The following is a 115,343-nucleotide window of genomic DNA, read 5'->3' as shown; positions in this document are numbered from 1 at the left end:
GTCTAAGCTCTTCCATAGGTTACCCGCGCCGCCGTTATAGCTAGAGATCACCGCATACTCGCGTTTCTTAGGGTGGGTGATCCCTTTAAGGTAGCGGCTTGAAAGAATTTTTAGATAGCCAGTGCCCACCTCAATATTCTTGGCAGGATCATACAGGTAAGCCGATGACGGCGTATGTTTATAGCCTTGGATTAAGCTGAAATAATCACGCCCTGCAGTGTTGGCCTTAATCTGCATCAAGCCTAGAGCGTTGGAACGTGAGCGCGCCAGCGGGTTGAACGAGCTTTCAGTCTCGATAATCGCCATGATTAAATCAGTGCTAATACCGTGCTTACGGCTAGCACTACGAGCGTAGTTAATATACTTATTACCGGCAATCGTGGTGTGCTCTTTCACCATCTGAATTGCCACTTGAAAGCGCGAGTTCACTCGTTTGCTCTTGTTGACTAAGTCATCGGCGTAGCGGGATGCGCGCCATTCAAACTCAATGGCTTTACCGTCTTTATCGAGCACTTGCCCCCAAAAGAATGGCTTCTTCTTTTTGCTGATTAAACCAAAGTCCTCTGCGGTTTGCGCGTCAATAACCGTAGGGTCTATTTGAGTCAATAATACTTGTATAACAGCCTCTTTTAGCTGCGCTTTAGTGCGGGTTTCGACCAATATTAAGCCACGTTTAAAGTCGACGTAGGTAGAGGCTTGCTCGGTTTCTTTATAAACCAGAACCGATGGCACGATAGGTCGCGAGTAAGAGTCTTGCCCCTGATATTCCTGTAGCAATGCCGCGACATCGGCATCGTAATCGCTTAAGTCTAATTCGCTACTGTTAGCGCTAGCGATATTCGCTATGTTGATAGCGGTTACGCTGCAGATCGCAATGAGTAGTTTGGATAAGTATTTAGACATTTATCAGTGGGTTAGTTTCTTTGTGTGGCGATTATACATTGATTGACTATGTGCCACATAGTTGAGTTTTTTGATTAGACTTCGTCTAACAACTTGTTGTTATCAGGCTACGCCTGACTTAATGCAATCAAACTTCGTTTGATAATAATTTATGGGCTTCGCCCACCTGTTGCAATCAAGCTGCGCTTGATAAAGGTCGTGAGCTTCCAGCTCACACTCGGGCAAAAGGGGGACAACAGCTTCCCTCTCTTGGCCATTTCTTTCATAAAGAGTCCGAGCCGCCCCGACGAAGTTGTTGTTCCTCATGCTTATGGATAAATCACTAACGCTTCCGATGGGGCATCCTGCCCCGCGAAAGCTACGCCGACATCCCTGTCGGCATCAAGTGATTGATTCCAACGCACTTCGGCAACTCCGATGGGGAATAGGTGTTTCATGTGCGTACGGTATGAATGTCAGTTTGGTAGTTTTATTAAGAACTCAATGGATAGTGATTGTGCAGTTCTATCCCAGTGTAGATGCGGCTTAGGCCTTTGATGGCATGGATGCCATCGTAGAGCTTACATGGACCCTTTCTCTTATAAAGAGCTGCAGCGTGCCTAAGAAGCGTCTGCACATACGCCTGCTGCAGGCAATTAGCTGCATCGGATGCTAACAGCAACTGATAAACCATATTGGAAGCACCGCAGTCTGCAGGCCGAAAAAGGCAGAAGCCACCATAGCCTAATGGTGGCACCCTAAAACGATGAACATGCCTCATCGCTCAGGCATTCTCATCTACTGATGTACTAAGTGACCATTCTTAACAACATCCACACACGAGGCTACACCATAGGTGTACGCTAACTCTGCTGGGGTACTGATATTCCACATACAAAAATCGGCGGTCATGCCGACCTCTAACACGCCGACATGATCCTCAATACCTAAGGCTTTAGCTGCATTGCGGGTCATGCCTGCTAGCGCTTCTTCTGGGGTTAAACGCAGCAAAGTGCAGGCCATATTAAGCATCAATAGACTTGAACATATCGGTGATGAGCCGGGGTTGTAGTCGCTGGCGACCACCATTGGCACCTTGTATTTACGCAGCAAATCGATTGGCGGGTGTTGAGTTTCACGCAAAAAGTAAAACGCGCCCGGAAGTATAGTGGCGCAGGTGCCACTCTCACTCAGGGCTTTTACGCCGTCTTCATCTAGATATTCAATGTGATCCACTGACTTGGCGCCGAGTTTGGCTGCGAGGGCTGAACCGCCCATGTTAGATAGCTGCTCGGCGTGCAGTTTGATTTGTAGCCCAGCAGCTTTTGCAGCGGTTAGCACACGCTCGGTTTGCTCTAGATTAAAGGCGATGTTTTCACAAAACACATCTACCGCATCGGCAAGGTTCTCTTCAATAACCTTTGGCAGCATCTCGTTGATCACTAAGTCGACGTAAGCGTCACTATCATGTTGGTATTCTGGCGGAATGGCGTGTGCGCCTAAGAAGGTGGTTTTCACATCCACATGGTGGTGCTTTCCTAGCTCGCGGGCAACGCGGAGGATCTTTAATTCGGTTTCGATATCTAAACCATAACCTGACTTGATCTCTACAGTCGTGACACCTTCTTTAGCCAGTGCGTTTAGGCGCTGACGACCTAGCTCAAACAACTCGGCTTCATCGGCTTCGCGGCAGGCGTTAACGGTTGAAATGATGCCGCCGCCACTGCGAGCGATCTCTTCATAACTGGCGCCATTAAGGCGTAGTTCGAACTCATTGGCGCGATTACCGGCAAACACTAAGTGAGTGTGGGCATCGATAAGACCTGGGGTAATCCAGCCGCCTTTACCTTTGTAGATTGGCGTGGCGAATACATCAAATTCTGGCAGGTCGCTGCGCTTACCGACCCAGGCAATTTTACCGTCTTGAACGGCGAGTGCAGCATCGGTAATTGCACCATAAGGCTCTGAAATATTAGGCGACATTGTAGCGATGTTGATATCTATCCAGACTTGATCCCACGACATGATGCAGTTCTCTTTTTGGTTGCTTTTTGCAGTACAGGAATACTAACACTAAAAATAATTTGTGAGCTAGCTTGTATTTACTTGTATATACAAGCTAGGATTGTAGCCGAGTTTTTAAGCATGTTAAACAATAAAGCAGCAAAAGATAGCAACAAAAGGATGGCCAATGGCAACGCCAAAATTTGAACAGATTAAGCAATACATTCTAACGCAAATAGAGTTTGGCGAGTGGGCGGAAGACAGCCGCGTGCCGTCTGAAAACCAGCTATCAGAGCTATTTGGCTGTAGCCGTATGACGGCACGTCGCGCAGTAACAGAATTGACTGAATTAGGCGTGTTAGAACGTTCCCAAGGCCTAGGAACCTTCGTTGCAGGCCTTAAAACTCAATCTTCGATGATGGCTATTCGTAATATTGCCGACGAAATTAAAGATCGCGGTCATGGCTATAGCGTGCAACAAGTGTTGCTCACACAAACTGTAGCAACGGGCGCGATTGCGATTGCGCTAGGGCTAGAGGAGGGCAGTGAAGTGTATCAGTCGGTATTAGTGCATTGCGAGCAAGGTACGCCGCTGCAGTTAGAGGAGCGTTTTGTTAACCCTAAACTGGTGCCTGAGTATTTAGCTCAAGACTTTACCAAGCAAACTCCCCATGAATATTTGTCGATGGTGGCGCCACTCACAGAGGCGAAGCACACCATCGAAGCCAAAATGGCCGATGTAGCCCAGCTTGCGCTACTCGATATTGCCGCTGCTGAACCATGTTTACAGATCACTCGCCGCACCTGGTCACGCCAAGGTGTAGTGAGTTTTGCACGCTTAGTGCATCCCGGAAGTCGATTTAGGTTAGGTGGCCACCTGACTTTTAACTAGCTAGAGGTTAAAGCTAATTAGCAGCAAGCAAATGGCTGACAGTATTGGTAGTAAAACGATTGAAAAAGTACGTAATAAAGTAAAAAGACAGTAAATATAAAGCTTAAAAAGCGAATAAGAAAAACATCAAAACAAATTGAACGAGGTAGTACCGATGGATAAGAGACACGATCCGAGCCGTCGCATCATAGCGCCGACAGGAACTGAGCTAAGTTGTAAAAGCTGGCTAACCGAAGCACCACTGCGTATGTTGATGAACAACCTACACCCAGATGTGGCTGAGCGTCCTGAAGACTTGGTGGTTTACGGTGGTATTGGCCGTGCAGCCCGTGACTGGGAGTGTTACGACAAAATCGTTGAGGTACTGCAGCGTCTTGAAGAAGACGAAACCTTATTAGTGCAATCAGGTAAGCCTGTTGGCGTATTCAAAACCCACAGCAATGCTCCGCGCGTGATCATCGCCAACTCAAACCTAGTGCCACATTGGGCAAACTGGGAACATTTTAATGAGTTAGATAAAAAAGGTTTGGCCATGTATGGCCAGATGACCGCAGGTTCTTGGATCTACATCGGCTCGCAAGGCATTGTACAAGGCACTTACGAGACCTTTGTGGCTATGGCTAAGCAGCACTTTAATGGTTCATCTGCTGGTAAGTGGATCTTAACTGGCGGCCTAGGTGGCATGGGTGGTGCACAGCCACTAGCAGGCACTATGGCGGGTTACTCGGTATTGACCTGTGAAGTGGATGAAACTCGCATCGATTTCCGTCTACGTACAAAGTATGTCGACAAAAAAGCCACCACCCTTGATGAAGCTTTGGCAATGATCGATGAAGCCAATAACAGCGGCAAGCCTGTTTCTGTTGGCTTATTAGCTAACGCTGCTGACGTATTTGCCGAGCTGGTTGAGCGCGGCATTACCCCTGATGTAGTGACAGACCAAACATCTGCTCACGATCCGCTAAACGGTTACCTGCCGCAAGGTTGGACGCTAGAGCAGGCCATCGAAATGCGTAAAACGGACGAAGCGGCAGTGGTAAAAGCGGCGAAGCAGTCAATGGCAGTTCAAGTTAAGGCGATGCTAGCACTGCAAGCTGCTGGCGCTGCAACCACCGATTACGGTAACAACATTCGCCAAATGGCATTTGAAGAAGGGGTTGAAAACGCATTCGACTTCCCAGGTTTTGTGCCTGCCTATGTGCGCCCACTGTTCTGTGAAGGTATTGGTCCATTCCGTTGGGTGGCACTTTCTGGCGACCCTGAAGATATCTACAAGACTGACGCCAAAGTAAAAGAACTTATTCCTGATAATCCACACCTACATAACTGGCTCGATATGGCGCGTGAGCGCATTGCCTTCCAAGGTTTACCATCGCGCATCTGTTGGGTGGGTCTAAAAGACCGTGCACGTTTAGCACTCGCCTTTAATGAAATGGTTAAAAATGGCGAGCTGTCTGCGCCAGTGGTGATTGGTCGTGACCACTTAGATTCTGGCTCTGTTGCCAGCCCTAACCGTGAAACCGAATCTATGCTTGATGGCTCTGATGCAGTTTCAGATTGGCCATTAATGAACGCGCTACTTAATACGGCAAGCGGCGCAACTTGGGTGTCATTGCACCACGGTGGCGGCGTAGGCATGGGCTTTAGTCAACACTCAGGTGTGGTGATTGTGGCTGATGGTAGTGATGACGCTGCTGCGCGCTTAGGTCGCGTACTGTGGAATGACCCAGCAACGGGCGTGATGCGTCATGCTGATGCGGGTTACGATATCGCTAAAAATTGTGCAAAAGAGCAGGGTTTAGACCTGCCAATGCTATAAGCCGCTCACATCGAGCAGTATAAGAATAAGAGGCATTTAAATGAGTCATTTAGTATTAACTCCGGGTACCTTAACCCTTGCGCAAATCCGCGAAATTAGCCGCGGTAAAGTCACATTAGAACTAGCCGAAAGCGCTATCGCCGATATCAACACTAGCGCAGGCTTAGTGCAGCAAGTATTGGACGAAGGCCGCACGGTTTACGGTATTAACACCGGCTTTGGTCTACTTGCCAACACTAAGATTGCCGCCGATGATTTACAGCTGCTGCAACGCTCAATCGTATTGTCGCACGCAGCGGGTACCGGCCAATACATGCAAGACGCCACAGTGCGCTTGATGATGGTATTGAAGATTAACTCGCTAAGCCGTGGTTTCTCTGGCATTCGTTTAGAGGTGATCAACTTCCTTATCGCTTTGGTTAACGCGGGCGTTTACCCATGCGTGCCTGAAAAAGGTTCAGTAGGTGCATCGGGCGACCTAGCGCCGCTATCGCACATGTGTTTGCCACTACTTGGCGAAGGCGAGATGAGCTATCAAGGTGAGCTAATCACTGCGGCTGAAGGTCTTGAAATAGCTGGCCTTAAGCCAATCGAACTGGCTGCAAAAGAAGGATTAGCACTGCTTAACGGTACGCAAGCATCAACGGCTTTAGCCCTTGAAGGTTTGTTTAACGCAGAAGATCTGTTCGCGGCAAGCTCGGTAATTGGTGCCATGAGCGTTGAAGCGGCAATGGGCAGTCGTAGCCCGTTTGATCCGCGTATTCATGCGGCTCGTGGCCAGAAAGGTCAAATCGATTCTGCTGCGGTATTCCGCCACTTATTGGGTGATGAATCTGAGATCAGCCTAGATCACGTTAATTGTGAAAAGGTGCAAGATCCGTATTCACTGCGCTGTCAGCCACAAGTTTTGGGTGCATGTTTGACTCAAATTCGTCATGCGGCAGAAGTGTTAGGCACTGAAGCGAACGGCGTTACCGATAATCCATTAGTGTTCCAAGATACTGGCGACATTATCTCGGGCGGTAACTTCCACGCTGAGCCTGTCGCTATGGCTGCAGATAACTTGGCGATTGCGATTGCAGAGCTTGGCTCTATTGCTGAGCGCCGTATTGCGCTGCTTATCGACTCGAACCTGTCTAAGTTACCCCCATTTTTGGTTGAAAACGGCGGGGTAAACTCAGGCTTTATGATTGCCCAAGTAACAGCGGCGGCGTTGGCTTCAGAGAACAAGACTTACGCGCATCCAGCATCAGTCGATAGCTTACCAACTTCGGCTAACCAAGAAGATCACGTCTCTATGGCAACCTTCGCGGCGCGCCGCCTGCGCGACATGTCTGAAAACACTCGCGGTGTATTAGCTGTTGAGGTATTGGCCGCGGCGCAGGGCTTAGATTTCCGCGCGCCACTGCAACCTGCAGTAGCAGTGGCTAAAGCAAAAGCTGAATTGCGTGAGTTAGTAACCTACTACGATAAGGACCGTTTCTTCGGCCCAGATATCGAAGCGGCAACAGATCTACTATTAACAGCCAGCTACAACGCTTATCTGCCAGCGGATATTTTGCCTAGTCTCTAAGTGAGATTGAGCTGACAGTGACGAAAAGGGCCTAAGGGCCCTTTTTTTAGCCCTAAACTACCGACTTCTGTAGGCGGTTATCATCAATGAGGCTTTGCCAGAAATAAAACAAGTGGAAGTCATGGCGTAGGCCATGTTTACTGACTTTTGGTGGGATGAGTTATTGGATTTGCGAGGCGATGCTCGGCAGCAAAAAACGCTTTTCGATACAATCGATTCATGGCCTAAATTTGGTATAAAAATCATGCCCGAAGATTCGAAAATTAAAATTCGGCAAATTGAAGCGTTTCGCTGTTTTATGTTGTCGGGTACGGTAACAGGCGCAGCAGAACTGCTGTATATCTCTCAACCGGCGGTGAGTCGACTGTTATCCGAACTCGAATATCGAGTGGGGTTTCCGTTATTTGTGCGCACTCAAAATAAATTAGAGGCGACGCCAGAAGCGAAATTATTCTATAAGGACGTTAACCGCGTCTTTATTGGTATGAATAGTTTGGCCTCTTCGGCCGATGCTATCGCGCGTAATAATCAGGGGCGATTACGCATCGGAGTCATGCCTATTTGTTCTAACAGCTTTATGCCTGATGTGATAGCGAGGTTCCTAAGCCTGCACCCTAATGTGTCTATTGAACTGGAGTCTGCATCGAGAATTCAACTATTGGATATGGTACGAAGCCATAGGGTTGATATAGCAATAACGATGAACGTTGAAGCCGATGAAGAGGAGTTCGATTGTCGCTTCTTGCGTAGGCACAGGGCGGTGGTGTTACTCCATGAAGATCATCCATTGGCGCATAAAAGCTCACTTTCGCCTATCGACCTGAAACATGAACGCTTTATGACATTAGCCTATGGTAGTCCGTTTCGAACTCGGGTCGAGGATGCGTTTCTGAAGCAGAGCGTTAAGCGTAATATTATTCTCGAGGCGAGGGAGCAAAGTACCCTGTTTCAGTTAGTGAAGAAGGGCGTGGGTATCGCAATCTTAGACCCTTTCGTGCTCCAGTCTGGCGCGGATGGCATTGTGAGCCGACCTTTTGAACCCGTAACAGAGTGGGAATATCACGTGGTTAAAGCAAAAGGTATTCAGACCCCTAGGATGGTGAGTGCTTTCCAAGACATCTTGTTTGAGTATTTTGAAAGTCCTGCGTTGAACAACGAGTCTGACAGTTAATTTTGACATGAAAAATAGCTAAAAAAAATACCGCAGCATGCTGCGGTATTTTTTTGGGATTAGCTTGTTATCGAATACTGATTAGCTTCTTACTGCAATCGCTTCGATTTCGATTAGTGCATCTTTAGGAAGACGAGCAACTTCAACACAAGAGCGTGCAGGGTAGGCTGCGCCAAGATTGTCGAAGAAGTTTTGGTAAACTTCGTTAACGATTGGGAAGCTGTTTAGGTCTTTCACGAATACTGTCATCTTAAACACGTTAGCCATAGTTAGGCTGGCAGACTCTACGATAGCCTGAACGTTTTTTAGTGACTGTAGCGCTTGCTCTGCAACATCAGCAGACATCTCACCTGTAGCAGGATCGATAGGTAACTGGCCAGAAGTAAAGATCATGCTGCCAAGGTCAACACCCTGAACATATGGGCCGATAGCTGCTGGTGCTGATTCAGTATTAAGTGCTTTAGTCATTTCTATTTCCTATTGTTAACTTATGGCGGACGATGCCGCCACAGTTATTGTTATTCGTTGAGTGTTATTAGTTATAAATTAGGCTGGTTGTACTTGAGCTTGTGCCTGATTGGCGTAGCGTTTCCAACCCGTGATGATAGAGAACATCATCACGCCTAGTAGGGCCCATGGATAAGGTGCCATAAAGCTGATCGACGCACTCGGCACTGCTAAGCCTGAAGAGATAGCAGAGGTTTCAACCGCCGAGTACCAAACCATTACCGCAAGACACCAAGGCATCATGTAGAAGATTGAACAAACTGAGGCACTCATTAGGTTAGCGCGACGCTCTGGGGTGATGTTGTTCTTCTCACCTAGTGGTTTAACTAGTGTAGGGCCAACGAGTAGCTGAGATGGTGCGTTCGAGCTAACTAATAGTGATGACACTGAAGTTGAGAAGAACATCAATAGTTCAGTGCTACGAGTGCTGCTTGAAACGCGCTCGGTGATGAATGCAAGAATGTCATCCATAATGCCACTATTCATGAAAATCTTGATAACACCTAGGATTAGGATCACGAACACAACAGCGCCTGTCACACCGGCAATCGCATCTTCGATGATGCCATTCGATACGCCGCGCTCAGAAGGAACCGTGAACAGATCTGTTACCGCAAAAGCACCAATGCCAAGTCCAACAACCGTAGCAACAAGAATACCGTAGCTTAGAGCTTCTAACAGGTGACGCCCCTTAAGTGCGAAGAAAACTACAGCAGCAACAGATAGCAGCATAAGTAAGCTTTCTGGACGTGCACTTTCACCGCTTTGAGTTGCCGCTTCGACTAGACCATCGCCCTGACCAAAGAATACCAAGGCAACGAGTGCAATAGCACCAGCTGTTAAGGATAGTGGCATACGTTGGCGGACTGTAGCGCCGAAATCGGCACCCTGTGTGGTACAGCCTACGATGGTAGTATCTGAAATTGGAGCCACGTTATCGCCAAATACTGCGCCTGACAGTAGTGCTAGAGCAACGAAGGCTGGATCTGCGCCTAAGTAAACGCCCGCTGGGAATAGAATTGGCGCCAGTGCTAAGTTAGCACCGTTTGACGAGCCTGTCCCCATAGCGAAGATAGCGGTAGACATAAACACGATGATCAAGAACATGCTGCCTTGAATACCAGTCGACATACCAAACCATAAGATACCGTCTACTAGACCGCCGGCCTTCATCAAAGAGCCAAGAACGGCTGCGAAGATCCAGGCTGTGATTACCACAACACCGGTTTTATCGGCGATACCATCTAATATCGACTGAAAATAATCACGCTTACTCTTAACTAGGAACATACCTAAAATAATGGCGATAAAGCCAGGTGCCCATGCGGCTTTAGGGCCACCAACACCATTGAAGGTAAGCAATAACATTAGACCGACCATGGTCAATAGTGGAACCATTCCACCAATTTTTCCAATATGAAACTCAAGCTTAGTTGACTGAGACATAATTGATTCTACCTATTCCTCGTCTTGGCTGTAGGGTCAGTGGTGACGAGAAATTAAAATTTGGCCAAGATGCCTGAGAGGGTCCTCAGGCATGTTTTTTTAGTTTTTACTTATTGGCAATCAGTTCTGGGTATCCGAATAGGGCTGGTGTACCACCTGTGTGTAAAAATACGACGTTCTGCTCTTTAGTGAATTGACCGTCGCGGATCATGCCGATCATGCCGGCCATGCTCTTAGCTGTGTAGGTAGGGTCTAATAATATCCCTTCTTCATGACCTAAAATCTCGATTGCTTCATGAACTTCAGTGGTCAATTGGCCATATCCAGGGCCAAGCACCCAATCTTCACACTTAACTAATTCGTGAGTAACTTTATTTTCATCAACACCAAGTAGTTGTAGTACTTTGCGAGTCTTAACTAATACGCGCTCAAATTGAGCCACTTTGTCGCGACGAACACAGAAACCGTATACAGGGATATCGCTGTTTAGTGCGATTAAGCCAGCTAAAACACCTGCGTGAGTGTTAGCTGAACCCGTTGGAAGTACGATGGCATCGATCTTCATGCCAGTGGCTTGTGCTTGAAGCAATAACTCTTCCACACAGTCAACATAACCTAGTGCACCCCACGGTGTTTTGCCTACTGCACCTAATGGAATAACGAATGGCTTATAGCCTTCTTCCGTTAGCTCGTCGGCTCTGTCATACATCACCTGATCGGCACCGTTCTCATCTTCACCTACTGGGTAAGTGTGAATTTTTGCGCCCATTAGTTTATCTAAGAATGGGTTGCCGCTATCTTCGTACTCAGGTAGTCGACCATCAACACGGTGCTCTAGTTGTACTTCAACATGCCAGCCCATCTTACGTGCTGCTGCAACTGTCATACGTACGTGGTTTGATTGAACCGCACCAGTGGTTAATAGAGCATTACAACCATCGGCCTGAGCCTTACCAACGTAAAACTCTAATTGACGAGCCTTATTACCACCCATGGCTAAGCCAGTTGCATCGTCACGCTTAATCCATAATTTAGGGCCATCGAATTTCTTGGTCATATTAGCCATAAATTCGAAAGGTGTTGGGGTGTGAGCTAATTTAGCTTTAGGGAATTTATCAGTAAGCATTTTTTGATTCCTTTATATTAATTTGTTCTTTTATCAATATTTATGAGAATAGCTTTTATGTTTGTTTGGTTTTTAATTAACTGTTTGTTGCTTTAAATGTTTATAAGGATGTTGACGGCACTGCCTAATAAAACAAAGAGTGTGATTTTTTTAAATAATTCTTGGTTAATATATTTAGAAATATAATCACCAAAGAAGGCTCCAGCAAAAGTTGCAGGAATTAACATCATGGATGTTTTAAAAGTAGTGGCTTCAATACCAACGAAAGAGGCTTGCAAACCTAATGCGACAATATAAGAGAAGGTAGAGCAGGTGATTACCGTTGCACGGATTTGATCTTTAGCCAGTGCACTTCGGGTTAGGTAGGCAATAACTACAGGGCCAGGCATAGCCATGGCACTGGCCATCACGCCAGACATGGTACCCACTCCAAAGCAAGAGCCTTTGTCCATGCTAGCGGGTACTGCTTCACGGCCTCTGCGAACTTTGACCATTTCTAAGATGTTTTGTGCTGTGATAGCAAGGATGAGTATCGCAACAGCTATTTTGAGGCCAGTAAGGTCAAAATTACTAAAAATAATAATACCGATTGGATAACCTAGAGCACAACCGAGCATTATTTTTTTAACCAGTTCCATTGGTGCTATTTTACGAATCTTAACCCAATGAACTAATGACATGGCTAGTGTTAATATAATAACAATTTGAACGGCTGAATTAGATTGTAATAAAACAAGTAAGAAGCTTACGCCTATTAATCCAAATCCAAAACCTGTGGCAGCTTGTAATGTTGCTGCAAAAAATACTGTCATTAATAATAATGAGAGTTCCATAAGTTAACCAAGGTAATATATTTAATCTATGGGTGGATTATATGATTGCGCCCCCATGTTTGGTCAATTGATTAAATATTTCCCAGCTATAACTAAATGTTATACTGAAACTAACCTAGGTTGGATTTATTGGTAGAAGTTGAGTTAGATCATTATTTTTTACATTTTTAGCGAGTTTACAAATAAAAAAAAGCCGCATGGGATTACCCCATGCGGCTTTGTTAAGTCTGTTTTGCGAGATTACATTCTAGAGTCCATCTCACCCATTTTTAGGCTTACCAACTCTTTAGTCCAAAGCTTAGGGTCTAAGTCCTCAATCCAGAATACGCGACTGTCACGAGTCTGGCCTTTACGTAGGTAAGTGTCAGGCATTCTGAAAATAGCCTGCCATACATTGACGGTTTCTTTTTTAATCAGCGCACCAGAGTCGGCAAAAAGACTGATCTCTAGCTCAATCAATACATAGTGTTCAGGGCTGTTGCTGTTGAGCTCGAACGTAAGCCCTAAACGACCGTCGTCATCCCACTGACTGTTTAATAAGCTGACTTTGACGCCGCCTTTAGCTGTTGATTTTAGTAGTGCCGCTTGAGCTATTGCTGCCGAGGTCAGAGTTTCTGCTTTTGCTGGCAATGTTGTCGGCACAGCTGTTGTTGGTGCTTCAGTTACTGCTGGAGTGGCGCTCTCCACAACTGCAACAGCGCCGACTGTGGCTGGTAAAGTAACAGGTACAGCTGTTGTTGGTGCTTGGGTTACAGCAGAAGCCTGGCTCTCTAAAGCTGCAACAGTGGCAATGGTGGCAGGTAAAGTTACTGGCACGGCGGTATCTGGCTTGGTTTGACTCTCGAGAATCACATATTCCCAAGTGAAGTCATCATTTAGTTTGACCGTGGCACCATTTTCTAGAGTGACTCGCGCCACTTCTTCGGCGAATGCCGGAATCGAAAATAGTAATAATGCAATCGAGGTGTAGGTACGCAGAGCTTTATACATAGGAAAATAACCTGTTTAAGTTGATTGCCCTAGCATAGACAAAGTCGTGGGGGATTAATACAGGTGTTAGTCAGAATAAGGCGGGGTTATCGCGGAACCACAGAGGGAGAAACTTGGCTTATTAGCCGTAAAACACCAACCTGAAGATAAAGTCGGGTTGGTGTATAAAGTCAGTGGTTAAGCTTTTGGGGCAAAATCAGCTGCAGCTAGGCGATGAGCTGTGTAGATGGCTTCACCATCACTCTCTGCATCAAAAATTACGGTTACATCAGGAGAGAAAAGTAATACATCACCGACTTCAGCAACGTATTTCACGTTGTCGGTATCACGTACGACGATTTTCCCCTTGGTGATCACCTTATATTCAACAGAATCATAGAAGTACTCAAGTTCAGTACCTGTCGCCATAGTAAAGTGGCCAATGGTGAGGGCATTGCAGTTGTTAGTGACACTAACTTCAGCCATATCACTCTTTAGGTTTTCGATATTTAATAACTGACTTAAATCATTAAGTGCGAATGAGCCTGATTTGATCAGGGTAATTTTGTTGCTTTGGCTGGTTAAGCTTGTCATAGGGAGCCTAGAATAATGAATGAGGGGGAAGCTTCCCCCTCATTTGATGGATTTAAGACTGAATTACAAACGTGCTCTGAAGATAGTGATGATTTCTTCAAGACTCGCTTTTCGTGGGTTAGTTAGAGAACAGGCATCGTTTAGCGCGTTTTGCGCCATGAATGCGAGTTTCTCTTCAGTAACACCTAAGTCACTTAGTCGTTGCGCTGTGCCTACTTGACGAGATAGGGCTTCAATTGCCTCTATACCGGCTTCGATAGCTTGCTCTTGGGTCATGTTTGATACATCAACACCCATAGCTTTGGCTATATCAACAAAGCGTGTTGGTGTTGCTACAGCGTTGAAACGTGAAACTTCAGGTAGAAGAATTGCGTTACATAGACCATGTACTAAGTCGTAAACACCGCCTAACTGATGGGCCATAGAGTGAACATAACCGAGGGAAGCATTAGAGAATGCCATGCCAGCAAGGTACTCACCGTACTGCATTGCATCACGTGCTTGGCGATTTTCACCGTTCTCAACAGCAGTAGCTAAGTTTTGTGAAATTAGCTCTATTGCCTTGATAGCTGAGGCATCAGTAATAGGTGTTGATGCAGTAGAAACATAGGCTTCAACAGCGTGAGTAAGTGCGTCCATACCTGTTGCTGCAGTTAAGAACTTAGGCATAGCAACCATGAGTTCTGAGTCATTTACAGCAATAATTGGAGTGAAATGCTTGTCTACAACTGGGTATTTGGTTTCATCAGCTTCGTTAGTAATGATGGCAAATACTGTCATTTCTGAAGCAGTACCTGCAGTTGTGTTAATGGTCACTAGTGGAAGCTGTGGTTTCTTAGATGTATGCACACCTTTTGAGTAATCACGAATATGGCCACCGTTTGCAGCAACTAAAGCAATACCTTTTGCTGCATCGTGTGAAGAACCACCACCAAATGAAATAACAAAGTCACAGTTTTCTTGCGCTAGCAGAGCAAGACCATCTTCGATATTTTTTTCAGTTGGGTTTGGCTTAACACCGTCATAGATAGCAAAGTCGATGTTGTGGATTTTTAGTTCGTCAGTTAGGCGATTAACTAGGCCAATTTCAACGAGTACACCGTCGGTAACGATAAGTGCTTTCTTTAGCTCTTTGCTTGTGAGCTCTGAACCTAGAGATTGGATTGCGTTTTGACCCATAAGAGTCATTGGAGGCATGTAAAATACGCTGCTCATAATGTGTTCCTAAATTTAAGTTAAAAAATCAAGTTGTTAAATAAAAAAATTCAAGAGGTTGATAATATAAAAGTGATTTTTATCGTTTGAAGACATCAGTACTAATTGGCCGTGCTTAATCGATGAGGAGAGTTTACTCTTTACGTTTGAAATGATAATTAGCTAAAATTGAAAATGATTTTTACCATACAGTAATAATTAACTGGCAGAGGCAACTTGCCTTGTTGGTGGAGCATGGCGGGGGAATGCTGATTAGCAGTAATTGGTTGCGGGGGGGAGTAGCCTAGCTATGAATATCTAGTACTAGCCCTCGAATTATTATGGATCGTGAGAGGGCAGGGCTTGTATGCGATTGGCAGCAAACGCTTTTACATTGAATAGCCTATACTCAATACTGCCGATTCGGTGGCTGAGTTATAGCCAGCGCCAAGGGTAAGGTGCTTACCAAGAACGTAGCGTAGGCCGATTTCTGCACCCCATGTTGTGTCTTTATCGGTTTCCCAAACTGGCTCGGCGCCAACAACGTACGGCACAATATTAGTGGTTGAAGAGAATTCTGTGGTGTAGGCGGTTGCGCCGCCATAGATGCTTAGATCGCTTGTTAAGGTATAGCTAATACCAAAGCGCCAGAGGGTGTCTTGGGTGTAGCCTTCACCTGGAGGCTCTACATACACATCCTCCTTTTTGCTTTGAGCATAGCCAATGTAATAGCCCCAGTCGGCGTAATCTCTGTCATAGTGACTAGGCGCGAAGGTAATACCGTACATATCTTCTGCAGCTGGAATATAGTCTAGAGTTACAGCCATAACCGGAGTGGGTTTAGTGTCGGGCTCTAAGCTGAAGTCATTCGCCATGACGCCGTGGCAAGTAAACGCAAATAGACTAGCTATCAAGAATCGAATCATCATTCCCTCAAATTTAAATGGCAAGCTGATGGTGATAGATTGTTGTAAATCTTTGGTTTACAGTCAACCAAGAGTGCTAAAATGACTTGTATAATAGATATTTGTAGCGCAAGTGTTTATACCTGTAACGGTAAATGTTGGATTTATTTTAACCGGTTGGGTGCTCATTTTAGCGCGCAAGAATTGGAGAATGGCTTTGGATCAGGAATTACGCGCAGCGATTGCTCAGTGGTTAACTAATATTGGCATCAATACTCAACCGTCTGACGGTGTGTCGAGTACGATTATGGTAGTCGCATGTTGTGTGGTGGCTTTTATCGGTTACTTCTTCGTAAAACGCGGAGTGGTGACCACCATGAATATGGTTATTCTGCGCTCTAAGGCACATTGGGATGACATCTTTATGCGTCATCAAGTATTGGAGAAAATAGCCATACTTGTGCCCATTATCATCTTGAATATTTTGTTGCCGCTTGCCCTGAATGACCACAAGGTTCTTAGCAGCTTAAGTGATCGTCTGCTCGATGTGAGTATCGTTATTCTATTTGTTCGCGCAGTTTATAGCGCCTTAGACGCGGCGAATGAGATAGCCGATTATAATTTAGTTAGCCGTAGGTTGCCGATTAAGAGCTTTGTACAGCTGGCTAAACTCTTCATGTTCTTCGTCGCGATTATCATTTCTATCTCAGTTTTAGCAGACCAATCACCAGTTTATTTCTTAAGTGGTTTAGGTGTCGCAACGGGTTTAGTCATGTTGGTATTTAGGGACACTATCTTGGGTTTTGTGGCAGGGATCCAGCTTGCTGCTAACCGTATGGTGAGCCCAGGTGACTGGATTGAAATGGATAACTATGGCGCTAACGGTACTGTTGAAGAGGTGTCTTTGACCACAGTTAAAGTGCGTAATTTTGACCAAACTCTGACCATGCTACCTGCTTACGCTTTAACTTCAGGATCCTTTAGAAACTGGCGTGGCATGTCTGAATCCGGTGGGCGTAGAATTAAGCGTGCGCTACAGATAGATATTCAATCGGTGCGATTTTTAACTGAAGAGGATATGCGTAGTTTAAGCAAGATCAATCATCTTAAGGACTATTTCTCTACAAAATCGGCGGAGATCATCACATATAATGCCCAAGTTGAAGATGCAGATATGTATGTGAATAGTCGTCATCTAACCAATTTAGGCACCTTTAGAGCGTATGTTCAGGAGTACCTGCAGCAGCACGATAAGATCCGCAAAGATATGACACTGATGGTACGTCAGCTTGCGCCAACTGAGCTAGGTGTGCCTATCGAACTTTATATCTTTACTAACGATACTCGCTGGGAGTTTTACGAAGGGATTCAAGCCGATATTTTTGATCATATCTTCTCGATTATTCCTGAGTTCGGTTTGCGAGTATTCCAGGGGCCAACCGGAGCGGATGTGCGCAGTTTGAAGCACTAATTCGTTGTCGTTTATACAGTAAAAAGTCAGCGTTAAAGCTGGCTTTCTTGTACTTTGTTTAAAAGAAACTAATTCTCGCGGCTAACTAAAATCGAAGCTAATGCCACAAATACCCCACCACTGGTTCGGTCGAACCAATGTAGTTTATTGCTCGACTTTAATGTTGGAGCCAAGACATTGGCCATGCTGGCGTAGATCATCACGAAGCTAAAATCGACCACGGCCCAAGTAGCGGCCAAAATGGCAAGTTGCGGGCCTTGTGGCGCGCTAATATCAATAAACTGAGGGAACAGTGCGGCGAAAAATAACAGATCTTTAGGATTACTAATGCCAACGAGAAAGGCTTGTTTGAATAGCTGTTTTGGTGTGCCTTTACCTTGGGTGGCTTTGAGTTCTAACCCTTTACCATCGCCTTTAGTGAGTAGCAGCTTTACCCCTAGAAACAATAGATAAGCCGCGCCACACCACTTCAATACCGTGAAGCCATATTCGGTGGCGCTGAGCAGCGCCCCTAAGCCTGCAGCTGAGGCCATCATAAGGATCAGAGCCGAGGTTACACTGCCGAATGCCGTCGCAATGCTGCGGCTTTTACCGTAATGAATACCGTGCCCCATAGACAGTACAGCCATGGTGCCGGGAGACACTGCGATTAATAGAATGGCGAATAGGTAGAGTAACCAGGTATCGAAGCTCATAGATTTTATACAATTTAGAATGTCTGGCAGCACTATAGCCGCCAGACATTATTTAGGCAACTTGCTAAGGGATGTAGTCTGGAATGACCTTTGGATGACGGCCTTCAATTGAGCGGTAGAAGTCGACGATCTCATTCATCTCATGGCGAATATCGCCAGTTGGCATCTTGCCTTCGGCAATCACCACTGTCTTGCGACCAAAATCGAGACCTACAGTGATGATGGGGACTTGAGCCTTATTGGCGATATGGTAAAAGCCTGTTTTCCAACGAGACACCGGGCTGCGGGTGCCCTCTGGCGCTAAGGCTAGGCGGAAATTAGGGTTAGTTTTAAATAGCTCAGCGACTGCATCGACGAGATTATTGCTTTTACGCCTATCAACAGGTGTACCGCCGATGGCACGGAAAAACCAACCCCAAGGTGGGATAAATAACTGGTGCTTACCTAAGAAGTTGATTTGTGCGCCCAACGCACCACGGGCTATCACGCCAATGATGAAGTCCCAGTTACTGGTATGCGGAGCAACGATGGCAATAAATTGTTTATCATTTGGCAGCTCGCCGGAAATTTTCCAGCCAATAAGTTTTAGCAGCCCTTTCCAAAATAATTGAAACATATAACGAAAACCGTCCAGCCTTTACTATTAGTATTGTTGTTTTCTGCGGCTTTGGCCAATAGGTATTGGTTGCAATACCCCAGATAGATATTTGAGGTATAGTACACCCAATATAGCCAGATTGGAGAGAGGCAATGTTTAAAAAAGGAATCAGTGTCTTATTGTTGTGCTTGGCATTTAACGTTAATGCCGTGCCAACCGATGATATTGCAAATATTTTGGCCGAGCAGGAAGCTGCATGGAATCGCGGTGACTTAGATGCTTATATGCAGGGCTATTGGAATAGCGACAAAATGCGCTTTGTTTCCAATGGTAAATTCCGTTATGGCTGGGAAGAAACCCTTGCCGCCTATAAGAAACACTATCCTGATAAAGCGACCTTAGGTGCGCTGACTTTTACGATTAAAGAGATCAAGATGCTCAGCAATTACGCTGCGATTGTGGTTGGCCGTTGGTCACTTGAGCGCGCTAAAGATAATCCTAACGGTGTGTTCACCCTGTTGGTTGAAAAAATCGATGACCGTTGGGTGATCACTCATGATCATACTTCAGACTAGCGTTTGTTTTTGAGCAAAGCTTGGTTTTAGCTATTCGCCTTGAATGACTTTGCCAAAAATCGCCCAGAATAGGCCGATGACTCATATTGACTGGTATTAGTATCACTCCCTGATAGACTGATACAATATTAAGCATTACTTAAGGAGATGACATGGTTTTTCTTATCCCTGCCGCAGTATTGGTGATTGGCTTGCTTTACCTTATTCGGCATGCCAAGTTGAACAAGAGTGACGCTTAAAGCTGTGTCATATCCGTTATTGCGTGGGTCTTATCCCCAAACCGCTGAAACCTGCACTTTCAAGTGGGTTAGGTATGGTTAACCTGAGATCCAGGCTCGATATAAAACTCATCTCGACCTAAATTACGGCCTTTGCCGTCATATCTCACCTCGGTGAAATGTACCTTGCCCTGTTTGTCTTTCAATATAATGCTAGTTGAACGTGTACCGTATTCCTCATGGCGGATATAGATAGAAGACAGATGACGCTCCCACTCAATGCTTATCCCTGTTGTTGGCAGTTCGGTGTCAGGTGCTTGGGTGTTATCCATCATAATGGTCAGCAGTGCATCGATGTCTGGATCGTCGTGATTGGAAATATGCTGCTCTATCGCCTGAGAACCGCGTGCCATTTTGGGCCAAATATCATCGAGTGCGCCATTACTGATAGAGTGAAATCCGCTCGAGAGCCGCTGTAACTTTTGGCTGCGACTATCGAAACATTGCAGGCTATTTTCGTCGCCAAAAAGTAAGTTGAACGGGTTGTAGAAACGGCTATGACGGGTTAACCATTCTTGCTCAATACCATCAGGCTCTAAGGCTTTTAGTACTAGCTCGCCACGGCTTCTCATATCGATTTGGTTGAGTTCTGGTGCGCGGATATTGGTTAGCCCAGCAATTTTCCCCTGCTGGTTTACCCCGAGCCAAGTTCCACCGGCTTCTAGGTCTTTACCTGCCAATACCTTGTTTGTCTTATTCGAGGCAGGCCAAAAATGAGCAGGTTGAGTGGGCCTATGATGAAATTCATCGCGATTTGCACAGATGATAAGCGGGAATTCGGGGTGAGTCTGTAGGGCAACAAATAGGATGCACATAAACATAGCTCAAATCTAAGTCATGAATACAGGTTAATGCTCATGACTTAGAAAAGCTAGTGAGAGTCGATTAGATAAAGCGGTGCCAGTTAATGGTGATGCTTGTGATCATGCCCATGCTGGTGCTTAGGCTTATGACCGTGCTCATGGCTATGCTCGTGCTTAGCTGGCTCATGGCTATGGGAGTGCCCATGGTCATGATGGTGAGCTTTTGGCTTAAGCAGCATGAGTCGGCTTAGGAACTTACGTGGTCCAAGGCGCAACAGGCTAGTGGCAAACAATATGGCCACAATGATCAAACAGATATTGTTTAGTGTTGCAGGTAGATGTATTAGGGCCTGCCACTTAGGATGCAGTAACTCAATTGCGCCGAGTAATGCTATCAGTAGCGCAAATAAGCTGGTTCTTTGTGTCCAATTCATCAGTTTTAACTGGGCAAAGTTAAATATTGGCGCGGCGATTAACGGCAAGATCACCGCTGTTGTCGTCCAGCCACTGTAGGCTAACGATAAAGATAATACCGCGGCGCCCAAATTACAGAATCGCATCGGTAAGAATACCAATAACAACACCAATACCTGCACTAATGGGCTAGATAGCGGTACGGCAGGATGACCGATGATATTTGCCAGTACTAGGCTCAACAAGATCCATGGCGCGCTGCGATCGACCAAGTGCGCGAAACCAAAGCGCCAAGCCGAATCAGGCAGGGCATCATGGGGATCGGTAGGCTCAACATTGCAGCGAGTAAGCTGCCAACCAATAATTGCGACAGAGACCGCTTGGATCAGCGCATACATAGGGCCAAGTAATAAGCCGGTAATGATGATGGCTTCGGGCCCGAGTAATCTTTGCAGCCAGAGCTTGCTCAGCTGGCTGTTATGGGGCGTGAGTCCAAAGTGGAAACGTAGACTTGCCACGGCATAACTGAGGAGTAAAACTGGTGCGATAGTCTGCATCCAATCGAGCAGATGCTCAGTTGAGTGACTATGGCTGTGATGATGGTCATGGCCGCCTGAATCCATCATCAGCAGTAAAAATAGTAGGGCGATACCAAGTAAACTACCGATCCCGGCTTGGTATTCATACTTGCCTTGTTTGTCGGTGACTGGAGTGCCATGGGGCTGGTGCAGCACGACATGCAGGATAGAACCCGTAACAAACGCTTGTAAATAAACGGTATTTTCAAGGCTTAAATGAGACAGCATTTGCTCTCCGGCAAAGTAACCGAAGCCTGTGAGTAGCATCATCGCGGCGAGTACCGCCATAGCCCAACGGCTACCAACTTGTGGCTTGAGTAACCACCAGATGGCTACACCGACTGGCAATCGATGCAAGATGATCCCCAGTGCCAACAAGGGGGAGTTACCTTCTTGTTGAGCCAGAATCATTGCACCACCATCTGTGATGGTATGCAGTAATAGTCCGCCAATACCTAAGATTAAGGTGAGGTTATGGGTGACTTCAGAGTAGCGGTGGAAAAGCCGTTCGCTAAGCGTGGGGCCCCATATACCGATAATCACAAACACAATCGCGAGAAACCCGCCGTGTTCTAATAGCTCTGGAAGAATATGAACCAGCACTAAGCCGCCCAAAGAAACGAATATAAATCCGTCTAGGCCTTTTTGTAGTCCATTGCCTGTCGAAAAGAATCGATAGAACAGTGGGCCTAATAATAGTGCGATGCAGCTAGCTAATAGATACAGCATGGAGTTCCAATTTAAACCGCGAGAGCGAGAAAAGCGCCATAGTATACCAGCCTTGTGGACAATTAGCAGAGGCCTATATTGAATTTACATTGATATTCAATTGGCATTAATTTCATGTCTGTTGTGACATTTAATGGTGTTTTTTGACGCTAATTTGTTAGTTTATCGATAAAGATAATAGAATAGTATTTTTTACGGCGAATAGAAGCATTTATCTATGGATACTTTTTCAGCGGCAGTCATGTTATTCCTTATTATGGACCCTCTGGGGAATTTACCCATATTTGCGTCTATTTTACGCCATATTGAACCGAAAAAACGCCGTCGAGTATTGATCCGTGAACTGCTATTTGCCCTAGCGATTATGATGCTATTCCTGTTTGCGGGAGAGGCGATTCTTAACTTCCTCAACTTGCGGACTGAGTCTGTGAGTATTGCCGGTGGCATCATTTTATTCTTGATTGCGATTCGAATGATTTTCCCCCAACCCGGTGGCGTAGTCGGGCTGGCTGCAGGTGAAGAACCCTTTATTGTGCCTATGGCCATCCCATTAATGGCTGGTCCCTCGGTGTTAGCTGCTTTGATTTTATTGGCGCATACAGACAATGAACGCATGTTTGATTGGACCATTGCCTTAGTGTCAGCTTGGGGCGTGAGCGCGGTTATCTTACTCTTCTACAAGGTGTTCACTAAAGTGCTAGGCGAAAAGGGCCTGACCGCCGTAGAGCGATTAATGGGCATGGTATTAGTGATGATTTCAGTGCAGATGTTCCTCGATGGCGTCGCCAATTATATTAGCCATACAGGGCTATAAATATTGCTCTGTAACTTAGCGCTGTAACAGCCTGTTAAGAAGCCGCGCGTTGCACGGTAGGTTTAAGGTTTTTCGGTTGAAATTAGCGCTTGGTTGCTCTTTGAGTTTGTTAATCTAAAGTTAATCACGCTTGCAGATTAAATTTCAGCCTGTAATACTCGGGATATAATATTCAAAAATAACAATAACTCATGCTGAATTGCCTTCTACTCTGTATCGCTAGCCTCTCTGCGCTCGATTCTGCCGATTATCAAAATCTATTGCCTTATCAAGGCACGCCAACTTCGATGGAAGAGCGTGATAATAAGGGCAATCTTACCATTGGCTCTGTGTATACGGATCAGGGAGCCTGGCATGGCTTTCATTTGCCTGATAATGCCGCTTATTATGGTAGCTTTACAGGCCCGCTATTTATTGCCCAAGAATACAGCTTACACTTGAGTGACAGCCTGCAACGTTTGCAGCTAATCAACATAGATAAAGATGAATTTGTCTCGTTAGAGAGCGCTAGTCGAATCGAGATCTATAGCAAACCCGACGCCTTGGTGCAGTCATTTACCTGGTCTGATTTTCAACTTAATTTAACCCTCAGCTATAGCGACAATCGCACCGCTGTGGTGCGCACCGAATTAATTAACTTATCTAAAAAGCCTCAAACTTGGCAACTAGTCTGGCGCGGAACCCCCTTTAGTGCTCATCCCTCAGTAGCCGATTACAGCCTAATTAAACAGGCAGAAGTGAGCGCTAACCGCGTGAGTTGGCAACTTAATCCAATCATGGAAACTTGGCGAATTCAGTTGGCCGATGCCGAATATGAGTTGTGGTTCGATCGCGATATGAAGATTACGCTCAATGAACAATCGGGTTATCGCGCTATCGCAGAGCCCATGACTCTAGATGCAGGGCTGCAGCATACGTTTGTATCGGCGCAGCGATATTTCCATACTCAAGTCGAGCGCAGCGCGCATCAAGTACCTGACTGGGGCAAAATTGAAGATCAGCTGCTTGAAAATCAGAGCAAGTGGCAAGCTAGACTCGATAGAGCGATTAAAGGGGGAGACAAGAGTTCTCGTCAACTCGCAGTCAAAAGCATGTTAACCCTACTGCACAATTGGCGCAGTCCGGCGGGAGCGTTACAACATGATGCGATTACGCCCTCGATTACCTACAAGTGGTTTAATGGAGTGTGGGCGTGGGATAGCTGGAAGCAAGCCGTTGCTTTGGCTCGCTTTGATCCCGCCTTGGCAAAATCTAATGTGCTGGCGATGTTTGATTATCAATTTATGGCAGATGATCCGCTGAGGCCACAAGATGCGGGTAACCTTCCCGATGCTATTTTTTATAATAAAGACCGCGAACGTGGTGGCGATGGTGGCAACTGGAATGAACGCAATGGTAAGCCACCATTATCCGCTTGGGCCGTGTGGCAGATCTATCTGCAAGATAAAGATGAAGCCTTCCTTAGTACCATGTATCCCAAGCTTGTGGCCTATCACGAGTGGTGGTATCGCAATCGTGATAACAATGATAATGGCCTAGCCGAATATGGTGCCAACCTTCATCCTATGCACCTCAATGAAGATGGCTCGATTAACCCTGAAGCGGTGATTGAAGCCGCTGCTTGGGAGTCGGGGATGGATAATGCGCCGCGATTCGATATGGATGACACCTTAGGGATATGGCAAAACCATCAAGGTGGGAAGCTCGTCGGTTATTCGGTATCTCAGGAGTCGGTGGATCTTAATGCTTATCTCTATGCGGAGAAACGTTTCCTAGAGCAGATCGCGGCTGTGCTTGGCGATGAGATCGCGGCAGAGAAATGGGATCTTGCAGCCACTCGATTGGCGAAACAAATTCAGATGCAGATGTATGATGCCGAGTCGGGCTTTTTCTATGATATTCGTTATACCGCAACGGGTAACGAGTTGATGGTTAAGCAAGGTAAAGGCGTCGAGGGCTGGATCCCGCTTTGGGCTGGCGCAGCCAGTGAGGCCCAAGCCAAAATTATAGTCGAACGCCACCTTAATCAAGCGCAATTTGGCACTTTAATCCCATTCCCGACGGTAAGTGCTGATAGCCCTAATTTTGCGGCTGCAAAATATTGGCGAGGTCCTGTATGGTTGGATCAGGCATTATTTGGCCTACAAGGAGTTGAGCGATACGGTTATCACGATGAAGCGCAGCGCTTGGCGTTACAGCTGGTGACCGAGGGAGAGGGGATCCTTGGACAAAGCCCAATTCGTGAGAACTATAATCCGTTAACTGGAGAGGGGCTACATTGCACTAACTTTAGCTGGTCAGCTTCGGTATTGTTGCTCATTTATCAGTCATGGTTAACAGAGGCTAATGATAATTAATAATCAAGACTAAGCTGGTTAGCATCTGATAATTTACTACTAATTTTGTTTTATGCAGATGGGCTACCTAAATACACCAATTCAACTGTTAATGTGTTGCTGTTGTTGTTATTGTTTTGTGATTCAGCAGTATTGGGTAGCCTATGAAAGTCTCTCTTCTAGTCATTTTTTTCCTAAGTTTTGTATTTGTGTCGGCCTGCAACAGCCGCTCTCAAGAAATAGAGCAGCCAGCTGCGACTGATCCACACAGTGATGTTCCTCGTAAACACCTTTTATGTAGTTCGACACCGCCAATCAAAGATACGGCTAAGCTCAAGGCTAACCTTAAAGAACGAGGCTTGATTACCGAACAGATGACTGAGGCTGAAGCGGAAGTGGTGGTTATCGAATATATTCGTAAGCGTCAGCAGGCATTGCAAGATTGTAAAAAAGGAAGTCAGTAGCATGAATAAACTTCTTAACAGTAAATTGTTGGCAATAGCTTTTGCCTCATTATTTTCATTCTCTCCAATCGCTCTAGCTGCGCCGATCACAGGTGGCACAACCGCAGATGCCAACATTATCAATAAGGAGCAGGTTCTTTATTGGTTAATTAAGCGTGGAGAGTTAGCTGCTAATGCCACAGATGTAGAAAAAGAGCTGGCGATTGAGGAATTTACCAAGAGAGCAAATGGGCAGAAAAAGTTGCCGCTTATTCAGGCGCAGCAGCAAAGAAAGCGCTTAGATCAAGCTAAAAAACGCTCTAAATCGATGAGTTTATCCGATAGTCAGGTAGAAGGCTTTAAGAGTAAAACGGTCAAGGTGCTCACCGTGCTTATCGATTTTCCTGATTTGCCTCATGATGATAACGGCTTAACCAGTAGCGATACTCAAATGTTTTATAACGATTATTCGGTTGAGCATTATCGTTCATTGTTGTTTTCAAATTCAGGTTATCAAGGCCCTCAAGGGCAAACCCTGATGACAGGGTATCAATACTACCAGGCTGAATCTGGCGGCAGTTTTTTCTTTACTGGTGATGTAAAAGGCTGGTACCGCGCCGCGAGTAATGCAGCGGTTTATGGTAGCAATGATCCCGACGATAATGACAACGATATCGCAGCTTCTGATTTAGTTAAAGAAGCCGTAAGTGCAGCTGTAGCTAGAATGAGTGAGGCAGAGTTAGCCAGTTATGATATCGAAGATCCTTTTGACTCAAACAATAACGGCATAACCAATGAAGCCGATGGCATTATCGATCATGTGATGATTTTCCACTCTAGTATTGGTGAAGAGGCTGGGGGCGGCATGCTAGGCGGCGATGCAATCTGGTCTCATCGTTCCTTTGTCGATGGCGGCAGTTATCGCTTACCTGGGACTGACATGAAACTGTCTGGCTACACCATTCAGCCTATCGATGCCGCGCTGGGCGTGTGTGTACATGAGTTTGGGCATGATTTAGGACTGCCCGATGAATATGACACCACATCGCTAGGTAAAGGTTCCCCTGTAGGTTTCTGGTCTATTATGGCCGGTGGTAGTTGGGCGGGTGAGCTTGCAGGCTCGCTACCAACGGGCTTCAGTCCTTATGCTCGCTCTTACTTACAGAATATCTATGGAGGCAATTGGGTTACAGAGCAGACTGTGCCACTCGATTCTATTACAGATTCAGGCCTAGACATTAACTTAGTTGCTGCGGTTAATCACGATAAGGTGAATCAGATCTCAGTTGAGGTACCTGCTGTAGATATCGACTTTAAGCAGCCTTATAGCGGTGATTTTCAATTTTACTCCGATCAAGGCGATATGATTAACCATGCTATGTCATTTGATATCGATCTACCTGCAGTGTCGCCGCTTACGTTAACTATGCAGGCACACTGGAGCATTGAGGAAGATTATGATTATGCACAGGTGATGGTCGATGGTGTTGCAATAGCTGGGCTTTACACCAAAGCGAGTAACTTGCTTAATAACGAACGCAACATTATTACCGGTAAGTCTAGTGATTTGGCTGCAGCTGAAGGTACTGATGCTTGGGTTAACCTTTCCTATGATTTGAGTCCATATGCTGGGCGAGAAGTGCGCTTGTCTATTCGGTACGTGACCGATCCTGCGGTAGGTGACTATGGCATTGTGATAGATGACATCAATATCAATAGTAATAGCGAAACGGTTTTCTCGAATGATGCAGAGCTCGATGAGGGCATTGCCTATGCTGGGTTTACTCGATTGGGCAATATGCGTCCGGGTAAAGACCGTCGCTACCTAGTCCAGTTAAGAAGCCAGCAAGGTATAGATAAAGGGCTTAAGTCAGAATCTTATGATCCTGGAGTTGTGGTTTGGTTTGAAAACCAAGATTACAGCGATAATGAAGTTAATAATCATCCCGGCTATAGCTTAATTAGTGTGGTTGATGCAGATCAGAATCTAATTGGCAGCAATGACTCTAGTGTGCAGGTGCGAGATGCAGCTTTCAGCCTATTTAATCAGTCGAGTTATTTTAACGATGATCACTTAAGTGGCTCTAAGCTATTCGATGATACCAATGATTATAGTGCGCCACTGCAACCTGAATCAGGGGTTGTGTTACCAGAACTAGGGCTAACAATGGAAGTTATGGCTCAAGCGAGCAATAGTAGCAATGCTACTGTGCAGTTTAGATATAGCAGCCAGACTCCACCAGATTCAAAAGACTTGAGCGCATCCATTAGTTATAGTCTTCAGGGGCGGCAAGCGAGCTTTGCGGCAAATGCCAATGGCGGTGATGGAAGTTATACTTACGCTTGGGACTTTGGCGTCACAGACGCGAGCAGCACTGAAGCTTCTCCTAGCTACACCTATGCGACCGATGGCAATTATTTGGTATCGCTCACAGTGACCGACGGTAATGGCACAAGCTTTGTTAATTATCTCAATATTGTTGTGGGTTCTGCGATTGTGGTCGATTTTAGCCATAGTGTCTCTAATTTACAGGTGAGCTTTATGGATCAATCTACTGGCGGTAATGGTGAGTTGAGTCATCAGTGGGAGTTTGGTGATGGCAATACTAGCTCGGCAGTTTCTCCAATTTATACCTATGGCGCAGCTGGCAGTTATAGCGTGCTTTTAACTGTAACTGATAATATGGGGCAACAGGCGCAGAAAAGTGTCACTGTTACAATCACCGCTGCTGTGGTTGAGTCTGGTGGTGAATCATCGGGAGGAGGCAGTTTAGGCTGGTTATCTTTATTGCTGCTTGGCTTATTGAGTGCACACCGCCGCCAACACTCGTAAATACCCAAAACGCCCAAATAAAGGGCGTTTTTTGTTTAGTAGGCTAGATATCGCTAGAGCTTGGCAATGGCTTGCTGCGCTGCGGGTAGAAATACTTCGCTCACTATCAATTGCTCGTTATCATGCTGGAAATAGCGGCGACGCCCCCACAGTGGCTGGGTCACGTCCTGTTGTAGCGACTCGGCCAGCTTAGCTATCTTAGAGCAGGCTTCAAAATGGGCGACTTCAATTCGCCCTGGAGTAAACTCATCGGTCGAATAGAGTAATTCGCCTAAAGGCCTAACCCCTAAGCCTAAAAATGCTTGTTGTTTCTTTTCCAGTAAACGCCCGGGGATTAGGGTTCTGGCGAAGATCCATGGGGTGCCATCTAGAATGAGTAGCACTTCTCTAACCCAGATTTTTTTACTGCCAAACAAATCTTCTGGCTGTGGAGATAAGGTATCTTCGCCGAGAATTTTCACTTCAAAGTGGGTGCACTGTTTCTTTAGCTTTTGCGTTAAGCTGCAAGTGCTGAGCAGCCAGTCTTTAAAAGGTGGCGTAGGTAAATTGGAGATTTGTTCTGGTGAAAACCATTCGATTGATTCACCATAAGGGAAGCTTAACCTAGTCATAGTCGTCTAATTCTCGGTACAATACAGCAAACCGAAGCAGTCTAGCATGCTCGTGCAGCAGCAGGTAGATATAGTCTACTTAGAATGCCGTTCTCAGAGTGTAAACCCATGGATTGAGAAGCTATCTCATCGATTATCGACTAGGGAGTAAGTTTGAAGATGAATAAACTAATAGCGGTATTACTTTTAGTGCTGTGCAGCAGCTCTGGCGTATTTGCTGCAGATAATAAGCCACTGGAAGAGTATGCTTATTATGGTTTCGAACCTGAGATTGTGACGAACTATATCTCTAATAGGAAGAAACTTGGCTATGTCAGGCTCAGTGTCGAGCTGATGGTTAAAAAACCTGAGCAGTTAGTCAGTTTGGAGCGACACGATCCGTTGTTAAGAGCGGCAATCGTTGAGATTTTAGGTAACCAGACCGAAGACAAAGTGAAGTCATTGACCGGAAAAGAAGAGATCCGTCGTCAGTGCTACGAGAAAGTAAACCAGCTTTTAGAGCAAGAAACAGGTGAGCCCTCGGTGGTGAACTTACTTTTCACCAAATATCTATATGATTAGTTGCAGATACCAATACCGCTGGTACTTGCATTTTTCGCAAGTGCTAACGGTATACAAATGAATAAAAGTAATAAAACGAGTAAAGCTAAATCGGTAAAAGTGAATCAGCCAAAAGTGTCTAAGGCCCAGCCTAATGCTAAGAGCAAGCCTAAGACTCACGCTAAAGTTAAACCTACAGCGGCACCTCAGCCGAGTAAGGCGCTACACCCACGAAATATCCATAATAATGGCTATGACTTTACTGCGTTAGTGCAGGCATTTCCGAAACTTAAGGCTTTTTTAAAGCCGAATCCCTATGGCAATTTGTCGATAGATTTCGCCGATCCTATTGCGGTTAAAATGCTTAATGCGGCGCTGCTAAAGTTACACTACGACGTTGGTCATTGGGATATACCTGAGGGCTTTCTGTGTCCGCCTATTCCTGGGCGAGCCGATTATATCCATTATGTGGCGGATCTGCTTGCGGTAAAGAAAACCTCCAAGAAGCGTATTCCTAAAGGACCGAAAGTTCGAGTGTTAGATATTGGCACCGGAGCGAATGTTATTTATCCGCTACTGGGTATTCAATCCTATGGTTGGGACTTTGTTGGCAGTGATGTTGATCCTATCTCGATCAAGAATGCACAGCAGGTATTTGCTCATAATACCGATATTGCAAATAAGTTTAACGCTAGGCTACAAGCGGACGCTAAGCATGTATTTCATGGCGTAATTCAGGCAAATGAGCGCTTCGATCTGACCCTCTGCAATCCACCATTTCATGCTTCTTTAGCCGAGGCTAGTGAGGGCTCTGCGCGGAAACTGAAAAATCTTGCTGCTAACAGAGCCAAGTCATCCCAAGTTCCGCCGTCGGCAAAAGTTAAGCCTGATCCGGATAAAGCCGCTGCTACACTCAATTTTGGAGGTCAGAAAGCCGAGTTATGGTGTGAGGGGGGCGAGTTACAATTCCTACGCACTATGATCGACGAGAGTCATGACTTTGCCAGTCAGTGCTTATGGTTCACTACCTTGGTGTCTAAAAAGGAAAACCTTAAGCCAGCAAAGGCTTTATTGGCCAAGCTAAATGCTGAAGAGGTAAAAGAGATAGAGATGCATCAGGGCAATAAAATTACTCGAGTGCTAGCCTGGACCTTCCTTAAGCCTGAACAGCGAGAGCTTTGGCTGCAGTATCGCGATGGTCAATAATTGGGTTAAAGACGCTTATAGTTAAAATTGAAATGAAATAAGTACTCATGTGATTTCAAAAGTTTAAAAACTTATTCTAGACTTAAAACATGCTATTCGATCCTTGGATGCTTTTGTGAACTTCAAACTAGAAAACTTACTTGTTGAGCTAGAACTCTATCTACAAAGACCTGAGGTGCGGGCTTCTCGTACAGAGCTTGAGCGTCTAATTGCTGATGACTTCATTGAGTTTACGGCTACAGGCCATCAGTTTGGCAAGGATGAGGTACTGGCTAGATTGCCCGATGAGCGGCAGCCAAAAATAGAGACGAGTTTGTTTGCAGTGAGAGAGTTATCGGCAGATGTATGTCAGGTTACCTACCGTGCAAAATTAAAAAAAGCCGATGACAATGTCATCGGCTTTTCAATACGTAGCTCTATCTGGCGAAAACATCGTGAGAGTTGGCAAATAGTGTTTCACCAGGGCACTCAGTGTAAGCCTTTCTAGGGGTTAAAAAACTAAGGGCAAGCCGTTACTGACCATTCCACAGTAGCTTGCCACAATCTGTTAAGTCATAACCGCCTAAGGTCGCGGCGAGCTGCTGAGTTTGTGGCTCGGCGAGCAGATTAAATAGCCTTTGTAGCTGACGTCTGAAATAGATGCCTTGTGGCATTACAAAATCAAAAGATTCGGTAACTAGCGGCACAAAACTAAGACCGCTCTCCAGTGCTACAGACTGACAGCCAAAGCCGATATCGGCATTATTACGGGCAATGTAGCCAGCGAGTTCACGTTCACTCTGAGCAACAACATTTGAGTTAAGCTCCTCGAAAGAGGCGCCTTGCTTCATTAGCCATTGTTCAAGGTGTTGCTGGCTACCTGCACCAGCCTGACGAGCGACCCAGCGCCATGACTGTTGCGACACTTTGTCCAACTCTTGGCAGCGATGATGCATATCAGGGCGCATCATTAAGCCTTGTTTACGGGTATAGCCATGCACCATTACCCACTGCTGATGGTTAGCGTAACCTTGCAATAATGCAGGGTGACGTACGCTACGCTCTTCAACGCTACCCCAGTGTAGGGTGCAGACATCAGCATAGCCACGAGACAATAAGTCTAGCCCGAGTCGAGAGCCAGTGGAGCTATAGCTGATAAGCTCACTTTTACCCACCTGTGACATCATTCTCGCCACAAGCATAGACAATAACGGGTCATCGCTACCTGTGATGTGCATGCGATCCGACAGCATGCCACTGTGGCAGGAGTCCATTACCCATCTATCGATTAGAATCTTGGGAAACAGCCACTTGCCAGTGATTTTTGTTGCTGGGAGAATGCGATCATTAGCCATTGAGTAGACTTTCTTCTCATTGAGATCTAGGTACTCAGATACCTGTTTGGCACTCATATAGATCAGCTCAGTCGGCTCGGTCATTATTAATCCTTGTCACGCAGTTTATAACTGTTTTCTGGTTGAATAGTTTAAGAAAGTGCATCAAATTCAATGTTTTCAGCGCCGTTATAAATTAGGAAATGACGGCCTTTAGCTCTAGCTATCATGGTAATCCCCAGTTTTTGGGCCAGTTCTAAGCCCATTTGGGTTGCACCACTGCGAGATAACACCACAGGAATGCCCATTTTGGCTACTTTAATGACCATCTCAGATGTTAAGCGGCCAGTGGTATAAAACAGCTTGTCGTTACCGCTGTCTTGGTTAAGCCACATTTCACCCGCTAAGGTATCCACAGCGTTATGGCGACCGACATCTTCAACAAAACCGACTATTTGGTCATCTTTGCATAGGCCACAACCATGTACAGCACCGGCATTTTTATAGGTTTCATTGTAGGCACTGATATTTTTTAGCAAGCTGTAGATCATGCTTTGCTTTAGTTTCGGCGTTGGCAAGTCTATATCATCTAGGCCTGTCATAAAGTCGCCGTAAACAGTGCCTTGACCGCAGCCAGTTGTAACCGTTTTTTCAGACAATTTTTCGTCTAAGTTTTCGATCTTCTCGCAGGTTAAGATAGCAGCTGAATTAACATCCCAATCGACAATGACTGACTCTAGTTTGTTGATGTCAGATATAAATCCTTGGTTTTTAAGGTATCCCAAAGATAATGCTTCAGCCCGCGCACCCAGTGTCATCAAGGTCACAATCGGTTGCCAGTTAAGGTAGACAGTGAGAGGTCGCTCGCAAGCAATGAACTTATCCACTTTTTCGCCATTCTCGTTTATTGCGGTGACTGCAATCGTAAGGGGGACGTCTGTGCTGGTTTTGATTAACGTTGGATTGCTTTTTTGTGCAGTCATATGGGTCATCATCTGTTAAAAGGGAATCAATATGCTTATTGCTAAGCAATATCTATACCTAATTGTATAGGGAGTTAAAGTTAGTTGTAGATCACATTTATAGCGTTTGAGTCGCCCTTTTATGTCCTATCTACAATTGCTATTTGGACAAAATGTCCTAGTCTTTGCTTGGAATAGTTGATCTAGTTCAAACTATTTAATTGATACTGTGTGGCACATATATTGCTTTAACTTAGGAGAGTATTTATTTAACTGGTTTGCTACAGCAGCAGCCACCTCAGGCAAGACGGAGACTGAATGCAACATACCGAAAGCCAATGGCCAATGTACGTTTCTCTTAAGAAAATTGAGAAACAAGTCGGAAGATGGACCTCAGTACAGTGGGAAGTCGATCAGATGCTTCCTGCTACCCACGCCGCACCTGAAGGTGCCAACCTAGTCCTACTTGAATTACATAAAGATGAGCGTGGCAGCTATCGCATCAATATCGATATGGACAATGCCATGCTTTATATCGTCTGTGACGAAACCGAAGACGGCGAATGGAAACCAGTAGCTATTTCTGCAGATCAAAATGTCGCAGCAGGCTGCCTAGAAGCCGATACTCCAGTATTGAATATTCCAATGCCTAAGGCGATAGCTTGTTGGATCGAAGCCTTTATTACTCGCCATGGCGAAGTAGAGATTTGTGCCCATCGTCGTAAGCATGTTAATCGTCGTAAGAATGAAGGCCCAAGCGCTGATCATACGGCAGAACGACTATGAGTGGTTTTCTATCTCGCTGGAATCTGCGTAAGCAACAAGTTGAGGCTGAAGGCGAAGCTAATGTGGCTGCTGAAGAAGCCGCAGCTCAAAAGTTAGCTGAAGAGCAGGCACTTGCTGCCCAGCAAAAAGCGGAAGCAGAAACAACTGAGCAAGCTACAGCGCCAGTTAGCGATGACAATATAGCTGAAGAGCCCGCAGACAAGATATTAACAGCAGAAGATCTTCCTGACCCTGAGAAAATTGAAGTTGGCGGCAGTTTTGCGAGCTTTATGGGGGCCAATGTCGATCCCGCCGCTAAATCTGCAGCACTGAAAGCCCTTTGGAAGCAGCCTCATTATAGTGAGATAGATGGCTTGCTTGAATATGCATTAGATTATAGCAATCAACCACTTCTAACACCTGAGGTGTCCGCGGAGATTGCTAAGAAAGTCTTCCGTCACATGGTTAAAGATGAAGATGACGTGAATGCAGAGCAAGATGAATTGGAAGCAGCATCAGATGAGATGATCGCGGCTGAAAAATCAGTTCCAAATGAATCTATAAATGATACTGAGCCGGTATCGGACATTTTGGACGGTCCACAAGAGGGCTTGTCCCAAAATGCACCAGAAAGCAGTGACGTTGACACTACTAAAGTTGTTTAACGTCACTATAGAGTGTTTTTAATTCCACAAGTTTGGTATGTGAATTGCTGTAATAGTGAGTAATAAAAGCTGGTGCCAATTATAGGTACATAGAAAAACAGCGACACTCATATACAGAAGCAGCCAAAGAACTGTTCAGGAACGCAATGTGAGCAATAGTGAAACGCAAGTCGGACTCAAAGAGGTTCGTCAAAAGGTCCTTGCTGGCACTCAGGTGATTCAAAACCTGATCCCACCGACCGTTAGCTACACCACCGAAGGCAACGTCTTGGTGATTGGCCCAGAAGATTTGGCTCGCCTAGCGGCAGACAAATTATCTAGCATGGGTAAGTGCGCGATTTTAGCCAATGAGCCGATTACTAGCCAAGATGAAGATCATCTTGAAAAAGTAATGAACGCTGCTGAAAACGTAGAAAGTTATTACAACAAGTTAATTGAAATCAAAGGTTTCTTAGGTCAGTTCCAAGTTAAAGTCGAGCATGAAAGTGGCAGTGCTGAGTTAAGTACTGTAGCGATCCGTAAAGCTCACTTTGACCTTATCCTCGATCTCAGCATAAGCCCTTGTATCAACCTAGAAATGCTGCCTCCAGGTTATTTCTACGTAGGCCAAGATGCAGCTAAGCTTGAAGAAGCACTTGAACAGTTGCCAGATCTTATCGGTTCATTTGATAAGCCACGTTACGTTAAAATTAACAGCGATATTTGTGCACATAACCGTAATGGTAATGAAGGCTGTACTCGCTGCTTAAACTTCTGTCCAGCTGATGCTATTTCTAGCGTTGCTAAGAAGATCGAAATTGACCCATACCTTTGTCATGGTGCTGGTAGTTGTACTAATGCGTGCCCAACAGGCGCAATTAGTTATGACTTGCCAACGCCACAAGCGATGCATACTTACCTGCAAAAGCTAGTGACTAAGTTCCGCGCTGAAGCGCAGGTCGCACCGGTTATCCTTTTCCATGATATGGGCAAAGGCGCACAGCTGGTTACTGACACACTTGCTGGTGAAATTATTCCAATTGAAATGGAAGAGATCACCGTTGCTAGCATGGACCATTGGTTCTCGGCTCTAGCATGGGGTGCGCGTCAGGTATTAATCCTGCAAACAGATGTAACCGCACCAACACTCACGCAAATGCTCAACGGTGAGCTTTCACTTGCAAACGATATTCTTGATGAAATGGGCCAGCCACAGCGCATTAGCCTCATCACAGAAGCGCATTTGAATGAAGCCGGTGCTAGCGAGTTATCTGAGCTACTTACTACCAGCGCAAGCTGGCCGGTGATTGTGCCTGCTGAATTTGCTGCTACCACTAAGCGTGAAACCATTTACAACGCAATCGATCATCTTAACGAGCAAGCGGCATCTGTAGATACTTGTTTGTCGCAAAGCAATATTCCATACGGCCAAGTTAGCGTTAACACTGAGAACTGTACCTTGTGTATGTCTTGTGTGGCGACCTGTCCGACTTGGGCATTGACCGATGGTGGTGATTTACCAGCACTGCATTTTGTTGAGCAAGACTGTGTGCAGTGTGGTTTATGTGAAACAGCCTGTCCTGAGAAAGTTATCAGCTTAACGCCTCAGGTTAATCTCGACAAAGCTGCGCGTCAGGAGCGTCAAACCCTGCATGAGGAAGCCCCGTTTGAATGTATTACTTGCGGCACACCGTTCGCAACGCAATCCATGGTGAAACGGATGTTAGATGTGGTTGGAACCCACAGCGCCTTCAGTGCCAACACAGATCGTTTAAAAATGTGTGGTGACTGTCGAGTTAAAGACATGTTTGAAGACATTCTTCAAGATCCTGAAAAGCAACTGCGATAAGAGTTTAACCATGACCGAATTAGTAAGAGAAGTTTCAGAAAACGATCAGCTAAGAGCCGATATTTATCAGTTGCTAGCAGCGTTATTACGTCGCCAACCAAGCCCAGAGTTGCTTGCGTTCTTATCGGGCTTAGAAATTGATGCTGATGACGACAGCGACATGACTAAGGCTTGGGTTGGACTTAAATTAGCCGCGCAGCAATTTAGCGATGAACAGCTTGAAGATGAGTACTTTAATGTATTCCTCGGCGTTGGTAGTGGTGAAATCCTGCCTTATGGTAGCTGGTTTATGACAGGCTCGTTAATGGACAAGCCATTGGCGCTATTACGTAATGACCTAATGCAATTAGGTTTTGAGCGCGAAGAAGAAGTTAAAGAGCCTGAAGATCACGTCGCTGCACTTTGTGAAGTGATGGGTACTTTGATTTTAGAAGCACCAGGTTATCGTCAACTTGCTTTCTACCAGCGCCATATTGGCAGCTGGATTGAACGTTTCTGCGATAACTTAGCTAAGGCACCAAGCGCTGCTTTCTATGCAACTGTTGCACAGCTTGCTAAAGCATTCTTCGTGATTGAAGCAAAAGAGTTTGAACAGTTAAGTCTAAACATTCCGGTTAACTGCCCAGGTAGCGAAGCGGAAAGTGTAGAAAAGATTGAGCCATCTACCAATGAGTTAGCGTCTTAAGCGCTGGTAGAGGTTTGAATTTATGTCAGTTCAGAGTTTGTTAATCGGTAGGCCTGAGCTGACATAGACAAAAAAATGGGAGTCTTATTTATAAGCCCCCAACAAGAACGGATAACAGGTTGAGTGATTCACTGTTTATCTTAATTTTAGGAAATCTAAGGAGACACTATGAAGAAGCAAGCTTCCGACATGGGCCGTCGTCAACTGCTTAAAGCATTGGCAATCGGCAGTGCGGCTGGCGCAGTTGCAACTGCAAGTGGACAAGCTCTTGCCGCTGAACCTGAAGCAACCCCGGTTGCCAAAAAAGGCACCGGCTATCAAGAGTCTGACCATGTTCGTAGTTATTACGACACACTGCGCAGTAAATAATTAAAGGAGAGTGTGATGCGATTAACCCGCAAAACAGACCAGGCCGCCACAAGCAACAAGGCAGTCTTAGGTTTAAACCGTCGCCAATTCCTCAAGTCCGCAAGCCTCGCGACAGGCGGTATTGCAGCGGCATCGATGCTAGGCGCAGGAATGATGCGCAAAGCAGAAGCAAAAGATATTCCCCACGACACCCCCACCGAAACCAAACGTACTATCTGTTCTCACTGCTCTGTAGGCTGCGGCGTTTATGCCGAAGTTCAAAATGGCGTATGGACAGGTCAGGAACCTGCATTCGATCACCCATTTAACGCGGGTGGACACTGTGCGAAAGGTGCTGCACTGCGTGAACATGGTCACGGTGAAAAGCGTCTTAAGTATCCAATGAAGTTAGAAGGCGGTAAGTGGAAGCGTCTTTCATGGGATCAAGCGATTGAAGAAGTGGGTCAACAAGCACTAGATATTCGTAAAGAATCGGGTCCAGACTCAGTATTCTTCATGGGTAGTGCCAAGTTCTCAAACGAACAAGCTTATATGTACCGCAAATTTGCGGCAATGTGGGGCACCAACAATGTCGACCACTCTGCACGTATTTGTCACTCTACCACTGTAGCCGGTGTTGCAAACACTTGGGGCTATGGTGCGCAAACTAACTCGTTTAACGATATTCGTAACGCTAAAGCGATGATGTTTATCGGTTCTAATCCTTGTGAAGCTCACCCTGTTGCGATGCAACATATCTTGGAAGGTAAAGAGCGCGGCGCGAAAATTATCGTTGTCGACCCTCGTTTCACCCGAACTGCAGCTAAGTCTGACGAGTTCGTGCATATTCGTCCTGGTACGGATATTCCTTTCATTTATGGCCTGTTATGGCACATCTTCGAAAACGGCTGGGAAGATCAAACCTTTATCGATCAACGTGTTTACGGTATGGAACGTATTCGCGAAGAGGTGAAGAAGTATCCGCCTGCTGAAGTGGCTAACATTGTTGGTGCGACTGAAGAGCAAATGTACCGTGTAGCTAAGCTACTGGCTGAAACTAAGCCGGGTACTGTTGTTTGGTGTATGGGTGGTACTCAGCACCACGTAGGTAATGCGAACACTCGTGCTTACTGTATCCTGCAGCTTGCCCTAGGTAACATGGGTGTGTCTGGTGGCGGTACTAACATTTTCCGTGGTCACGATAACGTACAGGGTGCAACAGACTTTGGTCTATTGTTCGATACGCTACCGGGTTACTACGGTCTGAAGACAGGTTCTTGGAAGCACTGGTGTAATGTGTGGGACTTGGATTATGAGTGGGTTAAGAGCCGCTTTGATCAACAGCCACATCTAGGCCAAGACCCAATGACTTCTACAGGTATCCCGTGTTCACGTTGGCATGATGGTGTACTCGAAGATAAGTCAAAGATTGCTCAGAAAGATAACATTCACATGGCATTCTTCTGGGGCCAATCAGTTAACACTGAAACCCGTGGTCGTGAAGTGCGTGAAGCACTTAACAAGATGAAGACAGTTGTGGTTGTGGATCCATTCCCAACTATGGCAGGTGTGATGCATGAGCGTACCGACGGTGTGTACTTGCTACCGGCATGTACTCAGTTTGAAACCTACGGTTCAGTATCGGCTTCAAACCGTTCATTGCAGTGGCGTACCAAGGTTATCGAACCACTCTTCGAATCTAAGCCTGACCATGAGGTTATGTACAAGCTTGCCAAGAAATGGGGTATCGAGAAAGAGTTCTGCAAACATATCAAGGTCAATGGTGATGAGCCGTTGATTGAAGATATGACACGCGAATATAACCGCGGTATGTGGACCATTGGTTACACAGGTCAAAGCCCAGAACGTCTGAAGATGCACCAAGAAAACTGGGGCACCTTCGATATTAAATCGCTTGAGGCACCAGGTGGCCCAGCTAAAGGTGAAACCTACGGTTTACCTTGGCCATGTTGGGGTACGCCAGAGTTTAAGCACCCAGGTACTCAGATCCTGTATCGCACCGGTCGCGAAGTGATGAATGGTGGCGGTAACTTCCGCGCCCGTTATGGTGTTGAGCATGACGGCGTTAACATCTTGGCTGAAGGCTCTTACTCTAAGGGCAGTGAAATTAAAGATGGTTACCCTGAGTTTACGGACAAGATGCTTAAGCAGCTTGGCTGGTGGGACGACCTAACTGCTGAAGAGAAAGTACATGCTGAAGGTAAAAACTGGAAGACTGATATCTCAGGTGGTATTCAGCGTGTAGCCATTAAGCATGGTTGTATTCCTTACGGTAATGCAAAAGCGCGTTGTATTGTTTGGAACTTCCCAGATGATATTCCTTTGCACCGTGAGCCACTTTATACGCCACGTCGTGACTTGGTTGCTAAGTATCCAACCTACGAAGACCGTATGGTTGCTCGTCTTCCTACCCTGTATAAAACGATTCAGGAACAGGATTTCAGCAAAGGTTTCCCATTAATTATTACGACTGGCCGTTTGGTTGAGTACGAAGGTGGTGGTGAAGAAACACGTTCTAACCCATGGCTTGCTGAGCTTCAGCAAGAAATGTTTATCGAGATCAACCCTGCCGATGCAGCAGATCGCGGTATTCGTGATGGTGATGATGTGTTCGTACATAGTCCAGAAGGTGCGAAAATCACCGTTAAGGCTATGGTCATTCCACGAGTTGTGCCAGGCGAATGTTTCATGCCATATCACTTTGCGGGTGTATTCGAAGGCAAGAGCCTAGAGAAGAACTACCCAGAAGGCACGGTTCCTTACGTTATTGGTGAAGCTGCCAATACTGTAATGACCTATGGTTATGATGTTGTGACTCAGATGCAAGAGACGAAAGTGAGCTTGTGTCAGGTCAGCAAAGCCTAATTAACTTGATGAGGAGATAAGCCATTATGGCAGTCATGAAATTCTTATGTGACACCAAGCGCTGCATCGAGTGTAACGGTTGCGTCACAGCATGTAAAAACGAAAACGCCTCAGCCATTGGCTGGGGGATCCAGCGTCGTCGCGTGGTTACACTAAATGATGGTGAGCCGGGTGAAGCGTCAATTTCAGTAGCATGTATGCACTGTACAGATGCACCTTGTATGGCCGTTTGTCCTGCAGATTGTTTCTATCGTACAGAAGACGGCATTGTCTTACACAACAAAGAAACCTGTATCGGTTGTGGTTACTGCTTCTATGCATGTCCTTTCGGAGCGCCTCAGTTCCCTAAGAAAAATGCATTTGGTAGCCGCGGTAAGATGGATAAATGTACTTTCTGTGCTGGTGGCCCTGCACCTGACTTCTCGGAAGAGGAGCGTAAGCTTTACGGTGCAAACCGTATTGCCGAAGGTAAGCTACCTATGTGTGCTGAGCTTTGTGCGACTAAAGCTCTGTTAGCAGGTGATGCGGAGGTTGTTTCTAATATCTTCCGTGAACGTTCTGCTGCACGTGGTGCTCCAGGGGCTATCTGGGGTTACACCCCTACAACTGGCTAGTCTGGCTGAAAAGGGTTACGGACCTTGGTCTGTAGCCCGATAAAGGAGTGAGTATGTTTATGAAATCACTGCGCAGCCTGTTTGCATTGCTAGTTATCCCATTGATGTTTTCAATGGGATTGGGACTTAGCGCTTCGGCAATGGCTGCGGATGATCAAACGAGCCAACAGCAAGCTGCAACCAATGACGCTGATCTTTGGCGTGCGGTTAAGGCTGGTGACTCAGGCTACACCGTGGCAAAAGGCATCGAGACTGGTGTGCTAATCAATGTAGTAGGTAATGAAGGCAAGAACGTCCGCAACGAGTATCTAACTCCTGTAATGGGAATTACCGTTGTTGGTGTATTTGCTGCTTTTCTATTTTTCTATTTGGTGAATGGTCCCTCTAAATTGAGTAAAGGCTTTTCTGGGAAAATGGTACTACGCTGGTCGAAAGCTGATTTGTGGATCCACTGGGTAATGGCGACATCTTGTTTGGCGCTGATATTCACAGGCCTCAATATCATGCTGGGCAAACACATATTGCAACCTTATATCGGCGAAGGTCTATGGGCCGGGCTGATCTATGGTAGCAAGACAATACATGACTGGGTCGGACCGATATTTATTGTGTCTTGGATCTTGTGTGTTGTTAAGTGGATGCCAATGCAAACGTTTAAGATGTATGACTTAAAATGGTTCTTAGTGGTTGGTGGTTACATCAACTTTGGACCATTTAAGGGTCAGCATCCTGATAGTGGATTTGCTAACGCCGGTGAAAAGATGTGGTTCTGGAGCTTAACTATTTTCGGTTTATTTATTGCCGCATCTGGGTTAATGCTTGTATTACCGGGTCTAGATTTGCCACGTGAAGCCTCTATGGCAGCACTGTTAATCCATTCTATAAGCGCGATTATCATTATTGCATTTACTATCGTCCATATTTGGATGGCAACGGTATTAAGTGAAGGTGGTATGGAGTGTATGGTATCGGGTTATTGTGATGAGAACTGGGCAATCCAGCATCACAATGTTTGGTACGATGAAATGAAAGACGGCAACAGCATAGTTTATAAAGACTAGCACTAGTTTTCATTTTCATCTAAAAATGCCTCGACTTTGTCGGGGCATTTTTGTTTCCCCCTAAGTCTAATCGTCCTTCAGCTCTATTCAGAGCCAGCTCAATAACCAAGTAATTGGTTAATTAGATTACCCGCACTAAGCCAGTCAATTGCGTAGAGCCGACATTATCCAATTTATATAAAAATAGGGTTATCAGTAGCTTATATTAGGCCAATCTGCATTAGGATCTCGTAGCTCGTATTGGTCACTTTTCAAATTGTTGTTTTTTGGTGATAAATCAGTGTTGCTGAGATCTGCTTAGGAGCGCTGCCATGGTGAGTTTAAATAGGATTTTGTATAAAAGCATGCCGAGCGCGGAACTAAATGTTAATAATTAGCATTTATATAAGTAAATCCTTGAATGTTTTGTATTTGTTAAATTTAAAGTGAGAAACAAGCGTCTAATCAGCTGTGCTATTTTGATTTACTACACAGTTTTTTCGGGTTTAAACATGCGCCAGTTAACACTTTGCCCGATTACCCCCTAAAACTCGAAATTTAACCTAACTCAGATCAATTTTTCCTAAGCTAAATTTCTTTATATTAGCCCTGTGAATTTGTTGGATACCTCTAATAAGTAAACAAATTTTACATTGCTGATCATAGGTTTAACAACTGCCTGGTTGCCATTGTAAATATGAGTATTATTAGACTTATCTTAAGTTTTTATAACCAGAGTATTCCTTTCTACCAGGAGTAAAAATGAACAAGCAACAGCCTGATCTGAACCGCAGATCTTTGCTGAAAGCACTAACCATTGGTGGCACCGCGAGTGTCGCTATCGCCGCTACAGGCGTAAGTGTTGCCCAAGCAAGTGAAACTAAAGTCAGTTCAAAGAATGACAATGGCTATCATGAAACTGCACATATCCGCAGTTATTACAATAGCTTACGCGGCTAGTTTAGGAGAATTTAAGCGATGAAGTTAACTCGCAAATCCAATGCGGCACCAACCACAGAGAAAAAAACTCTAGGTCTTAGCCGTCGTCAATTTATGAAGCATGCAGGTATTACATCTGGTGGTATCGCAGCTGCTTCTTTGTTGGGCACAGGCATGATGCGTCGCGCAGAAGCCAAAGATGTTCCATATGATGCACCCACTGAAATCAAACGTACTGTATGTAGTGCGTGTGCGGTAGGTTGTGGTCTTTACGCTGAAGTACAAAATGGCGTGTGGACAGGTCAAGAGCCAGCTTTCGATCACCCATTCAACGCGGGCGGTCACTGTGCTAAAGGTGCTGCACTACGTGAACATGGTCACGGTGAAAAGCGTCTTAAGTACCCAATGAAGCTTGTTGATGGCAAGTGGAAGAAACTATCTTGGGAGCAAGCTTACAACGAAGTTGGCGACCAAATGCAGACCATTCGTAAAGAATCGGGTCCTGACTCTGTTTACTTTATGGGTAGCGCTAAGTTTTCGAACGAAGGCTGCTACATGTACCGTAAATTTGCGGCAATGTGGGGCACGAACAACGTCGACCACTCTGCACGTATTTGTCACTCTACCACTGTAGCCGGTGTTGCAAACACTTGGGGTTACGGTGCGCAAACTAACTCTTTCAACGATATTCAGAATGCAAACGCAATCTTCTTCATCGGGTCAAACCCTGCTGAAGCGCATCCTGTTGCTATGCAGCATATCTTGATCGCGAAAGAGAAGAACAACGCTAAGATTATCGTGGTTGACCCACGTTTCTCTCGTACAGCTGCTCACGCAGATCTTCACTGTGGCCTACGTCCAGGTACAGATATTCCATTCATCTACGGTATGCTTTGGCACATCTTCGAAAACGGTTGGGAAGATAAGACATTTATCGAACAACGTGTCTTTGAAATGGATACTATCCGTGAAGAAGTGAAGAAGTTCCCACCTAAAGAAGTTGAGAACATCACTGGTTGCAGCGAAGAAGAAGTTTACCAAGCGGCTAAGATGATGGCCGACAACCGTCCTGGTACTGTTGTTTGGTGTATGGGTGGTACTCAGCATCACGTAGGTAATGCTAACACTCGTGCTTACTGTATCCTTCAGCTAGCGCTAGGTAACATGGGCGTGTCTGGTGGCGGTACTAACATCTTCCGTGGTCACGACAACGTACAGGGTGCAACTGACTTAGGTCTACTGTTCGACACGCTACCGGGTTACTACGGTCTTAAGACTGGCTCTTGGCAGCACTGGTGTAACGTTTGGGACTTGGACTACGATTGGGTTAAGGCGCGTTTCGACCAAAACTCATACCTAGGCCGTATTCCAATGAACACACCGGGTATTCCTTGTTCACGTTGGCATGACGGTGTACTAGAAACACCTGAGAAGCTAGCGCAGAAAGACCGCGTTCGCATGGCATTCTTCTGGGGTCAATCAGTTAACACTGAAACCCGTCAGAATGATGTTCGTGATGCACTCGATCAAATGGACACTGTGGTTGTTGTGGATCCATTCCCAACAATGGCGGGTGTTATGCACCGTCGTAAGAATGGTGTTTACTTGCTACCTGCAGCGACTCAGTTCGAAACTCAAGGTTCAGTGTCTAACTCTGGCCGTAGCCAGCAGTGGCGTGAGCAGGTTATCGAGCCTTTATTCGAATCAAAGACTGACCTTGAGATCATGTACCGTCTATCTCAAAAGCTTGGTTTTGCTGATGAGTACACTAAGCGTATCGCTAAAGACGCCAATGACGTGCTAGTGATTGAAGACATTACTCGCGAAATCAACCGCGGTATGTGGACCATTGGTATGTCAGGTCAAAGCCCTGAGCGTTTGAAGCTACATACTCAAAATTGGGGTACATTCAGCAACAAGACTCTTGAAGCTGCTGGCGGCCCTGCTAAAGGTGAAACCTACGGTCTACCTTGGCCATGTTGGGGTACACCAGAGCAGAAGCACCCAGGTACGCAGATCCTTTATAACACAAACAAACACGTGCTTGAGGGTGGCGGTAACTTCCGTGCTCGTTACGGTGTTGAGTATAAAGGTAAGAACCTACTTGCTGAAGGCAGCTTCTCTAAAGGCGCTGAAATCCAAGACGGTTACCCAGAGTTCACAGCTGACATGCTTAAGCAACTTGGCTGGTGGGACGACCTAACAGCGGCTGAAAAAGCGCTTGCAGAAGGTAAGAACTGGAAGACCGATATCTCTGGTGGTATCCAACGCGTAGCAATGAAGCACGGTTGTATTCCATTCGGTAACGCTAAAGCGCGTTGTATTGTTTGGACTTTCCCTGACGAAGTACCTGTTCACCGTGAGCCGCTATACACGCCACGTCGTGATCTAGTGTCTAAGTACCCAACATACGCTGACATGCAAGTACACCGTCTACCAACACTGTACAAGACTATTCAAGATAAAGACTCGGCTGCTAAGTACCCACTAGGTCTTACTTCTGGTCGTCTAGTTGAGTACGAAGGTGGTGGTGAAGAATCGCGTTCAAACCCATGGTTGGCTGAACTTCAACAAGAGATGTTTGTTGAGATCAACCCTGCTGATGCGGCAGATCGCAGCATTCGCGACGGTGACACAGTATGGCTAGAAGGTGCTGAAGGTGGTCGTATTAAGATTAAGGCTATGGTCACTCCACGCGTTAAGCCTGGTGTAACTTGGATGCCTTACCACTTCGCGGGTGAGATGCACGGCGAAAGCTTAGCGCCTAACTACCCAGAAGGTACGGTTCCTTACGTGATTGGTGAATCAGCTAACACTGCATTGACTTATGGTTATGACCCTGTGACTCAGATGCAGGAAACCAAAGCATCGCTTTGTCAGATCACTAAAGCCTAAGTGCAGAATTAGCTAGGAGAATTGCCAGAATGGCTACAATGAAATTTTTATGTGATACCAAGCGCTGCATCGAGTGTAACGGTTGTGTCACTGCATGTAAGAACGAAAACGACTCTGCTCTAGAGTGGGGTATTCAACGTCGTCGTGTTGTGACTATCAATGACGGTGTTAAAGGCGAAGCATCTATCTCAGTAGCATGTATGCACTGTAGCGATGCACCTTGTATGGCCGTTTGCCCTGCAAACTGTTTCTACAAGACTGAAGACGGCATTGTACTGCACGACAAAGATACTTGTATCGGTTGTGGTTACTGTCTATACGCTTGCCCATTTGGCGCGCCACAGTTCCCTAAATCAGGTGCTTTCGGTGCTCGCGGTAAGATGGACAAGTGTACTTTCTGTGCCGGTGGCCCAGAAGAGAACTTCTCTGAAGCAGAGCGTCAGAAGTACGGTGCCAACCGTATTGCTGAAGGCAAGCTACCTATGTGTGCTGAGTTGTGTGCAACTAAGTCACTACTTGCGGGTGACGCAGAAGTTGTTTCTGCCATCTTCCGTGAGCGTGTTGCATACCGTGGTTCTAACAAGAATGTTTGGGGCTAAGCCTTAAATATTACGTTAGTCCATAATCGCTGCAAGCTGTCTCACTGAGCTAGCTTGCAGCAATCAGGAGATGACATGAACAAATGGTTCAAACACATAGGCGTGGCAATTGCACTATTATTTAGTGTGTCTGTATTTGCCCACGACGCCCCTAAAGTCGGTGACACTAATGAAGTGAATGGCCAAATCTGGGCTCAGCTAAAAGCGGGCGAAGACGGCTATACCACTTCTAAGAGTGAGTTCCACGGCCAAGCAATTAACACCTATGACTTGCGTGTGCTGGAATTACGTAGTGATATTCTTGCGCCAGCATTAATGGCAGCCCTTTTCGGGATGATCATTATTTTTGTGCTGTTTATCAAAGTGAACGGCATTTCAAAGCTGCACGGTGGTTACTCAGGCAAGCTGGTTTACCGTTGGTCTAAGTTTGATGTATCAATTCACTGGCTAGGTGCAATCCCTTGTCTGCTATTGATCCTAACAGGCTTAACGCTACTTGCAGGCCGCTTCTTCTTCCAGCCATACATAGGTGAAGGCCTGTGGGCTGGTCTAGTGAACGGTGCTAAGCAAGTCCACGACATCATGGCGATCCCATTCATGTTGGGTTGGGCGTTAATGGTAACGCTATGGGCTAAAAACCAGATGCCTAAGATGTATGACCTTAAGTGGATGATGGTAGTTGGTGGTTACATCAATTTCGGTCCATTCAAAGGTAAGCACCCTGACGCTGGTTTTGCTAACGCCGGTGAGAAATTATGGTTCTGGGCATTCGCTGCCTTCGGCCTATTAATTTCAGTATCTGGTATGTTGCTACTATTCCCGAACTTGTTCGAGCCTAGCCGCACACTAAGCCTAATCGCGCTAGTGCTTCACTCAGTCAGCGCCATCATCATTACTGCTTTCTCAATCGTGCATATCTTTATGGCAACGGTTATGTCTGAAGGCGGCATGGAGTGTATGGTTTCTGGTTACTGTGATGAAACATGGGCAAGCCAGCACCATAATCTTTGGTTCGATGAGATCAAAGAAAACGGTACGCTTAAGTACAAAGACTAGTATTCGCTGAATATTGTCGTTAAATGCCCTGACTGAGTCGGGGCATTTTTTTTGGCTAAAACTCGCCATTCTAGAGCGTTGATTAGCTTTGTAAGGGAATAACCATTATGCGGCTATTCGCCTTGAATTCGTTTGCCAAAAATCGTTCTGAGCAGAGCAAATTCTTATGCTGATTGATATAACTATTCGCCGGCAAAGCATTCAAGTTCTAGGGAGTTCAGAGCCTCTATGACGGCGAGAGTGGCTGATTTCGATTATATGACTCACAAAGTCTCTCTTGTGCTGTTATGCACTGTTATGGTGGCACTATGCTGCAATTTATTTATGCCGTTTATAATCTATCCACGTACAATCTACGCCACTTAACAATCATCCAAGCTTGAGTCATCTGTATTTTTGCTAGCATTAGTGTAAGTGAAAATTCGTTAAGTGTTTTGCGCCAGCAATCACGGCGGATAACTGTTGAAAGCCGTGTTTACCTAGCTGCCACTCAATATATGTAATCGCTCAGTTAAATCCCCATCGATAACAGCCCTCAATACTTGATTTCAGCTGCTTGGCAAGCGTCCTTTGTTCGCTAACGTTAAATGCTGTTAAGAGTATGCGTAGCTCAAACTTCCTCTACAAAAACATCTCTTTATTTGTCACCGAAAAACAACAAACTTACACCATAAAGTGCCTATATTGATTTTTATTGGTCAATAATGGCAGCTTGGCAAGTACAGGTGTTAAAGGTTGGTGTTATTGATCTAAACTTGTATAAGCTGCTGACTGTTGGTTCCTTTTTTATGTTTGGTTTTAGCTTTTAGTGGTGATTATTTGTGGTCGTGCGTCAGTTTGGTTTGTAAAACATGCGCTAGTTAACACTTTTATTTGAATTGCGCCAAAATCGGAACTTTAATCGGATTTAGATCAATTTTTCGGGGTGTGAAATTCTTTATATTACGGCGGCTATATTGGGGATAACTCTAGTAAATATACACTTTTCACAATGTTAACTCGCTGATTAACAGGCGGTTAACCTGCGTTGCAAGTTGTAGCGTTATTGGATCTATCTTAAGTGTTTATAAACAAAACTATTCCTTCCTACTAGGAGTGAAAATGAAAAAGCAACAGCCTGATCTGAACCGCAGATCTTTGCTGAAAGCACTAACTATCGGCGGCACTGCAAGTGTTGCTATCGCCGCAACTGGCGTCAGTGTTGCTCAAGCAAGTGAAACGAAAGTCAGCACCAAAAATGTAGATGGCTATCATGAAACTGCGCACATTCGCAGTTATTACAATAGCTTACGCGGCTAGTTTAGGAGAAGTACAGCGATGAAGTTAACTCGCCAATCTAACGCGGCACCTACCGTAGAGAAAAAGACTCTAGGTATTAGCCGTCGTCAGTTTATGAAGCAAGCAGGTATCACATCTGGTGGTATCGCAGCAGCTTCTTTATTAGGCACAGGCATGATGCGTAAAGCAGAAGCTAAAGTGCAAACTGTTGCTCATGACGCACCAACTGAAATCAAGCGTACTGTATGTAGTGCTTGTGCGGTAGGTTGTGGTTTATACGCAGAAGTTCAAAATGGTGTTTGGACAGGTCAAGAGCCTGCATTTGACCACCCATTCAACTCTGGCGGCCACTGTGCTAAAGGCGCTAGCTTGCGTTACCACACGCATTCAAATAAGCGTGTTAAGTACCCAATGAAGCTTGAAGGCGGTAAGTGGAAGAAGCTTTCATGGGAACAAGCTATTTCTGAAATCGGCGATAAGATGCTTGAGATCAATCAAACATCAGGTCCTGACTCAGTTTACTTCATGGGTAGTGCGAAGTTCTCTAACGAAGGTGCATACATGTACCGTAAGTTAGCGGCAATGTGGGGCACAAACAACGTTGACCATTCAGCGCGTATTTGTCACTCAACGACAGTTGCTGGTGTTGCGAACACTTGGGGTTACGGTGCACAAACCAACTCTTTCAACGATATTCGTAACGCAAAAAACATCTTCCTGATTGGGGCAAACCCAGCAGAGGCGCATCCAGTAGCGATGCAGCACATTTTAATCGCCAAAGAGCGCGGCGCAACAATGACTGTTGCGGATCCACGTTTCTCTCGCACTATGGCGCATTCTGATATCCACCTTCCATTACGTCCAGGTACCGATATTCCTTTGGTTTACGGTCTAATGTGGCACATTTTTGAAAATGGTTGGGAAGATAAAGAGTTTATCCGCACACGTGCTTACGGCATGGACAAGATCCGTGAAGAAGCTGCGCGTTGGACTCCTGAAGAAGTTGAAAACGTAACTGGCGTATCTCGCGAAGCTGTTTATGCTGCTGCTAAACAAATGGCGACTAACCGTCCAGGTACTGTAATTTGGTGTATGGGTGGTACTCAGCATCACGTTGGTAACGCTAACACGCGTATGTACTCTATCCTGCAGCTAGTGCTAGGTAACATGGGTGTGTCTGGTGGTGGTACTAACATTTTCCGTGGCCACGACAACGTTCAGGGCGCAACGGACATGGGTCTGCTATTCGACAACTTACCAGGCTACTACGGCGTTGGTGAAGGTGCATGGCATCACTGGTCTCGCGTATGGGATCTACCATTCGACTCAGTTAAAGCACGTTTCGATCAAAAGCCTTACTTAGGTCGTAGCCCAATGACTACTCCTGGTATGCCATGTTCTCGCTGGCAAGATGGTGTGTTAGAAGCTAAAGACAAACTTGCTCAAAAAGATAACCTACGTCTAGCATTCTTCTGGGGTCAGTCAGTGAACACTGAAACTCGTCAGATGGAAGTGCGTGACGCATTGGACAAGCTAGAAACAGTTGTTGTTGTGGATCCGTACCCAACAATGGCGGGTGTTATGCACCGTCGTAAAGATGGCGTTTACATCCTACCTGCAGCTACTCAGTATGAGTGTGAAGGTTCAGTAAACAACTCTGGTCGTAGTGCACAGTGGCGTCAACAGGTTGTTGAGCCGTTATTCGACTCTAAGAATGACCTAGAAATCATGTACCGCTTAGCGAAGCATGTAGGCATTGCAGATGCATGGACTAAGCACATCAAGGTTAACGGCAACATGCCTGATTCTGATGACATCATGCGCGAATACGCTAAAGGTATGCGTTCAGTGGGTTACACAGGTTGGAGCCCAGAGCGTATCCGTGCTCACACCATGAACTGGGGCGATTTCTCTTCTGAAACTCTAGAAGCTGCTGGCGGCGTGAACAAGGGCGAGACTTACGGTCTACCTTGGCCATGTTGGGGTACTCCAGAGCAGAAGCACCCTGGTACGCAGATTCTATACCGCACAGGTATGAACGTGAACCAAGGTGGTGGTAACTTCCGTGCTCGTTTCGGTGTTGAACACGAAGGCGTGAGCATCCTAGCTGAAGATTCAGCTTCTGTTGATGCTGACATTCAAGACGGTTACCCACAATTTGATGACAAGATGCTGAAGCAACTTGGCTGGTGGGATGAGCTAACTGCTGAAGAGAAAGCACTAGCTGAAAACCGCACTTGGGCTACTGACTTAGGCGGCGGTATCGTACGTGTTGCACTAGCACACAACATGGTGCCATACGGTAATGCTAAAGCACGTTGTCGCGTTTGGACTTTCCCAGACGAAGTGCCTGTACACCGTGAGCCTATCTACACAGCACGTCGTGATCTAATTGAGAAATACCCAACTCATAACGACATGCAAGTTCACCGTCTACCAACCTTGTACAAGACGTTACAAGACAAGGTTATTAGCGATGATCTAGATAAGAAGTACCCACTAATTTCTACTTCTGGCCGTTTGGTTGAGTACGAAGGTGGTGGTGAAGAGTCTCGTTCTTGCCCATGGCTTGCTGAACTTCAACAAGAAATGTTCATCGAAATTAACCCAGCTGATGCGGCTGATCGCGGCATTCGTGACGGCGACACAGTATGGGTTGAAGGTGCTGAAGGCGGACGCATCAAGATCAAGGCGATGGTAACTCCACGTGTTGGTGCAGGTGTAACTTGGATGCCTTATCACTTCGCGGGTGTAATGCACGGTGAAGATCTGCAATATCCAGAATCTGGTGGAGTTAGCACTAAGCCTTACGTAGTGGGTGAATCTTGTAACACGGTAATGACTTACGGTTATGACCCTGTGACTCAGATGCAAGAAACTAAAGCCACACTTTGTCAGATTGCTAAAGCTTAATAGCTGTATTAGCTAGGAGAATTGCCAGAATGGCTACAATGAAATTTTTATGTGATACCAAGCGCTGCATCGAGTGTAACGGTTGTGTCACAGCATGTAAGAACGAAAACGACTCTGCTCTAGAGTGGGGAATTCAACGTCGTCGCGTAGTAACAATTAACGACGGTGTTAAAGGCGAAGCATCTATCTCTGTAGCATGTATGCACTGTGACGATGCACCTTGTATGGCTGTTTGTCCTGCAAACTGTTTCTACAAGACAGAAGACGGCATCGTACTTCACGACAAAGATACGTGTATCGGTTGTGGTTACTGCCTATACGCTTGCCCATTTGGCGCGCCACAGTTCCCTAAATCGGGTGCTTTCGGTGCTCGCGGTAAGATGGACAAGTGTACTTTCTGTGCGGGTGGCCCAGAAGAGAACTTCTCTGAGGCAGAGCATCAGAAGTACGGTGCAAACCGTATCGCTGAAGGCAAGCTACCTATGTGTGCTGAGTTGTGTGCGACTAAAGCGCTACTAGCGGGTGATGCAGATATTGTTTCTTCAATCTTCCGTGAGCGTGTTGCATACCGTGGTTCTAAAAACGCAGCTTGGGGTTAATCAACTTAGGTTGACTAATTTCCAGCGTACCCTGAGTGGCTCATTTGCGTGAGCCGCCCAGTGGTAAAAGAGGACGTATTATGAACAAATGGTTAAAACACATAGGCGTGGCAATCGCACTGTTTTTCAGTGTGTCTGTTTTCGCTAATGCTACTGACAAAGTGGGTGACACCATTGAAGTGAACAACGGCCAAATCTGGGCTCAGCTTAAAGCGGGCGAAGAAGGTCGTACAACTTCAACAAGTGAATTCCACACGCAAGCAATCAACACGTATGACCTACGTGTACTTGAATTGCGTAGTGATATTCTTGCTCCAGCATTAATGGCTGCCCTTTTCGGCATGATCATTATTTTTGTTCTGTTTATCAAAGTGAATGGCATTTCTAAGCTTCACGGTGGTTACTCAGGCAAGCTGGTTTACCGTTGGTCTAAGTTTGATGTATCAATTCACTGGCTAGGTGCTATTCCTTGTCTGCTATTGATCCTAACAGGCTTAATGCTAATTGCTGGTCGTTACTTCGTTCAGCCATACATTGGTGAAGGCCTATGGGCTGGCCTAGTGAACGGTGCTAAGCAAGTCCACGACATCATGGCGATCCCATTCATGCTAGGTTGGGCGCTAATGGTAACGTTATGGGCTAAAAACCAGATGCCTAAGATGTATGACCTTAAGTGGATGATGGTTGTTGGTGGTTACATCAACTTCGGTCCATTCAAAGGCAAGCACCCTGACGCTGGTTTTGCTAACGCTGGTGAGAAGTTATGGTTCTGGGCATTCGCTGCCTTCGGCCTATTAATTTCTGCATCTGGTATGTTGTTGCTATTCCCGAACTGGTTCGAGCCTAGCCGCACATTAAGCCTAATCGCACTAGTGCTTCACTCAGTGAGTGCTATCATCATTACTGCTTTCTCAATCGTGCATATCTTTATGGCAACGGTTATGTCTGAAGGTGGTATGGAGTGTATGGTTTCTGGCTACTGTGACGAAACATGGGCAAGCCAACACCATAATCTTTGGTTCGATGAGATCAAAGAAAACGGTACGCTTAAGTACAAAGAGTAACCTTCTTTACACTTAATGCTTAAACACCTCAGCTATTCGTAGCTGGGGTGTTTTTTTATATGGGCTAGAAATGCTAGTGTGTATGTTTTATGCGCAATCGCTAAAGTATGACTTACTTAACAAAAAAACTTACATTTCATTGATAGGAAACGCTAAATCGTAACCTAATCACGTTTTCAGCTCATTTAAAGTGCTAATTTTGCTCATCGCTAGTGCATTCCAATGTTTCCGATTCTTTTGTCATTAGCATTCTTTTATAGGAATTTATATGTCGTCAATTATTCTGCCTGATTCAGTTCAACCTTATAACGCCAATATCACCACGCCCGATTGGATGATTAGCGGTATGGAAAAAGTCATGCAGTTTTATGTGGACCGTAATTTACGACTCGATACGGTTTCGGCAGAGATGATGCCAAATCCAATTGAAGGCAAAAAGTACATGTTGTACGCACATGTTCCCTTCTGCCATACCTTGTGCTCATTTTGTACCTTCCATCGTTTTCTGTTTAAAGAAGATAAGGCACGTGCTTATTTCATCTCGTTGCGTAAAGAAATGGATATGGTCAAGGCCTTAGGTTATGACTTTGAGTCTATGTATATCGGTGGCGGCACCACAACAGTACTAGAAGATGAGCTTGCGCGTACCATCGAGCATGCTAAGAAGCTATTCCCGAGCATTAAAGAAGTCTCTTGCGAGTCAGATCCACAGCACTTAGATAGTGACGGCTTTAAGCAGCTTGAGGGCCTAGTGGATCGTATGTCTATTGGCGTACAAAGCTTCAACGACGATATTCTTGCCATGACAGATCGAATTGAAAAGTTCGGCTCTGGGCAACAGACATTTGATAAGATCATGGCGGCTAAAGAGCTATTCCCGATCATCAACGTCGATCTTATTTTTGGCTTCCGCGGTCAAACCGATGAAGTGATTCAACACGACTTAGATATGGCTTCTAAGCTTGATCCTCGCCAAATCACCACTTACCCATTGATGATCACTCACCAAACACGTAAGAGTGTGAAGGGCAAGCTAGCCGCGCCTCATGGCGATATGGCGCGCCAGTACCGTCAAATCCTAAACAGCCTTAACGGTCAATATAACCAGTTATCGGCATGGGCGTTTGGTAAAGCAAACGATGAAGGCTTTGATGAATACGTGATCGACTTTGATGAGTACTTAGGCGTAGGTTCAGGCTCATTCAGCTTCCTAAATGACACGCTTTACGTCAATACCTTCTCGCTACGTAAGTACCAAGAGCGTATTGCTAATGGTCAGATGGGTGTGGACCAGCAAAAGAATTATGGCCGTAAAGAAGTGATGCAGTACCGTTTCTTACTGGGTATGTTCTCGGGTCGTCTGTCACGTAAGTATTTCCGTGAAACCTTTGGTGTTAATCTAGATACTGCGCTGTTTAAAGAGATGACCTCAATGAAGGCGATTGGCGCAATTAAGAACGACCCAACCGATCCAGATAACCTGATTATTACCGATAACGGTAAGATGATGGGATTGTTGATGATGAAAGAGTTCTACTCTGGCATGGACAACGTCCGCGCTCAGCTACGTAAGCCACTTAAAGCCTGCGATATGTAATCTTGCAGCTTAAAAGTTAAAAAGGGTGAGCGCTTTAGCGTTCACCCTTTTTTGCAATTAATGTCTGTAGTTTTTTGATATCTTCTTTTACCTGCAATACGTACTCATCGGTATATTGCAGCTGTTCGAATTCCACTAAACACGCTTGATATCGAGTAAGTTGGGCCTCTGGCGTTGCCCCAAACTCCATTTGCTCGTCTACACCAATAATTGAGTCCATTCAATCATTCCTACTTAGATGTTTGAGCATATATTACTTTCGCCACTATTTATTAGGCTATTACATTTTTGAAGGCCTAATTCTGGTCATGATTAGTTTTGCCGAGCCATATATTTGTTTATTTAACTTTCAGATAGTTAGTCATAAAACGTGCCGGGTGAAAAAAAACTGTGCTTGTTTGGGCTTACATGAGCTTGAGAGATCGCTTACATAGATAGGAATAAATGCGACAAATTTCTCTTAGTGAAACATGTTTAGCTAACGGCTTGGAACCCGCGGATAAATCTCTTACTATCAGTCTAATTATCTTCCTTATCGAAAAGTTATGGCGAATATATTACTGGTAGCAAATCTCAATTGTGATCGTATTTTTTTGCTCAACCACCCACTGAAGCCCGGCGGTCGATTTCATTACAAAGATGGTGGCCAGCGTCTTGGTGGCGGCGGTGCCAATACCGGCATAGGTCTTGTATGGGCTAGGCATCAGGTTTCTCTGGTGACAGAGGTTGGCCGTGATAAGGTTGGTGATTGGTTAATCGCCGAGGCGAGTACACAAGGGATCAACTGTAGCCAGATCCAACGTCGAGCAGGCAATACCTGTGAGATGTTGTTGATGATGACACCTGACGGTGAGCGAACCATTATCAGGCCTGAACGACCTAAGTTCGAGTTGCCTTTGCCACCCAACTGGAAAAATGTCGACGCCCTATATATCAACTCCTCAACAGAAGGGGCGGCAAGTTGGTCTAAAACGGCCATGTCACATTGCTTGGTGTTGGCTCAGTTAGCAAAAGATCAGCGAGCTAGGCCATGTCACGTGCTTATTGCATCGCTGAGTGATATGCAGGGGCGTTGCAATGGTGATCCTTGGAAGTTTGCTCAAGCGGTAGCGGGTAAAAATCTGAAGTATTTTGTGGTGACTGATGGTGAACATGGCGCCACAGCTTATAGTGAAAACGACCCAATACACGTTGCCGCTGTACCTAGCCAAGTTGTTGATACGACAGGCGCCGGAGACGCTTATGCCGCAGGGCTTATCCATGGCTTAGTCAGCCAGCAAACGATGTTCGAGTCGATGCAGGAAGCGGCCGTTTGGTCAGGATTTGCCGTGGCGTGTAACAGCTCTATTCCAGGTAAGGGCTTGAAACAGCACTTATCGCCGGAGTAGTTGCTTGTTTTAGCTAATTTATAGCTAAATCATATGTATGTCATCTCAGTGACATACAAGTGTCATCTTCTGCGCCTAGGATGTGCCGCAGATACACTCTGAATGCAAACTTCCACTCCTAAGCTGTATATTGCCTCGCTTCTTCAGTGAGGCTTTTTTATTTCTAAAATTCAGCAATAGAGTAAAAGTCGATGCGAGCCTTGTGCTTTTCAGTTACCATTTACAAAAAAATAACAATTGCTGGGTTTAAGCTTGCAGCAGTTCACTGATGTAGAGTGAGGATGAAATATGGGTAATAGAGTTTGGAATGATAAAAAGCGCTTTATATGGCTTCTTTCTCTATTACTGCTAGCAGCTTTTGTGGTGACTAGTGGGATTAGTTATCAAGTTGCCCGTGACTCATTAAGTGAACAGATTAAAGAAAATAACCTGCCGCTTACCAGTGATAATATTTACTCTGAGATTCAGCAGGATCTGCTTAGACCTATTTTTATTTCCTCGTTAATGGCACAGGATACTTTTGTCCGAGACTGGACCATTAACCATGAACAGACACCAGATAAACTGATCCGTTACCTTAAAGAAATCCAAGACAAGTACGCCACGGTCACAAGTTTTTTTGTTTCAGAAGCTTCACGCAAGTATTACCACTCTAGCGGTGTATTAAAGCAGATAGAAGATATTAACCCCGATGATGCTTGGTATTTTCGAGTGCGCTCTTTACCTAAGCATGAACACTATGAGGTGAATATCGATCCAGATACGGCCGACCAAAATCGCACAGTTATTTATGTAAACTATAAGGTATTTGACTTTGATGGTAATTTTATAGGTGTGACTGGAGTTGGCCTAGCGGTAGAAAGCGTTAAACGCCTGATTGAGCTTTATCAGACTCGATATAACCGCAGTGTCTATTTTACCGATAGGCAAGGGAACGTCACCTTGCACAGCGAGCAATATACAGGTGCAGCGAACTTACAAACCAGCCCAGGATTGGAGTCTCTTGCCACTCGGATCCTCACAAGTCCTAGTACCTCGTTTTCGTATCAGAAAGCGGGAGAGACGGTCTATTTAAATAGCCGGTTAGTCTCGGAGTTCAAGTGGCATTTGATAGTCGAGCAGCAAGAGGCTAGGGGCGAGCAAAAACTATTAACGACCTTTTGGGCCAATATAGGCTTAAGCCTACTTATTACGCTTGGGATCTTACTTATCGCCAATATGACCTTAGGTAAATATCAGCGCAAACTAGAATTGATGGCTTCGACCGACAAACTTACAGGCGCGGCTAATCGGCAAGCTTTCGAAGAGGGCTTCGCCAAGTCTTTAGCTAATTCGGTATTAGAGAGTTCGCCAATGTCGGTATTGTTGTTAGACATTGACCATTTTAAGAAAGTTAACGATTCCCATGGCCATAATATTGGAGACTTGGTGATCCAAACCTTAAGCCACCTTCTTAGAGGCCAGTTAAGGAGCGATGATTTACTGTGTCGTTGGGGCGGGGAAGAGTTTTTGATATTACTACCCAGTTGTAACCTAAGCCAAGCGAGTGATATTGCCGAAAAGCTCAGGGAGCTGGTTGAGGCTCGGCTACTGACAATCAATGGCTGCCAAATCAATGTCACAATAAGTTGTGGCGTAGCTGAGTACCGAGCATCTGAAAAGGCTGAAGAGCTGATTAATCGCGCCGATGTTGCGCTCTACCAAGCAAAAGAGCAGGGGCGTAATCGAGTGGTTATGTCTTATTAGTGGTTTGATAGTAGCGGTGACCTCAAGGCTTGAGCTACGGCAGTTTTCTACCGCCGATGCGCTGGGTTTTTATTGCCTGAATCGTGATCCTCAAGTGCTGAAATACACAGGGGATTCTCCTTTTGAAAACGTACAAGATGCCGCCGACTTTATTCGTCAATATGACCAATATCGTCTCAATGGTTTTGGCCGCTGGGCGGTTTATATCAAAGATACTCAAGAGTACATCGGCTTTTGTGGCTTGAGCAGAGCGCGAGGGACGAGTGATGTGGACTTGGGGTTTAGAATTAGCCGTGAGTATTGGCGCAATGGGTATGCAACCGAAGCGGCTAATGCAGCCATTGTTTTAGCGTCACAGGTTTATGGTTTAAAGCGATTGGTCGGACGGGTGATGGCTGAAAATCTTGCCTCGATTCACACCTTGCAGAGAGTCGGATTTATACCAGCCCCTAGCCAACTTGATACTGAGATTTGGCGTCATTTCTATATGGAGCTGGATCAAGTTGCCGCATCTATAGGTGATGGTGTTAGGATAGTTTAAGTTTTTCAACAGAGTGGATATTGATGGCACCTCAAATATTAGTCGAGCAGATTTCAGGTATATATCATGGCGAAGCGATAACTGAACTCGGTAGTGTAACTTCAGGGATCAATCACAAGGGCCGTGCCACTGAGTTACAAGTTGGTATCCAAGCCGTTGCCGGAGATGCGCAAGCCGATCCCAAACACCACGGTGGACTCGATCGCGTCTTACATCATTTTCCCCGGGAGCATTATGGCCAGTACCGACGCTGGGATTTAATGGATTGCTTTAAAGATGCGCCTGCCATGGGTGAGAATATTAGTACCGTAGGACTAGATGAGAGCCAAGTACATATCGGCGATATCATCAAGATTGGTGAAGTCGAACTGCAAGTGACTCAACCACGCTCTCCCTGTTTTAAGCTCAATTTGCAGTTTGGTCATAAAGAGTTTGCACTAGCAATGCAGCAAAGCGGACGTTGCGGCTGGTTTTACCGGGTGCTTAAGCCAGGCATTATCTATGAGACCGATAAAATCGTACTGCTTGAGCGATTGACCGAGATCAGTGTCGCCGAGGCGATGCATATTTATTTTTTAGCTGAATTTAATCTCGAGCAATACCAGCGTTTAATGGATTGCGAAGGGCTGGCAGTGGCATGGGTAAATAGTCTGCAGCGCCGAATAGAGAATAAGGCTATAGAAGATTGGCAGATGCGCCTTTATGGTCCCAACAAATAATCAATTAATACACGAAAATCAATAATTTCAAGGAGTGGAATGTATGACCCAAGATGAAAAGAACATGGGAGTTTTGGTGCACTTAGCTAGCTTTTCTGGTTACCTAGTGCCGCTTGGCAGTATTTTGGGGCCGCTTATCGTTTGGTTAATGAAACGCGATGAATTTCCATTTGTAGAAAGCTGTGGCCGCAACTGCCTTAACTTCAAGATAAGTGTGATTATCTATTTTATTATCAGCGGGATCTTAATGCTGGTGGGAGTAGGTTTTCTGCTCATTGGGATTTTAGCCATCTTCGATATCATAGTGACCATTATCGCAGCGATTAAGGCAAGCGAAGGCGTGAGCTATAAATATCCTCTGACGATCAACTTCATTAAGGAAAGGGCTTACTAACCTTTACCTAAATCAGAAGCCTTATACAAAAATGCCTATTGGAAATTTCCGATAGGCATTTTATTTAGCGCTTCATTTAGCGCTGCAACCAAACTACATATTCAGGGCTACATGTTAGGGTAGTTTGGTCCACCGCCACCCTCGGGAGTTACCCAGGTGATATTCTGACTCGGATCTTTAATGTCGCAGGTCTTACAGTGAATGCAGTTTTGGCCATTAATGATGAATTTCTTCTCACCGGCTTCTTCAACAATCTCATACACGCCAGCAGGGCAGTAACGTTGCGCTGGTTCATCGAACTTAACCAAATTAACGTCAATCGGAATACGAACATCTTTTAAGCGTAAGTGGCATAGCTGATCTTCTTCATGGAAGGTATTAGATAAATACACCGAAGAGAGCTTATCAAAGCTTAATTTGCCATCAGGCTTAGGGTAATCAATCTTGCTGTAAGCGCTGGACTCAGCCATTTGCGCGTAGTCAGGCTTTTCATCGCGTAGGGTTACAGGCAGCTTACCGCCAAACCAATTTTGGTCGATGAAGTTAAAGGCACCGCCTAAGTAAGTACCGAATTTGTGCATCGCAGGGCCAAAGTTACGCGAGCAATATAGCTCCTCTTTGAGCCAGCTTCCATCGAACCTGTCTTGTAAGCAATCGAGATCTTTACCCGCTTCAACGCCGGCCATCAGGGCTTGTGCCAATGTCTCTGCAGCTAACATGCCGCTCTTCATCGCGGTATGGGTACCTTTAATTTTGGCGAAATTAAGGGTGCCAGCATCACAGCCAATAATCATACCGCCAGGGAAGGTCAGCTTAGGCAGAGAGTTGAGGCCGCCTTTAGTAATGGCTCTTGCGCCGTAGGCAATGCGTTCGCCACCGGTTAGCGTCTTAGCAATAACAGGATGAGTCTTATAGCGCTGAAACTCATCAAACGGGCTTAGATGTGGGTTCTTATAGTTGAGATCGATAATTAAGCCGACGGCGATTTGATTATTCTCTAGGTGATACATAAAGCCACCACCTGAGGCGCCTTCAGTTAACGGCCAACCACCAGTGTGAACCACCTTGCCGAGTTCATGTTGCTCACTCGGCACTGTCCAAATTTCTTTAAAGCCAAGACCATAATGTTGCGCGGTTTTGCCATTGTCGAGATGGTACTTTTCAATAAGCTGTTTACCTAAGTGACCGCGGCAACCTTCACCAAATACAGTGTACTTAGCGTGTAGCTCCATACCAGGCTCGTAGCCGTCTTTAGGCTGCCCATCTTCGCCAACGCCCATGTCGCCTATTTGGATGCCTTTCACGCTACCGTCTTCGTTAAACAGTAATTCGCTTGCAGGAAAGCCTGGAAAGACTTCGACACCAAGTTCTTCGGCACGTTCGGCTAGCCAGCGACAGAGGTTGCCCACACTGATGATGTAGTTGCCTTCGTTATGCATGGTTTTAGGCACAAGAGCATTAGGCATGGCGCGAGCATCGGTTGCCGAGCTAAGCATATGGATTTCATCATGGGTCACGGCTGTGAGCAGAGGGGCATTTTTATCGCGCCAGTCATCAAATAACTCATCGAGCACTTTGGGTTCGAACACGGCACCCGACAATATATGTGCACCGACTTCAGAGCCTTTTTCGACCACACAGACGCTGAGCTCTTGACCACTGTCTTGAGATATTTGCATTAAACGACATGCCGCCGCCAACCCTGAGGGGCCTGCACCCACGATTACTACATCGAATTCCATCGATTCGCGTTCCATCAGATCACCTTTCCTTCTTCTTTCCCCCGATGACAATAGTGCAGATTGAATCAACCACACTATAAACGGGTGTTTTAATATTTTAGTTTACCTTACCTGAAAATTGCTCAAGGGCACAGCGTTTACAAACTTATGCTGCAGATATTTTAAGCATTTCTTGCTGTGATAACTGTCACAAAAACTTTATATGTGTTGGCGTTTGACAGTAAATGTGGGGTTGGGGGTATGGTTTGTCACAAAAATACGCCTATAATCAAGGTTGACGGTTCTCCGAGCTTCTTACCCTACGTCGAGACAGATACGGGTTTTTAGCCGTGGCAATAACGCCACCGGGGTGGGAAAAGAAATGATCTCACCTCCCCTTACTTGGAAAGGTGATCATGTCCCAACTACAAGACAGTTTTGGTCGACGGTTTCATTATCTGCGTATGTCAGTCACTGACGTATGTAACTTTAAATGTACTTATTGCCTCCCCGATGGCTACCGCCCAGACGGTAAGCCCAAGTTTCTCGATCTCAATGAAATCGAGCATTTGGTTTCGGCATTTTCACAAGTCGGCACGCAAAAAATCCGTATTACTGGTGGTGAGCCATCTTTACGTAAAGACTTCACTGACATTATTCGTATCGTCAAAGACAACGATAAGATTAACACCATTGCGACTACCACTAACGGTTACCGTTTAGCTAAGCATGCCCAAGAGTGGTATGACGCAGGGCTAAGACGCATCAATATTTCGGTCGATAGTCTCGACCCAAAAATGTTCTACCAGATCACAGGTGAGAATAAGTTTGATGAAGTGATGCGTGGAGTCGATGCGGCATTAGAAGCGGGTTTTGAGCGAGTAAAAATCAATGCTGTGCTGCTAAAAGGCCTTAACGACAAAGACCTACCGCGTTTTTTACATTGGATTAAGAGCACGCCGATAGATCTGCGCTTTATCGAATTAATGGAAACCGGTTTAGGCCACGACTACTTCAAAGCTCACCATTTAGCGGGTAACGACATCAAGTTGCAGCTAGAAGAGGCGGGTTGGCAGTTTGATACGCCAGCGGCTGACGACGGCCCTGCGCAAAATTTCAGTCATCAAGACTATCAAGGCCGGATTGGTCTAATCATGCCTTATGCTAAAAACTTCTGTGCTAGCTGTAACCGCCTGCGAGTTTCGGCTAAAGGTAAGCTACACCTGTGTCTATTTACCGAGAACGGTGTCGACTTGCGTGATTTGCTGCAAACTCCTGATCAGCAAGCAGAGTTAATCGAGCGTTTACACGGCCAACTTGCTCAGAAAAAAGAAACTCACTTCTTACATGATGGCATTACAGGTGTGACTCAGCACTTGGCTTCGATTGGCGGCTAATTAAACTCTGATCTGACGCAACGTAAGTTGCGTCAGAAACTAGGTATAATCGTCACTATTACTCAGTAAAATAAGACTCGGTAAAATAAGAGACCATTATGGGACACTGCACTCAAAGCAAGTTTACGGCGCTAAACATTGCTGTTTTAACCTTATCTGACACCCGTGATTTTACTTCTGATACTTCAGGGGCCTTTTTAGCGACAGCGCTACTTGAGGCGGGTCATAATCTTGCTGACCGCCAGATCATCAAAGATGATAAATATCAGATCCGTTCTGTATTATCTCAATGGATTGCATCTGATGATGTACAAGTGATCATTACCACTGGTGGCACAGGTTTTACCGACAGAGACAATACTCCAGAAGCGGTCAAACCGTTATTTGATCGAGAGATTGAAGGCTTTGGCGAACTCTTTAGACACATTACTTATACCGAGCTTGGCACATCAACTGTGCAATCACGCGCGTTAGGTGGCTTTGCCAATAAAACCGCTATTTTCTGTCTGCCAGGTTCTACAGGCGCGTGCAAAACTGGCTGGAATAAGCTGATTCAAGAACAGCTTGATGCAACGCATCGTCCTTGCAACTTTGTGATGCATGTGAAAAAAATCACCGAATAGGTCCAATAGAGACCCGTTTAACAGTACTGTTTAGCGGTGCTGTTTTAGTTACTTTGACCCAAATTTATTAGAAGGCGTAAACCCAATGACCAATGCTTTTACCCATATTAATGCTGACGGCAATGCTCACATGGTAGATGTAACAGATAAGTCTGTTACCGAGCGTGAGGCGCGTGCCGAAGCTTACATTGAGATGGCAAGTGAAACACTAGAGATGATCATGAGCGGCAGCCACCATAAAGGTGATGTATTCGCTACGGCGCGTATTGCAGGTATTCAAGCAGCCAAAAAGACTTCTGATTTAATCCCGCTTTGTCATCCTCTGATGCTAACCAAAGTGGAAGTAGAGCTTGAAGCGCAGCCTGAGCATAACCGCGTATGGATCCGCAGCCTATGTAAGCTATCTGGTAAGACTGGCGTTGAGATGGAAGCATTAACAGCCGCGTCTACAGCCGCATTGACCATTTACGATATGTGTAAAGCGGTTCAAAAAGATATGGTGATTTCTCAGGTACGCTTAACTGAGAAACGTGGCGGCAAGTCTGGGCACTTTAAGGTATAGAGAAGATTATGATTAACGTATTATTTTTTGCACAAATTAGAGAGTTACTTGGCACCGCTAGCGTAAAAGTGGAAGCGGGTGAAAACACACAAACAGCTGAAGGCCTAAGAGCTAGCTTAGCCGCTACTGACGATAAGTGGGCTAAAGTGATGGCGTCTGACAAGTTATTGGTGGCAGTTAACCAAACTATCAGCCAGTGGGACACGCCAATTGTTGATGGTGACGAAGTGGCATTCTTCCCGCCTGTAACTGGAGGTTAAGATGATCCGTGTTCAGACTCAGGACTTTAATGTTCCAGAGGAATATCAGTTAATCAGCCAAGACAACAGCGATGGCGCGGTAGTGACTTTTGTCGGTAAAGTGCGTGACTTTAACGACGGCAGCGCGGTAACTGATCTAACACTTGAGCATTATCCGGGCATGACCGAAGCCGTGCTAAATCAGATTGAAGCCGAGGCGCGTGAGCGTTGGCCGCTGAATAATGTCACTATTATTCACCGTGTTGGCGCTATGGCGTTAGGCGAGCAGATTGTATTTATCGGTGTGACCAGTGCCCATCGTAAAGCGGCGTTTGCTGCCTGTGAGTTCTTAATCGATTTTCTTAAGACTAAAGCACCGTTTTGGAAACTAGAAGCCGGTGATAAAGGCGCCAACTGGGTTGAAGCCCGTGACGCCGATGAGCAAGCTGCAAAAATGTGGGATAAGTAACCCGTAATATTGACGCTGTTAAGGACGCAAGGAGATTGGCTAAATGAAACTAAGGGTGATGTTACTGGCATTATTGCTGCCCTTTTTAGCAATGAGTAAAGTGGTTTTAGCAGCGCAAGATATTCCGGCTATTGCAGCGGCGTCGAGCATTAAGTTTGCCCTCGATGATATTGCTAAACAATTTACCCAAGAGACAGGGCGTAAGGTACGAATATCTTATGGCTCTTCGGGTAACTTTGTCGCCCAAATTCGCAACGGTGCGCCTTTTGAGTTATTTCTTTCAGCCGATGAGCGCTATATCACTCAGTTAGCTAAGGCGCAGCAAACACCTGATCAGGGCGTTATTTACGCCGTAGGCCAGTTGGCGATTGCCGCACCTAAGTCTTCACCTTTGCCCCTCGATGCTAATTTAGAGGGGGTTAAGCAATTTTTAGATTCGAAGCAGCTAAAGCGTTTTGCGATTGCTAATCCTGAGCATGCTCCTTACGGCGAACGCGCTAAAGAAGTGCTGCAAAAGTTGGGTCTTTGGCAAGATATTCAGCCGAATTTGGTTTTTGGCGAGAACGTTTCCCAAGCGGCGCAATTTGCGGTGAGCGGTGCGACTCAAGGCGGCTTAGTGGCCTTGTCATTAGCGGTGGCCAAGCCGTTTAAAGCACGAGCTAACTATGTGGCTATCCCGCAGGAGTACTATACGCCGCTTGATCAGCGTATGGTGTTGACCTTGAAAGCGGGTGAAACCGCTAAATTATTTTATACCTATCTGCAGTCTGAGGCCGCTCAGAGTGTGTTTGCCGATTACGGCTTTGCGAGAGCGATGAATTAATGGATTGGGAAGCGTTATTGCTATCGATTAAGCTCAGCAGTGTGACTGTGCTTATCTTGATCCCGTTGGCGGTTATAGCGGGGCGTTTTCTAGCTTACCGGCACTTTCCCGGTAAGTCATGGGTCGAAGCCCTAGTGATGGTGCCTTTAGTATTGCCACCAACGGTTATCGGCTACTACCTGCTGGTGGGTCTTGGGAGCGAATCCTGGCTTGGGCGTATGTTAGAGCAACTGCTTGGCCATCAACTGGTATTTCACTTTTCAGGCCTAGTCGTCGCCTCCATCTTAGTTAATATTCCTTTTGCGATTCAGCCCATTCAACGTGCTTTTGAAGCCGTACCTGAAGATGTGCGTGACGCAGCAGCCTGTTGCGGCATGAGCCGTTTAAAAGTGCTGTTTAAAATCGAGCTGCCTATGGTGTGGCCGGGTGTGTTAACTGCAATCGTGCTTTGTTTCTCCCACGTGTTGGGTGAGTTTGGTGTGGTGCTGATGATGGGCGGTAACATTGCTGGTGAAACTAAGACCATTGCCATTTCAATATACGACAGCGTACAGGCATTTGATTTTGCGAGTGCCGGTAGTATGTCGCTGGTATTGCTGTTGTTTGCGATTACGGTATTGGCGTTAACGACCAGTCTATCGCGCCGTGTTGGAGGCCAGCATGTCGCAAATCGTCGCTGATCTCTATTGCCGAATTAAACAGAACAAGCATATTAAGCTCGATGCGGAGTTCACCTGCAAGGCGGGTGAAGTGCTAGCTGTTGTTGGCCCGTCGGGTGGTGGTAAGTCGACACTATTAAGAATGATAGCGGGATTAACTAAACCCGAAAACGGCGAGATCCGCTATGGTGATAAGTCATGGTTTGACGGCTCTCAGGGGATACAGCTAACGCCGCAGCAACGTCATTTAGGGTATGTGCCACAGCATTTTGGGCTGTTCCCTAATCTAACCGCGTTAGAGAATGTGGTGGCTGCGCTGGATCATATTCCCAAAGCTGAGCGTGAGGCGCGGGCTAAAGATTGGCTGGAGCGGGTGAATCTTCACGGCCTCCCCGATAGGCTTCCGGCGCACCTTTCTGGCGGTCAGCGTCAGCGTGTTGCATTGGCAAGAGCACTGGCCCGTGAGCCTTCGGTGTTACTGTTGGATGAACCATTCTCTGCGGTCGATAGGGAAACCCGTGAGCGACTCTATTTAGAGTTGGCTAGGCTCAAGGAGCAGTTGGCTATTCCGGTCGTTATGGTGACCCATGACTTAAATGAGGCGATGTTGCTAGCCGACAGTATGATTTTGATCAGCCAAGGCAAGATGCTGCAGCAAGGTCGTCCTCGAGAAGTGCTTACACGGCCTCACAATGAAGCAGTGGCTAAGCAGATGGGTCTGCGCAATATCTTTGATGCCTATGTGATAGCTCAGGAAGAAGAGCGACAGATCACTTGGTTGAAATTTGGTGAGCACCTGATCGCCAGTACCTATTTTGAAAGTTTAGATGTTGGGGCTAAGGTGCGCTGGGTGATCCCAAATCAGGGCGTGCGCTTTAATTCGATTAAGAAGGGCCGACTATGTCGTAGCTTCAATAAACTGGATATTACCGTCGACTCAATGTTAGTCATGGGAGAAACTGTGCGGGTACTGGCAAGCGTGACAGGCGTGCAGCATAAGATCCATGCCGAGGTGCCATTATACTTGGCACAACAATTAGAGTTAGCGGTAGGCACACAAACGACTGTAGCGTTAAAGTCTGAGTTAATTCATATACTAGAAAAATAGATTTTTAGAGACGTGTTTAGCGGTAATAAGCTAGGTATTAGCATATGATCAAAGTTTAATCTTTGCTCCATCTAGATGTTATACACAATGTCATAAACTTAGCTCCTATATATAAGAGGAGTGCTATTTTATGTCTAAGAAATTAACTGGTTTAATCATGTTGTCTGCGGTGTTAACGCTACCCGCTATGGCAGCGTACAATGGTCCAGGTCCGGCAAGTCACGTAAAAGCAGCGGCTGATGCGGCTAAGGCAAAAGACAACACACCTGTAGAGCTTACCGGTTATTTAGTGCAAAGCTTAGGCGATGAAAAGTATCTGTTCCGCGACGACAGTGGTGATGTAGAAGTTGAAATTGATAATAAGCTTTTACGTGATATCGAAGTCTCAAGCGACTCTAAAGTTAAACTTATCGGTGAAGTCGATGATGAGTGGCAAGGTATTGAAATAGAAATTGACAGTTTACGTCTGGTTTCTGAATAATCCTTTAAAGAAAGTGGTTTAGCGTTTTATTTTCGGAGGAGCCATGGCTCGCTGGCTAATTGGTTTGTTATTAGTATCTGGTAGCTCGTTTGCTGGCCAAGGCTTGTATTCATTGTTGTCTGCGGGGAATTACCCTACGGCAACAGAGATGATGCAAAAGCTGGAGCAGCAACATGAGGGCGTGATCTCCGAATTTGAAACGGATATCGAAAATGGTGAGTTGATTTACGAATTCAAGATAATCGATCCACAAGCTAAAACCATCACAGAATATGAATATCGAGCGATAGATGGCAGCATGAAAGAGCGTGAAGTCTCTCGTCTAAAGAGTGACGACAAAGATGAGCTTTCAGGCGTACTGATGCTGCAACAAAATGGTCACTCGCTATCGGAAATGTTGACCCTAGTAAATGAAAAAAGTAGCGGCTATATAGTGAAAGCTGAAGTCGACAACGATCTAGGGATCAGTTATATAGAATTAGAGATCCTTGATGTTGACGGTAAACGCCAGTTGGCCTTCGACATTGAAAACAAACAATTATTACCACTGCTCAAATGGGACTAAAACATGAAAATACTCATGGTTGAAGATGACGCGACTACCATCGAATATGTCGTAAAGGGATTTGTTGAGCAAGGGCACAATATAGAAACAGCGACTGACGGCCACCAAGGTTTGTTGCTCGCGACGAGTATGAAGTACGATTTAATCATTTTAGATCGCATGTTACCGCAGCTCGATGGCCTGAAGTTATTAGCGGCGCTACGCGCTACTGGCAGTCAAACGCCGGTATTGATCTTATCTGCGCTGAGTCATGTCGACGAGCGAGTCAAAGGCCTGCGAGCGGGTGGTGATGATTACATGACCAAGCCTTTTGCTTTCTCTGAGCTGCTGGTCCGCGCTGAGAAGTTGATGCAGCGTGGTGAATCACAGCCTGCGGTTACCGATCTAAATGTGGGTCCATTAACCATAGAGTTGCTGACACGTAAAGTGACGCTAGATGGTCAGGAAATCTTACTGCAGCCAAAAGAATTTCAGCTACTTAAATACCTGATGGAACATGTTAATCAGGTAATTAGTCGTACTCTGCTTTTCGAAGCTGTGTGGGATTATCATTTCGACCCTCGTACCAATGTCATCGATGTGCATATCGCTAAACTGAGACGTAAGTTTGAAGAGTTAGGCCACGGTGAGTTAATCGAAACTGTTCGAGGTGCTGGCTATCGGTTACGCCAAGGGCATTAAGCCCTATCAGAGTAGTGCTTGGCGCATTACCATCATATTCTCGGCCCTAGTAACTGTCATTATTGGCACATTGTTACTGGGGATGTATCGCCAACTGATCAATGAGCAAGAGTATCAGTTGGACTTGCATTTAGACGCCGAAAAGACTCGCTATCAACAGATGGCATTGACCCTGGATAAGCGCAGTTTTGCGACTCAGGTGCGCGGTGCCGACCCCAAAGTCACCTTGATTGTTTGGCGTGACTCCTTCGATTATATCGGCTCTTTGAGCATGATCCCCGACGATATGCCTATGCTACCGGAGAAGCGAGAGTTTCCCGTGTTTACCGGTGGCCCAGAAAAACTGCATATCTTAACCGGCGGCATGGTAATGACTCGTTATGGGCCCATGCTGATCGCGACCCGTGTCGACCAGCTCGGTGCACTAATCGATAAGTTTACCAATGCTGCGATTACCGCGCTGATGCTAACAGTTGTGTTGACCTTGGCGTTGGGCTACCTATTTTCTAAAGCCATTTTACGCCGCCTAGTGCAGTATAACCGCCTAAGTAAGAAGATTGAGCGGGGGCAGTATTCGACACGTTTACCCGTGGGGTGGCGCCAAGATGAATTTGATATGTTGGCTCGCCAATTTAATGGTGTTCTCGATGCGCTTGAGAAAAATCTCGCGGCAGTACGAGGCGTTACCGACAATATCGCTCATGATCTGCGTACCCCATTGTCTCATCTTCGAATCGGCTTAGAGCAGTTACCGAGTAAGCCTAAAGAGGAGCTTGAGGAAAGCTGTGCCATCCTTACTGAAGAGCTAGATCATTGTTTAGCAACCTTCGATGCCATGCTGTCGTTGACACGTATCGAAGAGGGGCAACAAACTTTAGAGCTGCAAGATGTTAGCTTAATTGCGATTAGCCAAGACTTGTTCGAGATGGCCGACGCGATGGCCGAGTTTAATGGCCAGTCGTTGAAGCTGACAACGGGTGAAGAGTTTCAAGTAAGTGGTGATAAGTACTTGTTGTTCCAAGCCTTGTTTAACTTGGTTGATAACGCGATTAAGTATTCAGGTGAAGGCGCGACTATCAGTATTTCTCAAAACCGCAATGTGATTTCGATTCAAGACAACGGCCCGGGGATCCCCGAGGGCTCCCGTGACAAAGTCTTTGAGCGTTTAGTGCGTTTAGATCCTAGCCGTCATCACAAGGGTACAGGTCTAGGTTTATCTATGGTGAAGGCGATTCTATCGCGCCATAATGCTAAAATAGCGTTAACCGATAATCAGCCCGGCTTAAAAGTGACTATCACTTTCTAGCTTGCAATCGAGGCCTTAGTGCCTGATTGCCAATCTTTGAGAACGCCCTATATGTACCAAGTCATTGCCGATGAGCGCGATTTTATTGTTATTAATAAATCGGCAGAAGTTCACTTTCATAGCCAAGATGGCACTGCTGGGGTGGTTGCTCAAGCAGAAGCGGATCTTGGCATTAAGCTCTATGCCGTGCACAGGCTAGATACTATGACATCTGGGTTGATTATCTTAGCCAAATCTAGCGCTGTGGCTGCCGAGTTTACCCGCATGTTTTCGGCGCATTTAGTGCAGAAGTATTACCTTGCTTTGGCTATAGGAAAACCAAAGAAAAAGCAGGGTTGGGTTATTGGCGATATGGCCAAGTCTCGCCGTAGTATGCACAAGTTATTACGCAGTACAGAAAATCCTGCCATTACTCAGTTTTTCTCCCACTCTATTGGTGAGGGAGAGCGCCTATATCTACTTAAACCTCACAGCGGTAAGACTCATCAACTCAGGGTGGCATTAGCCAGTATTGGCACGCCGATTTTAGGCGATACCTTGTACGGTGGCGCCGAGGCTGACCGAGGTTACTTACATGCTTACTGCTTGGATTTCCAATATCTAGAGCAAGACTATCGCTACACAGTTGCGCCGCCATCAGGTGAGCTATTTAACTCAGCAGGCGTGGCAGAACAGCTTATTGCTTGGCAGCAACCAGCCGACCTAGTCTGGCCGCAATTAAAGAAAGCTAAGTAGTAATACTTTGTCGGCGCTTGTTAGCGCCTATTAGCGTTATTGTTAACCTCTCATTGATTCATATTGCATATCTCTGATTTTGGATTCACAAATCAGCCCATAACGAGTAGGATAGAGCCCCTAAAAACTCCTGTATTCAGGACAAAAATTTGAGTGGGCTAATCTTCACTCAATGACAAGATTAAGGGCTGATTTAACGTGCACAAGCGAGCTATTTATCCAGGTACATTCGATCCTGTGACCAATGGTCATGCGGATCTGATTGAGCGTGCAGCAAACCTATTTGAGCACGTTGTTATTGGCATTGCAGCCAATCCTTCTAAACAGCCAAGATTTAGCCTTGAAGAGCGCGTCGAGTTACTTAAAACTGTTACCGCTCACCTTGATAACGTTGAAGTCGTTGGCTTTAGCGGCTTGTTAGTGGATTTTGCAAAAGAGCAAAACGCCAGTGTGTTGGTTCGAGGCTTGCGTGCGGTGTCTGATTTCGAATATGAATTTCAGCTAGCCAATATGAATCGTCGTTTGAGCCCTGATCTCGAAAGCGTATTTTTAACCCCAGCGGAAGAGAATTCTTTTATCTCTTCAACCTTAGTCAAAGAGGTGGCGCTGCATGGCGGTGACGTGAGTCAATTTGTTCATGTTGAAGTTGCTAACGCGTTAACTAAGGCTAAATAACTGCTTATGTTTAAGTTTATTAGAGTTAGCATAATCCGACTGCTAACCATTATCAGTATTGTATTTTCTTTTACTAGCAGCGCCGCACCTTGGGTCGATACCTCTGATATCTATTTAAGAGCAGACATTCAGGCGCTTGCCGATGCCGGTGTTATTACCGTTCCAGTAAATACCTACCCGTTAATGTGGTCAGGAATTGGCGGTGATTTGGCAAAAGTGGAGCCTTCGACGTTAACGCCTGGATTAGTCGAGGCTTTTTCGCGAGTTAATTATTATTACCGTAATGCCGTAGATAATCGTGGCAATATCAGCGTTAAGCTAGCTGCGGCGAGTGATCCTGCACGTTTTCAGCACTTTGGTTCGGATTATCGTGAGCAAGGCGAGGCCAGCACATCTTACGAATACTTGGGTGAGCGATTTGCCTATAAGGTCTCAGTCTCAGCCAATTACGATCCTGAAGATGATGAAGAGTTTCGTTTCGATGACTCCTATCTTGCTATGGCACTAGGCAATTGGATGTTTACCTTTGGCGCCGTCGAGCAATGGTGGGGCCCGAGTTTTGACTCATCACTACATAAATCGAATAACGCTAGACCTATGCCGTCACTGATGCTGAGCCGAAATAATGCCGAGGCCTTTGAAACGCCTTGGCTTTCTTGGATTGGCCCTTGGACATTTACAGCTGGCATTAGCCGTTTCGAAGAGGAGCGATATGCTCCAAATACCCTTTTATGGAACTTTAGAGGTTCAATTCGTCCATTTAAACAGTTAGAGATGGGCGTATCTTGGACTACGCAATTTTGTGGTGATGGCCAAGAATGTACTTGGGAAAGCGCCTTTAAGTCGATTACCGGTCAACGAGATTGCCGTGCCGAAAATTCGGATGAAGTTGGTTGTTCTAACTACGGTAACCAAATAGCCGGTTACGATATTCGCTTTAGCGACACTTGGTACAACGTGCCGTTCGGTGTCTACTACCAAAGAACTTGTGAAGATGCTAAGAGTTCTGCACCTTGGGATATCGTCGATTGTGGCAAACTATTTGGTGCCGATACGCGTTTTAACTTAGATGGCCAGCAGTATAAAGTATTTCTAGAATACACAGATACCATGGTAGCCTGCGGCGAAGATCAGAATGCCTTTAACTGTTTTTACGAACACTCAACTTACCAAAGTGGCTCACGTTATTATGGCCGAGCACTGGGCAGCACTTACGACAGTGACGCTAATGTTTATGTGTTAGGTTTGATTGGTCAGTATGCTAACAGCAAAGGTTTTACCTCGCTGCTGCGTTACGCTCAACTGAATAAAGATGGTAAAAGCCCTAGCCACGGATGGGCGCCGCAGCCTCTTAAAGAAGACTTATTGATGCTGGAGCTCAGCTATCGAATGCCATTTTGGTACGGCATGATGAGTGTTGGTGGCAGTGTGTCTCAATCAGAGTTTGAGGTACAAGAAAGTGATACCAATGCTACAGTGTTTGGTACTTACGAATATAAGTTTTAACTAGCTTTAAGCATTGAAAAAGCCAACGTTGATACGTTGGCTTTTTTACTGCTGCTGATGCCCCGTCATGAGATAAGTTGACCGTTTGGGCATTTAAACAATGATTGCGGATTGGGTATGAAGCGTTTTGCTAAAATATTGTCAGTTATTACCGTGCTATCGCTGGTTATCTACGCGTTTCAACAAGGCGCATTTGCGACGGTTGCTGATAGTAACTGGATTGCCGAATATTTAGCTGAACAGGGTGATAAAGGCCTTGTGGTGCTGTTTTTTATTGGCGCGGTTTATACCAGTGTTGGTGGCCCAAGACAGTTTATGGCCTTTGCCTTTGGTTTTGCACTGGGTGGTATAAAAGGCGCATTAGTGGGGAGCTTATCGGCGCTACTAGGCTGCGTTCTTACCTTTTATTTTGCTCGATTTGTGTTTAGGGATAGCTTAAAAAAACGCTTTCAATCTAAGTTGACTCGCCTAGAGAATTTAATTGTTCACCGCACGATATTGAAGATGATTATGATCCGTATTTTGCCGCTGAGCAGTAACTTTTTGACCAATCTGGCAGCGGGTTCTACTCACATAAGTGCTTGGCGCTTTTTTACTGGTAGTGGTATCGGTTTTATTCCGCAAATGATGGTGTTTAGTTTTGCGGGAGCAGGCCTTGGACTGTCAGACAATACCAGCTTGCTAATCAGCGCGGGATTATTTGTGTGTGCTTCTATCATCGCGTTTTATTTGTATAAAACTCGCTTGAGGCAGCAAATAAGCGAGATTATTGAAAACAAATAATCTCGCTAACTCAGTATTGTTGATATGTGCTTGCCAGCTATCTTGGCTGGCACAGACTACAGAAAACCGTCGCCCGTTGGCCAAGCTTAATTTCACTAAGCAGATGGCCACATTGGGTACAGGTTTCGCCGCCGCGGCCATAAACGTGCAGCTTTTGCGCAAAGTATCCCGGTTTACCATCGGCATTGGTAAAATCTTTAAGCGTAGTGCCGCCTTGTTTGATTGCGCCAGCAAGGATCTGCTTCACTTCAGCAACTAATACCTCAACCCTTTCGGCATCGACTTTGCCCGCTTCGGCTTGCGGATGAATACCCGCGGCGAACAGTGCTTCATTGGCGTAAATATTACCTACGCCCACCACAATATGATTATCCATTAAACATAGCTTGATGGCCTTTTTCTTATTGGCCAAGCTCTCTAATAGGTAAGGGGCGTTAAAGGCGTCAGTGAGCGGCTCTGGGCCCAATTTTGACAACAATGGGTGTGCTTGTTCAGGTAGTTCGCACCACAGCCAGGCACCAAAGCGTCTAGGGTCATTAAAGCGCAGTGCTTTGCCGCTAGCGAGCACTAAATCAATATGGTCATGTTTTTCAACCGGCGTTGTAGCAGGCAGTATGCGTAAACTACCTGACATACCTAAATGCACGATAGTCGTGCCAGCATCGGTATCAATCAGTAAGTATTTAGCGCGGCGACGCACATTGCGAATAGTTTGGCCAATGATCTGCTTAGCAATATCAGGAACCGGCCACCTTAGTGACGGATTACGGACTATTAGGTCGGTCACTTGGTTATCAATTAAATAAGGCGATACGCCTTGTCTAGTGACTTCAACTTCGGGGAGTTCCGGCATTTATATTCTCTCTTGTTATTTTTTTATGCTGATGACTGCCATTACGAATTGTTAGCGTAATCAGTTTACTTGCGCGCGAAGGATCGGGCTTAAGGGCTCGCGTAAACTTGGTGGGATCTGATACCAGTTTCCAGCCGGTGACTTTAACAAGCCTTGCTCGCTAAACAAAATCCACAGTTGGGCGTCGATGAGATCATCCACTTGGATCACCAGCTCAACAGGCTCGCCGGCAGTTTCAGGCTTGTCAGTCAAAGCCGATATATGTATTTGTTCCCAAGCATTAGCCCATTCCAAGCAGTTGAGTACTTGGCTGCTGCATTGCCAGCCTGATTGACGCTTCTGCAGCCAGTGTTCACCGTATTGCAGTTGAGACAGAGGCGCAGCGTTGTCAAATAGCGCCTGAGTCAGCATTGGCGTTTGCTGGCTATTCCTCTCGATTACGGTCAGGACTGAGATCATCAGTACAGATGCCACTATGATGATGGTGTTCCACTTTTTGCGGGAGAGTGCCATGGTTTGGGTAATTGTTTGTGGATGGTTGTTTTATAAGTGTATCTGCTCGGTTGGGGTTACACAAATTTGGCAACGGTAGGTGGACCGTGGTTCGCCACTTTGTAGTGTATCAGGCAGCGCCTGACTCTTAAGTTAGACTTCGTCTAACAACTTAAACAATCAAACTTCGTTTGATAATTCTGTCAAGCTGCGCCTGAGCTAAAGGCAATCAAGCTGAGCTTGATAAAGGTCGTGAGCTTCCAGCTCACACTCGGCCAAGAGGGGATCAACAGCAATCCCCTCTTGGATCACCCCTGCCGCCCCTAACGAAGTTGTTGCTCCTCATACTTATGGATAAATCACTATCGCTTCCGATGGGGCATCCTGCCCCGCGAAAGCTAACCCGACATCCCTGTCGGGCTCACGTGATTTATTCCAACGTATTTCGGCAACTTCGATGGGGAATGGGTGTTTCCTGTGGTTATTGGTGGAGTCTTTTAGACTTCAGTTTTCATATTGAGAACTCAACAGGTGAAATGATTATGCTTTTCTAACCCCGTGTAGATACGGCTTAGGCCTTCGAAAACAAGGATGTTTTCGCAGAGCGGTCAGGGATGACGAAAAGCGTGCCTAAGTAGTGTCTGCACATGCGCTGGCCGCAGGCTATTGGAACCGCAGCTGTTGGACGATACATCAACTGCTGCCTAAGTATTGATGAAGCAAAGGTTCACTACCTAGGCTAAAACAAACCTCCAACAACGCCTATTTCGAGGAGGAGAACTGTTCAAGTAACGGTTCTCCAGCTGTGGTTTTGATGATACGCAGAATCCGAGCTTAAGCGCTCAGTATCAAGAGCCTGATACTCTATTGTTTAGCAAAATAAAATGTGAAATATTGCGGATATTCACCTATACCTATTGAGTGCTTGATTTTTATACACCTAGGTTTTATACGGAGATAGGTATGGTGTCCTTCAATAGAATATTTGCTCTTGTCTTTTTAAGTTTCATATTAACAGCTTGTGGTGGGGATGATGGTGATGGCCCCGTATGTCCGAACAATGTTCCCTGTGAATTAATCAATGATAATGCTGCGCCAACGGCGGCTGTTACCTATGAGGTTTCTTTAAGTGTTACCGATGCCGAGGGCAATGAGATCTCATCGATTTCTTCGGTTAATCCAGGAAAGCTAGTCGCTAACGTCAGTGGGATAACTGAGTCTGTTATCGTTAGCTTTGAGAGTACTTTGGGGGAATTACCTATCGCAACAGCTGTCACCGACGACGAGGGTAATGCCAGCGTCGTTATCTACGCCGGTAGTGAGCTAGGAGCCGGTTCGGTAACTGCAAGCCTAGTATCTGGCGAACAAGACACAGCTATTATCGTCATTGGTGCAACCAATTTAGAGATGGGAAGTGGTGATCCTCTACAATCTGGTGTAGCTGAGGTAAGCACTAGTTCATTATCCGCGGGCGGCACCGCGAGTGTGTCGGTGATGATTGTCGATGAACAGGGAGAGCCCTTTAAGGAAGCGATAGATGTTTTCTTTAGCTCAGGCTGTTCGTTACTCTCTACACCATTAGCAGATATTAGTTCGCCTGTGATGCTAGTTAAAGGTGTTGCGACGAGTACGTACCTTGCAAAGGGTTGCGTGGGGGACGATGTCATTAATATCAGTGCCAATGCTGGTGGAATAAACCTGTTTGCTACCGGTAGTATCAATGTTCTCGCAGCTGAAAAAGGCAGTATTGTGTTTGTTTCAGCAACACCTAGCAATATTGGTATTTTAGGTTCAGGCAGAGATGAGTCATCAACTGTGATGTTTAAGGTGTTGGATACCAATGGCAACCCAGTAAGTAATGCGGTGGTGAACTTTGAATTGAATACCGAAGTCGGTGGACTAAAAATACAACCTGAAACGGCGAGTACTAATGGAAGCGGTATCGTTCAAACAATCGTGACCTCTGGTACCGTGGCAACCCCGGTAAGAGTGACGGCAAGTATCGCAAATACTAATCCACTTTTATCTAGTCAATCTAGCACTCTAGTTGTATCCACGGGGATCCCGGATCAAGATAGTTTTTCACTCTCTGCTGAGATCTTAAATGCAGAGGGTTGGAGCTATGACGGCGAGCAAGTCCAGATCACAGCAAGGTTAGCGGATGCATTTAATAATCTCGCTCCCGATGGCACTGCGGTTGCATTTGTCACCGAAGGCGGATCAATCGGTCCTTCTTGTTTCACTATGAGCGGTGAGTGTAGTGTGACTTGGACTAGTCAGAATCCTCGCCCTGAAAATGGTCGTGCAACAATTACCGCTACGGCGATTGGTGAAGAGTCATTCCCTGACTCGAATGGTAATGGTCGCTTCGATGCGGACGAAATGACAGCATTTTTGGCAACGGATGTCGCGGGGCGCTCAAATGATATGGACGAAGCTTTTAACGATTACAATGAAGATGGCATCTTCAACGTCGGTGGACTCGAGGAGTTGATAGACTTTGATGGTGACGGCGTATTTACCCCTAGAGATGGTCTGTATAACGGTGTGTTATGTAGCGATCCGGTACATAGTGGCTGTGCCGATGGTGTCTCTGATTCTAAGTCCATTAATGTTCGAGGCAGTCTAGTTTTGATTATGTCTGGAAGCAGCGCATTTGGCAGTGATATCACAGTGCTGGACAGTGCGAATGACAACGGCGACAAAGTCTTGGACTTGTACGGCAAAGAAACTGGTCAAGTTTCGTTGATAATCAAAGATCTCAACGGACAACAGATGCCTGCAGGGACTAAGGTGGAGTTCTCTTCTACGGCAGGCTCAGTAGTCAGTAAGAGTAGCTTTGTTTGGCCTTCAACTAATGAGCCAGGTGGATTGAGTTTTGGTGTGTTAGTAAAAGGTGAGGATACACCGAATACGGGGGCACTGTTAATCGAAGTGCAAACGCCAAATGGTGTCGATACTTTGGTAACCACTATTCCGATTACTATTCATTAGGTAGCTGTTTCTCTCGATACTCAAAAGGGTGCTTATAGGCACCCTTTTTGTTTTCAAGCTGTGCTTGAGCTTTAAGTTAGACTTTGTCTAACAATTCGATCAATCAAACTTCGTTTGATTAATTTATCAGGCTAAGCCTGAACTTAATGCAATCAAGCTGCGCTTGACCTTTAAGTTAGACTGCGTCTAACAATTAACGTCGTGGCGCTTCGCTCCACATTTACAGCTAATCAAGCTGCGCTTGATAAAGGTCGTGAGCTTCCAGCTCACACTCGGCCAAGAGGGGATCAACAGCTTCCCCCTCTTGGATCACCCCTGCCGCCCCTAACGAAGTTGTTGATCCTCATACTTATGGATAAATCACTAACGCTTCCGATGGGGCTTCCTGCCCCGCGAAAGCTAACCCGACATCCTTGTCGGGCTCACGTGATTTATTCCAACGTATTTCGGCAACTTCGATGGGGAGTTGGCGTTTTCTGTAACCTTTGAGTTGCTGTTGGTTTTGTTCTTTCTTTTTAAGGAGAGCACTGAGTCTGAAAGGTTGTGCTTTTCTAACCCAGTGTAGATGCGGCCGTGACCGTCCATGACATGGACGTCATGGCCGAGCCTCCAGGGATGGACTTGCTGCGTGTCACGGAAGTGTCTGCACATGCGCTGGCCGCAGGCCATTGGTTGCATTCAGTGTAGGAAGCTGCCTCTGAGGTAATTCGATATAAAAAGAGAAACAGTTAAGCTGCTGTAATCTCCTTATTTAACACATATAAAGCCGCATCAATAATGCCGTAAATTATTTGATATGAACTTTTAAAACAATAAGTTATATTTAGGTTGATAAAGTAATAAAGGCCTGCTGACAATAATTTGAAATACTATGTGGATAGCTATGTTATCGGTACAGCGGTTATAACTCAGGAGTAAAATTTGAGAAATTATATAATTGTTTTCACTGCTTTAGCACTGGCTGGATGTGCTTCAAGTATGCCGGAAGTCAAATGGATTTCAGTTAAAAATACCGACGAGTTTACAGATGTCTCCTCATGTCAGGTGACAGTTGGCTCGCTGTACACTAGTAAAAATGTATATACGGAAGTTGGAAAATATTATCCATTTATCGAACAGGTTAATGGTCAACTTCGCGTGGGACTTCAAAGTGGTGGGGAATATAAAATCCCAGTGGGAAATGCACAGTTACGAATTGACTCCAATAAAACGTGGGATATTTCAACTTCTGAAACACCGTTAGACTTGGCTCCTACATTGGCAAATCTCAAGCCTGCTTATCTCGATAATCTATCAGATGACCAAAAAGAAATGGTTGCGGCTAGCTACGAATCTGTAATGGAAGTTTCTGCTCAAGCAATGTCTCCTTATACAGCGACCGCAGGTGAAAAGGCTAAAAAGATAGTTAAAGAAATGCTAGCAGGTAAGTCTTTAAAATACCGTACTATTGGTTTAAATCAGGCTGCTTCTAGCACAGGGGTTTATGAGTTAGATATGTCTTTACAAAATGCACTTACAGACTGTGGCATTGAGTTATAACAATCTGTTCAAGCGTGATTCGCAACGCATGGCATTTTTTCGCTGCATTACTTACTTTAGCTGAGAGTGGTGGAACCAAAAAACAAAACCCGACATTTGCGTCGGGTTTTGTGTATCTAGCGTACAGCTAACTCAAAGCTAACAGTCAAACTCTGTGGCTGCAGAAAACACTAGACCACCAACAAGCGAAGAAGTAACTGTTCAAGCAACAGTTAACCGCCCGTTGCGTTCATAAAGCGTAGAATCTGCGTTTCCCCATTTGGGTCGAAATGATGTTCCTTCGGCTTGTGTTGGATGCCGTCTAGAATCGCCACTTTTAGCTTTTCAATGTCACCGGGGAATTCGCGAACGATGGCTTTGAGATCCACCGAATTTTCATTGCCTAAACACAATAACAATCTGCCTTCTACGGTGACGCGGACGCGGTTGCATTCATGGCAGAAGTTGTTGCTGTGGGGCGAGATAAAGCCAACGTGGATGTCGCTGCCGGGCATGGTGAAGTAACGCGCTGGGCCACCTGTGCGACGGCTTGACTGAATAAGCTCATAACGCTCGCTGATGATGTCTTGAATTTCTTTGCTGCTGCAGTGGCGGCTGCGCTTGCGCTCATCAATCACGCCTAATGGCATCTCTTCGATAAAGGCGATATCTAGGTCACGCTCGCGGCAAAACTCGATTAAATCTAAAACTTCATCATCGTTTTGACCACGCAAAATCACTGCGTTGATTTTAATTTTCTTAAAACCTGCGGCGATGGCGGCGTCGATACCGGCGATGACGCGGTCGACTTTACCGTTGCGGGTTAAGCTGGTGAACAGGTCTGGTTTTAGGGTGTCGAGACTGATGTTGAGTCGGTTTAAACCTGAGTCATGCATCTCTGCGGCGAAGCGGGTTAAACGCGAGCCGTTAGTTGTCATCGACAACTCTTCTAGTCCGGGGAGTTTGCCCAGTAGTTTGACCAATTGATCGCAGTCGGTGCGCACTAAGGGCTCACCACCTGTTAGGCGGATTTTCTTTACACCTAATTCGGTAAAGGCTTGTGCGACCCAAGCTAACTCTTCAAGACTAAGAACATGTTCTCGGCTTAAAAAGCACGGATCTTCGCTCATGCAATACACGCAGCGAAAATCACAGCGGTCAGTGACTGAAAGGCGCAGGTACTCTACCGTGCGACCAAAAGTGTCAACGATCAAACTCATACTGGCTACCTACAAAACCTCTTAAAGGAGGTCGGCAAAAGGTTGAATATAAACTGTGTCACCTGGATTTAACTGATCATCTTTCTCGCCTATCACGATGAGACAGTTTCCTTTTACCATAGAGCTAAGCATCCCTGAGCCCTGAGCACCTGTTGTAGTTACATGTAACTTGCCGTCGGCACCTAAGTGATAGATACCACGGGTAAATTCTGTGCGGCCTGTGCGGCTGCGTAGTGGTTTGTCGGTAATCGCTGGCACCATGGTGTGGCTCCAGTTTTGCTCGCCGGCTAGTTTACGAATGGCTGGTTGCACAAACTGTAAGAAAGATACCATTACCGCTACTGGGTTACCCGGTAAACCGAAGAATAAGCTATCGTCGATTTGGCCAAAGGCCAGTGGGCGACCCGGACGCATATTGATGCGCCAGAAGTTAATTTGGCCGACTTGTTCAAGTACGGTTTTAATGTAATCGGCGTCGCCGACTGACACGCCGCCTGAACTTATCACTATGTCGGCCTTTGCTGCGCCATCTTTTAACGCTTGCGCTAGTGCTGCTTCAGAATCTTGAATAATGCCTAAATCGATGACTTCACAACCTAGCTTTTTCGCCATTGATTTAATGGTGTAGCGGTTTGAGTCAAAAATACAGTTGGCTTTTAGTGGCTCACCTGGCTGGCAAACTTCATCACCGGTTGAGAATACGGCAACTTTTGGACGCTTAAATACCGGTAACTCACCAAAACCTAATGAGGCTAATAAGCCTTGTTCAGCAGCGTGTAGACGTGAGTGGGCAGCTAAGGCTGTTGCACCCTGGGCGATGTCTTCACCCGCTAGGCGTACGTGTTGGCCTAGGCTCATGTCGCCTTCAAAGCTCACTGCGCCGTCTTGCTCGTTGGCAAGCTCGCGTAGCTGAATGGTGTCAGCGCCTGCTGGTAGTGGTGCGCCTGTCATAATGCGCACTGCTTCACCTGCGGCAATAGTGCCGTTGTAAGCGTGGCCTGCCATGACTTCGCCAACCATCTTGTATGATGCGTTTGCTGTGTCGCTTAACTTAAACGCGTAGCCGTCCATCGCTGAGTTAGTGTGCTGTGGTACATCCACAGGTGAAATAGCATCACTTGCGAGTACGCGGTTTTCTAGCTCGTCGAGATCAACTGACTCGGTTGCCGTAACTGGTTTTACGTAAGATAGAATCTTATCAATACCTTGGCGCACAGATAGCGTAGTGCTGGTATCGAGTTCACAGCCACAAGTTGGCGCCATAGGCAGATCAACAGGGCAAGGCTTCCACGCAGCAATGTACTCGCCAACGTAGTCGGCAATTTGCGCAACATTGTTTATATCTAAACGGCGTAGTTCACTGGGTAATTCGGTGTCATCGCAGCAGGCAATCGCTTGGATGTTATCGTCGTGAGTGTGGATGAAAGGCTTGCCGTGTGCGGCGCGGTGCAGTTCTATCTTAGGAAGTTCTAGCTTTTTAAAACCTTCAACGAGGACGATATCGACCTTGTCGGCTTCAATCTGTTTTAGCAAATGCGGTAGTTCCGGGTCACCGTCTTTGGCGTCTTCGGTCATTAACGCCCAGCGCACATGGGAGGCAACGAGCATCTGCTTTGCGCCAGCTTTGCGCATCTCGTAGCTGTCTTTACCTGGAATATCGACGTCGAAATTATGATGAGCATGCTTGATGACTGCGAGTCGCACACCGCGGCGATTAAGCTCTGGGATTAATTGCTTTAATAATGTGGTCTTGCCTGTGCCGCTGTAGGCACAGAATCCGAGTACAGGAATCGATAACGGATTAGTAAAAGGTATGCTCATTTACACCTCTAGTGATTTTTTTCATTCGCTATGGCTTCGCCTAGCTGCTGTTTTTGTTCTGGTGTGTTTACGTTTACAAACGCATTAGGCTGATCTGAAAACTCAACCACGACATGGTGATGCTTGGCATACCAAAAATCGATTTTGCGCTCACCAGCATCTAAAAAGGCTTTCATCGATGCACGTAAACTCGGCTTAAGCAACATAACCACAGGTTGCTCGCGTTTACCGTCACTAGCAACCGCTAATTCGGCATCTTCAGCCGTTAATTTCGCTAGCATTCTAGCGACTAAATCAGTTGGTAACAGTGGGCAATCGCAAGGAACCACTAATAAGTATTCCGCATCTGTGTTGCTCATAGCGGTGATCATGCCAGCTAGAGGACCTAAATAGCCAGAATCTTGGTCGCTGATCACCTTAAAACCAAACTCAGAATAACGGTTTTGGTTTCGATTTGCGTTGATCAGGATCTCCTTAACTTGAGGTTTTATCCGCTCGATTGCATGTTCAATCATAGGGCGATTCTCAAGCTCGACTAAACCTTTATCGTTGCCACCCATGCGTCTGGCCATGCCGCCAGCAAGGATTACGGCATCAACTCTTGCTACCATCACTGTTATCCTATTGTTTATTTGTAGTTTTATCTAAAAATCGTGAATGATTTTACCCAACTAACACATTTAATCTTGTTGCAATGTCAGTAGAGGGGTCAGCAATATCCTGATTAGCACTAATACTACTGCTTGTAATTGTCTTTTCGCAAACGACCCAAGCATGATCGCACACTTTGGTTAGCATACAAGTCTGGTGGCTACTAATTAGCATACCCGTGCCTTGTTGCTTTAAATCATTAATCATCTGTAGCACTAAGTGTTGCGAGTGCTTATCCATATTGGAGGTCGGCTCATCTAGCATTAATAGCTTAGGCTGAATAATCCAGGCTCTAGCTATGGCTAAGCGCTGTTTCTCACCACCGGATAAACTTGAAGCGGCCTGAGTCAGCAAGTGACGTAACTGTGCCATATCGATTGCTTGCTCGGTACGGGCCTTAAGCTGCTGTTGATCTCGATCCAGAAACCTTAAAGGATAGGTGAGGTTATACATCACACTGCCTTCGAAAAGATAAGGATGTTGATGTAGATAGATGGCTTTACCTGTAATCGATTTACTGCGCCACCACGGGGCAATTGAAAAGCCTTGGGCTTGAATCGTTCCGGAGCTTGGTTGAATAAACCCTGCCAGTAACTTCATCAAGGTGGTTTTGCCGCAGCCGTTATCACCTTGCAGGTGGATCACGCGGTTTTGCTCGAAGACCAGATTTGCTGCGCTAAATAGATGTTTATCTTCAAAGCGCATCTCGATATTTTTAGCAATGATCTTTGCTGTGTTAGTGGCCATTTTGTTAATGACTCCTTGGCTCAGCTTTGCCTCTTAGGGTACCTAAAGCAAAGTTTAAAATGAGCGCCAATACGAGTAATACAAGCCCGAGTGCAATCGCTTGAGCAAAATCACCTTTGCTGGTTTCCAGGGCAATAGCGGTGGGGATGTTACGCGTCACTCCAGCAATGTTGCCGCCAACCATCATAGAGCAACCAATTTCAGTCAGAATACGACTAAAGGCAGCCACAATAGCTAATAATAGCGGAACTTTAAGCTCTCTGCAGACGGCCCATATGGCACTTAGTGCAGGGGCGCCTAGAGTACGAGAGGTTTCCCATGCCCGTCTGTCAACACTGGTAAAGGCTGCCTGGCTCATGGCTACAAGGACTGGGGCGCAGATCATCATCTGCCCGAGGATCATGCCTTTTTGAGTAAACAGCCATTTTAAATCCCCTAGTGGACCCATTCGAGTCAGCAATAGATAGACCAATAGGCCGATCACTACCGTAGGAATGGACTGTAGGGTTTGGATAAGATTGGTGACTAACCAGCGGCCCGGAAAACGAGTAAAGGCCAACAGAAAGCCCAATACCATTGAGGGCAACAGCGTGATCGCAAGTGCCGCAAATGATACTGCAAAAGAAACGGAGATAATGGACCACACTTCTGGGTCCAATGAAAACAGCAGGCTTAATGCCTGCTGTATAAGGGCTAACCAGCCTTCATTCATTCGCTATATGTTGCCTTGAACAATTGTTCACCCTGAACTTTATAATTGTTGATCATACCTTGCGCTTCAGCGCCGATCAGCCAGTCGCTCAATGCCTTAGCACCCTTATGGTTTAGTGTTGGGTACTTAGTTTCACTGATTAGTATGATTTGGTATGGGTTAGCTAGTGCTGGACCGCCATCGAAATCAACTGCTAGGTCTATTTTACCTGAATAAGCTACAAAAGTACCACGGTCAGATAGCGTATAAGCTTCTAATTCGCTAGTCATTAATAGCGTTTTGCCCATTCCTTGACCAACGGCTGTGTAACCTTTGAAGTCAGGAGTAATATTAGCATTCTTCCATACTAGTAGTTCTTTCATGTTGGTGCCTGAGTTGTCACCACGAGAGATGAAAGGCACACCTGATTTAGCAATTTTAGCAAACGCTTCTTCAGCTGTTTTGCTTGAACGGATTTTAGCTGGGTCGTTCTTAGGACCTAGTACTACGAAATCATTTTCCATGATGCCACGTGGTAGACGACCGTAGCCTTCTTCAACGAATTTAGCTTCTGCACCTGGAGCGTGAGTCATAACCACATCCACGTCGCCTTGGCGAGCAAGTTTAAGTGCTTTACCTGTACCCGTTGCGATTACTTGTACTTGATAGCCTGTTTCAGCTTCAAATTTTGGTAGTAGGTTCTTAAGTAAGCCTGAGTTTTCAGTACTTGTCGTTGTTGCAAGCTTGATAACTTCGTTAGCTTGGGCTGGCATACCAACAAATAGAGCTGCGGTTACAGCAAGGCCAACAACGCGTTTAAGGTTTAGCATTTTAACTCCTTGGAAAAATAAAATAGGCCACTCGATACCTGAGGCCTGTTAAAAATCTAATCAGCCACTTAAAAAGCAAGTTTGATGCCATACTTGTATTCGGTTATTTCAGTTCACATTTGTAACTCTTGTGTGATCCTGATCCCATCACTCGCAGAAAAAGCACAGACATTATGTCCAAAGATCGCGAATGCATGGTTCATAGTGACCTATTTTGACTGGTTAGGTGGTAGACTGGCCCCATAATGAGTCAAAATGTCCATCTATCAGACAAGGTGGGACAGAGAATATATAATATGAAGCCACTTCCTTCAGCTGTATCTGTATTGATCGTCGATGATGAACCAGGAATGCGTAGTTTTCTAAAAAAAGCGCTTGCGAAGAAATTTGCCTTGGTTGAAACCGCTTCGAGTGTCGAAGATGCTGAGCAATTGCGTTCACGCTGCCATTTTGATCTGCTGATTGTCGATATTCGCCTACCTGGTCGCTCGGGGATTGAGTGGCATGAGGCGTTAAATGATCAAGAGAGACGATCTGACATCATCTTTATGACTGGCTACGCCGATATGGATGTAGCAATTAAGGCGCTGCGTGCTGGTGCGTCTGACTTTATTATGAAACCTTTCCATCTTGAACAGATGATGAAAGCGGTTGATCGCTGTATCGAGCGACGCTTGCTTAAGCGTGAAAACTTAATGCTGCGCCGTGAAGTGTCCTTTAACCAATCTTCTACCATCATTGGCCAAAGCGATGCGATGACCGAGGTCAAACACGTGATTGAACGTGTGGCACCGACTAACGCTGTAGTCTTGATTGAGGGTGAATCGGGTACGGGTAAAGAGTTGGTTGCCCGCCAGTTGCATATTCTCAGTGGTCGCCAAGGGCCGTTTGTGCCAGTTAACTGTGGTGCCATCGCCCCCGAGCTTTTAGAGAGTGAGCTATTTGGTCACTCGGCAGGCGCTTTCACGGGTGCTAAGGGTAACCGCGAAGGTCTATTTAGTTTTGCCTCTGGCGGTACCATCTTCCTCGACGAAATTGGCGAGATGCCGCTGAAAATGCAAACCGCGTTATTGCGTGTGCTTGAGCAGCGCACCATTCGCCCTGTGGGTAGCGAGAAAGAGATTAATATTGATGTGCGCGTGTTGGCTGCGACTAACCGTAAGTTATCTGAAGAGGTTGAAGCGGGTAACTTTAGACGTGATCTATATTATCGCCTCAATGTGCTTGATATTGTGATCCCGCCTCTACGTGAACGCCCAGAAGATATCGTTGAGCTGACTCATCACTTTACCTGCCAATTAGCGGCTGAACTCGGTGTCAAAGAGGTTGTTTGGAGCCACGAAGATCTATTGAAGCTGCAACAACACGAATGGCCAGGTAATATTCGTGAGCTGCGAAATATGATTGAACGCTGTATCCTATTGGGTAAGCCACCTGCTGAGTACTGGAAAGTGCAACCAAAGGCTGAGGCTTTAGGTGAGGCGGGTTACCCATTACAGTGGGCGCTGAAGGATGTTGAGCGTGACCATGTGACTCGAGTGGTTGACATGCATGGCGGCAACAAATCTGCAGCGGCAAGGGATCTTGGTGTTTCACGTAAGACCCTAGATAGAAAATATAAAGAATGGTTCGGCGGTGAAGCCGATAAAGAAGAATAATAAGAACGCTCTAGGGGGAGTTTAGGTGTCGTTTTTTTCCAATATGTTTGGTGTTAGTTGGCAACAGATGCAGGCTAAGGTGCGCTATCGCATCTTGATTTTAACCTTGCTGCCCATCTTGCTCACTCTGGTGAGTTTGGTTTTTATTACCATCTATTGGAATATTAGCTACACAGGTAAGCAGCTGTTTATGAAAGTCAAAGCCGATTTGACCGTAGCAAACAGCACCCTAGTTACCGTGCAAACAAACCAAGAGAACCAGTTAGAATTGGTGATGGAGTCTTGGCCGTTTCAGAATGATTTTCGCCAATTTGGCAAAGATTCAGACATTCAACGAGAAAACCTACAGCGCGTATTAGAGCAAGCCAAGAAAGATCTGAACTTAGATTTTTTACGCTTAGTCAGTGTGTCTGAGGCTGCTGCGGATCCCGATCTAAGGCAGATGTTGCCGCATATCGAAGGGCTTGAGCCTTTTTCTGGACTGATGGTACTTGAGCCCAGCCGCTTGGCGCGTATCGATCCTGCCCTTGCAGATAGAGCTAAAGTGTCTGTAATGAAGACCTTGCGAGCTCAAGAGCCCAGTAAACAGGAAGAGAAGCGTGGCTTGCTAAGCCGCAGCTTGCTACCTGTCGTCGACATGAAAGGTAATGTTGCCTGGTATTTAGATGGCGGGATCATGCTTAACCGCGATACTCGCATTGTCGACCATATCCGCGATCTTGTGTACGACAAGGGCACTCTACCCGAGCGCTCAATCGGTACCGTGACCATCTTCCTCGATAATATCCGTATTAGTACCAACGTGCCGTTGCATTTCTTTCCGCAAGGAGATGATCAGCAAGGGCGTGCGCTAGGCAGCTTAGTATCGGAAGAAGTGCGTGAGAAGGTGCTTAACCAAGGGCTGTTATGGGTTGATAGAGCCTTTGTATTTAACGACTGGTTTATCTCGGCATATTCTCCACTTGAAGATATTAACGGTAAACGTATCGGTATGATCTACACCGGTTTTTCCGAATCGCCTTTTATCCATAACTACCTGCTCAATATTATCGAACTAGGCACCATTTTGATGTTGGTACTGCTGGTATCGGGTTGGTTGGTATACCGTGGCGCGTATAGCTTACTGCAGCCTATTGAGCGTATTCATCACGTGGTCAAAGCGGTGCAGTCGGGGCGTAATCTACGCATCGGCTCACTGGGCTTAGACAGTGATAATGAGCTGTCTAATTTAGCCGAGCAGTTTGACCGTATGCTAGATCTATTGCAACGTCGCAACACTCAAATTCAAGCCGCAGCCGAGCAGCTTGAGGTTAAAGTGGAGGAGCGTACTCGTAGCCTGCAGGAGAAGACCGAAGAGCTACAAGCTAACGTTGCCCTACTTAATGAAACCCGACAACAGCTGGTGGTCAATGAGAAGTTGACTGCTTTAGGCGAGCTAACAGCCGGTATTGCCCATGAGATCAATAACCCAACGGCGGTAATTCTGGGCAATATGGAGCTGCTTAAATACGAGTTAGGTGACCGAGCGGTCGATGTCGAAGAAGAGATCGAGCTGGTGATCCAGCAAGTCGGTCGGATCAGCACCATTATTCGTAGCTTGTTGCAATATAGCCGTCCGGGTGAATTTAATGCACCGCTTGAGATGCATCAGATCACGCCGATTATTGAGGAGATGCTAGTACTGGTTCGTCACTCGATTCAAAAGCAGCAGGTTGTACTAAATCAAGAGCTTAATGCCAGCTATCCGATTCAGGTAAACCGCCCGCAATTACTACAGGTGCTGATCAATCTCGTTGTTAACGCCGCGCACGCGATGGATGGCAAAGGGCAGATCTGGATAAGAACCTATGATTGGGTGCAGCGCGGAGAGCCAGTAGGGGTCAAGATTGAAGTTGAAGATGAAGGTAAAGGGATCCCAGAAGAGGAACTTAATCGTATTTTCGACCCGTTTTACACCACACGTAAGGATGGCACTGGATTGGGCCTATCGCTGAGTTACGGTATTATTAAGCGTATAGGTGGCACGATTGAAGTGAGCTCCACCGTAGGTAAGGGCAGCTTGTTCACCATTGGCTTGTACCACAAAGCCATTGAAGACCAGAGCAATACTCCCTATGAAGGCTTATTATTCAGTGATAAGCATTCTGGCATGTCGAAAGAGTAAACCTTTCAACCTTGTGGCTTGGGTATATATTGCCATAGGCCTACTGCACAAGAACCTCCTAAAATGATCCTCACTAGCCGAGCATTCGTCTCGGCTAGTTGATTAAACTCCTCGCTCAAAATGACTGAATCACAGGCAAAAAAATAGCCGAGATAATATCTCGGCCAAAGAGTGTGTGAGCAATGTCGTGCAAAATAAAACTCTAACTTGCAGGAGATGAGATGCCTTTAAGTATTTGTGAGTTTTGGAACGCATGTAAATAGTAATCATTATCATTTGGTCTTGCAAGTAGAAAAATGCTAAAAGTGATTATTTTTGCAGTATTGATAAATAGATCAAGTAAAACAATGCTTTAGTGTTGCAGGGTTTACATTGTAAGCTCGGCTTTTATCTAGATGAAGTATTACCTATGATGAATTTCAGGCAAAAAAATAGCCGGGATAAAATCCCGGCCACAAAGAGTGTGTGAGCAATGTCGTGCAATAAAAACTCATTTAACAAACAAAGATGATGAGAACTTTCTTTGCTAATCCGAGTTCTGGAACGCGAGTTAACAATAATCATTCTCATTTAGGTTTGCAAGCTTTATCGCACAAGTTTTTCACATTATCTTAGTTTTATTTACTTGAGATACTTATCTCTGCTAACAAAGCTGCATGTTTAAACGTGCTTTTGCAGGTGTAACTTATTCTGGCTATGGTTTTGTGCATCGCTAACCATGGCGGTGATCTGGTATTGGCTGCTAATAAGCATATTGAGCATGGCAGGGAAGCAGTTACGGGTTTTAACCTCAATGCGCTGGTAGCCTTGCTCTTTGGCCCATTTCTCTTGGTATTCAAGTAAGCTTTTAGCTAAACCTAGACCACGGAAATCGGGTGTTACACCACCTAGCCAGCTATAAAAAACCTGATCATCAGTTTGATAGCCTAACTTGAAACCTGCTATTTCACCTTCAACTTTTGCAATAAGCAATAATGCTGGGCCTGCAAGTAAGCGCTGAGCAACCTCTTGGCTAGCATAGCCTTGCTCAAATTCTGGAATACTTGCATAGGTAGTTTGGATCAGCTCGAGTACTGCTGGAGTGAAGTCGCTAATAGCTTCAATTTCAATGGTGTACATTCTAATTTCTCAATAACTTCGCCAGTTCACCCCGTGATACAACCAAACCTATTGGCTGAAAGGTGAACGAATTGGCGAAATTATAACAGGTCAGTCCAGTTGTTGTTAAGCGCTAAATAGCGCTAGACCGCTGTTTGTCGAGTCTTGTCCTGTAAGATCTTATCTTGTAAGAACTTTAATAGCAGGCCGTAGGCTGGTAAGAACAGACCTAAACTGACGATTAGTTTGAAACCATAGTCTACGGTGGCGATTTCGGGCCAATGGGTAGCCATAAACTCATCTGTTGAAGCGTAGAAAGCTAAGCCGAAGAATACAATCGTGTCTATCAGGTTACCGACAATGGTCGATGCTGACGGCGCGACCCACCATGATTTAGTTTCTCTAAGCTTGGCGAATACAAAGATATCCATCAGCTGGCCCACTAGATATGCGGCAAAGCTTGCAAAGGCGATGCGGAATACAAAGTTATTGAACTCAAGCAGCGCCTCGGCACCTTGGAAACTGCCCTGATGGAAGATCACGCCCATCAGGTAAGAGATGATAAGTGCCGGTAGCATGGCAAGGAAGATGATCTTTCTTGCGGCTTGTTGGCCAAAAATTCTCACCGTAAGATCAGTTGCTAGATATACGAATGGAAAGCTAAAGGCGCCCCATGTGGTATGGAAGCCAAATATCTGAAACGGAAGTTGTACAAGGTAGTTACTCGCACAAATAATAACAATATGAAAGCTTGCTAAAAGTAGCAGTGCACGGCGAAGCTGTGCAGGGGTCAACGTCAACATCTTGTGGCCTTTTTAAGTAAATCGGGCGGGGTGAGGGAACCCGCAATAGCGGTAAACGCTATAATTTTGCAATTTTTGGTTAAACAAAGTGGTTTTCCCTAAGCGAGTTAGGGGCGGCAAATTATAGAGAAGATTTTTATTTGAGCAAGGGGAAATCTCGACGGCCTGTGAACAACAGCCGTCGAACATGGTTAACTTATTGATTTTAAGTTGAGGAGTTACATCTCGGTCAAAATAGACAAAATGGTGGTGAGTTTATTTTCTAACTCGACCCACTCTTTATCGGCCTCTGAACCTGCAACTATACCAGCACCAGCAAATAGGTTGATGCGGCCAGGCTCGATAAGCGCACTGCGAATAGCTACCGCAAATTCACTTTCGTGCTTGTTGAAGTAGCCACAAGCGCCAGCGTACCAGCCTCTAACGTAACCCTCTTGCTGACGAATAAAGTTCATTGCAGGCTCTTTTGGCAATCCACCAACGGCAGGAGTCGGGTGCAATGCCTGAATCACCTGAAAATCATTAACACCGGCTTTAAGCTCAGCGCGAATTGAGCGGTGCAGATGCTGAATGTGGCTTAGCTTAAATACGGTTGGGGTCTCTTCGGCGCCCACATAGTTACTCAGCGGGTTAAGTACATCGACGATATGCTGCCTAACCAGCTGATTCTCATGGCTGTTCTTGCTGTCATCTAGCAGGGCCTGAGCCAGTGCCTTGTCTTCTTCTTGGTTTAAGCCTCGCACTGTAGTGCCTGCAAGCGCTTCGGTAAACAGCTCTCGTTGGCGACGACGATACAAGCGCTCAGGTGTACATGAGATAAAAGCGCTATCTGGGCTAAATTGAAAACCAAACTGAAAGCTAGTCGGATTACGGCCCTGCCAGCAGGCGAGCAGCATCCATGGATCCACCTCTTCATTTATCTCAAGTTGGGTCAAGCGAGATAAAACAACCTTAGGCGTATCTTCGATAAATTTAGGGTGAGTGACACGGTTAACCAGCTCGTTCCAGCGGTATTTATCGGGTCTATCACTGCGGCCCATTAGTGCCACTTTATTGGGTGGAGATAGTGGCTTAGGCGAGTCTAATTTTTGCAGTGACGCTAATGCCTGCTCAATCTCATCGGCAAAGTCGTTATCGCTAAAGTTGAGATTGACCAATAGTCGAAATTCGTTGCCACTGCGGCGTAGTTCGATACGAGGCAACACGAAGTGGGCTTTACCAAATTCAGGCCAGCTTTCATTGCGGCGATCGAATGCAACCCCACCGTAATAGCGGATCTCTTGATTGCTGGAGAGTGATCTCTGTTTTTGGTATTCGGCGGCGAGTTCTATGTCATCGACATCATCGCCAAAGAAAAAGTCCTTACAGCAGCCGATGGCCGCAACTTCTTCTTCGGTATCGCGTCCCTTCCAATAGACTCTCGGGTAGGTTGTTTGCGCCGATAACCAGGCAATAACCGGGATCGGTGACACCACCACAGACAGCTGCGCAATCGGGTCGCTGTTTGGTTGGAGAGTAAAGGATTTGATTTTGTCGGTTAAAGACTTAATAGCTTGAGGCAGCAAGGGGATGGTCAATAAGAACTCCAAACAAATATCATAAGGGCTTGCTTAGAGGAGCTGCCTCTAATTGGGATATACCCATCGCACATTGGTAATAAGAATCTTTACCACAAAGTAATAGTCTGTGAATGGAGTGTCAAGTTGATTACTCCGCCTGTGTGAACTCTCACTGACTATTTAATCGACATGCTTTTGATTTAACCAACTCAAATCCAATTATTAACTATCACTGAGTTTTATCCATTATTGCTCTAAGCCAAATATGTGAGATCAATTGGCCCTTTTGTCCTTTTAGGATATCTGGTGGGTCATTTTGTCGCGCGGCAGGTGCTGATTCCTTTCCCATTGTCCTAATTAGTCGATCTAAGTTCGTTTTATCGTTTTATCTGCTTGAGTGTTGACGGTGGCTTTTTAAAAATACCGCAAAAATATCGTTAGGATGATGAGATTCAATGAAAAAACAACAAAAAGTACTGAAAATATCCACCTTAGCGTTGGCGATGAGCATGGTTTATCAAGTTCAAGCTGATGATTTAGAAAGAGACCCAATTCTTGATGTGGCGGAAGTGATTGTGGTGCACGGTGAACGTGCCTCAGTGACAGAAGCTGCAACCACTCACTGGAGTCTAGACGAAGAAGAAATTAAAGCGTCTGGTGCCCAGAGCCTAGATCAAATCCTTAAAAATGTGCCTGGGATCTACGTCAGAACTGGCGGTCAAGGCACACCACGTGTCGATATTCGAGGCTTTAAGGCTCGCCATGTTATTTACCTAATTAACGGTGTACCTGCAAACGATGCAGAAGATGGCCAGTTTGACCCAAGCTTGATCCCAACGGCTCAAATCGCCTCGATTGAAGTTTCTGTTGGGCCGTCATCTGTACTTTATGGCCCAGGTGGTGCGGGTGGTGTGATTAATATCATTACTAAGCAAGGCGATAACGCCCCCGCAATTTCTGGTCGTTTAGAAGCCGCAGAGGACAATACCTTTAACGGCGATATTAGTGCTGCAGGCAGCGGTGATAATTGGCAAGGTTTGGTTAATTACTCACGCCAGCAGACTGATGGCTGGCCTATGTCTAGCGATTATAAAGATACCGAATATCAGCAAGGTGATACGCGTGAAAACGCCGATAAGACCCTGAACAACTTCTATGCTCAGGGCAGCTATCTGATTAACGACAATACTCAGCTAATGGCGAATATGAGTGTCCGTGATGGTGAGTGGGGCAAGCCAAGCCGTGATGGTCGTGGTACCGGTAGTGTGAAGTTTGAACGTGTTGATGACTATGACTCTAAAACGTTCCAGTTAGGTGTTGCTCATAAATTTAATGACATGTTCACTTTGCGCGGTTTTGGTTATCACAACCAAAGTGACGTATTAGAGACTCAATATAAAGATAAAACCTATCAGGCGATTAAGGCTCAGCAACAGGGCCGCTCAACTGTTCAAGGCGCTAATTTACAGTTTATCTCTAACTTCGATGACGCGGGCATATTAACCACAGCGTTGATCGCAGAAAAGCAAAGCTGGGAATCGTACGCAGTTAACGCTAATGATGCAGCGGTATTTAGTGGTGGCAATGGCACTGGCGGCGGCAACGGCGGTGGTTCTGGTGGCGGCAACGGCGGTGGTTCTGGTGGCGGTAACGGCGGTGGTACTGGTGGCGAAAGCGGCGGTGGTACTGGTGGCGGAAACGGTGGTGGTTCAGGCGGCGGCAACGGTGGTGGTACTGGCGGTGGTAACGGCGACGGTAACTTCGATGATTCATCTTGGTTGTATACCGCAGCATTAGAGTACCAATATCAAGCCGATAATTATGGCGTGACACTGGGTGGTGCGTTCCATGATCAAGACCGTCTAAATGAATCTGAAAATGACTACTCGGGACAATTGTCGGGTTACTGGCAAGCGCTAGAAGATACTCGCATTAATATGGGTATTGCACGTAAGGTGCGTTTCCCATCTATGCGTAACTTATACGCGCAGTCATCGGGTAATGTCGATCTACAAGCCGAGACGTCACAACACTATGAACTTGGCCTATTGCAGCAACTTGGGTACTCGACTGAGTTAAATCTAGCTGGTTATTACACTGACGCCGAAGACTACATAGCTAAAGACCTCGATGGCGTATACCAGAATATGGGGCGTTATGCCTTTAAGGGCGTGGATCTACAGTTAGAAAATAACAGCTTCGATAATCTTTCTATGACAGTGTCTTACAGCTTCTTAGATACCGAAGATAAGAGCGCTGAAGAAACGATGCAGACTTTGGAATACCGCCCTAAGCATCAGGTGCGTTTCCAAGCTGAATATACCTTGCCATTCGAAATGCGAGTTAACTTAAATGTTGAGCGCATCATGGATCAGGTTTACTACGCGCAGCAGAAAGTATCTGGTCAGAATATGTTAGTTGAGCAGCAGCTAGATGATTACACCTTAGTTGACCTTAATCTGGTTCAGCCGCTTATGGGTGACAATTTAGAGCTTTACCTGCGTGCAACTAACTTACTCGATGAGAATTACGATCAGAGTGAAGCATTGCCGCAAGCGGGCCGTCAGGTATTTATCGGCATTAACTGGCAGATCTAGGTCTTTCGGGGATTAATATGAAACTCATAGCGCTAGAAAGGATTCATTTTGGCTATGGATTTAACCAAAGCGAGATCTTGGACGATCTCAATTTGGTTGTTAATCCGGGAGAATGCCACTGCATCAACGGACCAACAGGCTCGGGGAAATCCAGCTTATTGCATCTACTTGCAGGGGAGCTGTCTCGGCCTTATGAGGGGGATGTATATCGTCATCCCTCATTGTTGGTCGGTTTGGTTATGCAAGATCCCAATGTACAGATTTTACGTCAAAGCGTGGGAGCTGAAATTGCCTTCGCCTTGGAAAACCTTGGCATAGCTGCCGACTCTATGGTTGAAAAGGTGCAGGATTCACTACGACGAGTTGGCTTATATATCAGCCTAGACACGCCTGTTGAGGTGTTGTCGTTAGGGCAGAAGTATCGGCTGATGTTAGCGGCGCAGTTGGTGTTTAAGCCATCGCTGTTGCTACTCGATGAGCCTTGGGCTCAGCTCGATGACAATGGCGTGCGTGAACTGCATACCGTGCTCGCGTCCTTACTCGAAGAGGGGGTTGCCATCGTCATGGTCGAGCATAACCCTAGCGCTTTTGCAGACTTAGTTAATTACCTTTGGTATTTGAAAGATGGGCGCTTAGAAAATGGTCACTTAGAAGGTGGCAACATTAAAGCGGGCTCAGTTAAGCAATTTGACGCTGAACTCGATCTAAATAGTCGTCTTAATATTAAACGTCGACCCCGAAACCATAGTGGTGAGAGTTTAGTTAAAATCCTGCCGCATCATTTTAGATTCGTTGATCAAGATTGTCTGTTCGATTGTGTCGAGCCTTTGTCTCTGTATAGCGGTGAAATCGTGGCGCTAGTCGGTGACAATGGCACGGGCAAGACGAGCTTGCTTAAAACCTTAGCTGGCATTCAGGCAAACATCCCCACTTTTCCGATAACCTTGTTAGGTAAGCGCCCGCAACTGGGGATCTATGGTGCCGACCTAGGCTTATTGATGCAGCGCCCGAACCGTCAGCTATTTGAACAAAGCGTATTGGCCGAGCTGCAGTTTAGTTTAAAGCGCTTTAAGTTACCGCTTAGTCATGCAGAGCTGATTTTACATAAGCTAGGTCTGACACATCTGGCAGAGTGTTCACCGCATAAGCTGTCTTATGGTCAGCAACATACTATCGCCTTGGCATCTCTAGTTTGCCTGCAGCCTAAAGTCTTGTTACTCGACGACCCCTTTGCAGGTCTCGATAAGCAACATGTAGAAAAAGTGGTGCAGTTGCTGCAGCAACTGAGTGCACAAGGCTGCGCCATCTTGCTCACGAGTCATCGTGAGATCCCTTTTCTTGAGGTTGACCGCTATTGGCTAATTGAGTCAGGGCAGCTCACAGATGGTGCCCGAGTGATAGAGCAATCGAATGTGGGCTAAAGGTCGTGCGCGTCAAGGTGTTCGCTCAGCTACTGGGTTGTTAAGTGCTACGCAATATTGCGCCTTGGCTTTAGTACTTAGCTTAGTGTTATCCAGTAGTGCTTTCTTCCTGCCAGATAATGCCTTAGCCGGGTTAATTGCACTGGATCTACTGTTAGTCATTCATGGACTGTATTTAAAAAACAACATAAGTGCACTTTTAAAACTGGGGCTCGCGCAGTTAGCGCTAACCTTGCCTCTTTATTATCTGCTACATGGCGAAGCCAAGCTGTTTGAAGGCGTCATTGTGGTATTGCGGGTATTTCTGGCCATGCTACCAGGTTGGTGGCTGTCGAGCACCCAGAGCCCTGAGCGGTTAGGAGAGGTGTTGAGCTGGGGCTTACCTGCCAAGTGGGCATTTGTTATTGCCGCCTCCATCGGCTTATTGCCGTATATGCTGCAAGAAACCAAAGAAATTTACGCAATTCAGTGCTTACGCGGAGCCAATATCACTCCTAAAGCACTCCGCAATCCCAAGAACTGGCCGGAGCTGGTTTATTGCGTGTTGTTACCAGTACTTATCCAACTGCTCAAGCTATCTAAGCAGATGGCAAAGGCAGCTAAGTTACGTCATTTCGGCAAAGTAAATAAGCCAACTCATTGGCCATCAACAAGAGAGGATAAATGAAATCTCCATTCGATCTGCAAGACGCATTGTTTATTGGTTTTTGCGCCACGTTACTGGTGGTGATCAAAAGCATGTTACGGCTCAAGCTTGGCATAAGTGGCCACTCGATGTTTTTAATGACCTTTTTTTATCTGATTTGCTACGGCGCTGTCGGGCGAATCGGTGCGATAACCGCCTGTGGTTTATTGGCGGGTTTAGTCGCCATGATGCTCAGTGTCGGCAAGGGCGGCCCGATGATCTTGCTTAAGTTCGGCTTACCAGCGATGGCGATGGATCTCGCTTTACTGTGTATGGCCGGGCTATTTAGCTTGCGTTGGCAGAGCATTATCTTGGCTTTGGTCGCTTGCTTGGCCTGGGCTGGCAAAGGCTGGATAGGCAATTTACTCGCTGGTATGAGTGGTCAGGTGGCGCTGGCACAGTTTGGGCTGAGCTTTTTGCAGGGCGGTGCCTTTGCCATTGCGGCAGCATTACTGGTCCCCACGGTATTGAAACGGCTACATGCCCATGATCTGCTGCATAGAAGTGAGTTTGATAACAATAAATAGTGTGACGTTAAAGACCGACATACAGCACGAATAAAAGCTAATAATAGATAAGGGTTATAGATGAAAACTTGGTTGATATGCATTGATGATACCGACGATATTGGTACTAAAGGCACCGGAGAAATTGCCGAAGAGATCGCGGCAAAGCTCGCCCCCGTTACACAGATTGCTGATAAGCATTCATTCGTCAATCGCTTAGTGACTCGGCATCAGCTCTTTGTGCATCCGGATATTCCTTATACTTCACACAATAGCGCCATGTGTTTTGAGGTTGAAACAGCATTGGATTTCGATGAGATCAAGGCGATCTGCATTGGCCATCTTAAGCAAGAGTCGGCTGCGGCGTCAGATCCTGGGCTGGCCATTTTAGATCTTGATTCTGATTACGATATTCAGCGTTTAATCGCTTTCGGTCAGCAAGCTAAAGTGGAAGTAAAAACCAAGGTGCAGGCTTATGAATTAGCAGAGCATCTAGCTATCGATCTGAGTGAGCATGGCGGCACCGGGCAGGGAGTGATAGGGGCTCTGGCAGGACTGGGTTTGCGCTTGAGCGGCCAAGATGGCCGAGTAAAGGGCCAGTTTAAGCTTGCAGGGTTGCAAAGTGAGTCAGAAGAAGTGCAAATGTCAGTCGCTGAAGTCTTGGCTATTACAGGGTTACAGGCGGTGATCTCAGTTGACGGAGAGAAGCTGGCTGGCGATCAGTTGTTGACCCTCAAAGATAAGATTAAGGCAGTATATACCCAGTACCAGTTTGCACTCTTGGTCAGCCAAGAATGTGGCAGCTGGTGTAATGCAACTAAGCAGCAATTAAAACCCTACTAGCTATCTAGCCAACAGCTTTTACCTATTTAAGGCGGATAAAGGAGTGAATATGCAACAGTGGTTTACTCAGGTCGATGACCTATGGCAATTTAATTTTGGCGTAGAAGATTACTTGGCCGCACGTGAGGCTGCAGCAAGTTGTCAGCAGTTTTGTAGCGATGATGAAGACGAACATACAGATAATGTCCAGCGCTCTTGTTATAACTGTATGTACCGTCGTTGGCAGCCTGCTAGCTTTCAGTGTTACCAAGCCCGCGGCAAAGCATAGTGCCATTGGGGTTAATTAATTGTGTTATTTATTGGCTTTTGCGGCGCATTTGTTGTGCATTAGCGAATATTAATTAACTTTGTCTATGGTGATTTAACAGCCCAAAGAATAGAATAGCCGACTTCCTACAGGAAATAATAAGATGGACTTTGTTGACACAGAGTCACAACATCATAACTCTGTGAGTGAGACAGTGGCTTGGTTGCTACTGTCATTTAGGCTAAGTTATCCGGGGACCTAAGAGATAATGGGTGATTCAATTGAATCAAGCAGCTTAATAAGAATACCAGTCTCCAAGCTGAAGATTGGTATGTTTGTTGAGGCCATCGACAAAAATAAGAGTCTAGTTAACATCGCAAATGCGGGACAAATTCGCAGCGCCGAAGCCATATTAAAACTGCATAAGAGTCATGTCACTCATGTGTGGGTTAATGGCGAACGCTCACTGCCGGAACTGGGTTTAGCTAAAGTCGTATCGACGCCTAAGCCCGTGGCAAGAAAAGTGAATGTTGAGCGAGCAACGACTCAGAAACAAGCTAAAGAGCTAATGGTTGAGGCAAAAGATCTCATCCAAAAAGTACTGTCTGAAACGTTCGAGGGTAAGGCTGTAGAGGTTGAGCCCTTCGAGGCGTTAGCCGACAACATGATTGAGTCTGTCATGCTCGATGCCGATGCACTAAAATGTGTTTCAGCCCTACGTTCCAAAGATGCCTATCTATTAGAACACTCAATCAATGTGGCGTTCTTACTTATCACCTTTGGCCGTTACCTTAAGTTTGATGCTGACATGCTGCGTCAAATGGCGATTGGCGGCATTTTACATGACATAGGTAAGATTAAGGTCGACAGCGAGATTTTAAATAAGCCAAGTAAGCTAACTGCAGAAGAGTTTGAACACGTTAAGTTGCACCAAACTTATGCGGTTGAGATTATGGGGCAGACTAAAGGCCTGTCTCAAATCAGTAAAGACATTAGCCTAATGCACCACGAGAAACTTGATGGCAACGGCTACCCTCTCGGTCTCAAGGGTGATGAAATCCCTATTCATGGTCGCATGAGTTGTATCGTCGATATCTTTGATGCCTTAACCGCCACACGTTGCTATAAAGAGGCCATGAGCCCTGCGGCCGCCTTTAAAATCTTATTAAGCCTGACCCCTCACCACTTAGATCAACAGCTGGTTTACGAGTTTATCCGCTGTATCGGTGTCTATCCGGCAGGCTCATTAGTTCAACTGTCTGATGGCCGCATCGGTATTGTGTGGGAATCGAAAGGACGAGACGTGCTACACCCTAAGGTGAAGTGTTTCTATTCGCTAAAACATAAATGCTATACCAAGGTGGAGATTGTCGATCTGCTCAGATCTTCATTGAATATAGAAAAAGGCATTTCTCCAAGCAGTCTAGAGATCGATCCTACGCCTTTCTACTAAGCCTTCTCTATCACGATTGCCTATCATCACAATACAGCGCTGAGTCTCACTCGGCGCTTTTTTGTATCGCTATATTCGAGATAAAGCAAAGACGGTAAAGCAAAGACATTCTGCTGGGCTGGCTTTATGCTTTTCCTAGCAGCCAACTTGTTGGCGTCCTCGTAGGTACGCAGTAGCGTTCTAGAAGCGAACTTGAGAGCGCTCTATATTTAGAGGAATATTTCTCTCATTTATCCCCAAAGCTTGAGCTGGCTCTATTTTTGATGAACGGAAGGGGTTTTAGGTTAATTATCATTGAATTAATCCGTTTTAGTGCAGACTAAGTCAGCACAAGAACTTGAGATTGATGGGGATAAAATGCAACGTAGACAGTTTATAAAGGGAGCATCAGTGATGCTGGCCGCCAGTGCTATCACGCCAGCAGTGCAGGCTAAAACAAGCTCGCAGTCATTAGCCGCTGAAACACCATTCAGCGCAGGAAAATACCGCATACTGGCACTGGTATTTGATGACTATGAAACCTTAGATCTACATGGCCCAGTTGAGATGTTAGGCCATATGCCCAATACCGAGATTAAGCTGGTGGGCGCAAAGGAGATTATCAAAAGTTATCAGGGGCCAAGAGTGGTGGCGGACTGTCTAACAACGGACACTTATGACTGCGATCTATTGCTTATCCCTGGTGGTTTAGGCACACGTAGCCTGATTAATGATCTGCAATTAAGGCAATGGCTAGTTGAACAGGTTAACCGTAGTCAGAGTGTATTTACTATTTGCACCGGTACGGCATTATTGGCGATGACATCAGTGCTTAATAACCGTAAAGCCACTACCAATAAAATGGCCTATGAGTGGGTGACATCGCTGAACGCTAACCCGAAATGGCAGCCTAAAGCGCGCTGGGTATTTGATGGTAAGTTCTTAACCTCATCGGGGGTTTCAGCCGGAACAGATGCAGCGCTGTTTTGGGTCAAACATCTGCATGGTGAGGCTGAAGCCAAACGTATTCAAACCCTAACCGAATATCAGTGGAATGATGACCCGAATAACGATCCTTACGCAGTAAGCTAACTGATACTGAATTAACAGCTTTATAAGTAAATCATCTAGCCTTAGCTGATATTGCTATTTATTAGTAATAAAGGTTCTTGGCGAGTCAATGAGTTAGTCACAATAATAGTCATACATTCAGCTTGCCAAAAAGGGGAGATTACATTGAATAACTGGCTAATATTATTGTGTTGTGTGGTGTTAATTACAGCCTCTTTGCTAACGAGCGGGCTCACTCGCGCCTTAATCGACTTAGGCGCTTTTAGCTGCTTGCTTGGTTTACTATTTTGGCGAAACAATGACAAAAAACAGCGCTCATAGGCGCTGTTTTTATATAGGCTATATCGCGAAATGAGAGTCCTGATAGTTAGTGGCTTTCATTTTCTGAATGCTGGTAGCAATTAGAACTAAGTACGCTACTAATAATCACTTCAGCTAGTTCAGCAACAGAATATAAGCCAGTGAGCTACTGGCTATCGCTACCCACAGCAGTACACCTAAAATCAGCGGCTTTCGCCCAGTCGATTTCATTTTTTGGATGGTGATCCCCGCACCAATCAAGAATAGACACACCACCAATAAGCGTTTGGATACTTCAAACACCGCTTCATATACCACTTGCCCCTGAGGTACCCAATGGGCAATGGCAATCGCTAAGCAATAAAAGCCGATAAAGTAGGGGATAGCCATCTTATTCTTATCGCCTTTGAACAGCATGGCGCTGATCAGTGCGATAGGGATAATCCACAGCGCGCGTGCAAGCTTAATGGTGGTTGCTGTTGTCAGTGATTCGCTGCCGTAGGCTGAAGCCGCGCCGACGACTGATGAAGTGTCGTGAATTGCAATTGCGCTCCACACGCCAAAGTCATGTTGGCTCATAGATAGCGCATGGCCGATGGCCGGGAACACAAACAGTGCAATTGAGTTAAGAATAAATACTGTGGCCAATGCAATGGCAGTTTGTTCGCTGTTAGCTTTAATCGCAGGTGACACCGCGGCAATAGCGCTACCGCCACAAATTGCGGTGCCCGAGGCAATCAGGTGTCCGGTTTTATGATCTAACTTGAGCATTCGGGTTAGGGCAAAGCCTAAGATCAGAGTCAGTACAATTGAGCCCAGAATAAGCGGCAGGTTTTGCAAGCTGATACTAACGGCAGCATCTAATTGAATACCAAAACCTAAACCCACAATCGAGTAGGCTAACAGCTTCTTAGTCAGTGCTCCAAGGTGTACTTGATCTGGTGCCCAGCCAATGCTGGCTAGGGTAAATCCTAAAATAAGCGCCACAGGTGATGACACCATAGGCAGCAGGCAGATAAGTGCTGCAACAATAAAGGCTGCTAAATGGATTTTATTCCTAGGTTGGTGCTGATTGTGGTTTTGATTCTGGATTTTAGCGGTCATCAAATAAGGCTGCAGAAAATTGCGGGTCAGCCTTGAAGTATAGCGTTAGCCTTTATTTTAATAAATTAAATAGTGCTGACAGTTAGCGTCAATAGAATTGAAGGGTGAGGATAGGTGCTAGGAAAAGATAGATCCTAGGTACGAGGTCCTAGGTAAAGCTAAGAAGTTCCGTGGGGCAGCTTTTGATGTGCTGTTATGCTTTTCCTAGTAGCCAACTTGTTGGCGTCCTCGCTGGTGCGTAGCACCGTCCTAGAAGCGAGCTTGCGAGCGCCCTAGAATCTAGGACGTAGTCCGTCCTTTGTTTTAAAAACAAAAAAGCCACTATGTAAGTGGCTTTCTAGGGTATTAAGTCTAAGACTTATTTAGCAGTGCTGTGCATGCCTTCCCAAACGATTTGACGGTAACGGTCTGGATTGGTGTCGCCTTCAGTGCTGAATAGCATGATAACCGCGTCTTGGTCTAGACCAAGCTGGGTGCGGTATTCGCTGTACTCTTCACGGCTAGCTAGCATGTAAAGTAGGCCTAGAGTTAGTGCACCTGACTCGCCGCTAACGACTTTAGTATCGCCAGCTAGTGGGTTACCTAGTACGCGCATACCAGTCGCAGTCACTTCGTCTTCAACTGATGCGAAGAAGCTGCTGCACTGCTTTAGGATAGGCCAAGTTACTGGGTTAGGCTCGCCACATGCAAGACCGGCCATGATAGAGTTTAGCTCGCCAGTAACGGCAACCATTTCGCCTTTAATACCTGAATTGTAGATACAATCCGCTTTTGCAGGCTCAGCAATAATAGTCTTGAAGTTAGCTGCGCCAACTTTGTCAGCAAAGTAACCTAACAGGCCGCCAGCCATTGCGCCAACACCAGCTTGTAGCATTAGGTGAGTCGGCTTAAGACCCATAGCTTCAACTTGCTCTTGCGCTTCAACAGCCATAGTCATATAGCCTTGCGAGATCCAAGTTGGGATCTTGTCGTAACCTTCCCAAGCGGTATCTTGTACTAGCATCCAACCGTTTTCAGAAGCGGTTTGGTTAGCAATACGTACAGTGTCGTCGTAGTTACAATCAGTAACGATACACTCAGCACCTAGATTTTTAATGCGAGTTACGCTTGCTTGAGATGAACCCTTTGGCATGTAAACAACAGCCTTTTGACCCATTTCACGTGCAGCCCAAGCTACACCAGTACCATGGTTACCAGCAGTTGCAGTAGCGAAAACTAATGGCGCGCTTAGCTTAGCGGCAACAGTTTTCATATCAATTTCACTGATATCTACATTTAAGTGCTCAGCAAGTTGCTTACCTAATGCGTAAGAACCGCCTAATACTTTAAAAGCATTTAGACCGAAACGGTAAGATTCGTCTTTAACCAGAATCGCTTTAACGCCTAGGCGCGCCGCAAGCTGCTCTAAAGAGACCAGCGGTGTTGGCTGGTAAGCTTCGATCTGCTGGTGGAATTGACGAGTTTGTTCAGCGACTTGAGCTGTAAAAAGTTCAGAAGTCTCGCCGTTAAAGAAATCATTTTGAGTCAGCTTTAGCATGGTAACCACTATAAATTTTTGAACAAGAAGGGCTGCTGTCCATTAAACCCATTATGGAAAAATGGACAGTCAGACTGACTTAAATTAGCCGTTAATGGCCAAATTTAAGTTATTTGATGAAAGCGATCGCTTCCACTTCTACTAGTGCGTCTTTTGGAAGACGAGCAGCTTGTACACATGAGCGAGCAGGAGCCGCTTCAGTACCGAATACTTCAGTGTACACTTCGTTAAATACTGCGAAGTCTTCCATGTTAGCTAGGAAACAAGTTGTTTTAAGTACAGTGTCAGTACCTGCGCCAGCTTGCTCTAGAACAGCTTTAAGGTTCTTTAGAGATTGGTAAGCTTGCTCTTTAACGCCGCCTTCAACGAAAGCCATAGTCACTGGATCAAGCGGTAGCTGACCAGAGGTGAATACTAACTTGTCGAAAGCAAGAGCTTGAGAGTATGGACCAATTGCAGCTGGAGCATTTTCAGTATGGATTACAGTTTTCATAGCGTTGTTATCTCGATAATTAGGATTTAAATTCACGGATGTACTTGTACACCGCATGCTTGGTAATGCTTAAATGGTTAGCAACTATGTTAGTTGCTTCTTTCAATTCAAAGATGCCGTTATCAAACAACACCTTAGTAATAGCTTTGTTGCGGCCTTTTAGGTTAACGCTAGAGTCTGCTTCAACCTCAGTTACCGCGTGGTTTAACGCTTGTTCAACCACATCTCCAGCCGATGCGCTGAAGTTTTCAGTCATATCAAAACTGTGATGCTGGGTTGTATCTGGCATCAGGGTTTTGATGATCTCTGGGAACGGGTATGACAAATTCATGTTGACGCAAAACATGCCAATTGGTTTGCCTTTCTCGCCCTGTAATATGCAGGTGCTCGACTTCAACATCTCGCCACCTTTGTTATTACTGAAATAACTCTTAGGCGTTAGCTCACCAGTTTGTTCGTACTGGCGCAGCATCTTTAAGCCTAAGTCGGTAATTGGCGAGCCCACTTCACGGCCGGTATGGTGGCCATTCACAATCTTTACCACTGACTGTTCAAAGCTTTCTAAAGAATGGATCACGACTTCACAGTGAGGACCTATTAGATCGGCCATGCTTTCGGCTAAATGGAAATAGCCTTGCAGTAGCTGACGATCTCTAGGTGTAAATTCCGTTTTATATGCCTGTTCTGCCGCTTTAATCATTTTTAGATTACTTTTGTGAACTATAGATGCCGTTATTGTCAACTTTTTAGCTTATCAATACAAGCATTGAATCAACTTTATGTAACTATGGGACGTTTTTTTGCGGTTTTAAGCAAGTTAAATTTAACTATGGTTTAAAATATTTGACTTTGGTCATGATTTTTTTGTTTAACAGCAGATCCTGAGTTAACAGATTTTGACTATGAGATATTCGTCACATTTTTAAATTCAGCAAACAGTATGATGCGCACCAAGTTAACGATAGTTGACTAAAACAGATTTCCGGTCACTTTAGTGACCTTTTGGCAAATAGGCCAGTTGTGTGGATGTGGAGATAAAAATGAAAAGCATATTACAGCGTGGATTTACAACAGCTGAATTTGAAATGCGTGCAACTAAAGCACAGCAAAAAATGCGTGAGCTAGAAGTAGACGCGATTTTGTTAACTACCGAGCCTAACGTACGTTACTTTTCAGGCTTCCACACCCAGTTCTGGCACAGCCCGACTCGTCCATGGTTCCTAATCCTTCCTGCAGAAGGTAAGCCAATTGCAGTTATCCCTGAAATCGGCGCAAGCGGCATGGCAGGCACTTGGGTTGAAGATATCCACACTTGGGCTTCACCACGTCCAGATGACGACGGTATCAGCATCGTAGCTAGCGTACTTAACAGCTTACCTGCACGCTTTGGCCGTGTTGGTGCAACGCTAGGTATTGAGTCTCACCTACGTATGCCAGTCGCTAACTACCTACAGTTAACTACTTTAGTAAGCAAAGAATTCGTTGACGTATCTCTAGCTATCCACGAGCTACGCCAAGTTAAGTCAGTTGCTGAAATCGACAAGGTTCGCGAAATCTGTCGTATCACTAACGTGGGCTTCGACAAGATCCCTGGTTACGCAAAAGCCGGTATGACTGAGCGTGAAATCTGTAAGCAGTTCGGTATCGACATGCTGATGGAAGGCGCTGATGAATGTCCATACATCATCGCAGGTTCAGGCCAAGACGGTTACGACAGCATCATCATGGGTCCAACTGACCGCGTGATCGAAGATGGCGACGTACTAATCATCGACACCGGTGCAGTACGTGACGGTTACTTCTCAGATTTTGACCGTAACTGGGCATTTGGCCACGCAAGTGAGCAAACCAAAGCCGCTTACCGCGCAACTTACGAAGCAACCACTATGGGCTTTGAAGCTGCACGCCCAGGTAACACCACTTCAGACATCTACAACGCAATGTGGAAAGTACTAGAAGCTAACGGTGCACTAGGTAACGACGTAGGTCGTCTAGGTCACGGTCTAGGTATCGAGCTAACTGAGCGTCCATCAAACACGGCAACAGACAACACAGTATTAGTGCCAGGCATGGTAATGACTCTAGAGCCAGGCATGGTTTACGCACCAGGCAAGTCTATGGTTCACGAAGAAAACATCGTGATCACCGAGAACGGTGCAGAGTGGTTAAGCAAGCGCGCTGAACCAGAACTATTGATTATCAAATAACTTAATATAGCCATTGATGTCTCCAAAAGGAGCTGGGGACATCATTACTGAAGAGCATCTCATTATGATGAGTTTTGAAGCCTTTACCTCGTTTGAACAGCCGCTTGAGCATAAGCAGGCACCAAGAATTAACCGCGTACATATCGGTCTAGTGCAATTAAGCACAGACCACAGTCTAGAAATGGATTGGGCTAAGTTACTCGGCACTCAAGCTGGCGTGTTTAGTTCTCGCGTGTACTACTCAAGCGAAATGACTCCTGAAGCACTTGATAAAATCGCTAGCGGAATCGTTGAAGCATCTGACTTGATTGCTACTGGTTTGCCAATGGATGTAATGGCATTTGGCTGCACATCAGCTTCAATCATTATCGGCGAAGAGAAAGTAGCGGGCCTACTGACTCAAAACCGTGGTGATATTCCTGCTACCAACCCATGGACAGCGGCTAAAGCATCATTCAAACACTTGAATGCAAAGAAAATTGCCGTGTTCTCTCCATACCCAACTAGCGTTAACTACCCACTGTACCAGCAGTTAACTGATGCAGATTTTGACGTAGTAACACTAGGTTCACTTGGTATCGAACGTGATACCGACATCACCCTAGTAGCTAAAGAATCTATGTTCGAAGCACTTGAGCAGATGCTAAAAGATTCTGATGCAGAATTAGTATTTATGTCATGCACTAACTTACGTGTACTCGATTATATCGAAGAGATCGAAGCCAAATTCGGCATCCCAGTGGTATGCAGCAACTCTGCAATGTTCTGGCATGCAATGCACCTAACCGGCAACGTGGCTCAATGCCCAGGTTACGGCAAATTACTTAATAATCAAACAGCTTAAGCTGTTGACTACCGATACAAAATTGTTGGAAGAATAATAATGACTAATACACAAAAAGGTTGGATGGCTGCAATTTTCGTAGGTCTACTTTGGGGTATTCCGTGGATTGTTGGTACACCAATTCTTGAGGTGATGGATCCTCAAGTACTTGTTTGGTTACGTTACACTGTTGCATTTATTACACTAGGTTTGATTTTCAACATCGGTCTTGCAACTGGCAAGATGACTAAGAAAGCCGATTTCAAACTTAACTGGGAAAACCGTAAGGACATCTTCTGGGCTGCATGTTGCGGTATCATTGGTCAAGGTTCTTTCAGCTTCCTATCATTCCTGTCTTTGGATTATATTACTGCCTCTGAAAACGGCGTGATCCAAGGTTTGATCCCAATCCTAATCTTGAGTGTTGGTTTCCTACGTCACGGTGAGCGTTTCACTGTAATGCAAATCATGTGTGCACTAGGTGCTTTCCTAGGTGTGGCGATTCTAGTGATGGACCCACAGTCTGAAACACAAGGCTTCAACATTGGTCACCTAATCTGTTTCGGCTCAGCAGCAAGCTTTGCAACCATGGCTTACGCTCGTGCCAAACTAGCTGACAAGTACGGTTCAGTTGCGACTATGTTCCACCAGTTTGTATTCGCTGCACTAGGTTTTGGTTTGTACCTGCTAGTTGTAGGCGCTGACTTTAGCTCTGCATTGAACGTATTCAGCTCGCCACTACGTATTCTTTGTATCGTTATCTTAGGTGTGTGTATCTCTGGTATGAGCTACCTAGTTTACATCTATGGTATGGAGCGTGTAGGTGTTGACGGTACCGGTATGGCGCTAAACCTAATGCCACTATCTTCATTCATCCTAGCGGTATTTGCTCTAGGTGAGCAGGTAACACCAATGCGCTTGATTGCTATCGCAGTGGTAATTACTTCGATGATTGCCTTCATGAAGTTGGGTAACAAGAACAAGGCAAAAGCGGAAGAAGTTGAAGCTGAGCTGCCAGTTGCACCTAAGCCATGTCGCAGCCAGTAACTGAGTATTCAGTTAGCAAATTAAATTAATTTTTATCACCGGTGACCTAGTCACCGGTTTGTTGTTATAAAGAGAAAAGCATATGAATATCGAACAGAAAGTTATTGAGTGGCGTCATCACATTCACCAGCACCCAGAGTTTGGTACCCAAGAGCACGAGACTGCAGCATTTGTAGCAGCTAAACTAGAAGAGTTTGGCATTGAAGTGCACACTGGCATCGGCGGCACTGGCGTTGTAGGTATTTTAAAGTGTGGCGATAGCGACCGTTCAATTGGTCTACGTGCTGACATGGACGCCCTACATATTCATGAAGAAAACACTTTCGATTACGCATCAGTAAACGAAGGCGCAATGCACGCTTGTGGTCACGACGGTCACACGGCAATGCTACTGGCTGCTGCTCACGAGCTTGCACAAACTAAAAACTTTGATGGTACGGTTTACTTCATCTTCCAACCAGATGAAGAGCGTGGCACTGGCGCTAAAGCGATGATCGCTGACGGCCTATTCACTCGCTGGAAAATCGACGGCGTGTACGCGATGCATAACCTACCGGGTATTGAAGCTGGTCACTTTGTGACTCGCCCACACTCAGTAATGGCAAGCGAAAGTAGCTTCGAAATCGAAGTACTGGCTACTGGCGGCCACGCGGCAATGCCACACATGGGTACCGACCCAATCGTGGTTGGCGCGCAAATCGTCACTGCAATTCAAACTATCGTATCGCGTAACCTAAGCGCGATTGACGAAACAGCAGTTATTTCGGTAACTGAGTTCGCTACAAACGGTACAGTTAACGTTATCCCAACTAAAGTGACTATCACAGGTGATACTCGTAGCTTTACTGATATCGCGTTAAACAAGATTGAAAAAGCCCTTGAGCGTGTTGTAGCAGGTCAGTGTATGTCTGCAGGCGTTGATTACACTTACAAGTTTAACAACAGCTTCTTATCAACTATCAACACCCCAGCTGAAACAGCATATGCTGTTCGCGCTGCTGAAACAGTGGTTGGCGAAGATAAAGTTAACGGCAGCTGTCAGCCGTTCACTATCAGTGAAGACTTCTCGTTCATGCTACGTGAAGCACCAGGTTGTTATATCCTAGTGGGTAACGGTGCTGGCTGTGGTTGTGGTAGCGTGGCGTTACACAAGCCAACTTACGACTTTAACGACAATATCTTGGTATCTGGTCTGAGATACTGGCAGACGCTTGTTGAACAGTGTTTGGCTAAGTAATTAGCACATGAGTTAACTGAGTTTGAGTTTTGCCTCAAACGAGGTCGATATAGAAGGCTATGAGCTTAGGTTCATAGCCTTTTTTGTTGCTTGGTTTTTGCGCCAAGGGGATTAATTTTATTCTAGGAATAATAGCTAACTAACTATGAGAGAGTAAGTTAACTCTTAGGTATGCTATGGCTGAATTCGAATTATTGTTGCTGGCTAAATTAGTAAATATGAAATTTTTTCATTATTAGAAGTATTGCAGAACATGTTTTTTAAGATAGAGTGTTGCGAAATTGTTGTGAGTTGTTTCAGTGTGTTTCAAAAGCAACTTTTGAATAGTTTAATTACATGGAAGTGATATGTCAGGGTTATTTCGTCAGCAGGCCGTCGAGGCGCAAAAACAAAAGTTACATGGAGATGTGTCGTTGGCTCAGCCAATAAGTATCTATGTGTCTGCTACTATTTTGCTTTGTATTATTATAGCCATTATCTTTTTCCTGTCTTTTTCTCATTACGCCCGTAAAGAAACCGTTCGTGGTTATTTGGTGCCTGATAAAGGCTTAATTAAAACTTATGCTAATCGCAGTGGCAATATCGATGTCTTACATGTGTCTGAAGGTGACATAATTAAAAAAGGCTCGCCATTAGCAACAATTGTATTAAGTCGCAGCATGCTTTCAGGTGAAGAACTGAGTGAGTCGTTAATAGATGAACTTAAGCTACAGCTGACTTTATTAACGACCGAGCAAAGAGTTAACCAATCTTTATTGGCAAAAGAGACCCAACGTCTAAAAAACGCTATTACTGATAATAAGAAAGCATTAAATGTGTCTGTAAAATTAGAGACTTTATTAACTGAAAAGTTGGCGTTGCAACTTAAGCAACAGGCCCAGCATCAAAAGCTGTTTGATGATGGTTATTTATCGACACTAGATTACCAATCTCAGCAACAAAAGTTAATCACAGTAAGACAAGAGATAGAAAACCTTAAGTCTAACCAAGTACAAATACAAAGCCAGCTTAATGACGCACTGTCTGAATTAGATATATTACCGAGTCAATTTTCGCTTAAAGACGGTGATATTGAAAGACGTCGCTCGGAGCTTAAGCGCCAAATAGATGAAACAGAAAACAGCTACCGCTTTGTTATCCGTGCCGCTGAAGCCGGAACCGTTGCTTCTATTCAAGTTGTCGAGGGCGAGTTTATTGCTACAAATCGCCCATTAATGAGCCTTATCCCTCAAGGAGCACAGTTGGTCGCTGAGCTGCTGCTTCCGACCCGTAGCGCAGGTTTTGTTAAAACAGGCGATGAAGCAAGGCTACGTTTTGATGCTTTTCCCTATCAACGTTTTGGGTTTTTAGAAAGCCGTGTTTCTCGCATCGATAAAGCGCTACTGCTTGATGGTGAGGCTAAAGTGCCCGTTGCGCTATCTGAACCAGTATACCGCATTCGAACCCAGCTATCTAAGCAAGACATGTTGGCTTATGGCGATAGCTTCCCTTTAAAAAGCGGCATGTTACTCGAAGCTGATATTGTGCTTGATAGACGTAGTTTGTTGGATTGGTTACTTGATCCAATCTATAGCTTGCAAGGGAGGGTTGGCTAATGGTGGCTAAGTCTACAGATAGCATCAATCCTCCATCGGATCCTATTGAGCTGCTAGAGTTTTCGGGTAAAAAGCGTGTGCCACTCATTTTGCAGGCCGAAATGGCTGAGTGCGGCCTTGCTTGTGTGGCAATGATTGCTAGCTTTCATGGTCACAAGCTAGATATGGCGGCGTTAAGAAAGCGCTTTACCGCAGATTTGAAGGGCATGAACTTACAGCAGCTTATTACGCTCAGTGACAGTATGGGGCTAGCTAGTCGAGCGCTTAAATGCCCAATAGAAGAGGTCGGTAAACTGTCTTTGCCTTGCGTGCTGCACTGGGATATGAATCATTTTGTGGTGCTCACCGGTGTTACAAAATCTAGCGTTACAATAAATGACCCTGCTTTAGGTAAAAGAAAGTTAACTCTAAAAGAGTTCACCGAGCATTTTACTGGTATTGCGCTAGAACTTACGCCAACAAAAGGCTTTCAGCAGCAAGATGAGCGTCAGCAGATGCGATTATCGCAGCTGTGGAGCAAAATGACCGGGTTAACTAAAACCTTAGTCACCCTATTTGTGTTATCGATTTTGCTGCAAGTTTTCGCCCTAGTCACGCCTTACTACATGCAGTGGGTGGTCGATGAAGTATTGATTAGCCACGATAAACCCCTTTTAGTGGTGCTCGCCATCGGCTTTGGCTTATTAGCCATAATCAATGTGGTAACGACAGGTGTTCGCAGCTGGTTAGTACTGAGAGTCTCAAGCTTACTCAATATGCAAATGGGTGTGAACTTATTGCAGCACCTGTTAAAACTACCAATGAGCTATTTCGAGAAGCGCCACATTGGTGATTTAGTATCACGCTTTGGCTCGTTAGCTCAGGTGCGTGAACGCCTAACAACAGGCCTCGTGGAAACAGTGGTTGATGGTGTTATGTCAATTGCCGTGCTAATCATGATGTTAGTTTATAGTGTAAAACTAACGTTAGTCGTAGTTGCTGCTATTGCCATATACGCGATATTGCGACTGGCACTGTATCGACCATTACACCGCGCCACGGAAGAGTCGATTCAAGCCAGTGCTAAAGAGCAGACTAACTTTTTAGAGAATATTCGCGGTATACAAACCATCAAGCTATTCACCTGCGAGCCACAAAGACAAAGTGTGTGGCAAAACCTCTATAGCGAAGTGATAAACGCAGATATTCGCCTAGGCAAGCTCAATATTAGCTTTGATGCCGCCAATAAACTGCTATTTGGTATTGAGAACATTATCGTTGTTTACCTAGCAGCAACCATTGTGATGAGTGGTGGCTTGACCATTGGTATGGTTTTGGCCTTTATCGCTTACAAAAACCAATTAACAGAACGTTTTGCCAGCTTGATTGAACAGCTTATCTTGTTCCGAATGCTGCGCCTACACCTTGACCGCATTTCAGATATAGCCTTGCATGAGCAAGAAGCGAATCGTGATAGCAAGCTGCAACTCAATAACGTGGCCGGTAAGCTAACGCTCGAGGGAGTGAGTTACCGTTATGCAGATAACGAACCAGATGTGGTTAACAATGTGTCGTTAACCATCAATGCTAACGAGTCGGTTGCCATTGTGGGCGAATCGGGCTGCGGTAAAACCACCTTAGTGAAATTGATGTTAGGGCTATTAACCCCCACCAAAGGGCGCATCTTACTCGATGGTCAAGACATCACTCAAATCGGTTTAACTCAGTACCGTCAGCAAATAGCTGCGGTGATGCAAGATGACACGCTCTTATCCGGCTCTATCGCCGACAACTTAACCTTCTTTGACCCAGAGCCGAATTATTTGCGTATGCAGCAATGTGCACAATTAGCTGCAATAGAGCACGACATTAGTAAGATGACCATGGGTTATAACACGCTAGTGGGGGACATGGGCAGTCAATTTTCTGGTGGGCAAGTGCAGCGGCTATTACTCGCTAGAGCTTTGTATCAGCAACCAAGCTTGCTGTTTATGGATGAGGCGACTAGCCATCTGGATATCGACAATGAAGCCAAAATCAGCGAGCAAATTAAACAGCTTAATATGACCCGAGTCATCATTGCGCACCGACCAGAAACCATAAAGCAAGCACAGCGAATCGTCGAGATGCACCAGGGGAAGGTGTATACGCCCGAAGAAATGCAGCAATTAGCGCAAGGTGCGCAATAGCACATCTAAAGGGGAAAAGAATTTTAAACGATGGGGTATTTGGCTCAAAAAGAGCGAAATATTGTATCGGTTAAAAGCAAGGACGAGGCAACTTTAGCGGGAAACCGCGCCCTTGGTCAGTCGCTTAAGGCTTAGTAACTCTTATCGAGTCATTAAGCTCTTAGGCAAACATAACGTTAAACAGTTTAAATTAAGGAAGATATTATGCAAAGTCTAATTAATAAAGAGTTTGAAATGGAAGAGCTAACATTGAGTGAGATTGAGCAGGTTAATGGGGGGGGCGAGTTGGCTTAATCCGTATTGCGCTTGCGGCGGCATCAGCGCTGTTATCTTCAGATGGTACATGGGAATATAATGACGGTAATCACCGTACGTCTAATAAACTATAGGTAAGGGGGGATTTATGAAAGAATTATCAAAAGCAGAAATCAAGCTGGTGAAGGGTGGCGGATTGCCATTTATTGTTGCAGCGGGTATTCACCTTGCAGGGCAAGCGGCGGCTATTTATGGTACATATCGTTTAGCTAAAAAACTAAGTTAGTAGAACAATATTTTTGAATAAATGTTCCTTCCTCCGATGAGGGAACATTTATAAGGAGAGCAGTTATCCTTGAAGTTATTTTACTTTTTGTAATGCTTTTTTATCAAGTGATTCAATCGTTTTTTATATTGTCTTATGAGATTGGTAGGAGCATTTTTTCGCTGGCGGGGATAAAGTTTCCTGCTTATGAATTCGCGTCATTAAAAGAGAGGATTTGCCCGCCTGTTTTATTGGCTTTGCTTGTAATATTATGCTTTATTTTAATATGAAAAAAGATGTTTATACTTTATCGGTAACAGTGGGAATTATCACTGCCCTGCTTTCTCTATTGATAATTTGGCTTCTTGATTATTTTTTTACACTTCAAATTGAAGACCATTATGA

Annotated in this window: 105 protein-coding genes and 1 riboswitch (1 of these 106 running past the window's edge); of the genes, 70 read left to right on the top strand and 35 right to left on the bottom strand. The window is 45.7% G+C overall.

Going from position 1 to position 115,343, the window contains the following annotated elements:
- The 3 genes from K5Q73_RS06370 to hutI all read right to left on the bottom strand — a co-directional run.
- A protein-coding gene (locus tag K5Q73_RS06370; protein WP_220762186.1) for a murein transglycosylase domain-containing protein crosses the window boundary here: on the bottom strand, window positions 1-903 show its 5' portion. It extends 147 nt beyond the left edge of the window; the window shows 903 of its 1,050 coding nt (coding positions 1-903); the start codon lies at window positions 901-903; the stop codon falls past the left edge of the window.
- 308 nt (window positions 904-1,211) lie between these two features.
- Entirely contained in the window at window positions 1,212-1,340 is a 129-nt protein-coding gene (locus K5Q73_RS21575) for a hypothetical protein (RefSeq protein WP_259655222.1), read from the bottom strand.
- Between the two features lie 340 nt (window positions 1,341-1,680).
- The gene (gene hutI, locus K5Q73_RS06365) at window positions 1,681-2,907 is read right to left on the bottom strand and encodes an imidazolonepropionase (protein WP_220762188.1); all 1,227 of its coding nucleotides are present in this window, start codon (window positions 2,905-2,907) and stop codon (window positions 1,681-1,683) included.
- A 166-nt stretch (window positions 2,908-3,073) separates the two neighbouring features.
- On the opposite strand from hutI, the gene hutC reads away from it, so the two are divergent.
- From hutC to K5Q73_RS06345, 4 genes are all read left to right on the top strand, one after another.
- Complete coding sequence (gene hutC / locus K5Q73_RS06360) at window positions 3,074-3,778, top strand: histidine utilization repressor (RefSeq protein ID WP_220762190.1); 705 nt, start codon at window positions 3,074-3,076, stop codon at window positions 3,776-3,778.
- A gap of 154 nt (window positions 3,779-3,932) precedes the next feature.
- Window positions 3,933-5,597 carry a urocanate hydratase gene (hutU, locus tag K5Q73_RS06355; protein ID WP_220762192.1) on the top strand — a complete coding sequence of 555 codons (1,665 nt, stop codon included), beginning with the start codon at window positions 3,933-3,935 and terminating at the stop codon, window positions 5,595-5,597.
- A gap of 40 nt (window positions 5,598-5,637) precedes the next feature.
- Window positions 5,638-7,170 carry a histidine ammonia-lyase gene (gene hutH, locus K5Q73_RS06350; RefSeq protein ID WP_220762194.1) on the top strand — a complete coding sequence of 511 codons (1,533 nt, stop codon included), beginning with the start codon at window positions 5,638-5,640 and terminating at the stop codon, window positions 7,168-7,170.
- A gap of 133 nt (window positions 7,171-7,303) precedes the next feature.
- Window positions 7,304-8,341, top strand: a complete 1,038-nt coding sequence (locus K5Q73_RS06345; protein WP_259650771.1) for a LysR substrate-binding domain-containing protein — start codon at window positions 7,304-7,306, stop codon at window positions 8,339-8,341.
- 81 nt (window positions 8,342-8,422) lie between these two features.
- Here the strand turns inward: K5Q73_RS06345 and K5Q73_RS06340 are convergent, their stop codons facing one another.
- The 8 genes from K5Q73_RS06340 to K5Q73_RS06305 form a co-directional block, all read right to left on the bottom strand.
- Window positions 8,423-8,809: a RidA family protein gene (locus K5Q73_RS06340; protein WP_220762196.1), complete on the bottom strand. Its 387-nt coding sequence runs from the start codon at window positions 8,807-8,809 to the stop codon at window positions 8,423-8,425.
- Window positions 8,810-8,887: 78 nt separating this feature from the next.
- Window positions 8,888-10,294, bottom strand: a complete 1,407-nt coding sequence (locus K5Q73_RS06335) for a Na+/H+ antiporter NhaC family protein (protein ID WP_220762198.1) — start codon at window positions 10,292-10,294, stop codon at window positions 8,888-8,890.
- A 106-nt stretch (window positions 10,295-10,400) separates the two neighbouring features.
- Entirely contained in the window at window positions 10,401-11,420 is a 1,020-nt protein-coding gene (locus K5Q73_RS06330; protein ID WP_220762200.1) for a D-cysteine desulfhydrase family protein, read from the bottom strand.
- A 92-nt stretch (window positions 11,421-11,512) separates the two neighbouring features.
- Window positions 11,513-12,253, bottom strand: a complete 741-nt coding sequence (locus tag K5Q73_RS06325) for a sulfite exporter TauE/SafE family protein (protein WP_220762202.1) — start codon at window positions 12,251-12,253, stop codon at window positions 11,513-11,515.
- A 240-nt stretch (window positions 12,254-12,493) separates the two neighbouring features.
- Window positions 12,494-13,243, bottom strand: a complete 750-nt coding sequence (locus tag K5Q73_RS06320; protein ID WP_220762204.1) for a DUF3157 family protein — start codon at window positions 13,241-13,243, stop codon at window positions 12,494-12,496.
- Window positions 13,244-13,420: 177 nt separating this feature from the next.
- Complete coding sequence (locus tag K5Q73_RS06315) at window positions 13,421-13,816, bottom strand: hypothetical protein (RefSeq protein WP_220762206.1); 396 nt, start codon at window positions 13,814-13,816, stop codon at window positions 13,421-13,423.
- Window positions 13,817-13,879: 63 nt separating this feature from the next.
- Window positions 13,880-15,031 carry an iron-containing alcohol dehydrogenase gene (locus K5Q73_RS06310; protein ID WP_220762208.1) on the bottom strand — a complete coding sequence of 384 codons (1,152 nt, stop codon included), beginning with the start codon at window positions 15,029-15,031 and terminating at the stop codon, window positions 13,880-13,882.
- 368 nt (window positions 15,032-15,399) lie between these two features.
- The gene (locus tag K5Q73_RS06305) at window positions 15,400-15,939 is read right to left on the bottom strand and encodes a porin family protein (RefSeq protein WP_259650772.1); all 540 of its coding nucleotides are present in this window, start codon (window positions 15,937-15,939) and stop codon (window positions 15,400-15,402) included.
- Between the two features lie 193 nt (window positions 15,940-16,132).
- Here K5Q73_RS06305 and K5Q73_RS06300 point away from each other — a divergent pair, with 193 nt between their 5' ends.
- Complete coding sequence (locus K5Q73_RS06300) at window positions 16,133-17,386, top strand: mechanosensitive ion channel family protein (protein WP_220762426.1); 1,254 nt, start codon at window positions 16,133-16,135, stop codon at window positions 17,384-17,386.
- A gap of 68 nt (window positions 17,387-17,454) precedes the next feature.
- Here the strand turns inward: K5Q73_RS06300 and K5Q73_RS06295 are convergent, their stop codons facing one another.
- Window positions 17,455-18,081, bottom strand: coding sequence for a LysE family translocator (locus K5Q73_RS06295; protein WP_220762210.1), 627 nt, complete (start codon window positions 18,079-18,081; stop codon window positions 17,455-17,457).
- Between the two features lie 64 nt (window positions 18,082-18,145).
- Complete coding sequence (locus K5Q73_RS06290; protein ID WP_220762212.1) at window positions 18,146-18,697, bottom strand: lysophospholipid acyltransferase family protein; 552 nt, start codon at window positions 18,695-18,697, stop codon at window positions 18,146-18,148.
- A 134-nt stretch (window positions 18,698-18,831) separates the two neighbouring features.
- On the opposite strand from K5Q73_RS06290, the gene K5Q73_RS06285 reads away from it, so the two are divergent.
- Entirely contained in the window at window positions 18,832-19,254 is a 423-nt protein-coding gene (locus tag K5Q73_RS06285; RefSeq protein ID WP_220762213.1) for a DUF4440 domain-containing protein, read from the top strand.
- 307 nt (window positions 19,255-19,561) lie between these two features.
- Here the strand turns inward: K5Q73_RS06285 and K5Q73_RS06280 are convergent, their stop codons facing one another.
- A complete protein-coding gene (locus K5Q73_RS06280; protein ID WP_220762428.1) occupies window positions 19,562-20,347 on the bottom strand; it encodes an NRDE family protein in 786 nt (261 codons plus the stop codon).
- Between the two features lie 89 nt (window positions 20,348-20,436).
- Complete coding sequence (locus K5Q73_RS06275) at window positions 20,437-22,056, bottom strand: metal transporter (protein ID WP_220762215.1); 1,620 nt, start codon at window positions 22,054-22,056, stop codon at window positions 20,437-20,439.
- A 217-nt stretch (window positions 22,057-22,273) separates the two neighbouring features.
- On the opposite strand from K5Q73_RS06275, the gene K5Q73_RS06270 reads away from it, so the two are divergent.
- The 4 genes from K5Q73_RS06270 (at window position 22,274) to K5Q73_RS06255 (ending at window position 28,482) form a co-directional block, all read left to right on the top strand.
- Window positions 22,274-22,870 (top strand): YhgN family NAAT transporter, encoded by a 597-nt coding sequence (locus K5Q73_RS06270; protein ID WP_220762217.1) that lies wholly within the window; start codon window positions 22,274-22,276, stop codon window positions 22,868-22,870.
- A 191-nt stretch (window positions 22,871-23,061) separates the two neighbouring features.
- Window positions 23,062-25,227 (top strand): trehalase family glycosidase, encoded by a 2,166-nt coding sequence (locus K5Q73_RS06265; protein WP_220762219.1) that lies wholly within the window; start codon window positions 23,062-23,064, stop codon window positions 25,225-25,227.
- Window positions 25,228-25,370: 143 nt separating this feature from the next.
- Window positions 25,371-25,670, top strand: coding sequence for a hypothetical protein (locus K5Q73_RS06260; protein WP_220762221.1), 300 nt, complete (start codon window positions 25,371-25,373; stop codon window positions 25,668-25,670).
- Window position 25,671: 1 nt separating this feature from the next.
- On the top strand, window positions 25,672-28,482 hold the full coding sequence (locus K5Q73_RS06255; protein ID WP_220762229.1) for an immune inhibitor A domain-containing protein: 2,811 nt from the start codon (window positions 25,672-25,674) through the stop codon (window positions 28,480-28,482).
- A 53-nt stretch (window positions 28,483-28,535) separates the two neighbouring features.
- On the opposite strand, the gene K5Q73_RS06250 is transcribed toward K5Q73_RS06255, so the two are convergent.
- Window positions 28,536-29,093: a chorismate lyase gene (locus K5Q73_RS06250; RefSeq protein ID WP_220762231.1), complete on the bottom strand. Its 558-nt coding sequence runs from the start codon at window positions 29,091-29,093 to the stop codon at window positions 28,536-28,538.
- Between the two features lie 159 nt (window positions 29,094-29,252).
- On the opposite strand from K5Q73_RS06250, the gene K5Q73_RS06245 reads away from it, so the two are divergent.
- The 3 genes from K5Q73_RS06245 to K5Q73_RS06235 all read left to right on the top strand — a co-directional run bounded on the left by K5Q73_RS06245 (window position 29,253) and on the right by K5Q73_RS06235 (window position 31,326).
- Window positions 29,253-29,654, top strand: coding sequence for a flagellar basal body-associated protein FliL (locus K5Q73_RS06245; RefSeq protein WP_220762233.1), 402 nt, complete (start codon window positions 29,253-29,255; stop codon window positions 29,652-29,654).
- Between the two features lie 57 nt (window positions 29,655-29,711).
- Complete coding sequence (rlmF, locus tag K5Q73_RS06240) at window positions 29,712-30,839, top strand: 23S rRNA (adenine(1618)-N(6))-methyltransferase RlmF (RefSeq protein WP_220762235.1); 1,128 nt, start codon at window positions 29,712-29,714, stop codon at window positions 30,837-30,839.
- Window positions 30,840-30,954: 115 nt separating this feature from the next.
- Entirely contained in the window at window positions 30,955-31,326 is a 372-nt protein-coding gene (locus K5Q73_RS06235) for a DUF4440 domain-containing protein (RefSeq protein WP_220762237.1), read from the top strand.
- A 25-nt stretch (window positions 31,327-31,351) separates the two neighbouring features.
- Here the strand turns inward: K5Q73_RS06235 and K5Q73_RS06230 are convergent, their stop codons facing one another.
- Together K5Q73_RS06230 and K5Q73_RS06225 are read right to left on the bottom strand one after the other, a co-directional pair.
- Window positions 31,352-32,257, bottom strand: coding sequence for a helix-turn-helix transcriptional regulator (locus K5Q73_RS06230; protein ID WP_220762239.1), 906 nt, complete (start codon window positions 32,255-32,257; stop codon window positions 31,352-31,354).
- A gap of 47 nt (window positions 32,258-32,304) precedes the next feature.
- Window positions 32,305-33,135, bottom strand: a complete 831-nt coding sequence (locus K5Q73_RS06225; RefSeq protein WP_259650773.1) for a formate dehydrogenase accessory sulfurtransferase FdhD — start codon at window positions 33,133-33,135, stop codon at window positions 32,305-32,307.
- Between the two features lie 297 nt (window positions 33,136-33,432).
- Here K5Q73_RS06225 and K5Q73_RS06220 point away from each other — a divergent pair, with 297 nt between their 5' ends.
- From K5Q73_RS06220 to K5Q73_RS06140, 17 genes are all read left to right on the top strand, one after another.
- Window positions 33,433-33,900: a DUF3305 domain-containing protein gene (locus K5Q73_RS06220; RefSeq protein WP_220762243.1), complete on the top strand. Its 468-nt coding sequence runs from the start codon at window positions 33,433-33,435 to the stop codon at window positions 33,898-33,900.
- Window positions 33,897-34,544, top strand: coding sequence for a DUF3306 domain-containing protein (locus K5Q73_RS06215; protein ID WP_220762245.1), 648 nt, complete (start codon window positions 33,897-33,899; stop codon window positions 34,542-34,544). The genes K5Q73_RS06220 and K5Q73_RS06215 overlap by 4 nt, the downstream gene beginning before the upstream one ends.
- 148 nt (window positions 34,545-34,692) lie before the next feature.
- A complete protein-coding gene (locus K5Q73_RS06210) occupies window positions 34,693-36,372 on the top strand; it encodes a 4Fe-4S binding protein (RefSeq protein WP_220762247.1) in 1,680 nt (559 codons plus the stop codon).
- A gap of 10 nt (window positions 36,373-36,382) precedes the next feature.
- Window positions 36,383-37,057, top strand: a complete 675-nt coding sequence (locus K5Q73_RS06205) for a molecular chaperone (protein ID WP_220762249.1) — start codon at window positions 36,383-36,385, stop codon at window positions 37,055-37,057.
- Between the two features lie 168 nt (window positions 37,058-37,225).
- Window positions 37,226-37,426, top strand: coding sequence for a twin-arginine translocation signal domain-containing protein (locus K5Q73_RS06200; protein WP_220762252.1), 201 nt, complete (start codon window positions 37,226-37,228; stop codon window positions 37,424-37,426).
- Between the two features lie 15 nt (window positions 37,427-37,441).
- The gene (locus K5Q73_RS06195) at window positions 37,442-40,291 is read left to right on the top strand and encodes a formate dehydrogenase subunit alpha (protein WP_220762254.1); all 2,850 of its coding nucleotides are present in this window, start codon (window positions 37,442-37,444) and stop codon (window positions 40,289-40,291) included.
- Between the two features lie 26 nt (window positions 40,292-40,317).
- Window positions 40,318-40,905: a formate dehydrogenase FDH3 subunit beta gene (fdh3B, locus tag K5Q73_RS06190; protein WP_220762256.1), complete on the top strand. Its 588-nt coding sequence runs from the start codon at window positions 40,318-40,320 to the stop codon at window positions 40,903-40,905.
- A 53-nt stretch (window positions 40,906-40,958) separates the two neighbouring features.
- A complete protein-coding gene (locus tag K5Q73_RS06185) occupies window positions 40,959-41,966 on the top strand; it encodes a formate dehydrogenase subunit gamma (RefSeq protein ID WP_220762258.1) in 1,008 nt (335 codons plus the stop codon).
- A gap of 741 nt (window positions 41,967-42,707) precedes the next feature.
- Window positions 42,708-42,905, top strand: a complete 198-nt coding sequence (locus tag K5Q73_RS06180) for a twin-arginine translocation signal domain-containing protein (protein ID WP_220762260.1) — start codon at window positions 42,708-42,710, stop codon at window positions 42,903-42,905.
- Window positions 42,906-42,923: 18 nt separating this feature from the next.
- The gene (locus tag K5Q73_RS06175; RefSeq protein ID WP_220762263.1) at window positions 42,924-45,779 is read left to right on the top strand and encodes a formate dehydrogenase subunit alpha; all 2,856 of its coding nucleotides are present in this window, start codon (window positions 42,924-42,926) and stop codon (window positions 45,777-45,779) included.
- Between the two features lie 29 nt (window positions 45,780-45,808).
- Window positions 45,809-46,378: a formate dehydrogenase FDH3 subunit beta gene (gene fdh3B / locus K5Q73_RS06170; protein ID WP_012157320.1), complete on the top strand. Its 570-nt coding sequence runs from the start codon at window positions 45,809-45,811 to the stop codon at window positions 46,376-46,378.
- 75 nt (window positions 46,379-46,453) lie between these two features.
- A complete protein-coding gene (locus K5Q73_RS06165) occupies window positions 46,454-47,434 on the top strand; it encodes a formate dehydrogenase subunit gamma (RefSeq protein WP_220762265.1) in 981 nt (326 codons plus the stop codon).
- Between the two features lie 1,101 nt (window positions 47,435-48,535).
- Window positions 48,536-48,733: a twin-arginine translocation signal domain-containing protein gene (locus K5Q73_RS06160; RefSeq protein ID WP_028766715.1), complete on the top strand. Its 198-nt coding sequence runs from the start codon at window positions 48,536-48,538 to the stop codon at window positions 48,731-48,733.
- 18 nt (window positions 48,734-48,751) lie between these two features.
- Window positions 48,752-51,625 carry a formate dehydrogenase subunit alpha gene (locus K5Q73_RS06155; protein WP_220762267.1) on the top strand — a complete coding sequence of 958 codons (2,874 nt, stop codon included), beginning with the start codon at window positions 48,752-48,754 and terminating at the stop codon, window positions 51,623-51,625.
- A gap of 29 nt (window positions 51,626-51,654) precedes the next feature.
- Entirely contained in the window at window positions 51,655-52,224 is a 570-nt protein-coding gene (gene fdh3B, locus K5Q73_RS06150; RefSeq protein ID WP_220762269.1) for a formate dehydrogenase FDH3 subunit beta, read from the top strand.
- An 80-nt stretch (window positions 52,225-52,304) separates the two neighbouring features.
- Complete coding sequence (locus tag K5Q73_RS06145) at window positions 52,305-53,288, top strand: formate dehydrogenase subunit gamma (RefSeq protein ID WP_220762271.1); 984 nt, start codon at window positions 52,305-52,307, stop codon at window positions 53,286-53,288.
- A gap of 268 nt (window positions 53,289-53,556) precedes the next feature.
- On the top strand, window positions 53,557-54,885 hold the full coding sequence (locus tag K5Q73_RS06140; RefSeq protein ID WP_220762273.1) for a coproporphyrinogen III oxidase family protein: 1,329 nt from the start codon (window positions 53,557-53,559) through the stop codon (window positions 54,883-54,885).
- Between the two features lie 34 nt (window positions 54,886-54,919).
- Here the strand turns inward: K5Q73_RS06140 and K5Q73_RS06135 are convergent, their stop codons facing one another.
- Window positions 54,920-55,105: a hypothetical protein gene (locus tag K5Q73_RS06135; protein ID WP_220762275.1), complete on the bottom strand. Its 186-nt coding sequence runs from the start codon at window positions 55,103-55,105 to the stop codon at window positions 54,920-54,922.
- 325 nt (window positions 55,106-55,430) lie between these two features.
- Between K5Q73_RS06135 and K5Q73_RS06130 the strand changes: the two genes are divergently transcribed.
- From K5Q73_RS06130 to K5Q73_RS06110, 5 genes are all read left to right on the top strand, one after another.
- Window positions 55,431-56,273 (top strand): PfkB family carbohydrate kinase, encoded by an 843-nt coding sequence (locus K5Q73_RS06130; protein WP_220762277.1) that lies wholly within the window; start codon window positions 55,431-55,433, stop codon window positions 56,271-56,273.
- A gap of 288 nt (window positions 56,274-56,561) precedes the next feature.
- Window positions 56,562-58,019, top strand: coding sequence for a sensor domain-containing diguanylate cyclase (locus tag K5Q73_RS06125; RefSeq protein WP_220762279.1), 1,458 nt, complete (start codon window positions 56,562-56,564; stop codon window positions 58,017-58,019).
- A gap of 16 nt (window positions 58,020-58,035) precedes the next feature.
- Window positions 58,036-58,560: a GNAT family N-acetyltransferase gene (locus K5Q73_RS06120; protein WP_220762281.1), complete on the top strand. Its 525-nt coding sequence runs from the start codon at window positions 58,036-58,038 to the stop codon at window positions 58,558-58,560.
- A gap of 23 nt (window positions 58,561-58,583) precedes the next feature.
- Window positions 58,584-59,279, top strand: coding sequence for an MOSC domain-containing protein (locus K5Q73_RS06115; RefSeq protein WP_220762283.1), 696 nt, complete (start codon window positions 58,584-58,586; stop codon window positions 59,277-59,279).
- A 43-nt stretch (window positions 59,280-59,322) separates the two neighbouring features.
- Window positions 59,323-59,673 (top strand): DUF4870 domain-containing protein, encoded by a 351-nt coding sequence (locus K5Q73_RS06110; protein ID WP_220762285.1) that lies wholly within the window; start codon window positions 59,323-59,325, stop codon window positions 59,671-59,673.
- Between the two features lie 107 nt (window positions 59,674-59,780).
- Here the strand turns inward: K5Q73_RS06110 and K5Q73_RS06105 are convergent, their stop codons facing one another.
- Window positions 59,781-61,430 (bottom strand): electron transfer flavoprotein-ubiquinone oxidoreductase, encoded by a 1,650-nt coding sequence (locus K5Q73_RS06105; RefSeq protein ID WP_220762287.1) that lies wholly within the window; start codon window positions 61,428-61,430, stop codon window positions 59,781-59,783.
- Window positions 61,431-61,686: 256 nt separating this feature from the next.
- Window positions 61,687-61,823, top strand: a riboswitch (molybdenum cofactor riboswitch).
- Between K5Q73_RS06105 and moaA (K5Q73_RS06100) the strand changes: the two genes are divergently transcribed.
- The 16 genes from moaA (K5Q73_RS06100) (at window position 61,811) to K5Q73_RS06025 (ending at window position 74,006) form a co-directional block, all read left to right on the top strand.
- Window positions 61,811-62,791 (top strand): GTP 3',8-cyclase MoaA, encoded by a 981-nt coding sequence (gene moaA / locus K5Q73_RS06100; protein ID WP_220762289.1) that lies wholly within the window; start codon window positions 61,811-61,813, stop codon window positions 62,789-62,791. It overlaps the preceding riboswitch by 13 nt.
- A gap of 98 nt (window positions 62,792-62,889) precedes the next feature.
- Window positions 62,890-63,414: a molybdenum cofactor biosynthesis protein B gene (moaB, locus tag K5Q73_RS06095; RefSeq protein WP_220762291.1), complete on the top strand. Its 525-nt coding sequence runs from the start codon at window positions 62,890-62,892 to the stop codon at window positions 63,412-63,414.
- Window positions 63,415-63,499: 85 nt separating this feature from the next.
- On the top strand, window positions 63,500-63,976 hold the full coding sequence (moaC, locus tag K5Q73_RS06090) for a cyclic pyranopterin monophosphate synthase MoaC (RefSeq protein ID WP_041411171.1): 477 nt from the start codon (window positions 63,500-63,502) through the stop codon (window positions 63,974-63,976).
- Window positions 63,977-63,984: 8 nt separating this feature from the next.
- The gene (moaD, locus tag K5Q73_RS06085; RefSeq protein ID WP_220762293.1) at window positions 63,985-64,236 is read left to right on the top strand and encodes a molybdopterin synthase sulfur carrier subunit; all 252 of its coding nucleotides are present in this window, start codon (window positions 63,985-63,987) and stop codon (window positions 64,234-64,236) included.
- A gap of 1 nt (window position 64,237) precedes the next feature.
- On the top strand, window positions 64,238-64,684 hold the full coding sequence (gene moaE, locus K5Q73_RS06080) for a molybdopterin synthase catalytic subunit MoaE (protein ID WP_220762295.1): 447 nt from the start codon (window positions 64,238-64,240) through the stop codon (window positions 64,682-64,684).
- Between the two features lie 43 nt (window positions 64,685-64,727).
- On the top strand, window positions 64,728-65,507 hold the full coding sequence (gene modA, locus K5Q73_RS06075) for a molybdate ABC transporter substrate-binding protein (RefSeq protein WP_220762297.1): 780 nt from the start codon (window positions 64,728-64,730) through the stop codon (window positions 65,505-65,507).
- On the top strand, window positions 65,507-66,187 hold the full coding sequence (modB, locus tag K5Q73_RS06070) for a molybdate ABC transporter permease subunit (protein WP_220762306.1): 681 nt from the start codon (window positions 65,507-65,509) through the stop codon (window positions 66,185-66,187). The genes modA and modB overlap by 1 nt, the downstream gene beginning before the upstream one ends.
- Window positions 66,168-67,274 (top strand): ABC transporter ATP-binding protein, encoded by a 1,107-nt coding sequence (locus K5Q73_RS06065; RefSeq protein ID WP_220762308.1) that lies wholly within the window; start codon window positions 66,168-66,170, stop codon window positions 67,272-67,274. The genes modB and K5Q73_RS06065 overlap by 20 nt, the downstream gene beginning before the upstream one ends.
- Window positions 67,275-67,404: 130 nt before the next feature.
- Entirely contained in the window at window positions 67,405-67,755 is a 351-nt protein-coding gene (locus K5Q73_RS06060) for a YgiW/YdeI family stress tolerance OB fold protein (protein ID WP_220762310.1), read from the top strand.
- Between the two features lie 43 nt (window positions 67,756-67,798).
- Window positions 67,799-68,320: a PepSY domain-containing protein gene (locus K5Q73_RS06055; protein WP_220762312.1), complete on the top strand. Its 522-nt coding sequence runs from the start codon at window positions 67,799-67,801 to the stop codon at window positions 68,318-68,320.
- 3 nt (window positions 68,321-68,323) lie between these two features.
- On the top strand, window positions 68,324-69,001 hold the full coding sequence (locus K5Q73_RS06050; protein ID WP_012157298.1) for a response regulator transcription factor: 678 nt from the start codon (window positions 68,324-68,326) through the stop codon (window positions 68,999-69,001).
- A gap of 82 nt (window positions 69,002-69,083) precedes the next feature.
- Window positions 69,084-70,307 (top strand): HAMP domain-containing sensor histidine kinase, encoded by a 1,224-nt coding sequence (locus tag K5Q73_RS06045; RefSeq protein WP_220762430.1) that lies wholly within the window; start codon window positions 69,084-69,086, stop codon window positions 70,305-70,307.
- Window positions 70,308-70,358: 51 nt separating this feature from the next.
- Window positions 70,359-71,042, top strand: a complete 684-nt coding sequence (locus K5Q73_RS06040) for a TIGR01621 family pseudouridine synthase (RefSeq protein WP_220762433.1) — start codon at window positions 70,359-70,361, stop codon at window positions 71,040-71,042.
- A 198-nt stretch (window positions 71,043-71,240) separates the two neighbouring features.
- Window positions 71,241-71,717: a pantetheine-phosphate adenylyltransferase gene (gene coaD, locus K5Q73_RS06035; RefSeq protein WP_220762314.1), complete on the top strand. Its 477-nt coding sequence runs from the start codon at window positions 71,241-71,243 to the stop codon at window positions 71,715-71,717.
- Window positions 71,718-71,723: 6 nt separating this feature from the next.
- Window positions 71,724-73,223: a capsule assembly Wzi family protein gene (locus K5Q73_RS06030; protein ID WP_220762315.1), complete on the top strand. Its 1,500-nt coding sequence runs from the start codon at window positions 71,724-71,726 to the stop codon at window positions 73,221-73,223.
- Window positions 73,224-73,340: 117 nt separating this feature from the next.
- Entirely contained in the window at window positions 73,341-74,006 is a 666-nt protein-coding gene (locus K5Q73_RS06025) for a TVP38/TMEM64 family protein (RefSeq protein WP_220762317.1), read from the top strand.
- Between the two features lie 37 nt (window positions 74,007-74,043).
- On the opposite strand, the gene mutM is transcribed toward K5Q73_RS06025, so the two are convergent.
- Together mutM and K5Q73_RS06015 are read right to left on the bottom strand one after the other, a co-directional pair.
- The gene (gene mutM, locus K5Q73_RS06020) at window positions 74,044-74,859 is read right to left on the bottom strand and encodes a bifunctional DNA-formamidopyrimidine glycosylase/DNA-(apurinic or apyrimidinic site) lyase (RefSeq protein WP_220762319.1); all 816 of its coding nucleotides are present in this window, start codon (window positions 74,857-74,859) and stop codon (window positions 74,044-74,046) included.
- Window positions 74,860-74,919: 60 nt separating this feature from the next.
- Complete coding sequence (locus K5Q73_RS06015) at window positions 74,920-75,372, bottom strand: hypothetical protein (RefSeq protein WP_220762320.1); 453 nt, start codon at window positions 75,370-75,372, stop codon at window positions 74,920-74,922.
- Between the two features lie 942 nt (window positions 75,373-76,314).
- On the opposite strand from K5Q73_RS06015, the gene K5Q73_RS06010 reads away from it, so the two are divergent.
- Together K5Q73_RS06010 and K5Q73_RS06005 are read left to right on the top strand one after the other, a co-directional pair.
- Window positions 76,315-78,345 (top strand): Ig-like domain-containing protein, encoded by a 2,031-nt coding sequence (locus K5Q73_RS06010; protein WP_220762322.1) that lies wholly within the window; start codon window positions 76,315-76,317, stop codon window positions 78,343-78,345.
- A gap of 921 nt (window positions 78,346-79,266) precedes the next feature.
- On the top strand, window positions 79,267-79,884 hold the full coding sequence (locus K5Q73_RS06005) for a hypothetical protein (RefSeq protein ID WP_220762324.1): 618 nt from the start codon (window positions 79,267-79,269) through the stop codon (window positions 79,882-79,884).
- Window positions 79,885-80,096: 212 nt separating this feature from the next.
- On the opposite strand, the gene moaA (K5Q73_RS06000) is transcribed toward K5Q73_RS06005, so the two are convergent.
- From moaA (K5Q73_RS06000) to K5Q73_RS05975, 6 genes are read right to left on the bottom strand one after another with little or no spacing between them, the layout of a single operon-like run.
- The gene (gene moaA / locus K5Q73_RS06000; protein ID WP_220762326.1) at window positions 80,097-81,083 is read right to left on the bottom strand and encodes a GTP 3',8-cyclase MoaA; all 987 of its coding nucleotides are present in this window, start codon (window positions 81,081-81,083) and stop codon (window positions 80,097-80,099) included.
- A 21-nt stretch (window positions 81,084-81,104) separates the two neighbouring features.
- Entirely contained in the window at window positions 81,105-82,904 is a 1,800-nt protein-coding gene (locus K5Q73_RS05995) for a bifunctional molybdopterin-guanine dinucleotide biosynthesis adaptor protein MobB/molybdopterin molybdotransferase MoeA (protein ID WP_220762328.1), read from the bottom strand.
- Window positions 82,905-82,912: 8 nt separating this feature from the next.
- Complete coding sequence (gene mobA / locus K5Q73_RS05990) at window positions 82,913-83,515, bottom strand: molybdenum cofactor guanylyltransferase MobA (RefSeq protein WP_220762330.1); 603 nt, start codon at window positions 83,513-83,515, stop codon at window positions 82,913-82,915.
- A gap of 52 nt (window positions 83,516-83,567) precedes the next feature.
- Window positions 83,568-84,302, bottom strand: a complete 735-nt coding sequence (locus K5Q73_RS05985) for an ATP-binding cassette domain-containing protein (RefSeq protein WP_220762332.1) — start codon at window positions 84,300-84,302, stop codon at window positions 83,568-83,570.
- Between the two features lie 4 nt (window positions 84,303-84,306).
- Window positions 84,307-85,014, bottom strand: coding sequence for an ABC transporter permease (locus K5Q73_RS05980; RefSeq protein WP_220762334.1), 708 nt, complete (start codon window positions 85,012-85,014; stop codon window positions 84,307-84,309).
- Entirely contained in the window at window positions 85,011-85,823 is an 813-nt protein-coding gene (locus tag K5Q73_RS05975; RefSeq protein ID WP_220762336.1) for a substrate-binding domain-containing protein, read from the bottom strand. The genes K5Q73_RS05980 and K5Q73_RS05975 overlap by 4 nt, the downstream gene beginning before the upstream one ends.
- Window positions 85,824-86,119: 296 nt before the next feature.
- Here K5Q73_RS05975 and K5Q73_RS05970 point away from each other — a divergent pair, with 296 nt between their 5' ends.
- Together K5Q73_RS05970 and K5Q73_RS05965 are read left to right on the top strand one after the other, a co-directional pair.
- The gene (locus K5Q73_RS05970) at window positions 86,120-87,481 is read left to right on the top strand and encodes a sigma-54 dependent transcriptional regulator (protein ID WP_259650774.1); all 1,362 of its coding nucleotides are present in this window, start codon (window positions 86,120-86,122) and stop codon (window positions 87,479-87,481) included.
- A 25-nt stretch (window positions 87,482-87,506) separates the two neighbouring features.
- Window positions 87,507-89,645, top strand: a complete 2,139-nt coding sequence (locus tag K5Q73_RS05965) for a HAMP domain-containing sensor histidine kinase (RefSeq protein WP_220762340.1) — start codon at window positions 87,507-87,509, stop codon at window positions 89,643-89,645.
- Window positions 89,646-90,305: 660 nt separating this feature from the next.
- Here the strand turns inward: K5Q73_RS05965 and K5Q73_RS05960 are convergent.
- From K5Q73_RS05960 to K5Q73_RS05950, 3 genes are all read right to left on the bottom strand, one after another.
- Window positions 90,306-90,764 (bottom strand): GNAT family N-acetyltransferase, encoded by a 459-nt coding sequence (locus K5Q73_RS05960; RefSeq protein ID WP_220762342.1) that lies wholly within the window; start codon window positions 90,762-90,764, stop codon window positions 90,306-90,308.
- 122 nt (window positions 90,765-90,886) lie between these two features.
- On the bottom strand, window positions 90,887-91,546 hold the full coding sequence (locus tag K5Q73_RS05955; protein ID WP_220762349.1) for a 7-cyano-7-deazaguanine/7-aminomethyl-7-deazaguanine transporter: 660 nt from the start codon (window positions 91,544-91,546) through the stop codon (window positions 90,887-90,889).
- Window positions 91,547-91,764: 218 nt separating this feature from the next.
- Entirely contained in the window at window positions 91,765-93,123 is a 1,359-nt protein-coding gene (locus tag K5Q73_RS05950; protein ID WP_220762362.1) for an isochorismate synthase MenF, read from the bottom strand.
- 437 nt (window positions 93,124-93,560) lie between these two features.
- Here K5Q73_RS05950 and K5Q73_RS05945 point away from each other — a divergent pair, with 437 nt between their 5' ends.
- The 8 genes from K5Q73_RS05945 (at window position 93,561) to K5Q73_RS05910 (ending at window position 101,928) form a co-directional block, all read left to right on the top strand.
- On the top strand, window positions 93,561-95,702 hold the full coding sequence (locus K5Q73_RS05945; protein WP_220766134.1) for a TonB-dependent siderophore receptor: 2,142 nt from the start codon (window positions 93,561-93,563) through the stop codon (window positions 95,700-95,702).
- A gap of 17 nt (window positions 95,703-95,719) precedes the next feature.
- A complete protein-coding gene (locus tag K5Q73_RS05940) occupies window positions 95,720-97,123 on the top strand; it encodes an ATP-binding cassette domain-containing protein (protein WP_220762364.1) in 1,404 nt (467 codons plus the stop codon).
- Window positions 97,113-97,790, top strand: coding sequence for an energy-coupling factor transporter transmembrane component T (locus K5Q73_RS05935; protein ID WP_220762375.1), 678 nt, complete (start codon window positions 97,113-97,115; stop codon window positions 97,788-97,790). Before K5Q73_RS05940 ends, K5Q73_RS05935 begins: the two co-directional genes overlap by 11 nt.
- Complete coding sequence (locus K5Q73_RS05930; protein ID WP_220762377.1) at window positions 97,787-98,335, top strand: core component of ECF transporter; 549 nt, start codon at window positions 97,787-97,789, stop codon at window positions 98,333-98,335. The genes K5Q73_RS05935 and K5Q73_RS05930 overlap by 4 nt, the downstream gene beginning before the upstream one ends.
- Before the next feature lie 60 nt (window positions 98,336-98,395).
- Window positions 98,396-99,157 carry a DNA-binding protein gene (locus K5Q73_RS05925; RefSeq protein ID WP_220762379.1) on the top strand — a complete coding sequence of 254 codons (762 nt, stop codon included), beginning with the start codon at window positions 98,396-98,398 and terminating at the stop codon, window positions 99,155-99,157.
- A gap of 49 nt (window positions 99,158-99,206) precedes the next feature.
- Window positions 99,207-99,425 (top strand): hypothetical protein, encoded by a 219-nt coding sequence (locus K5Q73_RS05920; protein WP_220762381.1) that lies wholly within the window; start codon window positions 99,207-99,209, stop codon window positions 99,423-99,425.
- Between the two features lie 247 nt (window positions 99,426-99,672).
- On the top strand, window positions 99,673-100,857 hold the full coding sequence (locus K5Q73_RS05915) for an HD-GYP domain-containing protein (protein ID WP_220762384.1): 1,185 nt from the start codon (window positions 99,673-99,675) through the stop codon (window positions 100,855-100,857).
- 357 nt (window positions 100,858-101,214) lie between these two features.
- The gene (locus K5Q73_RS05910; RefSeq protein ID WP_220762385.1) at window positions 101,215-101,928 is read left to right on the top strand and encodes a DJ-1/PfpI family protein; all 714 of its coding nucleotides are present in this window, start codon (window positions 101,215-101,217) and stop codon (window positions 101,926-101,928) included.
- A gap of 414 nt (window positions 101,929-102,342) precedes the next feature.
- Here the strand turns inward: K5Q73_RS05910 and K5Q73_RS05905 are convergent, their stop codons facing one another.
- The 4 genes from K5Q73_RS05905 to K5Q73_RS05890 form a co-directional block, all read right to left on the bottom strand.
- Entirely contained in the window at window positions 102,343-103,311 is a 969-nt protein-coding gene (locus K5Q73_RS05905; protein WP_220762386.1) for a YeiH family protein, read from the bottom strand.
- A 358-nt stretch (window positions 103,312-103,669) separates the two neighbouring features.
- A complete protein-coding gene (locus K5Q73_RS05900) occupies window positions 103,670-104,848 on the bottom strand; it encodes a diaminopropionate ammonia-lyase (RefSeq protein WP_220762388.1) in 1,179 nt (392 codons plus the stop codon).
- Window positions 104,849-104,957: 109 nt separating this feature from the next.
- Window positions 104,958-105,341, bottom strand: a complete 384-nt coding sequence (locus K5Q73_RS05895) for a RidA family protein (RefSeq protein ID WP_012157267.1) — start codon at window positions 105,339-105,341, stop codon at window positions 104,958-104,960.
- Between the two features lie 19 nt (window positions 105,342-105,360).
- Window positions 105,361-106,041, bottom strand: coding sequence for a transcriptional regulator (locus K5Q73_RS05890; RefSeq protein ID WP_220762390.1), 681 nt, complete (start codon window positions 106,039-106,041; stop codon window positions 105,361-105,363).
- A 340-nt stretch (window positions 106,042-106,381) separates the two neighbouring features.
- On the opposite strand from K5Q73_RS05890, the gene K5Q73_RS05885 reads away from it, so the two are divergent.
- From K5Q73_RS05885 to K5Q73_RS05855, 7 genes are all read left to right on the top strand, one after another.
- A complete protein-coding gene (locus tag K5Q73_RS05885) occupies window positions 106,382-107,548 on the top strand; it encodes a Xaa-Pro peptidase family protein (protein WP_220762392.1) in 1,167 nt (388 codons plus the stop codon).
- Between the two features lie 16 nt (window positions 107,549-107,564).
- Window positions 107,565-108,392, top strand: coding sequence for an aspartate/glutamate racemase family protein (locus K5Q73_RS05880; RefSeq protein WP_259650775.1), 828 nt, complete (start codon window positions 107,565-107,567; stop codon window positions 108,390-108,392).
- 39 nt (window positions 108,393-108,431) lie between these two features.
- Window positions 108,432-109,418: a DMT family transporter gene (locus K5Q73_RS05875; RefSeq protein WP_220762399.1), complete on the top strand. Its 987-nt coding sequence runs from the start codon at window positions 108,432-108,434 to the stop codon at window positions 109,416-109,418.
- Between the two features lie 82 nt (window positions 109,419-109,500).
- Window positions 109,501-110,655: a M20 aminoacylase family protein gene (locus tag K5Q73_RS05870; protein ID WP_220762401.1), complete on the top strand. Its 1,155-nt coding sequence runs from the start codon at window positions 109,501-109,503 to the stop codon at window positions 110,653-110,655.
- Between the two features lie 347 nt (window positions 110,656-111,002).
- Complete coding sequence (locus tag K5Q73_RS05865; protein WP_220762403.1) at window positions 111,003-112,250, top strand: HlyD family efflux transporter periplasmic adaptor subunit; 1,248 nt, start codon at window positions 111,003-111,005, stop codon at window positions 112,248-112,250.
- Window positions 112,250-114,418, top strand: coding sequence for a peptidase domain-containing ABC transporter (locus K5Q73_RS05860; protein WP_220762405.1), 2,169 nt, complete (start codon window positions 112,250-112,252; stop codon window positions 114,416-114,418). Before K5Q73_RS05865 ends, K5Q73_RS05860 begins: the two co-directional genes overlap by 1 nt.
- A 403-nt stretch (window positions 114,419-114,821) precedes the next feature.
- Window positions 114,822-114,959 carry a class IIb bacteriocin, lactobin A/cerein 7B family gene (locus K5Q73_RS05855; protein ID WP_220762407.1) on the top strand — a complete coding sequence of 46 codons (138 nt, stop codon included), beginning with the start codon at window positions 114,822-114,824 and terminating at the stop codon, window positions 114,957-114,959.
- Window positions 114,960-115,343: the final 384 nt, after the last annotated feature.

It is taken from the genome of Shewanella sp. MBTL60-112-B2 (genome assembly GCF_019655055.1).
Classification (GTDB): domain Bacteria; phylum Pseudomonadota; class Gammaproteobacteria; order Enterobacterales; family Shewanellaceae; genus Shewanella.
This window is presented reverse-complemented; position numbering and strand designations above follow the sequence as displayed.

Bases quoted from the DNA above. Each gene is read 5' to 3' on its own strand.
- K5Q73_RS06030 (WP_220762315.1), top strand. From the start codon at position 71,724: ATGTTTAAGTTTATTAGAGTTAGCATAATCCGACTGCTAACCATTATC.
- K5Q73_RS06050 (WP_012157298.1), top strand. From the start codon at position 68,324: ATGAAAATACTCATGGTTGAAGATGACGCGACTACCATCGAATATGTC.
- K5Q73_RS06060 (WP_220762310.1), top strand. From the start codon at position 67,405: ATGTCTAAGAAATTAACTGGTTTAATCATGTTGTCTGCGGTGTTAACG.
- K5Q73_RS05935 (WP_220762375.1), top strand. From the start codon at position 97,113: ATGTGGGCTAAAGGTCGTGCGCGTCAAGGTGTTCGCTCAGCTACTGGG.
- K5Q73_RS06130 (WP_220762277.1), top strand. From the start codon at position 55,431: ATGGCGAATATATTACTGGTAGCAAATCTCAATTGTGATCGTATTTTT.
- K5Q73_RS06270 (WP_220762217.1), top strand. From the start codon at position 22,274: ATGGATACTTTTTCAGCGGCAGTCATGTTATTCCTTATTATGGACCCT.
- K5Q73_RS05870 (WP_220762401.1), top strand. From the start codon at position 109,501: ATGAATATCGAACAGAAAGTTATTGAGTGGCGTCATCACATTCACCAG.
- K5Q73_RS06135 (WP_220762275.1), bottom strand. From the start codon at position 55,105: ATGGACTCAATTATTGGTGTAGACGAGCAAATGGAGTTTGGGGCAACG.
- K5Q73_RS06220 (WP_220762243.1), top strand. From the start codon at position 33,433: ATGCAACATACCGAAAGCCAATGGCCAATGTACGTTTCTCTTAAGAAA.
- K5Q73_RS06015 (WP_220762320.1), bottom strand. From the start codon at position 75,372: ATGGCACTCTCCCGCAAAAAGTGGAACACCATCATCATAGTGGCATCT.
- K5Q73_RS06295 (WP_220762210.1), bottom strand. From the start codon at position 18,081: ATGAGCTTCGATACCTGGTTACTCTACCTATTCGCCATTCTATTAATC.
- K5Q73_RS06040 (WP_220762433.1), top strand. From the start codon at position 70,359: ATGTACCAAGTCATTGCCGATGAGCGCGATTTTATTGTTATTAATAAA.
- K5Q73_RS06175 (WP_220762263.1), top strand. From the start codon at position 42,924: ATGAAGTTAACTCGCAAATCCAATGCGGCACCAACCACAGAGAAAAAA.
- K5Q73_RS06205 (WP_220762249.1), top strand. From the start codon at position 36,383: ATGACCGAATTAGTAAGAGAAGTTTCAGAAAACGATCAGCTAAGAGCC.
- K5Q73_RS06185 (WP_220762258.1), top strand. From the start codon at position 40,959: ATGTTTATGAAATCACTGCGCAGCCTGTTTGCATTGCTAGTTATCCCA.
- fdh3B (WP_220762256.1), top strand. From the start codon at position 40,318: ATGGCAGTCATGAAATTCTTATGTGACACCAAGCGCTGCATCGAGTGT.
- K5Q73_RS05940 (WP_220762364.1), top strand. From the start codon at position 95,720: ATGAAACTCATAGCGCTAGAAAGGATTCATTTTGGCTATGGATTTAAC.
- K5Q73_RS06215 (WP_220762245.1), top strand. From the start codon at position 33,897: ATGAGTGGTTTTCTATCTCGCTGGAATCTGCGTAAGCAACAAGTTGAG.
- K5Q73_RS05960 (WP_220762342.1), bottom strand. From the start codon at position 90,764: ATGTACACCATTGAAATTGAAGCTATTAGCGACTTCACTCCAGCAGTA.
- K5Q73_RS06110 (WP_220762285.1), top strand. From the start codon at position 59,323: ATGACCCAAGATGAAAAGAACATGGGAGTTTTGGTGCACTTAGCTAGC.
- K5Q73_RS06230 (WP_220762239.1), bottom strand. From the start codon at position 32,257: ATGACCGAGCCGACTGAGCTGATCTATATGAGTGCCAAACAGGTATCT.
- K5Q73_RS06125 (WP_220762279.1), top strand. From the start codon at position 56,562: ATGGGTAATAGAGTTTGGAATGATAAAAAGCGCTTTATATGGCTTCTT.
- K5Q73_RS06200 (WP_220762252.1), top strand. From the start codon at position 37,226: ATGAAGAAGCAAGCTTCCGACATGGGCCGTCGTCAACTGCTTAAAGCA.
- moaA (WP_220762289.1), top strand. From the start codon at position 61,811: ATGTCCCAACTACAAGACAGTTTTGGTCGACGGTTTCATTATCTGCGT.
- modA (WP_220762297.1), top strand. From the start codon at position 64,728: ATGAAACTAAGGGTGATGTTACTGGCATTATTGCTGCCCTTTTTAGCA.
- moaC (WP_041411171.1), top strand. From the start codon at position 63,500: ATGACCAATGCTTTTACCCATATTAATGCTGACGGCAATGCTCACATG.
- K5Q73_RS06340 (WP_220762196.1), bottom strand. From the start codon at position 8,809: ATGACTAAAGCACTTAATACTGAATCAGCACCAGCAGCTATCGGCCCA.
- moaB (WP_220762291.1), top strand. From the start codon at position 62,890: ATGGGACACTGCACTCAAAGCAAGTTTACGGCGCTAAACATTGCTGTT.
- hutU (WP_220762192.1), top strand. From the start codon at position 3,933: ATGGATAAGAGACACGATCCGAGCCGTCGCATCATAGCGCCGACAGGA.
- K5Q73_RS06065 (WP_220762308.1), top strand. From the start codon at position 66,168: ATGTCGCAAATCGTCGCTGATCTCTATTGCCGAATTAAACAGAACAAG.
- K5Q73_RS06290 (WP_220762212.1), bottom strand. From the start codon at position 18,697: ATGTTTCAATTATTTTGGAAAGGGCTGCTAAAACTTATTGGCTGGAAA.
- K5Q73_RS05905 (WP_220762386.1), bottom strand. From the start codon at position 103,311: ATGACCGCTAAAATCCAGAATCAAAACCACAATCAGCACCAACCTAGG.
- K5Q73_RS05865 (WP_220762403.1), top strand. From the start codon at position 111,003: ATGTCAGGGTTATTTCGTCAGCAGGCCGTCGAGGCGCAAAAACAAAAG.
- K5Q73_RS06140 (WP_220762273.1), top strand. From the start codon at position 53,557: ATGTCGTCAATTATTCTGCCTGATTCAGTTCAACCTTATAACGCCAAT.
- K5Q73_RS06255 (WP_220762229.1), top strand. From the start codon at position 25,672: ATGAATAAACTTCTTAACAGTAAATTGTTGGCAATAGCTTTTGCCTCA.
- K5Q73_RS05900 (WP_220762388.1), bottom strand. From the start codon at position 104,848: ATGCTAAAGCTGACTCAAAATGATTTCTTTAACGGCGAGACTTCTGAA.
- K5Q73_RS06285 (WP_220762213.1), top strand. From the start codon at position 18,832: ATGTTTAAAAAAGGAATCAGTGTCTTATTGTTGTGCTTGGCATTTAAC.
- K5Q73_RS05955 (WP_220762349.1), bottom strand. From the start codon at position 91,546: ATGTTGACGTTGACCCCTGCACAGCTTCGCCGTGCACTGCTACTTTTA.
- K5Q73_RS06260 (WP_220762221.1), top strand. From the start codon at position 25,371: ATGAAAGTCTCTCTTCTAGTCATTTTTTTCCTAAGTTTTGTATTTGTG.
- K5Q73_RS06155 (WP_220762267.1), top strand. From the start codon at position 48,752: ATGAAGTTAACTCGCCAATCTAACGCGGCACCTACCGTAGAGAAAAAG.
- mobA (WP_220762330.1), bottom strand. From the start codon at position 83,515: ATGGTAGCAAGAGTTGATGCCGTAATCCTTGCTGGCGGCATGGCCAGA.
- K5Q73_RS06280 (WP_220762428.1), bottom strand. From the start codon at position 20,347: ATGTGCATCCTATTTGTTGCCCTACAGACTCACCCCGAATTCCCGCTT.
- K5Q73_RS06325 (WP_220762202.1), bottom strand. From the start codon at position 12,253: ATGGAACTCTCATTATTATTAATGACAGTATTTTTTGCAGCAACATTA.
- K5Q73_RS06160 (WP_028766715.1), top strand. From the start codon at position 48,536: ATGAAAAAGCAACAGCCTGATCTGAACCGCAGATCTTTGCTGAAAGCA.
- K5Q73_RS05880 (WP_259650775.1), top strand. From the start codon at position 107,565: ATGTCTCCAAAAGGAGCTGGGGACATCATTACTGAAGAGCATCTCATT.
- K5Q73_RS05915 (WP_220762384.1), top strand. From the start codon at position 99,673: ATGGGTGATTCAATTGAATCAAGCAGCTTAATAAGAATACCAGTCTCC.
- K5Q73_RS05985 (WP_220762332.1), bottom strand. From the start codon at position 84,302: ATGGCCACTAACACAGCAAAGATCATTGCTAAAAATATCGAGATGCGC.
- K5Q73_RS06025 (WP_220762317.1), top strand. From the start codon at position 73,341: ATGAAGCGTTTTGCTAAAATATTGTCAGTTATTACCGTGCTATCGCTG.
- K5Q73_RS05925 (WP_220762379.1), top strand. From the start codon at position 98,396: ATGAAAACTTGGTTGATATGCATTGATGATACCGACGATATTGGTACT.
- K5Q73_RS06305 (WP_259650772.1), bottom strand. From the start codon at position 15,939: ATGATGATTCGATTCTTGATAGCTAGTCTATTTGCGTTTACTTGCCAC.
- K5Q73_RS05980 (WP_220762334.1), bottom strand. From the start codon at position 85,014: ATGAATGAAGGCTGGTTAGCCCTTATACAGCAGGCATTAAGCCTGCTG.
- fdh3B (WP_220762269.1), top strand. From the start codon at position 51,655: ATGGCTACAATGAAATTTTTATGTGATACCAAGCGCTGCATCGAGTGT.
- fdh3B (WP_012157320.1), top strand. From the start codon at position 45,809: ATGGCTACAATGAAATTTTTATGTGATACCAAGCGCTGCATCGAGTGT.
- modB (WP_220762306.1), top strand. From the start codon at position 65,507: ATGGATTGGGAAGCGTTATTGCTATCGATTAAGCTCAGCAGTGTGACT.
- K5Q73_RS05975 (WP_220762336.1), bottom strand. From the start codon at position 85,823: ATGCTAAACCTTAAACGCGTTGTTGGCCTTGCTGTAACCGCAGCTCTA.
- K5Q73_RS06345 (WP_259650771.1), top strand. From the start codon at position 7,304: ATGTTTACTGACTTTTGGTGGGATGAGTTATTGGATTTGCGAGGCGAT.
- K5Q73_RS06320 (WP_220762204.1), bottom strand. From the start codon at position 13,243: ATGTATAAAGCTCTGCGTACCTACACCTCGATTGCATTATTACTATTT.
- moaA (WP_220762326.1), bottom strand. From the start codon at position 81,083: ATGAGTTTGATCGTTGACACTTTTGGTCGCACGGTAGAGTACCTGCGC.
- K5Q73_RS05945 (WP_220766134.1), top strand. From the start codon at position 93,561: ATGAAAAAACAACAAAAAGTACTGAAAATATCCACCTTAGCGTTGGCG.
- K5Q73_RS06310 (WP_220762208.1), bottom strand. From the start codon at position 15,031: ATGAGCAGCGTATTTTACATGCCTCCAATGACTCTTATGGGTCAAAAC.
- rlmF (WP_220762235.1), top strand. From the start codon at position 29,712: ATGAATAAAAGTAATAAAACGAGTAAAGCTAAATCGGTAAAAGTGAAT.
- K5Q73_RS06180 (WP_220762260.1), top strand. From the start codon at position 42,708: ATGAACAAGCAACAGCCTGATCTGAACCGCAGATCTTTGCTGAAAGCA.
- K5Q73_RS05920 (WP_220762381.1), top strand. From the start codon at position 99,207: ATGCAACAGTGGTTTACTCAGGTCGATGACCTATGGCAATTTAATTTT.
- K5Q73_RS06045 (WP_220762430.1), top strand. From the start codon at position 69,084: ATGTATCGCCAACTGATCAATGAGCAAGAGTATCAGTTGGACTTGCAT.
- K5Q73_RS06265 (WP_220762219.1), top strand. From the start codon at position 23,062: ATGCTGAATTGCCTTCTACTCTGTATCGCTAGCCTCTCTGCGCTCGAT.
- K5Q73_RS06195 (WP_220762254.1), top strand. From the start codon at position 37,442: ATGCGATTAACCCGCAAAACAGACCAGGCCGCCACAAGCAACAAGGCA.
- K5Q73_RS05895 (WP_012157267.1), bottom strand. From the start codon at position 105,341: ATGAAAACTGTAATCCATACTGAAAATGCTCCAGCTGCAATTGGTCCA.
- K5Q73_RS05885 (WP_220762392.1), top strand. From the start codon at position 106,382: ATGAAAAGCATATTACAGCGTGGATTTACAACAGCTGAATTTGAAATG.
- K5Q73_RS06055 (WP_220762312.1), top strand. From the start codon at position 67,799: ATGGCTCGCTGGCTAATTGGTTTGTTATTAGTATCTGGTAGCTCGTTT.
- K5Q73_RS05970 (WP_259650774.1), top strand. From the start codon at position 86,120: ATGAAGCCACTTCCTTCAGCTGTATCTGTATTGATCGTCGATGATGAA.
- K5Q73_RS06145 (WP_220762271.1), top strand. From the start codon at position 52,305: ATGAACAAATGGTTAAAACACATAGGCGTGGCAATCGCACTGTTTTTC.
- K5Q73_RS06275 (WP_220762215.1), bottom strand. From the start codon at position 22,056: ATGCTGTATCTATTAGCTAGCTGCATCGCACTATTATTAGGCCCACTG.
- K5Q73_RS06115 (WP_220762283.1), top strand. From the start codon at position 58,584: ATGGCACCTCAAATATTAGTCGAGCAGATTTCAGGTATATATCATGGC.
- K5Q73_RS06250 (WP_220762231.1), bottom strand. From the start codon at position 29,093: ATGACTAGGTTAAGCTTCCCTTATGGTGAATCAATCGAATGGTTTTCA.
- hutH (WP_220762194.1), top strand. From the start codon at position 5,638: ATGAGTCATTTAGTATTAACTCCGGGTACCTTAACCCTTGCGCAAATC.
- K5Q73_RS06105 (WP_220762287.1), bottom strand. From the start codon at position 61,430: ATGGAACGCGAATCGATGGAATTCGATGTAGTAATCGTGGGTGCAGGC.
- K5Q73_RS05875 (WP_220762399.1), top strand. From the start codon at position 108,432: ATGACTAATACACAAAAAGGTTGGATGGCTGCAATTTTCGTAGGTCTA.
- moaD (WP_220762293.1), top strand. From the start codon at position 63,985: ATGATTAACGTATTATTTTTTGCACAAATTAGAGAGTTACTTGGCACC.
- K5Q73_RS05860 (WP_220762405.1), top strand. From the start codon at position 112,250: ATGGTGGCTAAGTCTACAGATAGCATCAATCCTCCATCGGATCCTATT.
- K5Q73_RS06245 (WP_220762233.1), top strand. From the start codon at position 29,253: ATGAATAAACTAATAGCGGTATTACTTTTAGTGCTGTGCAGCAGCTCT.
- K5Q73_RS06010 (WP_220762322.1), top strand. From the start codon at position 76,315: ATGGTGTCCTTCAATAGAATATTTGCTCTTGTCTTTTTAAGTTTCATA.
- K5Q73_RS05890 (WP_220762390.1), bottom strand. From the start codon at position 106,041: ATGATTAAAGCGGCAGAACAGGCATATAAAACGGAATTTACACCTAGA.
- K5Q73_RS05855 (WP_220762407.1), top strand. From the start codon at position 114,822: ATGAAAGAATTATCAAAAGCAGAAATCAAGCTGGTGAAGGGTGGCGGA.
- K5Q73_RS06225 (WP_259650773.1), bottom strand. From the start codon at position 33,135: ATGACTGCACAAAAAAGCAATCCAACGTTAATCAAAACCAGCACAGAC.
- K5Q73_RS05995 (WP_220762328.1), bottom strand. From the start codon at position 82,904: ATGAGCATACCTTTTACTAATCCGTTATCGATTCCTGTACTCGGATTC.
- K5Q73_RS06315 (WP_220762206.1), bottom strand. From the start codon at position 13,816: ATGACAAGCTTAACCAGCCAAAGCAACAAAATTACCCTGATCAAATCA.
- K5Q73_RS06165 (WP_220762265.1), top strand. From the start codon at position 46,454: ATGAACAAATGGTTCAAACACATAGGCGTGGCAATTGCACTATTATTT.
- K5Q73_RS06335 (WP_220762198.1), bottom strand. From the start codon at position 10,294: ATGTCTCAGTCAACTAAGCTTGAGTTTCATATTGGAAAAATTGGTGGA.
- K5Q73_RS06330 (WP_220762200.1), bottom strand. From the start codon at position 11,420: ATGCTTACTGATAAATTCCCTAAAGCTAAATTAGCTCACACCCCAACA.
- moaE (WP_220762295.1), top strand. From the start codon at position 64,238: ATGATCCGTGTTCAGACTCAGGACTTTAATGTTCCAGAGGAATATCAG.
- mutM (WP_220762319.1), bottom strand. From the start codon at position 74,859: ATGCCGGAACTCCCCGAAGTTGAAGTCACTAGACAAGGCGTATCGCCT.
- K5Q73_RS05910 (WP_220762385.1), top strand. From the start codon at position 101,215: ATGCAACGTAGACAGTTTATAAAGGGAGCATCAGTGATGCTGGCCGCC.
- K5Q73_RS05930 (WP_220762377.1), top strand. From the start codon at position 97,787: ATGAAATCTCCATTCGATCTGCAAGACGCATTGTTTATTGGTTTTTGC.
- hutC (WP_220762190.1), top strand. From the start codon at position 3,074: ATGGCAACGCCAAAATTTGAACAGATTAAGCAATACATTCTAACGCAA.
- hutI (WP_220762188.1), bottom strand. From the start codon at position 2,907: ATGTCGTGGGATCAAGTCTGGATAGATATCAACATCGCTACAATGTCG.
- K5Q73_RS21575 (WP_259655222.1), bottom strand. From the start codon at position 1,340: ATGAAACACCTATTCCCCATCGGAGTTGCCGAAGTGCGTTGGAATCAA.